The sequence below is a fragment of the Thermobifida cellulosilytica TB100 genome, from assembly GCF_001517975.1.
Taxonomy (GTDB): Bacteria; Actinomycetota; Actinomycetes; order Streptosporangiales; family Streptosporangiaceae; genus Thermobifida; species Thermobifida cellulosilytica.
This window is the reverse complement of the sequence record NZ_KQ950180.1, coordinates 569,755-684,254: the sequence shown is the minus strand read 5'-3', so window position 1 is coordinate 684,254 and position 114,500 is coordinate 569,755. Positions and strand designations below refer to the sequence as shown.

Here is a 114,500-nt window from a genome sequence, read left to right as displayed (position 1 = left end):
CCGTGGCGGCTCCCCCGGCACGACCTTGCTGGCGACCACGTCCCCGGCGGCGACCTGTGCCGTGGAGCCGTCGCGGCGGCGCAGCGTCAGGACGTCGCCGTGCCATGACTCCAGTACCCCGACGATATCCCGGAAACGCCCGTCAGGCAGCCGGAAACGCACGGTGACGCGCTGTCCGGTGTCGTCCGCGGTGACGGAGTGCGTCAGCCGTGCGACGTATCCCAATGTCGCCACCCCCGATGGTGATCCACGTTGCTTGCACCGCAATACTAGAGAGAGCGGTACCCGTGTCCTCTGGCCGTTAGACCCGCTTCCGGGACACTGCCGGGCCTCTTCCGCGCAGGCGCAGGTCCCGGTCGTCCACTCCGGTGATGGTCGGTCAGAAGTATCGCGACGTAGCAGCCACTTACGCGGTCCACGTGGCGAGACCGAGGAGGAATACGACGTGACCTACGTCATCGCGCAGCCGTGTGTCGACGTGCTCGACAAGGCGTGCATCGAAGAGTGCCCCGTCGACTGCATCTACGAGGGTGGGCGCATGCTCTACATCCACCCCGACGAGTGCGTCGACTGCGGTGCCTGCGAGCCGGTGTGCCCTGTGGAGGCCATCTACTACGAGGACGACCTGCCCAGCGAGTGGGCGGACTTCCACAAGGCCAACGTCGAGTTCTTCGACGACCTCGGCTCTCCCGGCGGCGCCTCCAAGGTCGGCAAGATCGACCGGGACCACCCGCTGGTGGCGGCCCTCCCGCCCCAGGGCGACCACGAGTAGCAGACGCGATCGGATTCCGGCCGCCGCAGCCGAGGCGGCCGACGGCGACCACGCCGCTGCCGTCCCCCGCGGGGGCGGAGGGCGGCGTGGTCGATTCATGCCCCGGGACGGGGCGGACACGGCAGACGACAGACCCGCTCCAGCCGACCGGGACGGTGCGGGAGGCGACGTGACGAGGGGACGTGGCGACCATGGCCGAGCGGCGTCCGGTGGCTGACCGGCTGCCGACCTTCCCGTGGGACCGGCTGGCTCCGTACAAGGAGATCGCGGCCGGGCATCCGGACGGCATCGTGGACCTGTCGATGGGCACCCCGGTGGACCCGGTGCCCGAACGGTTGCGCGCGGCGCTGGCCGAGGCCGCCGACGCGCCCGGGTACCCGCAGACGTACGGCACCCGGGCGCTGCGCGAGTCCATCAGCGGCTGGCTGGAACGCCGCCACGGGGTGCGGGTGGACCCCGACGCGACCCTGCCGACCGTCGGCTCCAAGGAACTGGTGGCCTGGCTGCCCACCCTGCTCGGGCTCGGCCCGGGCGACACGGTCGTCTTCCCGGAGCTGGCCTACCCCACCTACGACGTCGGCGCGCGCCTGGCGGGAGCCACCCCGGTCGCGGCCGACGGCCTGGCGCAACTGGGACCCGCGCGGCCCGGGCTGCTGTGGATCAACTCCCCGGCCAACCCCACCGGCCGCGTCCTGGGCGCCGCGCACCTGCGCAAGGTGGTGGCCTGGGCGCGGGAGCGCGGTGTCGTCGTCGCCTCCGACGAGTGCTACCTGGACCTGGGCTGGGAGGGCGAGCAGCCGCTGTCGATCCTCCACCCCGACGTGTGCGGCGGCTCCCACGAGGGACTGCTCGCCGTCCACTCGCTGTCCAAGCGTTCCAACCTGGCGGGCTACCGGGCGGGCTTCGTGGCCGGCGACCCCGCTCTGGTGCGGCAACTGCTCGCGGCGCGCAAGCACGCCGGGATGATGGTGCCCGCCCCGGTGCAGGCGGCGATGCGCGCGGCGCTCGACGACGACGGGCACGCCCGGGAGCAGAAGCAGCGCTACGCGGCGCGGCGCGCCCGGCTGCGCGAGGCGCTGGAGGGCGCGGGCTGGCGCATCACCCACTCCGAGGCGGGACTGTACCTGTGGGCCAGCCACCCCGAGCACGACGGGTGGGGGTCGGTGCGGCTGCTGGCGGAGCGGGGCATCCTGGTGGCGCCCGGGGAGTTCTACGGCCCGGCGGGTGCGGGGCACGTCCGGGTGGCCTTCACCGCCACCGACGAGCGGGTGGCGGCCGCGGCCAAGCGTCTCACGGAGCTGTGACCGGCCGGTGGGCGGGCCGCCCCGGCCGCACGGCGCCGGGGCCGCCCGCTCACCGCAGGACGATCTCCTCCGAGACCGTCTCCACGGTCTGCCAGCCGTCCTCGCCCGAGTCGGCGGTCCACTGCCGGTCCAGGTAGGTCACCGAGGTGATGCCGTAGACGGAGGCGTGGGCGACCGCCCACTGGGCCATCGCCCAGCCGAGGTCGCCGGTCTGGCGCTGCACGGTCCCCAGCTCCTCGGGGCCGACGCCGAAGACGCGGCGCATCTCCTCCACGGCTGCGTCCAGGTCGGTGGGACCCGCCTCCTCCTCGGGGAACCAGCAGGTCAAAGCGGCTCCCTCGGTACCGGTGAAGGCCGCGGCCATGGTCCGGGAGCGCGGTTCGTGCTGGTCGTAGGCGAACCCGTCGGCGCTGCGCTGCACGGACTGGGCCGCCTCGTGGACGGGGAGGTCCAGGTAGCCCTCGACCTGCACGAGCTCCTCGTAGAACTTGGTGCTGGCGTAGACGGGGTCGATGATCTCCTCGGGGCTGCCCCACTCCATGGAGGGGCGCTGCTGGAACAGGCCCAGGGAGTCGCGGTCGCCGTACTCGATGTTGTAGAACTTCGACTCCTGCCACACCGTGGCGTAGGAGATGACCACGGCGTGCTGGGGAAGGTCCATGGCGAAGGCCACCCCGGCGACCGTCGCGGCGTTGGCCGCCTGTTCCAGCTCCAAGGTGTCGGTGTCCTCCTCGGTGACGAGTCGGCAGCCGTCCTCGGGGGGAGGGGGCGACAGGTCAAGGGGCTTGATCGAGCGCATGACATAGATCCCTGCACCGACCAGCAGCCCGCAGGCCACGGTCAGGGCGAGCAGGATCTTGACGAACGCGGAAATCCTTCGACGCTTTCTGGGCACGAGCAGACCATATAGATTCAGGGCGAAATCACGCCATGAGATGACAAAATTCCCATAGCGTGAAACGGGCAGGTTGGAGCGGTCCAGGGTGGACCCAAGGCTTCGATGCGCACTGCGGCGCAGAGGTTCTGGAATCCGATGTTACGGACCGTTCCGGAGTGATGTCGCAGGAACGCCGTGATTGACACCACGGGGCGTGCCCGGTTTCTCCCGCCGGGAGCGGAACCCAGTAGGCTCCCAGCCATGACCACCTCGTACACCAGTCCGCTGCCCGAGAGCATCGACGAGCTCTGGGAGCGCCGCGCCGACCTCACACCCGACGACACCGCGGCCCGCGACGTCATCGTGAGCGCGGTCAACCAGATCGACACCGGCAAGGCCCGCGTCGCCTTCGTGGACCCCGCCACCGACGAGGTCGTCGTGGACCAGCGCGCCAAGCGCGCGATCCTGCTGAGCTTCCGCGTGCTGGGCATGGAGGAGTCCACGGTCGGCGGCTTCCACTACCACGACCGCATCCCGCTGAAGACCCGGCTGGACGGGGTGCGCGTGGTGCCCGGTGCGATCGCCCGGTGGGGCTCCTACCTGGCGCCCGGCGTGGTGCTGATGCCGTCCTTCACCAACATCGGGGCCTACGTCGACTCCGGGACCATGGTCGACACCTGGGCCACGGTCGGCTCCTGCGCCCAGGTCGGCAAGAACGTGCACCTGTCCGGCGGGGTGGGCGTCGGCGGCGTCCTGGAGCCGCCGCAGGCGTCCCCGGTCGTCATCGAGGACGACGCGTTCCTGGGCTCGCGCAGCATGGTCGTCGAGGGAGCGCGGGTGCGCCGCGGCGCCAAGCTCGGCGCGGGCACCATCCTCACCGCGTCGACCCGCGTGTTCGACGCCGAGACCGGTGAGGAGCTCAAGCGCGGCGAGGCCCCCGCGTGGTCGGTGTGCGTCACCGCCAACCGGGTCAAGAGCTTCCCCGGCGGCGACTTCGGCATGCCGTGCCTGCTGGTGCTCAAGCGTCTGGAGGAGGGGCAGGAGCACGAGAAGCTCGCGCTCAACGACCTGCTCCGCGAGCACGGCGTCAACGCCTGACCGCTCCTCCCGCGCCGGTCCCGGCCCTCTGAGGCCGGGACCGGCGGCCGTCCCACCGCCCGAACCGCACCGGAAGCGCAGCCATGCTCGACCTCACCGCGGACGTCCGCGACCTCACCGCACGCCTCGTCGACATCGAGTCGGTCAGCGGGGCGGAGAAGCCCCTCGCCGACGCCGTCGAGGCGGCGCTGCGGTCCCTGCCGCACCTGACCGTGACGCGCGACGGCGACGCGGTCGTGGCCCGCACCGAGCTGGGCCGGGCCAGCCGCGTGGTGCTCGCCGGGCACATCGACACCGTGCCCACCGCCGACAACGTGCCCTCCCGCGTGGTCGACGGAAGGCTCTACGGCTGCGGCGCCTCCGACATGAAGAGCGGCGTGGCGGTGCAGCTCAGGCTGGCCGCGACCGTCACCGAGCCGCGCCACGACCTCACCTTCGTCTTCTACGACTGCGAGGAGGTCGAGGCCGAGCGCAACGGGCTGCGGCGCCTGGCGGCCCGCCACCCCGAGTGGCTGCGCGGGGACTTCGCGGTGCTCCTGGAGCCCACCGGGGGCCAGATCGAGGGCGGCTGCCAGGGCACCATGCGGGTGGAGGTGACCGCGCGCGGCGTCCGCGCGCACAGCGCCCGCTCCTGGATGGGCCGCAACGCTATCCACGAGGCCGGGCGCATCCTGGACGTGCTGCGCGCCTACACCCCCCGCCAACCCGAGGTCGACGGCCTGCGCTACCACGAGGGGCTCAACGCGGTCGGCATCACCGGGGGAGTGGCGGGCAACGTCGTCCCCGACGTCTGCGTCGTCACCGTCAACTACCGGTTCGCCCCCGACCGCACGCTCCAGGAGGCCGAGGCGCACCTGCGGGAGGTCTTCGACGGGTTCGACGTGCGGGTCACCGACGCCGCGGCGGCGGCCCGCCCCGGGCTGGACCACCCCACGGCGGCCGCGTTCGTGGCCTCCGTCGGCGGAGGCCAGGCCCGGGCCAAGCTCGGCTGGACCGACGTGGCGCGCATGGCCGAACTGGGGATCCCCGCGGTCAACTACGGTCCCGGCGAGCCCACGCTGGCGCACACCAGGGACGAGTGGGTGGACCTGGAGCAGGTCGCCGCGGCCGAGCGCCGCATGGCCGCCTGGCTCACCGGGGCGTCCTGACCCGGCCCCGTCGGCTGCCGGGCCTGGTCAGAAGGGCTCTACGCGACGCCCCGAGTGGGTAACGTTGCGCCATGACGGATTCTCGATCAGCGGAACGACAGGCAGGCCCCCTCACCTACCGGGGCAGGGAGATCCCCAGAAGCACCACCGACCAGCGGCTGCTCGACCGCCGCGGCCCCACCGACTGGGTGCACACCGACCCCTGGCGGGTGCTGCGCATCCAGTCGGAGTTCGTCGAGGGCTTCGGCATGCTGTCCGAGGTCGGACGGGCCGTGTGCGTGTTCGGCTCCGCCCGGGTCAAACCCGGCACCCCCTACTACCGGCTGGGCGAGACGATCGGCGACAAGCTCGCGCGGGCCGGGTACACGGTCATCACCGGCGGCGGCCCGGGGCTGATGGAGGCCGCCAACAAGGGGGCCGCCCTGGCCGGGGGGACCTCGATCGGCCTGGGCATCGAGCTGCCGTTCGAGCAGGCGCTCAACGAGTACGTCAACATGGGGGTCACCTTCCGGTACTTCTTCGTCCGCAAGACGATGTTCGTGAAGTACTCCCAGGCGTTCGTGGTGCTGCCGGGCGGCTTCGGCACGCTCGACGAGCTGTTCGAGGCGATCACCCTGGTGCAGACCGGGAAGGTCACCCGCTTCCCGGTGATCCTGGTGGGCAGCGAGTTCTGGGGCGGCCTGGTGGAGTGGATCCGCGAGCGGCTGCTCGCCGAGCAGTTGATCTCCCCGCACGACACCGACCTGTTCCAGGTCACCGACGACCCCGACGAGGTCGTCGAGAGCATCCGGCGGGCGCACGCCGAGTGGGAGCGGGCGGTCGAGGAGGAAGAGGCCGTGGCCGAGTTGGAGGAGGCGTTGCACGAAGCGGAGAACGCCTGACGGAGAGTGTTCGCCGGTCTCCCCGCCGACGGCGCGGATGTGGCACGATCGAAGGCGTGATAGCCATCCTGATCCTGACGGCGCTGGCCGGCTTCGCGGTGCTCGTCACCGTGGCGGTGCTGGTCATGGGGCACGGCGGGCAACTGGCTCGGTTCGAGGCCGACCATCCCCCGCTCGACCTTCCCGCGGACCGTCCGGTGACCGGCCGCGACGTGGCGCGGATACGGCTGCCCCTGGCGTTGTGGGGGTATCACGTGCGCGCCGTGGACGAGGTGCTGGACCGGGTGGCAGCGGACATCGAGGAGCGCGACACGCGTATCGCGCAGCTCGAGGCGAGGTTGGGCGACCGCGGCAGCTCCGCGGAGCGGCCGCGGGTGTGGTACCCGCGCTCTCCGCGGGAGACGTCGTCCGTCGGCGAGGAGGAGCGGCAGTCTCCCGACACCGAGGACCCTGACGCCGACCCCTGGCAGGGCACCGTGCCGGAGTGCGCCGCCGAGTACGCCGAACAGCAGTCCAGAGTCGCCGGGGGTCGCCGGTGAGCACGGACGGTCCGCTCCGGCCCGCGGCCGGGGCGGGCCTCCCCGAGGGCGCGGCCCCCGTCGGAGCCGACGGGCTGCGCCGCTGCCCGTGGGCGCTCGGCGCGGCGGACCTGACGCGCTACCACGACCTGGAGTGGGGGGTGGCGGTCCGCGACGACCGGGGCCTGTTCGAACGGCTCAGCCTGGAGGCGTTCCAGGCAGGCCTGTCCTGGCTGACCGTGCTGCGCAAGCGCGAGGCCCTGCGGGAGGTCTTCTGCGGCTTCGACCTCGCGGCGGTGGCCGCGTTCACCGAGCGGGACGTGGCACGGCTGCTCGCCGACCCGCGGATCATCCGCAACCGCGCCAAGATCGAGGCGGTGGTCGGAAACGCCCGCGCCGCCCTCGACCTGCCGGAGGGGCTGGCGGAGTTCGTGTGGCGCCACGCGCCCGAGGCGCCCGCCCCCGCGCCGGTGACCGCCGCCGACGTCCCCTCCTCCTCCCCGGAGAGCGCGGCCCTGGCCCGGGCGCTGCGGCGGCGCGGTTTCCGCTTCGTCGGCCCGACCACCGTCCACGCGATGATGGAGGCGGTGGGCATGGTCGACGGCCACCTCGCGGACTGCCACCGCCGGGGCGTCGCCGCTGCGGGCCGCCCCGGGCGGGCGGGGACCGAGGAACAGCGCACCCCTCACCCTGTGTGAGCTTCTTCACATATTTTGTTCGCGTGGGGGTGGTTTGTGTGTCTTATCCTGGTTCGCTGTATCGCGAACGGCCCCTCCGCGCACGTTCGCACCGTTGGAGGAAGCGATGATCGATTCGCGCCAGAGTCCTCACCCCGAACCCCCCACCGGGAAACAGCGGTGACCGCGCCCCCCAGTTCCGACCGGAGCGAGTGCCCTGCGGCGGTGTCTCCGATCCGGGAGATGTCGCTGTGGCCCCCACCGCGGTCCACACGGCACAGCAACCGACGCTCCAGGCTGGTGCTGGTCGTCGGCGCGGCTGCGGCGGTGGTCCTGGCCGCGGTCGGCGGTGCGCTCTGGGCGTTGTGGCCGGAGCCGGAACCCGAACCGGAGCAGCCCGCGGTCTCCGAGGGCATCCCCGAGGAGTACGCGGGAAGCTGGAGCGGGGAGATGGCCCAGCACGACGAGAACGGCGAGCCGGTCACCGAATGGATCGTCCGGCTGAAGCTCGACGAGGGCACCGACCGGGGCAGCGCGGACCTGCTGCCCCTCGACTGTCGGGGCACCGTCGTCCTCACCGAGCAGACCGAGACCTCCCTCGTGTTCGACTACGCGGAGACCTACGACCCCGAGGACCACTGCATCGACGAGAGCGTCCTGACCCTCAGCCAGCAGGTACCGGGAACCCTGGAGGCCGAGTGGGTGGGAACCTCCCGCGAGGGGACTGTGATGACCTCCACCGGCACTCTCAAGTAGGTTCGTCTCAAGCCCGCCGCCACCCGGACCCGAGGCGGCGGACCCAGACGACCGGGAGGACCGATGGCCGATCCGGCCCCCTTGCTCGACACCGATCCCACCAGCATCGGCGAGTACACCCTGCTCGGCAGGCTCGGACGGGGCGGTCAGGGAGTCGTGTACCTCGGAAGCGCTCCCGACGGCGGTCGGGTGGCGGTCAAGACGCTGCACGCCGACGCGCTCGACCTTCCCGGGCTGCGCGCCCAGCTCGCCGAGGAGGTCGAGATGGCCCGGCGGGTCGCGCGCTTCTGCACCGCGCAGGTGCTCGCCGCCGACCTGGACTCCGACCCGCCCTACGTGGTCAGCGAGTACGTGGAGGGCGAGTCGCTGCAAGCCGTGGTCCGCAACGGCGGACCGCTGAGGGGAGCGGCCCTGGAGCGGCTCGCGGTCGGCACCCTCACCGCCCTGGCCGCCATCCACCAGGCCGGGATCGTGCACCGCGACTTCAAACCGGCCAACGTGCTGATGGCCCCCGGCGGCCCCCGGGTGATCGACTTCGGCATCGCCCGGGCGCTGGAGGGAACGGCGATCCTGACCAGCAGGATCGCCGGGACCCCGTCCTACATGGCCCCCGAGCAGATCACCGGCGGTCCGCTGGGACCCGCCGTCGACATGTTCGCGTGGGGCGCCACCATCGTCTACGCGGCCAACGGGCGGGGGCCGTTCGGGCACGGCTCGCTGAAGGCCGTGGTCAACCGGGTCGTCAAGGAGGCCCCCGACCTCGGGGAGCTGAGCGGGCCGCTGCGCGAGATCGCCGAGCGCTGCCTGGACAAGGACTCCTCCCGGCGTCCCACCGCGGCCGAGACGCTGATGCTGGTGCTCGGGATCGAGGAGGCGCCGCCGCCCGAGAAGCCCGCCGCCGAGACGGCCGTGCCCGTCGCCCACCAGACCCTCGTGGCCGGGGCGATCGCCGCCGCCGACACCGGAGCCCAGGAGAGCGCGGCGGCCGAGATCTACCGCTCCTACCCGCCGGCAGCCCCGGCGCCCCCCGACGCGGCGGCCGCCGCCCCGCCGGTCCAGCCGCCTCCCGCGCCGCCGACGCCCCCGTATCCCACCGGGCCGCAGCAGCCCCACTACGCCACCGGCCCCCAGCAGCCCGTCTACCCCTACCCGGCCGGGCCGCAGCAGCCCTCGTATCCCACCGGTCCGCAGCAGCCCGCCTACCCCGGGCCCCACCCCGGGCCGACGACCGCGCCCCCGACGCCGCTGACCGGGCCGGGCCGGCCCTACCCGCCGCCCCAGCCGCCGTGGACCCCGCCCGTGGCGCCGCAGCCCCACCCGGCCCAGCCCGTGCCGCCGCAGTGGCCGGGCTACCCCGGACAGCAGCCCCCGCAGCAGTCCGAGGGCACCAGCACCGCCGTGGTGATCGCCATCGTCGTCGCCGCCGTGGCCGTGGGGACGCTGCTCTTCTCCCTGCTGTTCCTGATGCTCGGCAGCCCGTGAGCCGCGCCCCCGGTCAGCGCCCCTGGAAGGTCGGCCGCTGCTTCTCCAGGAAGGCCAGGGTGGCGTTGAGGTGGTCCAGGGTCTCGGCGCACTGGTCCTGCAACCGCGCCTCGATGTCCAGCGCGCCCGGCAGGTCCAGCGCCGCGCCGAACGCCACCTCCGCCTTGATCGCGGAGTAGGCCACGGTCGGCCCGGAGGCCAGCCGCTCGGCGAGCTCCCGGGCCGCGTCCGCCAGGGCCTCCGGCTCGACCACGCGGGTGACCAGGCCGATCTCCAGGGCCCGCTGCGCCGGGACCGGCTCGGCCAGCAGCAGCATCTCCATGGCCCGCGCCTGCCCGACCAGCCGCGGCAGCGTCCACGAGGTCCCCGTGTCCGCGCCCAGCCCCACGTTGGCGAAGGCCATCAGGAAGGACGCCTCGGTGGAGGCGATCCGCAGGTCGGCGGCGAACGCCAGTCCCGCGCCCGCGCCCGCCGCCACCCCGTTGACCGCCGCGACGATCGGCTTGGGCATCCGGGTCATCGCCAGCACGAGCGGGTTGTAGTGCTTGCGCACGGTGTCCCCGAGCCCCTCGTCGCTGCTGAGCCGTCGGCCGTGCTCGTCCAGGTCCTGCCCGGCGCAGAACGCCCGCCCTGCGCCGGTGAGCAGCACCGCCCGGACCGCGGGGTCGGTGCGCGCCTGCTCCAGCGCCTCCAGGAGCCGCTCCTTGACCTCGGTGGTGAGCGCGTTGAGCGACGCGGGCCGGTTCAGTGTGACGGTGGCGACCCCGTGGGAAACCTCGTAACGGACGCTTTCTTTATCGGACATGAGAACTCCCTGATGAGGTTGGTCCGGAATTCGGCGGACGCGGTCCGGGGCCAGAACCGTCCCACCAGGTGGGAGCAGGAGACCAACAGGGTCGGAGAAGTCCGCGGACGGCGCGGCTCCCACAGTAACCGTCGCACGATCTTCGGGCTCCGTTCGGTTCGGAAGCTCCCGGTCGTTTCCAACCGGGGTCCAAAACCGAGATAATGACAGATCAGTGATTCGTTCACTGAGTCACGCGGATTCGGCCCGCTCCGCACTCCGGACTCGTGGCAGCGATCCGGTACGCCGAGGACCGACTCACACGCGCGACCATCGTCTAGGAAAGGGGATACGGCATGGCGGCGATGAAGCCGAGGACCGGAGACGGACCTTTGGAGGTCACCAAGGAGGGTCGCGGCATCATCATGCGGGTTCCGCTGGAGGGCGGTGGACGCCTGGTGGTCGAGCTGACTCCGGCCGAGGCCGGTGAACTTGCCAACGCGCTCAGCGAAGTCGTCGGTTAGCGACCCGTCCCACCGTTGTCCCAGCGTGCCGCCGGGCGTTCGGAGCTGACCGCGGCCGCCCCCCGCACAGGAGTCAGCGCGGGCGTCCGCCCGGCCACGCGATACCCGAGTCCACGAAGAATGTGAGCGTCCGTGCCTCTCGCTACGGAGATCCACCCGGTCGAAGGCGTCCTCGCCGAATCCACGGCGGACCGTCTCGTGCTCGTCGTCCGTTCCGGACCGGACGGGCCGCAGCCGGTCCTGGACGGGGTGGGGCTGAATCCGGCCGATCTCGACGCCCGGTTTCCCGCGCCGGTGGCGCAACTGTTCGACACCTACGAATTCAGCGGAAAACCGGGACAGGTCACCGAGTTTCCGGTGGATCTCGGTCGAGGGCTGGTGCGGCTGTCCTTCCTGGGAATCGGTGACGCCACTCCCGGGGAGATGCGTCGGGCGGGTGCGGCGCTCGCACGCTCGGTCAGGGGAGCCGCCCGGGTGGCGGTCAACGCCGCCGCGTCGGAGCACGACCCGGCCGCGCTGACCGCGTTCGTCGAGGGGGCGCTGCTCGCCTCCTACACGTTCACCCTGGCCGAGGCGGCCAAGGGCGCCGCCCCCGCGCCCGTGATCGACCTGGTCGGTTCGGCGGCGCAGGCCGCCGAACCGATCCGGCGCGGCGCGGTCCTGGCCCGTGCCACCGCAACAGCACGGGACCTGATCAACACCCCCTCCGCGGAGAAGAGCCCCGCCTGGCTGGCGGCCCGGGCCGAGGAGATCGGCGCACGGGCGGGCCTGTCGGTCCGGGTCTGGGACGAGACCGCGCTGAAACGCGACGGGTTCGGAGCGATCCTGGCCGTCGGCCAGGGGTCGGTCCGGCCGCCGCGGCTGGTCGAACTGTCCTACCGCCCGGACAACCCCACGGGCCACGTGGTGCTGGTCGGCAAGGGCATCACCTTCGACACCGGCGGCCTGTCGTTGAAGCCCAACGACAACATGAAGCTCATGAAGACCGACATGAGCGGCGCCGGAATCGTCCTGGCCGTCCTCGCGGCACTGGGCGAGCTGGGGGTGCGGACCGCGGTCACCGGGCTCATGGCGGTCGCGGAGAACGCCTTCTCCGGCAGCGCCACCCGGCCGGGCGACGTGCTGACCACCTACAGCGGCCGCACGGTCGAGGTGCTCAACACCGACGCCGAGGGCCGCCTGGTGCTCGCCGACGCGATCGGCTACGCCGTGGCCGAACTGGAGCCGGACGTCCTGGTGGACGTGGCCACGCTCACCGGCGCGGCCAAGGTCGCGCTGGGCACCGGTATCGGCGCGCTGTTCGCCACCGACGACGACCTGTCCGCCGCGCTCCTCGACGCGGGCGAGCGGTCGGGCGAGACGCTGTGGCGGATGCCGCTGCATGAGGAGTACCGCGACACCCTCGACTCGCCGGTCGCCGACCTGGCCAACACCGGTGTCAAGGCCGACTACGGCCACCCCGGGGCCACCGAGGCCGCGCTGTTCCTGCGCGAGTTCGTCGGCTCCGTGCCCTGGGCGCACCTGGACATCGCCGGACCGGGCCGGTCCATGAGCGAGGAGGGCGTGCTCAGCAAGGGCGGCACCGCGTTCTCCACCCGCCTGCTGCTGCGCTGGCTGGCCGAGCGGTAGCCCCCGGCCCGGTCGGCGCCGCCGCGCGCGGCCCCGCACCCGTCGCGGACCGCGGCGAGCCGCGCCGGGCCCGGTGGTGCTCCCCCTTCCCGCCCCGGCTGGCTAGCCTGGAAACCCGCTGGTAGAAGGGCTGCGGAACTTAATCGCCCGCCGCGGTGTTAAAGAAGGGCGGAAGGATCACCGTGTCCGCCCGCCGCGTGGACCGATGTCGAGTGAAGGGAGCGCCGGTGGCAGATTCCCGTTCTGCCGACTTCGGCCACTGGGAACCGCCTAGCTGGGACGAGGTCGTACGCACCCACTCCCCGAGGGTCTACCGCCTGGCCTACCGGCTGACCGGCAACCAACACGACGCCGAGGACCTCACCCAGGAGGTCTTCATCCGGGTCTTCCGCTCCCTGGCCACCTACACGCCCGGCACCTTCGAGGGGTGGCTGCACCGCATCACCACCAACCTTTTCCTCGACATGGCACGCCGCCGCGCCCGCATCCGCTTCGAAGGACTGGCCGAGTCCGCCGGCGACCGCATCGAGGGACGCGAGCCCTCCCCGGCGCAGGCGTACGACGACCGCCACTTCGACGCCGACGTGCAGGCCGCGCTCGACGCGCTGCCCCCCGAGTTCCGCGCCGCCGTCGTGCTGTGCGACATCGAGGGACTCTCCTACGAGGAGATCGCGGCCACCCTGGGGGTGAAGCTGGGCACGGTCCGCAGCCGCATCCACCGCGGCAGGGCCCAACTGCGCGCTGCGCTGGAGCACCGCCGCCTGACCGCCGAACGAGCCGGGGAGGTCACGGAAGCATGAGCCACCTGGAGGAGCGGCTGTCCGCCTTCGTCGACGGCGAGCTGGGACACAGCGATCGCGAACGGGTGCTCAACCACTTGGCCGGCTGCGAGACCTGCCGCTTCGAGGCCGAGATGCTGCGCCGGCTCAAGCAGCGGCTCAGCGCCCTGGACGGCCCGGAGCCCGCCTCCGCGTTCCTCGGCCGACTGCTCTCCCTGCCCGACGACACCCTCCCCAAGGGGCCTCCCGGCGGCACCTTCGGAACGGCTCCTCCCCTGGGCGCCGGACGCCCCCTCGGCGGCGTTCCCGCCCGACCGGTGGAACAGCGCCCCGCCCCGGCCCGCGGGCGCTCCCGGTTCCGCCCGGCCTGGGGGAGGGCGCGCTACGCGGTGGCGGGGGCCTCCGTCCTGGCGGTCACCCTGGGTACGGCCTTCGTCGCCGGAGGAGACCGCACGGACCAGCCCGTGGTCACCCCCGCGCTGGTCGACTACGTGATCGAGCACGCGGCCGTGTCCGGGCAGTCCCCGCTGGGCGACCCCGCCACGCTCCCCGTGGTCACGTCGCAGTCGCCGCGGGGCGCGACGGTCCGAACGGTGCAGTCGGTCACCAGCGAACCGGCGCGGCCGGACCCGTCCGCCCCCCGGTGAGCGGGAGCCGCCACGAGACCGGACACCACAGGCACAGGACCGTCCCGGTGTCCGTGCTGTGCCTGCTGCTGTTCCTGATCGCCGTCACCGTGGCCGCCGACTCCCACACCGGCCACACCGTGCAGCGGCGCGGCGGCGACGGCATGGAGATCCTGCGCCGCGCGGCGGAGAGCAGCATGCGGCTCCACTACCAGGGAGTCCGCTCGGTGTCCTGGGTGGACGGCACCGGCCGCACCGAGACCGCGCTGCTGAACATCCTGCACCGGCCCGAGGTGGGCACCCTGGTCAGCCCCGTGCGGAACGGCACCGAGGGCACGGACGTCCTGGTCGGCACGGACGCCTGGGAGGGCCCCGACGAGGACGTGCTCGCGGTCCTGGAGGCCAACTTCTGGGTCCGCGCCGACGGGACGGGGCAGATCGTCGGACGCCCCGCGGTACAGGTCACCGCCCGGCGCGACAGCGGGCAGGTCGCGGCCCGCTTCTGGGTCGACGAGCAGACCGGCCTGCTCCTCCGCCGCGAGGTGTACGACATCGACGGGGAGCTGGCCCAGGCCAGCGCCTTCGAGTCGGTCAGCTTCGGGGCCGACACGGTGGGCGCGGCCGGTGAGGAGGTGCGGCCCGACGTGGTGGGCCGCCCGTGGGGGGACGAACTCGACCCGTCCGTGCTGGCCCAACTGAGGGACGAGGGGTGGACGCTGCCGGAACGGCTGTACTGGGGGTTCGAGCTGGTCGAGGCGCGCTCCACCGGGAGCGGGGAGGACCGGGTCGCCCATCTGACCTACTCCGACGGGATCTGCGTGATCTCGGTGTTCGTCCAGCGCGGCAGCCTGGCGGAGAGCGCGGTCACCGAACTGCGCGAGGTGGAGCGGGACGGCGCGGCCGTCCACGTCGCCGACGAGGGCGGCCAGCACCGGCGGATGTGGGAGGCGGACGGGTTCGTCCACACCGTGCTCGCCGACGCTCCCCCGGGGATCGCCTTCGGAGCGCTGAAGGCGCTGCCCCCGCCCGACGGAACGGGTTTCTGGGAGAGGATCGGCCGCGGGTTGGAACGGATGGGAACCTGGCTGGGGTGATGCGCATCCCAGCGGTTGAACACGGGAAAAGCGGGTGGCCGAACGGCCGCGGTTCCCGTGGACCGACGTTTGTGGTGTGCGCGCCAGGATGAATCGGGCAGCGATAGGCGGAGAGTACATGAACGACGAAACCGGACACCGTGCCCCCGGGGGAGAAGCGGAAGGACTGACGGTCCGGTCCGGCCCGTCGTCAGCCCCGGAGAGGCACGCCCCGCCCTTGGGCCAGGGGGAGGCGCGCCGGGAGCCGTCGGGACCGCAGCAGGGGACGCCCGCAGCGGCCCCGTCCGCCCCCGGACGGGCGCCGACCGCCGGGCCCGGCCCGGGACAGCCCGCGTCCCCGTCCCGGCCCTGGACGGTCGACGGGCGCCCCGCAGCAGCCCAGAACTGGGCCAACCCCCTCGGCACGCCGGGCGGCCCCGCAACACCGCAGGCCCCGTACCGACCCGCCGGGCCTGCCGGACCCACCGGGGGGTGGCCGGTCGGGGGAGCCTTCCCCGGCGGCGCCTCCCCGGGAGCGCCGCAGCCCCGTGGCGGTCGCGGCCTTCCGCTGTGGGCGGTGCTGCTCCTGGTCATGGTCGTGGCCATGGCGTCGGCTGGGGTGGGCGGAGTCCTGGGCGCCTCCCTGGGCGGGGGTGAGCAGGACCCGGAGGTGGAGAGCGCCGGAGCGCTGGACAACGAGGTGCCCAGCGACGTGCCCAGCCGCGCCCCCGACACCATCGCCGGGGTCGCGCAGCGGGTCAACCCGAGCGTGGTGTCCATCCGCAGCGCCAGTCCGCGGGTCAGCGGCAACGGCTCGGGGTTCGTCATCGAGGACGGCTACGTGGTCACCAACAACCACGTGGTCGAGGCGGTGGAGCGCGCCGGGGTCGTCGTGGTGGTCTACAGCGACGGCCACACCAGCGAGGCCGAGGTGGTGGGCACCGCGCCCTCCTCCGACCTGGCCGTGCTGCTCCCGGTGGACCCGCTGGACGTGGAGCCGCTGGAGTTCGGCGACTCCGACCAGGTGACCGTCGGGGACACCGTCATCGCGATCGGCGCGCCGCTCGGTCTGGAGGGCACCGTCACGTCGGGAATCGTCAGCGCGCTCAACCGTCCCGTGACGGTCGGCGAGGAGGGCCGTCAGGCGTACATCAGCGCGATCCAGACCGACGCGGCCATCAACCCCGGCAACTCGGGAGGACCGCTCGTCAACGAGCAGGGCATGGTGATCGGGGTCAACTCGGCGATCGCCACCATGGGCAGCACCGGCGGGGCGCAGAGCGGCAGCATCGGCCTGGGCTTCGCGATCCCGTCCAACCAGGTGGCGCGCGTGGCGGAGCAGCTCATCGAGAGCGGCGAGGCGCCGCACGCGATCATCGGCGCGGTGCTGGACCTGCAGTACCAGGAGCAGGGCGCGCTGATCATGGAGGAGGACGGGAGCGTGGTGCCGGGAGGCCCGGCCGACCAGGCCGGACTGCGTCCCGGCGACGTCATCGTGGAGTTCGACGGCACCGCGGTGCGCGACGCCAACCAGCTCGTCTCCCTGATCCACACCAAGGCCCCGGGGGACCGCGTGGAGGTCCGCTACGTCCGCGGCGAGGAGGAGCACACCGCGGTCATGGTGCTGGGCTCCTCCGACAACTGAGTTCCGGCCCGCACCGGACGAGGCCCGGCCCCGCTCCGGGGGCCGGGCCTCGGCGGTCGAGTCCGGTGACTGCGGTCAGCGGCCGGTGGGGCTGAGGCCCAGCATCCTTCCGGCCAGGCCGCGCGGCTTGCCGGCGAGCTCCTCGGCGATGGAGCGCAGCACCTTGCCCGCCTCGCTGTCGGGGTTGTCGATGACCAGCGGAACGCCCCGGTCGCCGCCCTCGCGCAGCGCCACCTCCAGCGGCACCTGTCCCAGCAGCGGGATCGGAGTGCCCAGGGTGCGGGACAGTCCGTCGCAGACGGCCTGGCCGCCGCCCTCGCCGAACAGGTAGACCCGCTCGTCACTGCCGGGCGTCTGGTAGTAGGACATGTTCTCGATCACTCCCGCGACCCGCTGGTGGGTCTGCGCGGAGATCGAACCGGCGCGCTCGGCCACCTCGGCGGCGGCCTGCTGCGGCGTGGTCACCACGACGATCTCGGCGCTCGGCAGGAGCTGGGCCACCGAGATGGCGACGTCGCCGGTGCCCGGGGGCAGGTCCATCAGCAGGACGTCCAGGTCGCCCCAGTAGACGTCGGCGAGGAACTGCTGCAACGCGCGGTGCAGCATCGGGCCGCGCCACACGATCGGCTGGTTGCCCTGGGTGAACATGCCGACCGAGATGACCTTGATGCCGTGTGCGGTCGGCGGCAGGATCATGTCCTCGACCTTGGTGGGACGCTCGTCGGCGCCCAGCATCCGGGGTACGGAGTGGCCGTAGATGTCGGCGTCCACAACGCCCACCTTGTGCCCCTGGGCAGCCATGGCGGCGGCAAGGTTCACCGTGATCGAGGACTTTCCGACCCCGCCCTTGCCGGAGGCGATGGCGAAGACCTTGGTGAGGGAGTTCGGTTTGGCGAAGGGGATCTCTTTCGCGGGCTGGCCGCCCCGCAGCTTGGTCTGCAACGCCTTGCGCTGCTCCTCGCTCATGACGTCGAGTTCGACCCGTACGCCGGTCACCCCGGGCACCTTGCTGACCGCGGCGGCGACGTCCTTCTCGATACGACCGCGCATGGGACAGCCGGCCACCGTGAGGTAGATGCCGACGGAGACCGTGCCGTCGTCGTGGATCTCGACGCTCTTGACCATGTCGAGTTCGGTGATGGGGCGGTGGATCTCCGGGTCCTTGACGGTGGCCAGAGCCGCGTTCACCTGCTCGGTGGTGGGTGTGGAGGACATGCCTCCAATGGTACGAAAGCCCATGTGTAAAACGTGCAGGCGGTCGCGGTCGCGAGTTGGGGGAAGCGAGCGCTCTTAACGCTGGTAATACACCATCCGCTAGTAGTGTCGGACGAACGATGGGAAACTCGTCACCTCCGCCGTGGCCGTCCGGACCCGACCCGCAGGACCGGTCGGTCCCCGAGCATTCCCAGGTCTGGGCCTCGCCCAGTCAGGCGGAGGGCGCGGGAGGGCCGGACACGGTGTGGGCGTGGCCGCCGCCGGTGCAGCCGCCCCGGCCGCGGACGGACGAGCCGCCGCCGGGCGTCCCCTACCACCGGATGGGCCGCACCGAGCGGCACCGCTGGTGGAGGCCCCTGCTGGCCCTGGTGTACGCGGCGCTGCTGTCCGTGGGGATGAGCGTCTTCGTCCTGGTCGTCCTGGAACTGGTCAAGGCCATCCAGCGCATCCCCGCCCCCGCCGGCAAGACCGGCCACCCCGTGGGAGACCTCGCGGTCGGGCTGCTGATGAACATCATGTTCATCCCGGCCGTGCTGATCGTGGTGCGGTTCGTGCTGAAGCGCAGGGGCGGCTCGCTGTCCTCGGTGGAGGGGCGGCTGCGCTGGTCGTGGCTGCTGCGCTGTGCGGCGGCGGCCGCGGGAAGCGCCCTGCTCTTCCTGGCCGTCTTCACCGTGCTGCTGCTGGTCACCGAGCCGGGAAGCCCGGTCCTCGGCGAGTACGCGGGAACGGGCGTGTTCGTCGCGGCGCTGGCGGTCATCGTGCTGCTGGTGCCGTTCCAGGCCGCGGCCGAGGAGTACGCCACGCGCGGGTTCCTCATGCAGACGGTCGGCGCCTACGGGGAGGAGTCCCGGTCCGCCGGGTCCGCACCGGCCGCCCGGGTCAACCGCCTCTTCGTCGGTCCGCTGCCCGGAATCCTGGTGAGCGGCCTGGTCTTCACCCTCCTGCACGACTACACGGCCTGGGCGCTGGCGGACGTCGCGACCTTCGGGGTGGCCATGGCCTGGCTCACCTGGTACACGGGAGGGCTGGAGGCGGCGATCGCGCTGCACACGGTGCACAACATGGTCGTGTTCGCGCTGTCCGCCTACGAGGGCACGCTCGGCCGGACGGAAGGGGTCGGAAGCTGGCAGGGGGCGCTCTCCCTCCTGGTCGAGGTGGGAACGTTCTGCCTGGTGGTGGTCTGGATGCGGCGCAGGAGAGGGATCCGCCGCACCACTCCGGGCGACCCGGCCCCCCGCTCGGCCGACGCCCTCGCCTCCAGGACGCACGGGGCCTGAGCGGCCACGTTTTCCCCGGGGGTCTCCGGGTAGCACCCCGACAACCATGAAGACTGTTCCCACGTGTCCGCGCTGTGGGCGCGCCGTCCACGAACCCGATCTGTGGTCGAGCGCGTGGCGGTGCGACGCGCACGGACCGGTGGTCCCGCTGCGGGGGGTGCGCGAGCCCGGCTCGGCCTCGCTGGACCTGGTGCTCGACGAGGCGCGGGTGCCCGTCTGGCTGCCCTGGCCGCTGCCGAACGGGTGGGTGATCACCGGCTTCGCCGACGTCGGCGAGGAGCGCACCGGCACCCTGGCCGCCGCGGTCGCCCTGTCCGGTCCCGCCCCGCTCGGCGGGATCGGGGAGCTCGTGGTGGTCGCGGAGCAGCCCGGGATCGGCCTGGCCGCCCGGATCGCCGGGATCGGCGGACCCGATCCGGGGGAGGGGTTCGACGACGACCCGCCCGACGCCAAGGTCCGCAACGACGGCCACGAGATCCCCCTGTGGAGCGTCGACGGGGGGCCGGAGCGGGCGATCTACGTCGGAGAGGCGATGGCCCAGTGGCTGTGGTTCGTCTTCGGATCCGCCGACGCCGGGATGCTGATGTGCGAGATCGCCTCCGTCCGGGACCTGCGTGAGGCCCGGGACGTCGGCCCCTTCCCGGAGCTTCCCTTCGGAGCGCCCTCCCCGCTCCTGACCGAGACCGTCCGGCCGGCTGGGGGAGGAACCGCCGCGGGCCTATGATCGAAGCGATGCGCATCGATCTGCACTCCCACAGCTCGGTCTCCGACGGCACCGACTCCCCCGCGGCCGTCGTCGAGCACGCGGCCGCCGCCGGGCTCGACGTGCTGGCCCTCACCGACCACGACACGACGGCCGGGATCGCCGAGGCGGCCGCCCATCTGCCCCCCGGCCTCACCCTGGTCCCCGGCATCGAGCTGTCCTGCGCCCACGAGGGATCCAGCGTCCACCTGCTGGGCTACCTGTTCGACCCGGAGGACCCGGAGCTGACCGCCGAGCTGCAACGCATCCGCGACGACCGGATCGTGCGCGCCAGGACCATGGTGGAGCGGTTGCAGGACCAGGGGATCCCGGTCACCTGGGAACAGGTCAGCGCCTTCGCCGGAGACGTGGACGGCCGGGACGTGGTGGGCCGCCCGCACATCGCCCGGGCGCTCGTCGAGGTCGGGGCGGCCCGCGACGTGCAGGACGCCTTCGACCGGTGGATCGGGTCGGGAAAGCCCGCCCACGTGACCCGCTACGCGCTGGACCCGGTGCGCGCGGTGCGGCTGCTGCGGGCAGCAGGCGGGGTGTGCGTCCTCGCCCACCCGGCCCGCGGCGAGGGCGCGCTGACCAGAGAGGTGCCCGAAGAGCTGGCGGCGCGCATGGCCGAGGCGGGGCTCAACGGGATCGAGGCCGACCACCCCTCGCACGACGACGACGAGCGGGCCCGCTGGCGGCAGCGCGCCGCGGAGCTGGGCGTGCTGGTCACGGGCTCCAGCGACGACCACGGCGAGCTGACCGGGCGTCGGTTGGGCTGCTCGACCACGGATCCGGACGTCTACGCCGCGCTGGTCGCGCAGGCCTCCGGGGCCTCCCCCCTGGTCGGCTGAGGGCGCCGCGACTCTTGAGTACTTTTAACCATCTCCGTCGATACTGCCGGTGAACTGTGCGAACACCGACGGCACAGGTATCGTGCGGGACCGCGGCGGACCCCCGCGGCATCGGCGGATACCCAACAGGAGCATCCTCCGTCACAATAGGCCCGCACCAGTTCCGATGAATCGTCAGCGAACCGAAGGGGCGGCACGTGTTCTGGAAGCGGAAGGGCAAGAAGAAGGACGAAACCGAGGCGGACGCCGCCTCGACCGGTGCCAAGGACGCGGAGGAGACGGAGTCCGACGCCGCCGCTGAGGCGCAGGACGCCGACGCGGAGAGCGCCGACGCCAGCGCGGAGAGCGTCGGCGAGGACGCGGCGCAGGCCGGTTCCGACGGCGAGGAGGCGGGCTCCGAGGACGCCGAGGAGAAGGCCGAGGAGAAGGAGGAGGCGGCGGAGGCCGACGGCTCGGGCGACGACCTGCCCGTGGAGCGGGTCGAGATGTCCGGCACGCTGGAGGTCGACGGTGAGGAGTACGAGGTCGTCACCAACACCTGGATCGTCCAGATCGACGAGGACGGCGTCGTCGTGGTCAACCCCGGCGAGGACGCCAAGGCCGTCCTGGAAGCGGTGGGCGACCGTGAGATCTACCTCGTGGCCTGCACCAACGGCTACCGGCCGCACATCGCCGGCGCGGTCGAGGTCGCCGAGCGCGACGAGGCGCCGATCGCCCTGCACCCCAAGGAGCTGCGCCGCTGGCGCAAGGTCCACGGCGTGGAGCACCACCCCGAGATCGAGGCCGAGGGCGGCGGCAAGCTGACCATCGGCGACGTCGAGCTGGAGATCCTGCCCACCCCCGGGACGGCCCCCGGCTCGCTGTCCTACTACTTCCCCCACCTGAAGCTGGTGTGCAGCGGCGACACCCTGCTCGCCGGGAAGCTCGGCACCGTCGGCGACGGCTACATGGACTACACCTCCCAGCTCGCCTCCGTCGGCGAGATCCTGCTGGCGCTGCCCGAGGAGACCCGGGTGCTGCCCTCCACGGGCGAGGAGACCACCATCGGCGCGGAGTCCAAGAACTTCGACTCCTGGGTCGCCGGGGAGTGAGACCGAGGGAGGGCCGCGGCCCCGGCGGGACACCCCGGGGTCCGGCCCGTCGGGGCCGCGGCGCGGACCGCCTCAGCGGGGCTCCGCGCTGTTCCAGAAGTCGGTGAGGGCGGCGGCCGTGGTCTCGGGCGCCTCGACGTTGGGCGAGTGCGCGGCCCCGGGGACGACCACGCGCCGCGCGTCCAGCCGGTCGGCCATCTCCGACTGCGCCTCGGGCGTCCAGGCGTCGTCGTCCTCGCCGTAGAGCACCAGCGTGGGAAGGCCGGCCTTGGCCAGTTCGGCGGTGCGGTCGGGCGCCGAGGTCACCTCCTGGGCCATCCGGAGCAGCCCGAGCGGGTGGTTGGCGAGCATCCGCTCGCGCAGGAACACGTGGATCTCCTCGGGAAGCCCCAGGGCCCGCTGCCGCTCCTCGTACCGCTCCCACCAGAGTCGGCGGACCAGCTCCCGGGTCGGCGCGGGGCCGAGCTCGGAGACCAGGCGCCGGGCCTCGGCTCCGCGGGCGCCTCCCACCCCCGAGGGGCCGGAGCTCATCAGGGTGTGGGAGAGCAGCGGGATCTCGTCGGCGAGTACGGTCTCGCGGGTGACCAGGCCGCCGAAGGAGTGCCCGAGCAGGTGGACCGGCCCCTCGCCGACGGCGTCGACGAAGTCGGCGACGGCCCGGCCCAGCGCCGCGCACGAGTAGGCCTCCGGGGTGTCGCTGCCGGGCGACTGGTACTGGCCCGGCAGGTCCAGCGCGTACACCCGGCGTCCTGCCTGGGCCAGCGTCTGTAGCAGCGCGATGAAGTCTTCCTTGCTCCCGGTGAACCCGGGGACCAGCACCGCCGTGTGGCGTTCGCAGCCCCCGACGACCGGAGCGGCCGCCAGGGCGGCCACGGGACCGGACGGGGTGGGGACGTCGACGCGGTCGACCCCGGGCGGGAGCGTCAGGAACCGAGGAGTACTCACGGGTCATCACCCTAGACGAACGCGGCACCCCGCAGGGGCCCGCACGGGGTCGGTCCCGGCCGGTGCTCAGCCCTGGTCGCTGCCCGCTTCGGCGCCTCCCCTGGTGCGGCGCCGGGTGCGCCTGCGGGGCCGGGCGGGGGCGTCCCCGTCCGCCGCGGCGGCCTGGTCGTCAGCGGGGGCCGCGGCGGGGCGCTCGGCGGTGGCGACGCCGCGGCGGGTGCGGCGGTTGCGGGACCGCCGCTTGGGGCGCTCCCGGTCGCCGGAGCCGCGTCCGGCCCGTCCGGTCTCGCCGATGTCCTCGACGGCCTCGGCCTCCAGACCGGCGCGTTCCTGCTGCTCCTTGGCGAGGACGCCCTTGGCGTCCGACGGGATGTCCAGCGCCTCGAAGAAGTGCGCCGAGGTGGAGTAGGTCTCCTCCGGGTTGCTGAAGGGCAGGCCCAGCGCCTTGTTGATCAACTTCCAGCGGGCGATCTCCTGCCAGTCGATGAACGTGACGGCGGTGCCCGAGCGTCCGGCCCGGCCGGTCCGGCCGATGCGGTGCGTGTAGGTCTTCTCGTCGTCGGGGCACTCGTAGTTGACCACGTGCGTCACGTCGTCGACGTCGATGCCGCGGGCGGCGACGTCGGTGGCGACCAGCACGTCGATCTTGCCGTTGCGGAAGGCCCGCAGCGCCCGCTCGCGCTGGCTCTGCCCGAGGTCGCCGTGGACGGCCGCGGCGGCGAAGCCGCGTCCGCGCAGCGCGGTTGAGACCTGGTCGCACACCCGCTTGGTCTGGCAGAACACCATGGTCAGGCCGCGGCCGCGGGCCTGGAGCAGGCGGGCGAGCATCTCCAGCTTGTCCAGCGGGTGGGTGCGGAAGACGTGCTGGGTCACCCGCTCGGAGCCGGACTCGTCGAGGTCGTCGTCGGCCCGCACGTGGGTGGGACGGCGCAGGTAGCGGCGGGACAGGCTGACGATCTCGCTCGGCATGGTCGCCGAGAACAGCATGGTCTGCCGCTGCTCGGGGGTCTTGGCGAGGATGCGCTCGATGTCGGGCAGGAAGCCCAGGTCGAGCATCTTGTCGGCTTCGTCCAGCACGAGAGCGGCCACCTCGGAAAGGTCGAGGTGGCGCTGCTTCTCCAGGTCGAGCAGGCGGCCTGGGGTGCCCACGACGATGTCCACACCGTTGCGCAGCGCGGTGATCTGCGGCTCGTAGGCGCGGCCGCCGTAGACGGTGACGATCCGCGCGTTGGTGAGCTTGCTGGCGGTGGCCAGGTCCGCGGCCACCTGGATGGCGAGTTCGCGGGTCGGCACGATCACCAGGGCGCGGGGCCGCCTGGCCGAGCCGGGCCGGTCGTGCACCCGCTGGAGCAGCGGGAGGCCGAACGCGAAGGTCTTGCCGGTGCCAGTGCGCGCCTGGCCGATGATGTCGGTCCCGGTCAGGGCCAGGGGCAGGGCGAGGGTCTGGATCGGGAAGGGGGCGACGATGCCCTCGGCTTCCAGGGCGTCGGCGATGTCGTCGATGACGCCGAGATCACGGAAGGTTGTCTGATGCGGATTTTTGGCGGTACTGGTGCTGGTCAGGATCCATGCCTCCATCTGGGCGGGCCGCGTATGCGGCGGGGCGGACGGGCTCGTCGTCGAGCGCGCTCGGTCGCGGCGGTCCGGCGCGGCTCGTCGGATCGGAAGAGTCCGCGCGGCGCTGCGCTGCGCCGGGGCGGGGCCGTCGGGCACGGACGCGCGACCGGTTCGGGTCCACCCGCTTGCTGTTGTCAGTCAGGGTGCGCGGCCATCGCGGGCCGGGGTGCCGCCGCGGGGTGCGGCGGCCCGTCCACTGCCATGGGTCCGTGCGTTCGGCCGGACCGCGGGGCCGCTGCCGCGCAGGTCGGTGGATCAGGTGCGGGCCCCGGGACGGGAGCGACGCGACCGGCTGCGACGGGGCGCGTGGTGCGCGGTCGGCGGGCACCGACCGCGGTTACGAGTCTAGCCTGCGTGATCAGTGCTGGATAGGGCACGACTTCCGTGCCTGTCCACTGTGCAGGACAACGCGGGAGAGGCCCCGAATAGTCCCGGAGGCGCGCGGGAAGCGGGAGCGGTGCCGGGCGGGCGCTAGGCTGAGGGGCATGAGTTCCTCCGCAGCCGTTCCCGGTCCCTCCCGGGACGCCGCCCCGGCCGAGCGCGGTGTGATCGATCTCCTGGGACTGCTGGCCTACGCCGAACTGGTCTCGTTCTTCCGGTTGGCCTCCGACGCCGAACTGGCGCCCACCCTGGAGGACAAGGCCGAACTCGCGGCGTTCGCGGCGACGGAGCAGGCCCACCACCAACTGCTGCGCCGCAGGCTCCTGGAACTGGGAGTGGACCCCGAGACCGCGATGCAGCCGTTCGTCGGGCCGCTGGACGAGTGGCACGCCCGCACCACTCCGCAGACCTGGGTGGAAAGCCTGGTCAAGGCGTACGTGGGAGACGGGATCGCGGCGGACTTCTACCGGCAGATCGCCCAGGTGACCGACGACGAGACCCGGGAGCTGGTCGCCGGGGTGCTCTCCGAGGAGGGCCGGGCCGAGTTCATCGCCGCCAAGGTCAAGCAGGCGGTGGCCGACGACCCCACCCTGGCGGGTCGGCTCGCGCTGTGGGCGCGCCGCCTGGTCGGTGAGGCGCTCAGTCAGGCGCAGCGGGTCGCCGTCGACCACCCCCGGCTCGCCGAGCTGCTCGCCGCGGGGGAGTCGGAGGAGGGCCGCACGGGCGACCTGGCCGCGGTGAGCCGGATCTTCGCCCGGCTGACGGACGCGCACAACTCCCGGCTCCAGGCGATGGGTCTGGCGAACTGACCGGTCCCGGGGAGAGGCGGACCACACCGAACAGATTGTCCCTTTTGTCTGTTTCGTGTGTATATATTCGGCTCTGTCATCTTTCCCGTTGTCCGTCCTGCCTGGACGGCTGTTCTCCGAGGTGCCGGTCCCATGCGCAGTGGGTTCTCCGCCAGATGTCCGCTGGCCCAGCTCACGCACGCCTTCGACAGTGTCGGGCTGCGGGAGGAACCGTCGGTCCCGGGCCTGCTGGCCCAGGTCGACCAGCACGTCGCCGCGGTCCGCGACGCCCTGGCCGACAGCGGCGTCCCGCTGTCCCGCCGCAGCCTCGCGCAGTACCTCCGGGGGTTCCTCGACGGGTGCCGGGAGCGCGGGTGGCACTCCACGGAGGTCGACTACGACTGGGAGACGCTGCGCCTGCTCGCGATCTGCCGACTGGCCCGGGAAGAGGGCTTCGTCCGGTAGGAAAGCGGCCTTCGCCGGAAACGTCACCGTGGGGATCGGTGAAGTGGCGACAAAGACGTGCGCGGTGGGCGTACGCTAAGCCCTGACCGGAACACCGCCCGTGCGCCCCGTACCGGTCCGGTGGGAGGCGCGACGGGCGGGGCAGCGCGACCGGAATCGCGCATTCCGCCGCTACAGGCTGGGGCAGCCCAGCCCGATGACCGAGAGACGGCACACCGGGGTGCCGCGAGAAAGGAAAACGAATGGGGAGCGGTCGGCACGGGGCGGCGCGTCCACCGATCGGAGTCCTGATCCACAAGGATCGCGTCGACTTCTCCATCTACGGTCTACAGGCGGTCGTCGCGTTGGTCATCATGATCACCACGGGTCCTGCCAGCCTGGCCTTCTGGCTGTGCTTCGTGCTGCTGTTCGCCGGAGTCGTCCTCTTCTTCCGGCGGATCGACCGGCTGGCCCGTGAGGAGCTCGCAGGAGACGACCTGCTCTGAGTCCCGCGCCGCGGCGGCGCCGCGGACAGGCAGCGGACTCCCCGCCCGAGCGGGGAGTCCGCCCCCCGGTTCAGTGGCGCTCGTGGCGGTGCCGGGGCGAGCCGGACGACCCCTGCCGGGGCGGCGCGACCCGTCCGGCCGGCGCGGCCTCCTGCCCGGCGGCGGCCGTCTCGTCGGAGCGGGCGCCCAGGGCGTCGGCCTTGCCGCGCTGGTAGCCGCCCTGCTCGCGGAAGCGCTTCGTGTCGCTCTCGGCGCGGTCCAGCCAGGCCGCCCAGCGCTGCTGCATCGGCCGGATCAGGCCGCCGCCGACCCCGACGACGAGGATCCCCGCCACCGTGCCCAGCACGGCGACGAGCACCGGCAGGGTCACCGTGGTGGCCACACCGATCTGGTTGAGCGCGGCGATGACGCCCAGACCGAGGATGAACACACCCACGACGGTGGCCAGCAGCCTGCCGTAGCCGAGCCCGCCGAGCGCGTCGGAGAGCAGGTCGCGCACCGCCCGCGCGATCAGCGCCGCCACCACCACGATGACCAGCGCCACGGCGAGTCTCGGCAGCCACGCGATCACCCCGTCGAGCATCCGGGTGATCGGGTTGTCGGGACCGAACGCGCTGAACGCCAGTTGCAGGACGATCAGCACCCCTGCGTAGTAGACGAACTTCCCGGCCAGACCGCTGGCGCTGAACCGGCTGCGCTGGAAGTAGTTGCCCAGTCCGCCGCGCTCCAGACCGCGGTCGAGCCCCACCCGGCTCAGCCCTTTGGCGACGAGCCGGCCGACGAGCTTGGCGAGCAGCCAGCCCAGAATCAGGACGACAAGGAAGATCGCGAGCCTGGGGATGAAGGACACTGCTGTCCCCCAGGCGTTGCCGATGCCCTGCCCGATGTCGGTTACGGCGAATGGTGTGAACATCTCGTCCCCTTCCCCGGAACGGCCCGTCGGGCGGCGACCGTCGGGAGGGCCTCCGAGAGCGGGCCGCCGTCATCCGACCGAACCGAGAGAGTGCGGTGGTGAGACCGCGACTACCCGGAGATCGGAGGACGAACCATCAAGAGTTCGAGGAGGGGACGACCGGTGCCGGAGTCAGCTCCGGGTGAGGTCCCAGCCGCTGATGCCGCGCCAGGCGAGCCGGGCGATGAGCTGCTCGGCGGCCTCCTTGGGGATGCCCCCGTGGCTCAGCCAGTAGCGTGCGCTGGTCTCGGCCATGCCGACCAGGCCGATGCTGAGCAGGTGCGCCTCCTCGTCGGAGACGCTGGTGTCCTGTCGGATCACCTCGCCGATGAGCTCCGCGCAGCGGAGCGTGGTCTCCTCGGTCTTCTCCCGCACCGCGGGGAGGTTGCGCAGGTCGGACTCGAAGACCAGGCGGAACGCCTCGCCCTCGCCGGAGACGAAGTCGAAGTACGCCTGGAAGCTCGCGACGACCCGCTGGCGGTTGTCGTCGGTGGACTGTAGGGCGGCCCGCTGCTTTTCGACCAGGGCCTCGGAGTGCTGTTCCAGGAGCGCCAGGTAGAGTTCCAGTTTGCCGGGGAAGTGCTGGTACAGCACGGGTTTGGAGACCCCGGCGCGCTCGGCGATCTCGTCCATCGCCGCGGCGTGGTATCCCCGTTCCACGAAGACCTGCTGGGCCGCGGCGAGCAGTTGCCGTCGCCGGGCCACCCGGGGAAGCCTGGTCCCCCGCGGGCGGGCCTCTGAAGGAGCCGTCACAGCCACACCCTCCGAAACTGTCTGCGACGCCGAACGCCGTGTCCTGGTTCGGCCGCCTCGACGGACAGGGGTCCGGAAGCGGCCGGTGCGTACCGAGCTATCTTACTCGGCCGTAAAACGCCGGACCGATTCGCCCAGTTCAAGGGAGGTTTGTCAGAAAGACAGGGGTTTCCGGGAGACGAGTGCCGCGAGGGAACGCTCAGCGGTAGTCGTCCTCGTCCTCGGGAACCTCCAGCGCCTGTTCCAGGGCGTCCGCCTCGGGAACCTCCGGGCCGGTCTCCAGGGACAGCTCGGGCCGCTGCTCGACGTCGTCGCTGTCGGCGGTGCGCTGCTCGGCGACATCGGCCTCGGGCGCTTCCAGGGGGGGCTCGTCGTCCGGAGCGTGCGGTGGGACACGCGGGCGCTTCGCTTCAGCGGCCATGGGGACTCCCGTCGGTCGGTGCCGGTTTCCGCCGCCGCGGCCCTGCTGCCCCGCGCCTGTGGCGAAGTTCGCAGAACCAGCGCTGAACTGCGGGGAGACGGTCGGTCGGGTGGCGCACCCGTTCCCGTAACCCCGCGGGGGAATGATAAACCCCACCCCGTAGGTTGGGATAATTGAGCAAGCCCGCAGCGTGCGCAACGGCCGGGGTCCGCGCCCCCCGCGAGCACGCCGCGCCACCGATCGTTTGAGGAGCTGCTGTGTCGCTGCCGCCGCTGGTCGAACCAGCCGACGAGCTGACCGTTGAAGAGGTGCAACGGTACTCACGCCACCTGATCATCCCCGACGTCGGCATGGACGGTCAGAAGCGTCTGAAGAACGCCAAGGTCCTGGTCGTGGGGGCGGGTGGGCTCGGCTCCCCGACGCTGCTGTACCTGGCCGCCGCCGGCGTGGGCACCCTGGGCATCATCGACTTCGACGTCGTGGACGAGTCCAACTTGCAGCGCCAGATCATCCACGGCCAGAGCGACCTCGGCAAGCCCAAGGCCGAGTCCGCCCGGGAGAGCATCGCGGAGGTCAACCCGTACGTCCGCGTCGTCCTCCACAAGGAGCGGCTCGACTCCAGCAACGCCCTGGAGATCTTCGCGGACTACGACCTGATCCTGGACGGGACCGACAACTTCGCCACCCGCTACCTGGTCAACGACGCCGCCGTGCTGCTGAACAAGCCGTACGTGTGGGGGTCGATCTACCGCTTCGACGGCCAGGTCAGCGTGTTCTGGAACGAGTACGGCCCCAACTACCGCGACCTGTACCCCGAGCCGCCGCCGCCCGGAATGGTCCCCTCCTGCGCCGAGGGCGGCGTCCTGGGCGTGCTGTGCGCCGCCATCGGGTCGATCATGGCCAACGAGGCCATCAAGCTGATCACCGGCATCGGGGACCCGCTGGTGGGCCGCCTGCTCATCTACGACGCCCTGGAGATGACCTGGCGGACCGTCAAGATCCGCAAGGACCCCAACGCCGAGCCGATCACCGAGCTCATCGACTACGAGGCGTTCTGCGGCACCATCCCCGAGGAGGCGCAGCAGGCCGCGCTGGGCTCCACCATCACCGCCCGGGAGCTCAAGGAGAAGATGGACAAGGGCGAGGACTTCTTCCTCGTCGACGTCCGGGAGAAGAACGAGTACGAGATCGTCAACATCCCGGGCGCGGTCCTCATCCCCAAGGGGGAGTTCCTCACCGGTGAGGCGTTCGCCAAGCTGCCCCAGGACAAGCAGATCATCCTGCACTGCAAGTCCGGCGGCCGCTCGGCCGAGGCGCTGGCCGCGGTCAAGAAGGCGGGCTTCTCCAACGCCGTGCACGTCGGCGGCGGCGTGCTGTCCTGGATCGAGACCGTCGACCCGAGCCTGCCCCGGTACTGACACCGGACGCACCGTGGGGCCGCCGCGCGCCGCGGCGGCCCCCACGTCTTTTTGTCCGGCGTGAGTTCCGCGCCGATCCGGGTAGCTGCCGTCGACAACGGGAGCACGGCCCGGGAGGTGCACGATGGGCGGACGTTGGAGTGACTGGGCGGCCCTGGCCGCGGGGATCGTGGTGGCCCTCAGCTGGATCTGGCACGGCATGTTCGGACCGGCCATGGTCGCGCTGTTCCTGCTCGGCCTGGCCACGGTGTTCACCGCGACGATCTGCGTCACCCGGCCGGGACTGGTCCTCGGCGAGGCGCTCCTGGCGGCGCTGGGCGTCCTGGTGTTCCTCACGCCCTGGCTGATCGGCTTCGCCGGGAAGCCCGCCGGAGCGTGGACCGCCTGGATCACCGGAGCCGTCATCGCGGTCATGGGAGTGGCGGGGCTGCCGCCGAGCCGCAGGGCCAGGCGCACCCAGGAACCGCACGGCCCCGACGGGTCGTGGACCCGCTCGCCGACGGCGCACCCCCCGGTCGCCCGGGTCTGAGGATTCGGCGCCCGTTGCTGTCGGCGGCCCGCACTACAGTGTGCGGCATGCCACGATCCGACGGCTATCCCAGCGAGTACGCGGAGCGGGTCCTCGAATTCGTCCGGACCATCCCGGCGGGGAAGGTCATGACCTACGGCGACGTCGCCGAGTACCTCGGCGCGGGCAGCGCCCGCTCGGTGGGGGCGGTCATGGCCACCTGGGGAGCGGACGCGCCCTGGTGGCGGGTGGTGTTCGCGGACGGCACCCCGCCCTCCAGCCGCCCCGAGCGGGCGCTGCGGCGCTACGCGGCCGAGGGAACGCCCATGCTCCCCGCCGGCGGGCGTGTCGACATGGTCCGGGCCAGATGGGCCGGTCCCTTCGGGCCCGGGGCGGCCGATCCGGTATAGCCGTTCGGGCGCTCCTTCGCGCATTGTTCCCCACGGCGTGCGCCGACACACTGTCCGTGAACATCGCGCCGGTCCCGCACAGGGGCACCGTCGCAGCGGGCCAGATCGTCGGAGGGATGCGCGTGGCGGCTTACTCTCTGTCGACTCGCTCCGTGAGCACGCACTTCGTCAGGGCGACGACGTGGCCCTCGTGGCGTGCGCGGACCCCGTAGACGCCACGGGGGACACCGTCTTCACCTACGCGGAGCTCGACACCGAAGCCCGCCGGGTCGCCGCCGGACTCCAGCGGGAACTCGCTCCCGGAAGCCGGGTCCTGGTGCGGGCCGAGGGCGCGGAGTTCGTGCGCGGCTTCCTGGGCTGCCTCTACGCCGGAATGGTGGCGGTCCCGCTCCCGCCGATCAGCGACAATCGCCGCCACCGCGAGCGTATGGCCGCTGTCGTCGCCGACACCCAGGCGGACGTGGTGCTCGTTTCGGCTGAGGACCGGCAGCGGATCGCCGACCGGACCCGCGACACCGGCCTTGAGGCGGCCAGGCCGCTGGCGCTGACCGAAATGGAACTGCCCGCGGCCGAAGACTGGAAGGACCCTTCGGCGGGAACGAGCGACATCGCGTTCATCCAGTACACGTCCGGAAGCACCAGTCGCCCGAAGGGCGTTCCGGTCTCCCACGGCAACATCCTCGGCAACGCGGCGCACAGCATGCGGATGACGGGCGCCACCCGAGCCGACAGGTGGGGCGGCTGGCTGCCCATGCACCACGACTTCGGTCTGGTCTACCAGTTGCTGACTCCCCTGGTGATGGGCGCCTCCACCGCTCTCATGGACGCGTCGGCGTTCCTGCGCCGCCCGTACTCCTGGCTGCGTCTCATCCACCGGTGCGGCATCACCGTGTCGGGCGGCCCCAACTTCGCCTACGACCTGTGCTGCCGTACGGTCACCGACGAGCAGATGGCGGGCGTGGACCTGTCGTCATGGAGCAGCGCCGTCAACGGCTCGGAGCCGATCAGCGCCGCGGTCATGGCCCGCTTCGCCGAACGCTTCGCGCCTTTCGGGCTGCGGCCCGCAGCGATGACGGCGGGCTACGGGCTGGCAGAGGGGACCGTGTGCGTGACCCTCTCCCCGCCCCGGGTCCCCCCCACGGTCACCCGGGTGGACGCCGTCCGCCTCAGCCGGGACGAGTTCGTCCCGGTGGGCCCCGACGCCGGGGTGGAGGCGCGCATGCTCGTCGGGTGCGGCCCCGCGCACACCGACGAGTTCGACCTCCGCATCGTCGACCCGGCGTCCCTGCGGGTCCGAGCCGACGGCGAGGTGGGCGAGATCTGGCTGCGCGGCCCGAGCGTGGTCCAGGGCTACTGGCAGCGTGAGGAGGAGAGCCGGGAGTCCTTCGACGCGACCACCGCTGAGGGAGAGGGGGGTTTCCTCCGCACCGGGGATCTCGGAGTCGTCCACGAGGGCCAGCTCTACATCACGGGGCGCATCAAGGAGGTCCTGGTGGTCAACGGACGCAACCTCTATCCGCACGACATCGAGGAAGTCGCCCGCGAGTCCCATCCCGCCCTGTCCACCGGTGTGGGGGCCGCCTTCACGGCCTTCTCCCTCGACGGGGCCGAACAGGTGGTGCTGGTCCACGAGTACCAGTCCACCGACCGAGGCGAGACGGCCCTGGCCGAGGCGGTGTCCAGGATCAGAGCGCGCGTCGCGGCCGAGTTCGCCGTCGCACTGCCCGGAGTGATCCTGGTCCGCCGAGGCCAGGTCCGCCGCACCTCCAGCGGGAAGATCCAGCGGGCCGGAACCCGGCAGGCGTGGTTGGAGGGGGCACTGCGCGTCCTCCACCAGGACCTCTCGGAGCCGCTGACGCGACTGCTCGCCCGGCACCGCACGGCGTCCGAGCCGGGAGAGATGACGCGCCGGTGAGCGCTTCCGTCCGGGCCGCCGTCTGACTCCCCCTGTCCGGCCCTGACCGACCGACAGGCCAATGCCCTGGTCCGGACGGCCGAGAGAGCGGCCGCCGACCCCCGTTCCGGTCCCAGCACGACGATCGAGGAAGCCCGATGCCCTCCCAGAACCATTTGCCCTCAAGAGAAGAAGTGTCCGCCTGGCTGGCCGAACGAGTCGCGAGGCACGCGCGGCTGCGGCCCCAGGACGTCGAGGCCGACCGTCCGCTCACCGACTACGGGTTGGACTCCGTCAGCGTCTTCGTCCTGTGCGGTGAATTCGAGGACCGCCACAGGGTCCAGGTGGAGCCCACAAGCGTCTGGGAGCATCCGACCGTCCGAACCCTCACCGACCTTCTGATGGAGTCCGTGGCGGCGCGTGACACCCTGCCCTCCGGAACCTCGGGGGGCGACCTGTGAGCCGGTTCGTCGAAATCGCGGCGCACCTTCCCCCCGTCAGCGTTCCGATCACCGAGATCGGCCGGGAGTTGGGAATGGACTCGGCCCAGCTCCGGGTCTTCCACCGGATCTTCGGGTTCTCCCATGTCCGCCTCGCCCCCGGGGCCAGCCAGGCGGACCTCATGGTCGCGGCCGTCTCGGCGCTTCCCTCGTTCCCCGAGGTGCGCCACCGCGTCAAATACGTCATCCAGGCCCGGACCATGCCGACCGCCTTCCCCTATCCGCTCAACCCGCTGCACGAGGCGTGCGGCAGGCTCGGCCTTGACCACGCGGTCGCCTTCACGGTCACGGAGCACGCCTGCGCCGGCGGCCTGCTGGGCGTCCACCTGTGCGGCGAGATGCTCGCCACGGACGGCGATCCCGACGCGCTCGGCCTCGTACTGACCGGAGAGAAGATCTTCACGCGGGTCGCCAAGCGGGTCCCCGGGTCCAGCATCAACGGCGAGGGTACGGCCGCCGCGCTGGTCTCGGCCGCCGAGCAGGGGAGGGACCGGATCCTGGCCTACGCCAGCCGCGCCTATCCGCAGTTCCACGGGGGCGAGGAGGTGGAACGGGCGACCGCGGAGTTCCAGCAGGTCTACCCGGAAGCGCTCGCCGAGATCCTCACCGAGGTGGCGGCCAAGGCCGGCATGGACCTGGCCGACGTGGACTTCATCCTGCCCCACAACGTGGCCAAGGTCTCCTGGCAGCGGCTGTGCAAGCAACTCGGCTACCCGGCGGACAGGGTCTTCCTCGACAACATCCCGATCACCGGGCACTGCTTCAGCGCCGACGGCTTCGCGGCCTACCGCGCCCTCGTGGACAACGGGCGGCTCAAGCCCGGTCAGCACTACATCATGGCCACCGCCGGACTGGGCGCGACCTTCGCGGCCACCCTGGTCCGGCACTGAGAGCAGGAGGGGACCATGACCCAGACACCCGCGGGGAAGCCGTCGGAGAGCCCCCCGTTCGTCGAACGTCTCAGGCAAGCCGTCGCCGGACCCGCCGGTGGGTTCGTGTTCCTCGGCAACTTCGAGGTCGAGGAGCACTGGGCGGTCGGGAAGACCGGCCTGCCCAAGATCGCGGTCGGGAAGGGGCGCGCGGTCGTCAACCGGATGGAGGAGTTCGCGCTGCTGCTCGCCGGGGAAGGCGACTGCGTCCTGCTGAAGGCGGAGCCCGACGCCGCCTACCTGGCCTATCTCGAACATCTCGGCGTACCGCTGCCGGAACGCCTGGTCGTCGCGGACCAGGACCCCGAGCGGGTGGTCACCGAGGACGCGCTCGCCGACCAGGGGGTCCTCGACCGTCTCCGCGAGCTGGCAGCCAGCGGCTACCGGATCCTGCCGCACGGCGTGTCGGTGTTGGAGGAGGAGCTCGCGGCCCGCTCGGGCATGCCGCTGGCCGCGCCTTCCGCCGAGGTCTGCGAACGGGTCAACAGCAAGGTCTACAGCCGGCTGGCCGCTGAGGCGGCGGGTCTGCGGCAGGCCCGGGGCTGGGCCTGCTCCACCGTCGAGGAGTTCCGCGCCGCCGCGGAGCAGGCGGCGCCCCTGCTGCGCGAAGGCCGGAAGGTCGTGGTCAAGGACGCCTACGGGGTGTCGGGCAAGGGGATGGCCGTCGTCGAGAGCGAGAGCAGGCTCGCCCTGATCACCCGCAAGGTCGCGTCGGCCGCGGCCAAGGCCGGAACCGACCGGGTCGCTCTCGTCGTCGAGGAGTGGGTCGCCAAGGAGACCGACCTCAACTACCAGTTCACCGTCTCCCGGGACGGGTCGGTCCACTTCGACTTCGTCAAGGAGGCGATCACCGAGCAGGGCGTCCACAAGGGCCACCGCATGCCGGCCCGGCTCACCCCGGACCAGGTCGCGGTGCTTCGGGACGCGGCCCGGCTCCTCGGCCGCCGCCTGCACGAGGACGGCTACTGGGGAGTGGTGGGTGTCGACGCCATGGTCGACCCCGACGGAGGCGTCTACCCCGTCGTGGAGATCAACGCGCGCAACAACATGTCCACCTACCAGGTCGGTCTCCAGGAGCGCTATCTCGCCGACGGACAGGTCGCACTGGCCCGCCAGTACCCGCTCGGGCTGCGCCGGCCGCTGTCCTTCGAGGCGCTGGACGACGCGCTCGGACCTCTGCTGCTGCGCGCACCCGGCGAGACCGGACTGCTGGTCAACAACTTCGCCACCGTCAACGCGGAGGCGGACGGCGGCAAGCCCCGGTTCGAGGGGCGGCTCTACGGACTGCTGATCGCCGACTCCGCGGAGAAGGCCGACGTTCTGGACGCCGAGATCACCGACCGCCTCGCGACTCTCACCACGGAGGACACCGATGACTGACAACGGCGCGTCACGGATCCAGGGCCGCTCACTGCGGGAACTGGCCGACGAGTACGGGACCCCCCTCTACGTGTACGACAGCGAGGCCTTCGCCCGGCAGTACCACGGGCTCAGGGAGGAGCTGCACCCCCGGGTCGAGATGTTCTTCTCGCTCAAGTCCAACCCGAACCTCTCGGTCTGCTCCCTGCTGGGCTCCTTCGGTGCCCGAGCCGAGGTCTCCTCCCTGGTGGAGCTGCGCACCGCCCTGAAGGCGGGAATCGGCCCCGAGGACATCATCTTCCTGGGGCCGGGCAAGAGCCGCGCCGAACTGGAGGCGTGCCTCGACGAGGGGATCTACGCGATCGTCTGCGAGTCCTTCGGCGAACTGGAAGTCCTCGACGGACTCGCCGCGGCCCGCGGCCTGGCCGCTCCGGTGGCGCTGCGCGTCAATCCGGCCTTCGCCGTCAAGGGGGCGCGGCTCACGATGGGCGGCAAGCCCCGCCAGTTCGGGATCGACGAGCAGATCCTCTACGACACCCCCGACCTCGCCGCCCGGTTCCCGTCCGTACGCCTCATGGGCGTCCACGCCTACATGGGCACCCGCATCCTGTCCGAGGGGGTGATCGAGGAGAACACCGCCAAGATCCTGGAGATGGCCGAGCGCATCGCGGAACGGCTCGACTTCCCCCTGGAACTCGTCGACATAGGCGGAGGGCTGGGCGTCGCCTACTTCAGCGGTGAGACCGACCTCGACGTCACGGTACTGACCGAGCGGATCAACCCCGTTCTCGACAAGTTCGCCGCGACCCATCCCGACACCCGGATGATCATGGAGCTGGGCCGCTACCTCACCGCTCCGGCCGGTGACTACGTGGTCCGGGTGCGCTACGTCAAGGAGTCGATGGGGGAGAACTTCGCCGTCACCGACGGCGGAACCCACCACCACATGGCCGCGGTCGGCATCGGATCGTTCGTCAAGCGCAACTTTCCGGTGCGCCTCGTGGACGCCGCCCCGGACGCCGAGACCGAGCCGTGGAACGTCACCGGGCCGTTGTGCACCCCCAACGACACCCTGGTCACCAAGGCGCCGCTGCCCGAGTTGCGTCCCGGCGACCTGCTGGCCATCGGCCGTTCCGGAGCCTACGGGCCCACCGCCTCACCCGGCCTGTTCCTCAGCCACGGCTACCCGGCGGAGGTTCTCGTCCACGAGGGCCGGGCGCTCCTCGTCCGCGAGCGCGACACCACTGACGACCTCTTCAGCAAGCAGCGTCTGCACGAGTTCCCGAGGCGCTGACACCAACCGAGAGCCCTCTTCCGGTTCCTGAAGGAGAACACCGAGATGACCAGCACCACGTCCGCGATCCAGTCCGGCTCCGGAGCCGTCCGCGACCAGATCACCGAGCGCATCATCGGCGCGCTCGCCCAGGTCCTCAAGAAGGACGCCGCCACCCTGGCCCCGACCACCCGCCTCTTCGACGACCTGGGACTCGACTCCACCACCGTACTGGAGCTGCTGATGCGGCTCGAGGAGGACCTGGAGGTCGAATTCGACACCGAAGGGCTCGAACAGCAGCACTTCGAGACGGTGCAGACCCTCTCCGAGTACGTCGTCGACCAGTTGGCGGACTGAGGGCCGTGTTCCGCCACAGCCCTTCCCCGCTGGCGGCGGAGCAGCGCTCCTCGCCGCCGTATCCGCTGAGGCCGGCCCTGGTCAGGCACCGCGTGTTCGGGGCCGGAAGCCCGTTCAACAAGGCGAACCTGCCCTACCTGTACGACAGGCCAAGTTCAACAAGGTCACCGTGCGGCCCGACTTCGACCCCGACACAGCCCGGTGCAACAGCCACGCCGACATGGCCCGCGGGCTGGTGGAGCTGCTGCCGCCGCTGGAGCAGGTGGACGCCATCCTCGTCGCCTACGGCATCCCCGAGATGGCGGCAACGGCTCCGGCGTTCGTCATGAACACCCTGCTGCCCTCGGCCACGATGGCGTTCACGGTTTCCGACCAGGGGATCGTCGCACCCCACAGCGCGCTGCGGCTCGCCGGGGAGTTCGCGAAGAGCTCCGGTTTCCGCAGGATCCTGCTGGTCGTGCTGGAGGTGGCCACGCTGCCCTGCGACACCGAACCGCCCCCCGAGACGGTTCCCTCCCGTGATTCCGCGGTCGCGGTGCTGCTGGAGGAGGCCGAAGGGGGAACGGGAACCGCGGTGCGGCAGCGGACGGGGGTGAACAGCCGGACACTTCCCGAAGCCCTCCGCGACGAACTGGAGGTGCTGCTCGACGGCCGCGATCCGGCCGCGGTCGTGTGCGGCGCCACCGTGGCCCCCGAGTCGGTGCCCGACCGGTTCCCGGTGCGTGCGGCCGCGCGGGAGTTCCCCGGTACCGGGACGTGGGCGGCCTTGGGAGCCCTCGAACGCGCCACCCGAGAAGACGATCGCCCAGTGGTCCTGGTCGATTACGAACCGTTGCTGGGTTACCTGTGCCTTGCCAGAATGGAGAGACCCGTGTCCAGTGCTTCCGCGGAGGTGATCCCGTGAGCGCATCACCGCTTTTCGGGACGTCTCCGACCCCTTCCTCCACCGGCGTCGAGATCCGCGACCGCGCCCGTGAACAGGGCGTCCTCGCGGCGCTGGAGCTGCTGAACCGCTCCACGGCGACGGAGTGCCCACGCGGGCCCGGCGGCCACGCCGTCGTTCCCGAGCCCCAGGTCCAGGTGACGGCGGCTGTCGAGGTCGCCCTCGACGGCGGTTCCCTGGTCGCCCTCAGGGCGGCCGACGTCCCGGAATCCGCGGACGAGCCGTCTTCGGAGTGGCAACTCGGACTGGTGTGGCTGCGGCTGGGAATCTCCGAACGCCTGCTGGAGAACTGCCTCGACTACCTGGGGGGCCGTACCGCCGGCGGTACTCCCCTTCTGGTGCAGCAGATGGTGCGCGGCCAGCTCGCGGAGGCACGCGGCGACCAGATCGAGGTCGAACTCATGCTCGCTCAGGGAGCGCTCCCAAGCCTGCTGGCCGACCTGCACGAGAGGATCACCCGCACAGACCGCTCGCTGTGCCGACTGCTCGGCGCGTCCAGCGTCGTGGAGACCGGTCCGGGCCAGGAGGCCTACGCCTCCGAACTGCTCGCCGACGTCTACAGCCCACGGACAGCCCCGGAACCGAAGGAGAGTGCGGCGTGAGCGGGAGCAAGACAGGCCTGGAACGCCTGCGCGAAAAGATCAGGGAGTGGAGCGAGGAGATCGGTCCGATCACTCCTCGGATGGAGCGGGACCCCGGGGCGCTTGAGGAGTTCTGCGACGCCGCCGTGTTCCGGTACCAGGCCCAACTGGCGATCCCCCCGGAGTACCGCGTCTCCGACGACACCGGTATGGCCCCCGTCCCCGGCGAGGGGATGACCGTGCAGCGCGTCGTCATGGCCGAGGAGATCTCCGCGGTCGATCCCGCGATTGTCCTCGCGGCGCCGGGGCCGTCCCTCTCCGGTGGAGCGATCGAGGCGATGGCCGACCCCGACCAGAAGAAGTGGTTCTACTCCCGCCTTCAGGAGCGGCCCACGTGGACCTTCTTCGGGCTGACCGAGCCCAAGCACGGCTCGGACGCGATGGGACTGGAGACCACGCTCACGCCCTCGGGCGACGGCCACCTGGAGTTGAGCGGCACCAAGCGCTACGTCGGCAACGCTGCCCGCGCCGACGTGGGCGTGGTGTTCGCCCGCACCCGCCCCGGCCCGCTGGGGGTGATGGCCGTGATGGTCGACACCGCCGATCCGGGCTTCAAGGCCACGCCGCTGCCGACCCTCGGCATGCGCGGCAACCAGATCTGCGCCATCGAGATGGACCGGGTGCGCATTCCCCCCGAGAACGTGCTGGGACGGCACCTGCCGGCCAGTCGGCGGGGCATCTGGGGCGCGCTCCAGAGTCTCAGCGCGTTCCGTCCGGGGATGGCCGGGATGGCGGTGGGCATCGCGCGCGCCGCCCACGACTACCTGCTGCGCCACCGTGGCGAACTGGCCGCCGGCGGCATGGAGCGGGTCCGCGAGATCGGCCGCCGCATCGAAGCGGGCCGTGCGCTGACGCTGCACGCGGCCAGGGCCGCCGACGCCCGTAGCGAGAGCGCCGGATACCTGGCGTCAGCGGCCAAGTACCGCACCTCCCGGCTCGCTGAGGACGTGACCCGCGAGGCCATCGCCCTGCTCGGACCCGGAGCCCGGCTGGACCACCCGGACCTGGACCGCTACGCACGCGATGCCCGGGCGGTCGAGTTCATGGAGGGCACGCGCAACGTCCACCGGCTCAACCTGTTCCAGGGCATCGTCCAACGCAAACTCAGCGGCTAGCAGGAGGGTGACAATTGTCAGTGTCTGAGGCCGGTACCGAGACCGCGCGGGTCACCCGCCGCGCGGTTCTCCGCCTCGGCGTCCCCGTCATCATCGCCAACCTGGTCAACGTCTTCCTGCCGTTCGTGGTGCTGGCGCTCATGGGGCGGATGAGCGACGAGGCGATCTACCTCCGTTCGCTCTTCCTGCCCATGTCCCAGATCTTCGTCGCGCTCCTCATCGCGGTGGAGATGAGCAACCAGGTCGTGGTGGCGATCGCCCGGGGCTCCGGCCGGGACCGGGAAGTGCTCTCCAACACGGTCAACATGATGCGTCTGGCCGGTGTGGGCGGAGCGGTCCTGGTGGCACTGATGATGCTGAGCGCCCCCCTGTTCGCGGAACTCCTCGGCGTGGAGCCTCATGCGTACGAGGAGTTCCTGTCCTTCGCCCGCTGGACGTCACTGGCGCTCTTCCTCCAGGTCGGTCCAGCGGTGTGCGCGTCGACCCTGCGCGGGGTCGGACGGACCCAGGCCGCGATGGTGGTCGTGGCCACCCTCGCGGCCCTTGAGGCCGGCGGGGTCCTCGTCATCGGCCTGGGCGCCGGGATGGGGCCGATGAGCCTGCCCGTCAGCATCGCCGTCGCCAGTGCCACCGCTCTCGTCGTGGGACTGGCGCTGCTGCGCCGCGAGGGGATGACTCCGGCGTCCTGGCGGCTGCCCCTCAGTGCCGAACCGGTGCGCTGGCTCGGGCGGGTGGGAGTGCCGGTCGCCGGCACGCACCTGCTGCTGTCGGGGTTCACCCTCGCCCAGATGACGATCATCGGTTCCTACGGACCCCTGGTCGTGGCCGGTTTCGCCGCGGCGAGCACCTTCCAGGGGGTACTGCTGCAACCCGCGATCGCGCTGGGCACCGCCACGGCGATCCTGCTCAACCAGCAGTTGGGTGCGGGGAGGAAGGACCAGTACGCCCGCACCCTCCGCCTGGGGGTGGAGACCTCCGCCGTGATCTACGCGCTTCTCGCCGTCGCGGTGTGGTCGGGCGGCGGCCTCATCGGAGCCTTCGCCAGTTCCACCCCCGAGATCGCGGCGGAGACCGCCCGGTTCTTCGCCATCGTCGGCCTCAGCTACCTGTTCATGGGCGTCCTGCTGACCCTGTTCACCATCATGGAGCAGATCGGCATGGGCTTCCTCGCCCTCGCACTGAACATCGTGTTCTTCGCCGCGATCATCGTCGTCGGCTGGTACGCCAGTGGCGAACTGGCCGACCCCGCCGGGCTCTACTGGACCTTCTCCGTGGGCAACGTGACCGGTTCCCTGTGCCTGACCGTCGTCGTTCCCCTCATGATGCGCCGTCTGAAGAGCCGTACCGCGACCGCCAGTTCTCAGACCCCCGTCCCCGAGGCGCCCCCCGCAGCAGCCGACTGATGCGGAAACGGAGCTCGATCACCAGTGACCACCGACACGCGTACCATCCACACCCTTTCCGTCACCGCTCCGGGCCGTCCCGGGCACGCTCCCCTCACCTGGGGCCAGCGCCAGGTCTACCGGGACATGTTCCGCGCCGCTGACGGCAGACCCTACAACGACGTGGGCGGTGCCCTCCTGCCCCCCGGGCTGGACCTTGACACGGTCTTCGACGTGCTGGTCGAGCTGGTGCGGCGGCACGAGTCACTACGCACCACCTTCGGGCCGGGCCCCTCCGGCGGCGGACCGGTGCAGCGGGTGGCTGCCTCGGGGACGTTGCACGTGGAGGTGGTCGACCTGCCCGACCTCCCCCGGGACGCGCTGTTCTCCCTGGTGATGCGGGAGGACCAGCGGCTCATGGGGACCCGCTTCAACCTCGACTCCGAGCTGCTGCTGCGCCCGGTCGTCTTCCGGCACCGCGGCACGCCCAGCGGGGTCTCCCTGGCTGTTCCCAAAATCGTGGCGGACCTGTCGGGCCTGCGCCTGCTCGTCGCCGACCTGGTCGCCCTGGCCGAAGCGGCCCGGGACGGGCGGGCGGCCCCCGCACCCCCGGTGGGACGCCAACCGTTCGACCAGGCCCTCTTCGAGCAGTCTTCCGAGGGGCGGCGCGTGGGGCGTTCGTCGCTGCGCCGTATCAGGAAGGAACTCGAGGCCTTTCCCGCGGACCTGTTCACCGCATCGGCCGAACCGATGCCCCAGCGCTACTGGCGTGGCGGCATCACCTCCCGGGCGCTGCCGCTGGCGGTCGGCGCCTTGGCGGCACGCCACCGCACCAGTACCACTGTCGTCCTGCTCGCGGCCGCGGTAGCGGTCCTGGGCCACACGGCGGGCCGCCCGGACGTCGGTCTGCAGCTCATCTCCCGCAACCGCCACGACCTCCTGCAACGCGATGTCGTCAGCACCGTGGTGCAGAACGTCCCGGCCACGTTCCGCGTGGGCGGGAGCGGTTTCTCCGAACTGGTGCGGACCACCTGGTCCGCCGCCATGCGGGCCTACCGGGGAGCGCGGTTCGATCTCGCCGACATGGCCGAGGCGGTGCGTGAGGTGGAACGCTCCCGGGGAGAAGCCATCGACCTGGACTGCTACTTCAACGACACCCGGGCCGACCAGGCGCCGCGGCCCGAGGCGGTGCGGGCGTCCGCGGAACGGATTCGGGAGGCGCAGGCCGACACCGAGTTCCAGTGGGAGGAACACGTCGAACACGACGCCCTGAGTGTCTTCGTCGAGGTCTTTGACCAGCCCACGCACCCCGAGCTGATGCGTCTGTGCCTGTACGTGGACACCGCCCGGGTCGCTCCGGGGCTGGCGCGTCGGATGCTGCTGGCCGTGGAGCGGTTGCTCGTCGAGGCGGTGGAGCGTGACCTGTCCCCCGCCGAGGTGGCCGCGCTGGCGGCCGTGGAGCCGCGGGAGGACGACCGCCACGAGGCGGAGTACAGCGGGACCGTGCCGCGGCGCGGCTCCTGGCGCACAGGCGGGACGGAGTGAGTGTCCGGTAGTCCGGTGCACGTGTGGTACGTCCACACGATGGTGGAGCCCGAGGTGGTCGAGGTGCTTTCGGGATGCCTCGACGCGGCCGAGCGGGAGCGTGCCGCGGGGTTCCGTGACGACCGCAGGCGGACGGGCCACATCGTGGCCCACGCCGCCGCGCGCCTGATCCTGTGCCGTTATCTGGGGGGCGGGCCCCGGCGGCTGAGACTGCGGAGGGAGAACGGGGGAAAGCCCTACCTCGACGGAACCTCCGGACTCCGGTTCAACATGACCCATTCCGGCGAGTGGGTGCTGCTCGCCGTGAGCGGGAGACGCGAGGTGGGGGTCGACGTGGAGAAGGTGGAGGAACGGCTCGCCCCTCTGGTGCTGCGCTACTTCACCGCCGCGGAGCGCCGGCTGCTCACCGGAACCGGTCCGCCGCGCGCGGCCGCGGCGGCCCGCCTGTGGACGCGCAAGGAGGCGTGCGTCAAGGCCGCCGGGGTCGGGATGTTCGCCGGTCTGGGATTCGAGGTCGCCGACGGTCCGGTCGCCCGAGATCCCGGCGGCGGCGGTGTGTGGCGGATACACGACCTGGCGGCACCGCCGGGGTACGCCGCCGCGCTGGCGGTGAGCGGCGCCGGCGGGGTCCGAGTGCGCTCACGGCGGTGGCGGCTTCCTCACAACGCCCGCGTCCTCACGGACCGGAGGATCCCCTGACACCCTGGTCGGTGCGGGTGCGGGGCCGTGCGGCCGCCGTGCTCCCGCCGACGGGGTGCGACCTCTCCGCGGCGGCACCGTACCGGTCGGCTCGGCGACCGGCCCCGAAGAAGACCGGTTCCGGAGTGCCGCATGTGCGGGCCGGTGACCGAAGGGAAGCACTCGGGACCGGAGGGGGAGCGAGGCCGGCGGGACGGCGGCGGCCCCGGGCGGCGCGGCCGCGCCGCCCGGGGCCGGACCGGCTTTCGCATCCCACCCGGCGGGGACCGCGTGCGGTTCCCGTAGCGGACACCCGGCGTTTCGCGTCCGCCCACGAATCCTTCCGGAGCCTCCCCCGGACCGGCCCCGGAGCTACGCGCGCAGGGGAAGACCGGTCCCGGTGGGAAGGACGTCGATCAGCCCTTCTTTGATCGCGTTGGCCACCGCTGAGGCGCGATTTGTGGAGCCGAGTTTCGACATCACACTGCTCACCAGGCGCTTGGCGCCATTCTCGGAGATCTTCAGCCTGGCCGCGATCTGTCGGTTGGTCAGTCCTTCCGCGAGGAGGCCCAGGGTCTGCATTTCGCGCTCGGTCAGCCGGGATGAGGTTTTCCGCCCCGCCGACCAGGCTTTGTTGGCCTGGGTGATCAGAATATGGGCGAGGCGGGACGGCATGGAGGCCTCTTTGGAGAGAGCCTGCCGCAGAGCTGTTTCGAGACGCTGCACGGTCAGCTCCTCCTGGAGCAGGAAACCGTCGGCCACCGGGAATTCTCGCTGTTCGGCGGCTTCCGTCCCGTTGAGCAGGTGGAGCAGGTAGGGGCGGTTGTCAGGGTCCTGGAGGATGAAGGGGCCGGGGGGTCGTGCCCTGTCGCACGCGATGACCAGGTCGTATGAGCGGTCAGCGATGATCTCGAAGAACTTCCTCCGGCCGTGGTGTTCTTCCACGCGGTTGACGACCGGAAGCTGCTCGAGCATTTTGTGAATCCCGTAGCGTAGTGCTTCACTTTTGATGAACAGTGAAACCTTCATCGGGGGTGGTGTTCTCCAGGGGGAAGAGAGTGGGCACCTCGCTGTGGGACTCCCTTTGGGAGCGCTCCCGAGAAAACGGGGCGGCGGGTGAACGGGCGTGCTGCTGAGGTCGACTCACAAGTTTTTGTCATAATTTGATGGATTTGTCTAGCTCTTGAAGATGATCAGTTGTCAGCAGTGTTCCACGGCTGTTTCCGGAGTAGAGGTCGGATGAAACCAATGATGGTCCCGGGTGAATTCGCGGACGCGACAGCGGAGCCCCGACAGGAGAGCGGCTTCCGCGCCGCTGACTCCCGATGACCCCGCCGTGCCCGCGACCCGCTGTGCGCCCGGAGCACAGCGCTGCCCCGGTCCAGACCCCCTGACGGGTCCACGGCGCGACCGCGTGCGGACACCCGCGGCGCGGGCGCGCACCGCCGGGTGTCGCGCAGCCGAGAGCCTCCGCCCGATCCCGCCGCACCGTGTCCCCGCGAGCGCGACGAGCTTCGGCGGCGGACCCCCGCGGCAGCGGTCCGACAAATTGGCCTGGTCTCCCGGATGTCACCGACGTCTGATGAACTAGATCGAGTGAACACCCCCCCGTACCGCCTCGTACGCCGGGCCCAGCGCGCCGCACCCGCCCCGGACCTCGACGACGGCCAGCGCCGGGTGGTCGCCCACCGGGGCGGTCCGCTGCTCGTGCTCGCCGGTCCGGGGACCGGGAAGACCACCACGATCGTCGAGGCGGTCGTCGACCGCATCGACAACCGGGGCGTGGACCCCTCGCACGTGCTCGTCCTCACCTTCAGCCGCAAGGCGGCCCAGGAGCTGCGGGAGCGCATCACCGCCCGGCTGCGGCGCACCATCCGCGAACCGCTCGCCCTGACCTTCCACAGCTACGCCTACGCCCTGATCCGCCGCGAGTTCCAGCTCGCGGGCGACCGTCCGCCCCGCCTGCTGTCCGGTCCCGAGCAGTTGATGGAGGTCCGGGAGCTCCTGCGGGGCGAGATCGAGGACGGCGCCGCCGGGTGGCCCGAACAGCTCCGCCCCATGCTGCACACCCGCGGGTTCGCCGAGGAGCTGCGCGACTTCGTGATGCGCGCCCAGGAGCGCGGGCTGGGCGCCGACCACCTCCGCGAACTCGGCCGCCGCCACCAGCGGCCGGACTGGGTGGCGGCCGGGGGCTTCCTGGAGCGCTACACCGGCCGGTTCGACGTCGCTCCGGTACCCACCTTCAACTACGCCGAACTGGTGCGCATCGCCGCCAACCTGCTCACCGACCCCGAGGTGCAGGCGCGGGAGCGCGCCGCGCGCCAGATCGTGTTCGTCGACGAGTACCAGGACACCGACCCCGCCCAGGAGGAGCTGCTGCGCGCCCTGGCCGGGGACGGGCGGGACCTGGTCGCGGTGGGCGACCCCGACCAGTCCATCTACGGCTTCCGCGGCGCCGACGTACGCAACATCCTGGACTTCCCCGACCGGTTCCGCACCACCGCCGGCGACCCCGCTCCCGTGGTGGCGCTGCGCACCTGCCGCCGCAGCGGGAGCGAACTGCTGCGGGTCTCGCGCAACCTCGCCCAGCGGCTGCCCGCCGCGCCCAGCCCTGGAGGCGAGGGGGTCAACGCCCACCGCCGCCTCGCCGCCGCCGACGGCACCGAACCGGGCCGGGCCAGGGTGCTGCTCGCCGAGAGCCCCGCCCAGGAGGCCGCCGCCATCGCCGACCTGCTGCGCCGCGCCCACCTCATCGACGGCGTGCCGTGGTCGCGCATGGCGGTGCTGGTGCGCTCGGCCACCCGGCAGATCCCGGTGCTGCGCCGCGCCCTGGTCGCCGCGGACGTCCCGGTCGTCGTCAGCGGCGACGAACTGCCGCTGGCCGCCGAACCGCTGGTGCGGTCCATGCTGCTGCTCCTGCGCTGCGCGCTGCACCCCGACAGCCTCGACGAGCAGGCCGCCCGCGACCTGCTGACCAGTGCGTTCGGGGAGGCCGACGGCGTCCGGCTGCGCAGGCTCGGCCGGGCGCTGCGGCGACTGGAACTGGACGCCGGGGGCAACCGCCCCGCCGCGGCCCTGCTCGTCGAGATCCTGCGCGACCCCCGCGACCTGGTGCTGGTCGACCCGGAGGTGCGGGCGCCCGCCGACCGCGTCGCGGCCCTGCTGCGCCTGGTCCGCGAGAGCGCGGCCGAGGGCGCCTCCGCCGAGGAGGTCCTGTGGCGGGTGTGGCACCAGTCCGGGCTGGCCGACCGGCTGCTGCGGGCCAGCCAGGCGGGCGGACGGCGCGGCGCGGCCGCCGACCGCGAACTGGACTCGGTGGTGGCGCTGTTCGAGAACGCCGCGCGCTACTGCGACCGGCTGCCGCCCGGCACCCCGGAGGGCTTCCTGGAGGACCTGGAGGCCCAGGAGATCCCCGGCGACACGCTCGCCGAGCACGCCCCCTACGGCGAGGCGGTGCGCATCCTCACCGCGCACCGCTCCAAGGGGCTGGAGTGGGACCTGGTCGTGGTGGCCGGGGTGCAGGAGGGCGACTGGCCGGACCTGCGGCTGCGCGGCTCCCTGCTGGGCGTCGAGCAACTGCTCGACACGGTCTCCGGGTTCGCCGAGACCTCCCCGGCCGCGGTGGTGTCCAAGCTGCTGGACGAGGAGCGCCGACTGTTCTACGTCGCGCTCACCCGGGCCCGCAGGGAACTGGTGGTGACGGCGGTCGGCGGCGAGGACATCGAGGAGCGGCCCTCCCGCTTCCTCGCCGAGCTGGGGCTCGGCGAACCCGAGCGGCTCACGGCGGGGCGGCGCTGGCTGTCGCTGCCCGCGCTGGTCGCCGACCTGCGCTCGGCCCTGCTCGACCCGCACAGCGAGGCGCCGGTGCGCCGCGCGGCAGCCGCCCACCTGGCCCGGCTGGCCGACGAGGGGGTCCGGGGCGCCGACCCCGCGGAGTGGTACGCCCTCACCGAACTGTCCGACGACTCCCCGCTGGTGCTCGACGGCGAGCAGATCCGCGTCTCCCCGTCCCAGGTGGAGACGTTCGGCTCCTGCGAGCTGCGCTGGATGCTGGAGACGGCGGCGGGCGCGCAGCGGCCGCACACCTCCTCCGGGCTGGGCAGCATCGTGCACGCCCTGACCGTGCTGGCCGCCGAGGGGGCCGACCTCCCGGAGATCCAGCGGCGCATGGACCAGGTCTGGTCCGACCTGGACTTCGGCGGCCCCTGGTACGCGGAGAAGCAGCGCCAGAAGGCCGAGGAGATGCTCCAGCGGTTCCTGGACTGGCAGAAGGAGAACCCCCGGGAGCTGGTCGCCACCGAGGAGGGGTTCCGGGTCGAGATCGACGGCATCGAGATCGTGGGCCGGGTGGACCGCCTGGAGCGCGACGGCGAGGGGCGCGGGGTCGTGGTCGACATCAAGACCGGCACGCCGGTGCCGGACCGGGAGATCGGCCGCCACCCCCAGCTCGGCGTCTACCAGTTGGCGGTGCTGATGTCGGCGTTCGAGCACTACGGCCTGGCCGAGCCGGGCGGCGCGGCCCTGTTGCAGATCGGCGACAAGCGCCGGACGGCCAAGGAGCAGGCGCAGCCCGCGCTCACCGACGACCCGGACCCGGGCTGGTCGGAGCGGCTGGTCCGCGAGGTCGCCGCCGGTATGGCGGGGGCGCGGTTCCGGGCGAGGGCCGGGGCGTCGTGCCGCCACTGCTCGGTCCGCTCCAGTTGCCCGGTCCAGAGCGAGGGGGACCGCGTGGAGTGACGCGCCCGGACCGCCCCGGACACGGGACCGGCGACCGGCGCCGGCCAGGGGAAGGTCTGCGAGAATGCCCGGGTCAGCACAGCGACAGGGCAGGACCCCCATGACCGACGTCTACGGACCCGCGCAGCTCGCGCGGCTGCTCGGGTTGCCCGAACCCACCCCGGAGCAGGCCGCCGTCATCGCCGCGCCACTGCGCCCCGGACTGGTGGTGGCCGGGGCCGGCTCCGGCAAGAGCGAGACCATGGCCGCCCGGGTGGTGTGGCTGGTCGCCAACGGGTACGTGCGCCCCGAGAACGTGCTCGGCCTCACCTTCACCCGCAAGGCCGCCGCCGAGCTCGCCGAGCGTGTCCGCAAGCGGCTCGACCAGTTGCGCGGCGCAGGCGCGGTGCCCGACGAGGTGCTCGACGGCGAGCCCACCGTCGCCACCTACCACTCCTACGCCATCCGCCTGGTCGGCGACCACGCGCTGCGCGAGGCGGTCGAGCCGAACACCCGCCTCGTCTCCCCGGCCGTGGCCTGGCAGTTCGCCCACCGCGTGGTCAGCACCTACGCCGGGCCGATGGACGCGGTCACCTCCGCGCCCTCCACCGTGGTGCGCGACGTCCTCGCCCTCGCCGGAGAGCTCGCCGAACACCTGCGCACCCCCGACGACGTGCGCGAGTTCGGCGCCTGGCTGCGCTCGCGCGCCGCGGGCCTGAAGAAGATCCCCGCGCCCGTCCGCGACCTGCTCGCCGTCCAGCGCCACCGCGAGCAGCTCCTGCCGCTGCTGGAGGCGTTCGCGCAGCTCAAGGCGGACCGCGAGGCGATGGACTACAACGACCAGATCGCGCTGGCCGCCCGCATCGCCCAACGCCACCCCGACGTCGGCCTGATCGAGCGCGGCCGCTACCGGGTGGTGCTGCTCGACGAGTACCAGGACACCAGCCACGCGCAACTGGTGCTGTTGCAGTCGCTGTTCGGCGACGGCCACCCGGTCACCGCGGTGGGCGACCCCTGCCAGTCCATCTACGGCTGGCGCGGCGCCAGCGCGGGCAACCTGGTGAGCTTCCCCACGCACTTCCCGGAGCGGCCCGGAAAGCCCGCCGAGGTCCGCCAGCTCTCCACCAGCTTCCGCAACGGGGAGCGGGTGCTGGAGGTCGCCAAGCGCGTCGCCGAACCGCTGCGCGCCGAGGCCGCCGACGTCCCCGTGCTGTACCCGGGCCCGGCGCGGGTCGGCCGCGGACAGGTCGTCTGCGCGCTGCTGCGCACCGAGACCGAGGAGGCCGCCTGGATCGCCGAGCAGATCGACCTGGCGCTGCGGGAGTCGGCGGAGCGGCACACCGCCCCCGACGGCCTGCCCTGGCCGGAGCAGGAGAGCCGCGGCCCGCTCGGCTACGGCGACATCGCCGTGCTGTGCCGCAAGCGCGCCCAGTTCCCGGTGATCCGCCACGCCCTGGAGGAGCGCGGCATCCCCGTCGAGGTGGTCGGCCTGGGCGGGCTCATCGAAGTGCCCGAGGTGCGCGACATCGTCGCCACCCTGCGGGTGCTGCACGACCCCGCCGCCGGGCACGAGCTGGCCCGGCTGCTCACCGGACCCCGCTGGCGGCTGGGCCCGCGCGACCTGGTGGCGCTCAACCGGCGGGCCGTGGAACTCGCCAAGGAGGCCCGCCGCGACCTGCGCGGCCAGGCCGCCGAGGAGACCGCGGAGGAGGCCGACCCGCTGCGCCAGACCGTGCTGGACCTGACCGCCGAGACCGGCAGCCTCGTCGACGCGCTCGACGACCTCGGGCCCGCCGAACGCTACTCGCCGACCGGCTACCGGCGGCTGTGCGCCCTCGCGGAGGAGCTGCGGGCGCTGCGCGCCCAGGTCGCCCAGCCGCTGCCCGACCTGATCACCGAGGTGGAGCGGGTGCTCGGGCTCGACATCGAGGTGGGGGCCCGCCCCGGCCGGGACCAGGCCGCGGCCCGCGCCGACCTGGACGCGTTCGTGGACGCTGCGGTGCGCTTCTCCGGCTCCACCGACACGCCCACCCTGCACGCCTTCCTCGCCTACCTGGACTCCGCCGAGGACACCGAGCACGGCCTGGCCCCCGGCGAGCGGGTCGGCTCCAGCGACACCGTCAAGCTCATGACGGTGCACGCCGCCAAGGGGTTGCAGTGGCCGATGGTGGTCGTGCCGGGGCTCAGCCAGGGGCAGTTCCCGGGGGTCCCCAAGAGCGTGAAGAGCTGGACCGGGAAGGCCGCGGAGCTGCCGTTCCCGCTGCGCGGCGACCGGGCGGGCCTGCCCGACCTGCCGGACGTGACGGCCGAGGACCTCAAGCGCTTCACCGCGGCCGAGCGGGAGCGCGAGCTGATGGAGCAGCGCCGCCTCGCCTACGTGGCGGTGACCCGCGCCGCGTTCGCGCTGGTGTGCACCGGGCACTGGTGGGGCCGGGAGGCCAGGCAGCGGCGCGGCCCCTCGGTGTTCCTGGAAGAGGTCCGCGAGGTGTGCGAGGCCGGGGCGGGGCGGGTCGCGCGGTGGGCCGATCCGCCCGACGACGGCGAGGCCAACCCCGAACTGGTCGAGGACGAGCCCGTGGTCTGGCCCTCGGACGGGGGCGACCGCCGGGCCGCCGCGGAGCGGGCCGCCGAACTGGTCGCGCGGTACCGCGGCGGCGCCTGGGAGCGGGAGGTGAACCTGCTGGACCGCGCCGTGCTGCGGCCCGCGGCCCGCCGCCGGACCCGCGACTGGGCGCGCGACGTGGAGCTGCTGCTGCGCCACCGCGCCGCCGAGCGGTCCGGGGGGCAGGCCGCCGAGGTGGAGCTGCCCGCCCACCTGACCGTGTCCGCGCTGGTGTCGCTGGCCCGCGACCCCGCGGCGCTGGCCCGCCAGATCCGCCGTCCGCTGCCGCGTCCGCCCGCCCCGCACAGCCGTCGGGGGACGGCCTTCCACGCCTGGCTGGAGCGGCGCTTCGGCCAGCAGAGCCTGGTCGACCCCGACGAACTGCCGGGGGCCGCCGACGACACCGCCGTCGGCGACGCCGACCTGGAGGAGCTGCAACGCCGGTTCGAGCAGAGCGCGTGGGCCGACCGCATCCCGCTGGACGTGGAGGTCTCCTTCGAGACCATCATCGGGGACCGGCTGGTGCGGGGCCGGATGGACGCGGTCTTCCACGACCCCGATGACGACGTCTACGACGTGGTGGACTGGAAGACCGGGCAGCCGCCGGCCACGCCCCGGGAGTACCGCGCGGTGGCCGTGCAGTTGGCCGCCTACCGGGTGGCCTGGTCCCGGATCGTCGGGGTGCCCCTGGATCGGGTCCGCGCCGCCTTCCACTACGTCCGCCACGACCGGACGGTCCGCCCCGCCGACCTGCTGGACGCCGACGGCCTGGCCGCGCTCGTCGACGCGGTGCCCGAACCCGGCGCGCAGCCCTCCGGGGAGGACGCCCCGCAGGACTGACACCGGGGCGGGCGCCCTCCCGCCCTTGGCCCGCCGGCGTCCGCCGCGGAAATCGAAAAATGCGCCGCCGGACGGCGGGACGGTTCTTCGGGCAAGCCTCGCCTTGGTGAGGCTAGGCTTGCCTGAAACGGGCGCGGCGGGAACGCGCGACGGCCGGACGAAATGTGTACCGGCGACTTCTCCGGGTAATGCCGAAAACACAGGAGAAAAACCGGGGCGGTGGCGCAGGGGGGCTCACTTCCCGAGGGCGTCGCGTCCAAGGGGGCGCCCGGCGCCGACCGGCGTTCCCTCTGCCTGCTGTTCCTTGGGGGCCGGGGCAGCGGGGCGGGAGGAGGCGGCGGGGCGCCCGCCGCGCGCAAAAGAGCTTCGCCCAGCCTTCCCTAACTTTGGTTCGCCTATCCTGAAAACAGTGAACAAAGGCTTCCCTTAAAAAGGGGAGTTGTATTCCGGGGTTTTGTCTTTTTCTTTTCCGTGTTATTTTTGATTGTGTCCCGGTTGATTTCTCGGTTCCGGCTCCGCGGGTCGACCGGGGGTGTTTCGGTGGCGCTTCCTCCGCGCTCGGGGGAGAAAGGAAGCACGACGCAGGCATGAAGGGGACCGCGCAGCTCCAGGAACGTCCGGACACCGCCGTGCGGACCGGCGACGAACGTGCGGCCCGCACCGGCGGGCTCGCGCAGCGGCTCAACGCGCTGCGCGCCGGAGTCCTCGGCGCCAACGACGGCATCGTGTCCACCGCGGCCGTCGTCGTCGGCGTCGCCGGAGCCACCACCGCCCCGGGGCCGATCCTCATGGCCGGACTCGCCGCGGCGATCGGCGGCGCCGTGTCCATGGCGCTCGGCGAGTACGTCTCCGTCAGCAGCCAGCGGGACAGCGAACGCCACCTCATCGAGCAGGAGCGCCGTGCGCTCGCCGCCGACCCCGAGGGCGAGCTGCGGGCCCTGGCCCGCAGCTACGAGGAGCGCGGCATCTCGGCGGCCACCGCCCGGCGCGCCGCCGAGGAGCTCTTCGCCCGCGACGCCCTGGAAGCCCAGATGCGCGAACGCCACAACATCGACCCCGACGAGGTCACCAGTCCCTGGCACGCCGCGGTCGCGTCGTTCCTGGCGTTCGCGGTCGGCGCGCTGCTGCCGCTGCTCGCGATCCTGCTGCCGGCACCCGACCTGCGCGTCCCGGTGGCGTTCGGCGCGACCCTGCTGGGCCTGGCCGCCACCGGCGCCGTGGCCGCGGGCATCGGCGGCGGCTCGCAGGTGCGCGCCGCGGTGCGGGTGACCGTGGGCGGCGCGCTGGCCCTGGCCGCCACCTACCTCATCGGATCCCTGGTCGGCGCCTCCGGCATCGTCTGACCCGTCCCGCGACCGCCCCGCACCCCGCATGCCGGGGCGCGGGGCGCAGGCACGTCCCGGCCGGTCGTAGGCTCGTACCCGCGAGGACACCGCCCCCGGAGGGAGACACAGACGGATGGACGTGCGTGCCCACATCCAGGCGCACCGGGACGAGTTCGTCGCCACGCTCAGCCAGTGGCTCGCGATCCCGTCGATCTCCGCCGACCCCGCCCGCCACGGCGACGTGCGCCGCTCCGCCGAGTGGCTGGCCGAGCACCTCAGGAAGACCGGCTTCCCCACGGTCGAGATCTGGGAGACCCCCGGGCTGCCCGCGGTCTTCGCCGAGTGGCCCGCCGCCGACCCCGACGCGCCCGCCGTCGTCGTCTACGGACACCACGACGTGCAGCCGGTCGACCCCCTCGACGCGTGGGACACCGACCCGTTCACGCCCACGGTCCGCGGCGACCAGTTGATCGGCCGCGGCGCCTCCGACGACAAGGGGCAGATCCTCTTCCACACCCTGGGCCTGCGCGCCAACCTGGCCGTCTCCGGCGCCGACGCCCCGCCGGTCACGATCAAGCTCCTGGTGGAGGGCGAGGAGGAGTCCGGCTCGCCGCACTTCGCGGACCTGCTCACCCGCCACCGCGACCGGCTGGCCTGCGACGTCGTGGTGATCTCCGACACCACCATGTGGGGCGCGGACACCCCGTCGATGTGCGTGGGCATGCGCGGGCTCACCGACTGCCAGATCGACGTCTACGGACCCCGCACCGACCTGCACAGCGGCTCCTTCGGCGGGGCCGCCCCCAACCCGGCGCGCGCCCTGGCCGCGCTGCTGGCGGGACTGCACGACGCCGACGGCCGGGTCGCGATCCCCGGCTTCTACGACGAGGTCGTCGAGGCCTCCCCGGCCGAACGCGCCAGCATCGCCGCGCTCCCCTTCGACGAGGCCGCCTGGCTGGCGAACGCCGCCAGCGACGCGGCGGTCGGCGAGGCCGGGTACAGCATCCTGGAGCGGGTCTGGCTGCGGCCCACCGCCGAGATCAACGGCATGTGGAGCGGCTACACCGGGGAGGGCGGCAAGACGATCGTGCCGCGCTCGGCCCACGCCAAGCTCAGCTTTCGCCTCGTCCCCGACCAGGAGCCGGCGCTCATCCAGGAGCGGGTCCGCCGCTACGTGCACGACCACCTGCCCCCGGGCGTGCGCGCCGAGGTCCGCTTCCACGGCCCCGGGGTGCGCCCGTGCGCCTCCGACCTGGACTCGGCCGCGGTGCGCGCCGCCCGCGAGGCCATGGGCCGGGCGTTCGGCACCGAGGTCCACTACACCCGGGAGGGCGGCAGCGGCCCCGAGGCCGACCTCGCCGACATCCTGGGCGCCCCCCTGGTGTTCGTCGCGGTGGGCCTCAACTCCGACCGCATCCACGCACCCAACGAGAAGGTGGAGATCCCGCTGCTGCTCAAGGGCGCCGAGACCGTCGCCTACCTGTGGGACTCCTACGCCACCGCACTGCGCGGCTGATCCGGAAGAGACATGGACGAACACCTCATCCCCGCGCTGGCGCGGGCGACGCTGGACAGCGCGGGCAGCCGCCGCAGGGACGAGCGGTGGCTGGCCGACGCCTGGGCCGACGACCGCACCCGGGTCCTCGTGTTGCAGCAGCACGCCCGCTTCCCCGTCACCACCGCCGCACCCCGGCCCGAACTGGTGCTGTGCAGCCCCGGGCAGGCCCCCGAGGGGGAGCGCTACCTGCTGGGCGAGGACACCGACGGCACCGCCTACTTCGCGGTGCGCGCCAAGCCGGGAGCAGAGCCGCAGCCCGCGCCCGGAACCCGGCTGGTCTCGCTGCGCCACGTCGGCGCGCTGCTGGGCGGACGCGACGCGGGACTGGCCACGCACGCCGTGGCGCTGGCCCACTGGCACGCGGAACACCGGTTCTGCGGCAGGTGCGGATCGCCCACCCGGATCGAGGCCGCCGGGCACGTGCGGGTCTGCGACAACGACGGCGCAGAGCACTTCCCCCGCATCGACCCGGCCGTGATCATGCTGGTCCACCGGGAACGCGACGGCGTCGAGGAGTGCCTGCTCGCCCGCAACCCGGCCTGGCCCGTCGGCCGCTACTCGGTGCTCGCGGGCTTCGTGGAGCCCGGCGAGTCCTTGGAGCGGGCCGTGGCCCGGGAGGTCGCCGAGGAGGTCGGGGTCGCGGTCACCGACCCGGTCTACGTGGGATCGCAGCCGTGGCCGTTCCCGCGCAGCCTGATGGTCGGCTACTTCGCGCGGGCCGTGGGCAGCGCGCCCCGCACCGACCACGAGGAGATCTCCGACATCCGCTGGTTCACCAGGGACGGGCTGCGCGCCGCGATCGACCGCGGCGAGGTCCTGCTGCCCGGCCCGGTCTCGATCGCCCACAAGCTCATCGAGCGCTGGTACGGCGGGCAGCTTCCCGAGGGCGAGTGGGCGGACCGCCCGGGCGGCTCCTGACCGGGCTGCGGCGCTCCGCGGCCGGGGCCCGCCCTAGCCCGCGCGCCGGGTCCGCCGGACCTGGACCGCGGACCCCTCCCGGGCCAGCTCCTCGGGGAGGGCGACGAGCGGGTTGCGGGCGCTCTCGACCACGCTCTGGGCCAGCACGGCGACCTTCTCCCCGCGGCAGCGGGCGGCGCGGCGCAGCCGCTCGAAGGCGGTGCGCGGGGCGATCCGGTGCCGTTCCGCGAGCACCCCGATGGCCTGCTCGACCACCACCCGGGTGCGCAGCGCGTGCTCCAACTGCACCACCGTCACCCGCAGCCGCTCCGTCTCGGACAGGCCGTCGGCCGCCCGGGGCGGGGCGGCGGGAGCGGGGACCGCGCCACCGGCCAGCAGGTCGGCGAGGACCATGGCGTTGAGCAGGTCGGGAAGCTCCTCCTCGGCACCGTCGACCCGCCAGCCCGTCGGCTCCCGGCGGATCACGACGTTGCGGTGGCCGGTCTCGCGGTCACGCCCGCGGCGAGCTGTTGTGTCTGCTACCACGCCTTGCCTCCCCGTACCTCTGCTGCGGGGTGCCGCCGTCCGCTGCCGGACGGCGGCACCTCACTCACGACTGGGCTGCGAGTTTCTGCTTGACCTCGGCCAGCGACGGGTTGGTCAGTGCCGTGCCGTCGGCGAAGAGCAGCGTGGGGACGGTCTGGTTGCCGCCGTTGACCTGCATCACGAACTCCGCCGCCTCGGGGGTGCGCTCGATGTCGACCTCCACCACGGGGATGCCCTCTCGCGCGAGCTGGCTCTTCAGTCTCTTGCAGAAGCCGCACCAGGGGGTCGTGTACATGGTGATCTGTGCGGTAGTGGGGGTCGCCATGACGTTCCGGCTCTCCTTTGCTGTTGCCTGACTCCGTCGTAGGACGTCGATTAACCCCAACGCGAATCACCACGTTCCGCTTCCCCGAGCGGTTCGCACGCCCTGTCTGATGCGGCCCGGGGCGGTGAGGTTCCGGCGAATTCCGGTCGGACCGCTGTGTCCACAGGCCGCCAGAGTGACACCGGTCCACGGTGGATCACGGGGATACTGGAGAGACCGGGAGCAGCCGGGCGCAGCGGCGCACGGGGGAGCACAGGACGGCGGACCGGCGGGCGGCGCGTTCCAGTCCGACCGGACGGATGGGAGAGGTTCATGGGGCCAGACGGGACGGGGGCACCGCGTCCGGGAGCCACGGCGGTCGGGCGGGCGAGCGGGCTGTCCCCCGAGGAGCTGCTGCACGGCCTGGACCCCGAGCAACTGGAGGCGGCCCGCTCGGTGCGCGGCCCGGTGTGCATCCTGGCCGGGGCCGGGACCGGCAAGACCCGCGCCATCACCCACCGCATCGCCTACGCCGTGGCCACCGGGGTCGTCCCCGAGCAGCAGGTCCTGGCGGTGACCTTCACCACGCGGGCCGCCGGGGAGATGCGGGGGCGGCTGCGGGCGCTGGGCGCGCCCCGCGTGCAGGCCCGCACCTTCCACGCCGCCGCGCTGCGCCAGCTCTCCTACTTCTGGGCCGACGCGGTCGGCGGCCCGCGGCCCACCCTCATCGACAGCAAGGTCAAGACGGTCTCCTCGGCCGCCTACGCCTGCGGCTTCCGGTTCGACCGCACCGAACTGCGCGACCTCGCCGGCGAGATCGAGTGGGCGAAGGTCACCCAGAACCGGCCCGCCGACTACGAGACCGCCGTCGCCAAGGCCGGACGCACCCCGCCGATGCCGCCCCGCGACGTCGCCCGCGTCTACGAGGCGTACGAGGAGCTGCGCAGCCAACAGCACCTGATCGACTTCGAGTCGGTGCTGGAGCTCACCGCGGCGATGATCCACGAGCACCCGCGGATCGCCGAGCAGATCCGCGCCCAGTACCGCTACTTCGTGGTCGACGAGTACCAGGACGTCAACCCGTTGCAGAAGCTGCTGCTGGACGCCTGGCTGGGAGACCGCGACGACATCTGCGTGGTCGGCGACCCCAACCAGACCATCTACACCTTCGCCGGGGCCACCCCCAGCTACCTCACCGGCTTCCTGGAGACCTACCCGCACGCCACCTTCGTCCGGCTGGTCCGCGACTACCGGTCCACGCCCCAGGTGGTGCGGGTCGCCAACACCGTGCTCCGGGCGGGCGGGGCCGGAGCCGCCCCGCCCGAGCACCGCATCGAGCTCGTCGCCCAGCGGCCCGACGGCCCCGAGCCCAGCTACACCGAGTACGACGACGAGCCGGCCGAGGCCACCTCCGTGGCCAAGAAGATCACCGCGCTCATCGACTCGGGGGTGCCCGCCCGCGAGATCGCGGTGCTGTTCCGCACCAACTCCCAGTCGGCCGCCTACGAGCAGGCGCTCGGCGACGCCGGGGTGCCCTACACGGTGCGCGGCGCCGCCCAGTTCTTCGAGCGCCCCGAGATCCGCACCGCCCTGCACACCCTGCGCGGCGCCGCCCAGGGCGACGACGACGCGCCCATGGTCGCCACCGTCCGGCACCTGCTGGAGCCGCTGGGCCTCACCGACTCCCCGCCCGAGGGCCGCCAGGCACGCGAGAAGTGGGAGTCCCTGGCCGCGCTCGCCCAGCTCGCCGAGGACGTCGCCGCCCAGCAGCCCGGGGCGCGGCTCGCGGACTTCGTCGCCGAACTCCAGGCCCGCGCGGCCACCGAGCACGCCCCCGGGTTCGAGGGGGTGACCCTCGCCTCGCTGCACGCGGCCAAGGGCCTGGAGTGGGACGCGGTGTTCCTGGTGGGGCTCACCGAGGGCATGCTGCCGATCATCTACGCCGACAGCCCCGAGCAGATCGAGGAGGAGCGCCGGCTCTTCTACGTCGGCGTCACCCGGGCGCGCGAGCACCTGCACCTGTCGTGGGCGCTGGCCCGCTCCCCGGGCGGCCGCCGCACCCGCAAGCCCTCGCGGTTCCTGGACGGACTGCGGCCCGCGTCGTCGGCCCCGGACGTCCGGCGCGGCGAGCGGCGCAGGAAGGCGGCCCGCGTGGTGCAGTGCCGCGTGTGCGGCGCGACCCTGCTGGAGGCGGCCGAGCGCAAACTGGGGCGCTGCCTGGACTGCCCGTCCAGCTACGACGAGGAGCTGCTGGAACGGCTGCGGCAGTGGCGGCGCGAGGTCTCCGCCGCGCAGAAGGTCCCCGCCTACGTGGTCTTCACCGACGCCACCCTGCAAGCCATCGCCGAACAGGAGCCGTCCAGCGCCGCGCAGTTGGCGCAGATCTCCGGGGTGGGGGCGGCGAAGCTGGAACGCTACGGTGAGGCGATCCTGACGCTCTGCGCGGGCGGCACGCCCGAGCAGGCCGTCAGCGGAGACGGAGAGGAGAGGCCGTGAGCGAGCCGAGAGAGCGGGAGTCCGCACCCCCCGTCGAGTCGGGCCAGGACCTCCAGGAGCTGCTGGACATCCTCGACCTGGAGAAGATCGAGGTCAACATCTTCCGGGGCCGCAGCCCGGCCGAGGGGCCGCAGCGGATCTTCGGCGGCCAGGTCGCCGGTCAGGCACTGGTCGCCGCGGGGCGCACCGTCACCGAGGGCCGGTTCGTCCACTCCCTGCACGCCTACTTCATCCGTCCCGGGGACCCCTCGGTCCCGGTGATCTACCAGGTCGACCGGGTCCGGGACGGGCGGTCCTTCACCACCCGCCGGGTCACCGCGATCCAGCACGGCAAGGCGATCTTCACCCTGTCGGCCTCCTTCCACCGGTCCGAACCGGGGCTGTCGCACCAGGTCCCGATGCCGCAGGTCCCACCGCCCGAGGAACTGCCCACCATGCGGGAACGGCTGGTCCAGGCGCTCGGCAGGGTGCCCCGCTCGGCCGACTGGCACCCCTTCGAGCGGCGCCCCGTCGGACCGCTCTCCTACGAGGTGCAGCGCGACCGCAGCCTGATCCGCACCGAGAACCCGGTCTGGCTCAAGGTCAACGGCAAGGTGCCCGACGACCCGCTGCTCCAGGTCTGCCTGATGACCTACGCGTCGGACATGACCCTGCTCGACACCGTCCTGCTGGCGCACGGCCGCACCTTCTCCGGGATCTCCATGGCCAGCCTGGACCACGCCATGTGGTTCCACCGCCCGTTCCGCACCGACGAGTGGCTGCTGTACGCGCAGGAGACCCCGGTGGCCTTCGGAGCGCGCGGGCTGGCCCGCGGACTGGTCTACACCCGCTCCGGGGAACTGGTCTGCTCGGTCGTCCAGGAAGGGCTCATCAGAATTGTGGACGACGAGTGAAACAGGGCTGCGGCCGACAGCCGGATGAGGACACTTTCCCAGGTCAAAAATAGGTTGCTGTTTTTTGTCGGCCCGTTCTAGGCTTGACGGCATCAAGTTCGCGCCCGTCGCGGGAGAAGATCCTGTCGACTTCACACGGCAAAGGAGGTGCTCCGATCAAATGGCAACGCTGATCAGCGGTCCCGATACGTCCGCAGTTGCCTGGGGCACCGCCATGGGCATCGGTGGGGACGCGAACTTGTCGTATGCGTCTGGCAGGCTCACGGTCACCGGTGAACTGGCAGAACTCCTCGAAGAGCGTCGCGTCGGACACCACCGGGATACGCAGCAATTTTCAGAAGCCCCGCGTCGTCGGAACGCAGTGGGGAAGTGTCCACTGAGACATCCGGTCTAACAGCCCAGGCCGGGTAGTCCTCCCAGTGGCCGCGGGTCCCCACACGGGGCCGCGGCCTTTTTGGTGTCCCCGACTCCCCCTCTCCTGCCACGGGGCGGAGTTTCGGGGTTCACGCAGGTCAAGGCCCTGAAACCGGACCGCAAGGATCCGGTGCCCGTTGTCGCCTACCGCGTTGATCACCAAAGGAAAAACAGGGAGGACGCCGATGCCTGCGTCGGTCCTTGAAACCCCGTGGCTGGAGGGAGTCGAGATCCCCTGCCGCTCCCAGCCCGACCTCTTCTTCGCCGAGTCCCCGGCCGACGTCGAGGCCGCCAAGGCGCTGTGCACGGGCTGCCCGGTCCAGAAGCAGTGCCTCGCCGACGCGCTGGAGCGCCGCGAGCCCTGGGGTGTGTGGGGAGGCCAGTTGCTGGTGGGCGGTCAGGTGGTCGCCCGTAAGCGTCCGCGCGGCCGTCCCCGCAAGAACGCCGAGCCGATCGCCGCGTAGCCTTCGGTCCCCGGCGCTCCCGAATCCGCGACGACACACGACCCGATCACGAGAGAGAACCGCAATGCCACTGTACAGAGCAGGCCAGGAACAGCAGAGGACCCTCGACACCGGAAAGCAGCGCCAGCGCCACCGCATCGGAGCCCGGCACCTGCGCGCCCTGCTGCGGGAGCGGCGCCGTCTGGCGAGGACAGCCATAAAGACACCGGTGACACGCTTGTATTGACGTCGCCTGTCGGTGAGACGGGGTGGGGCGCTTCCCGGACCGCCCCACCCCGTCGTTTCTCGAGGCCGCGGGGCGGGCCTGCGGACGCGGCAGCGCGAAAGGGGGCCGCGGCGGCCCCGCGCCCCGGCCCTGTGGACACCGTGCGGTTCTGGGCTACCGTGAAAACCGTGCCACCAGAACCGCGAATCGAGGTGCGCCGGAGCTCCCGTCGACGGCGGACCGTCTCGGCCTACCGCGACGGGGACAAGACCGTCGTGCTGGTCCCGGCGGGCCTCTCCCGGGCGGAGGAGCAGCGGTGGGTGGAACTCATGCTGCAACGGCTGCGCAGCAGGGAGAAGCGCCGCCACCCCAGCGACACGGCGCTGTACACCCGGGCGCTGGAGCTCGCCGAACGCTACCTGGGCGGGCGGATGCGCCCCTCCAGCGTGCGGTGGGTGGACAACCAGAACACCCGCTGGGGGTCGTGCACCCCCGACGACGGGTCGATCCGGATCTCGCGTCGGCTCTCGGGAATGCCGGGCTGGGTGCTCGACTACGTGCTCATCCACGAACTCGCCCACCTCGTCGTCCCCGGCCACGGGCCGGAGTTCTGGGAACTCGTGAACCGCTACCCCCGCAGCGAGCGGGCCCGCGGCTACCTGGAAGGCGTCAGCGACGCGCCGCGCCTGGCCGCCGGACAGCGCGTTCGGGGGACGGACACCGAAGAGATCGATGACCAGGAGAGCTGAGCCCGCCGCTGCGGGGCGCGGCGTGAAACGCGCGGCCGTGGTGGTCGTGACCGCCGAACCGTCGCCGGCGTGCCCGCCGGGGATCGACCCCGTGGAGTTCCGGCTGGCCATGGCCGAGGACGTCTACGAGACGGCCGCCGGGCTGTGTCTGAGCGACACCGCGCTGGCCTGCTGCGCAGACGCGGAGTTCGCCGAGCGCGTCGCCGAGTTCACCTGGCCGGGCACCCCCGTGTTCCCGGTACGGGCCGCCGCACCCCTCCCCGACGCCTGCGCGGTGCTCGCCGACCACGGGGTCGACCATGCGGTGTTCCTCGCCGGGGACGCCCCCGACCTGCCCCCGCTGCTGGTGGGCAAGCTCTTCCGGGCGCTGGGCTCAGCCGAGGCGGCGCTCAGCCCCGCGCACGGCGGCGGCCTCACCGCGCTGGCCGTGCGGCTTCCCCCGCCCGGATGGCTCCCCGTCGCCACCCTGGACCGCCCCGACGCCGTCCAGGCCCTGGCCGCCGCCCGCCCCACCGGCCGCTCCCTGGCCGCCGTGCCGGGGTGGCACCGCGTCCGCGGTCCCGGAGACCTGGCCGCCCTCGACCCCGGTCTGGAGGGGTGGGAGGCCACCCGGGCGCTGCTCGCCGCGGACGGACGCTGACCGGCGCGCCCCACCCGCGCCGCCGATCCTCCCACGGCGCCTCCTACCAGAGCCGGGACGGACCACGCCGTCCGAAGCGGGAACCGCGCCCGCCCGGGCCGCCTCACGGCTGCGGCAGCAGCGTCGGATCGTGGACCTGCGCGCCGGGCACACCGCGCAGCTCCGGGAGGTGGCGGCGCACGTAGGAGCCGTCGGGATCCCAGCGGCGGGCCTGGCGCAGCGGGTCGAACCGGAGGTCGGGCCGCGGGACACCGCCGATCCCCGCGACCTGCCGCCAGTTGCCGTAGTTGGCGGCGACGTCGCCGTCGACCAGCAGCGAGTGGAAGTGGTCGGCGCCGCGCTTCCAGTGCACCCGCAGCACCCGGGTCAGGTAGGCGGCGGCGATCGAGCGGACCCGCCCCGGCAGGTACCCCTCCCGCAGCAGTTGGCGCATGCCCGCGTCCACGATCGGCACGCCCGTCGTGCCGGAGCACCAGGCGGCGAACCCCGCCTCGTCCTCCCGCCAGCGGATCCGCCCCGGCCGGCGGTCGGCGCGGTGCAGCCCGGGGGAGGCCCAGGCCACCTGGTGGTGGAAGTCCCGCAGGGCCAGCCCGCGCAGGAGCGCCGCGCCGTCGGGGTGGTCCCGCGCCAGCAGCGCCACTTCCAACGGTGAGATGCAGCCGAACCGCAGGTGGCAGCCCAGGCGCGAGCCCTCCCCGCGGTCGGGGGCCGTCCCCGAGAGCCAGGCGCGCATCTGCGCGCGAGCCGCGCCGACCCCGCCCCGCGCCCGCTGCGGCGACAGCGTTCCGATCCCGTGGCGGGTGAGGTCGGGCTCCGGCAGCCGCCCGGGGTCCAGGGAGCCGGGCAGCACCACCCGCTCCGGCGCGGGCAGCGGCGCACGCCACTGCGCCGACTCCCAGGCGCGCAGGTAGGGGGTGAAGACCCGGTAGTGGTCGCCGCGCACGGGGCGCAGCGCTCCCGGCGGCACCACGGTCACCCCCGGGAAGGCGCGCAGCCGCGCCCCCGCGGCGCCCACGGCCTCGGCCAGCCGCCGGGCCCGCCGCGCCGCCAGGGCGCTCACGTCCGCGCTGACGTGCACCGCCGTCGCGGCGGTCTCGACGACCAGGCGGGCGGTCTCCGCCGCCGTGTCGCCCCACCGGACCACCAGGTCGCCGCCGCGTTCGCGGAGCAGGCCGCGCAGATCGGCCAGCGCGTCGGCCAGGTAGGCGATCCGGTTGCGGGCCGAGACGCGCAGCAGGGCCGGGTCGAGCACGAACAGCGGCACCACCCGGTCGGCCTCGGCGGCAGCGGCGTACAGCGCGGGGTGGTCGGACAGGCGCAGGTCGCGGGTGAACAGGACGACGGTCGTGGACACGGGACCTCCCGGAGAGAAGCGGTTGCGCCACTCAGTGAACAGGAGGCGTCACCGTCCGCACCACACGTGTGCACAGGCTGTGGACAACCGCCCCGCGGGGCCGCCGCGGCTCAGCCCACCCCCGCGGCGGCGCGGACCGCCCGGGCCGCCGCGGCCACCAGGGCACGGCAGGCGTCGTCGGAGGGCTCGGGCAGCGCGGCCACGTCGAACCAGCCGAGCCCGGCGGACTCGGCAGGATCCACGACGGGTTCGGCCCCCTCCGGGGCGATCGCCGCGTACTGCACGTCCAGGTGCCAGGAGCCGCCGCCGCACGGTACCGCGTGCCGGTCCAGCCGGACCGGGACCGGCAGCAGTTGCAGGCCCGCGATCCCTGACTCCTCGGTGGCCTCGCGCAGCGCCGCCGCGGCCAGCGAGGAGTCGCCGGGCTCGCAGTGCCCGCCCAACTGCAACCACAGGCCGATCTTGCGGTGCAGGGTCAGCACCGTGCGGCTGCCGGAGGCGTCCAGGACCGCCGCGCTCGCGGTGAGGTGCCCCGGCAGGCAGGACCGCCACATGGCGTCCGGGTAGCGGTCGAGGTGGTCCAGGTAGGAGCGGCGCAGCTCCTCCTGGGCGGCGTCGGGCGCACGCCAGGAGGACAGCACCGCGCGGGCGTCGGCGTGCAGGCTCAACGGCCGTCCTCGCCGTCCTCCTCGCGCCCCTCCCCGGAGGGCGGGTCCTCGGTCAACTGGGAGAGGTCGAGGTCGCCGGAGGAGTCGGAGCCGCGGACGAAGGCGTCGGGGGAGTCCAGGTCCGCACTCGACGGCATCAGGTCCGGGTGCTCCCAGACGGCGTCCCGCCCGTCGATGCCGCGCGCCTCGGTGAGGGCGTTCCACAGCGCCGCGGCGTCGCGCAGCCGCCGGGGCCGCAGCTCCAGGCCCACCAGGGCGGCGAAGGTGTGCTCCGCCGGCCCGCCCGAGGCCCGGCGGCGGCGCAGCGCCTCGCCCAGCGCCGCCGACTGCGGCAGCCGCTGCGACACCGCCGCCTCGACCACGGTCGACACCCAGCCCTCGATCAGCGCCAGCGCCGTCTCCAGACGGGCCAGCGACGCCTTCTGCCGCGGGGTCTCCTCGGTCTGGAACAGGCCCTGGTTCTCCAGCCCGGCCAGCGCCTCCTGCAACGACTCCGGGTTGGTGATGTCGATGTGCCCCAGCCGCTCCTCGAACCCGCTCACGTCGAAGGACATGCCCGCCGCGTACTCCTCGACCAGGGCGAACAGGTGCGAGCGCAGCCACGGGACGTGGCGGAACAGCCGGTGGTGGGCGGCCTCGCGGGCCGCCAGGTACAGCCGCACCTCGTCCAGCGGGATGTTCAGCCCCTCGCCGAACTCCTTGACGCCCTCGGGCAGCAGGGCCGCGCGGCCCTCGCCCGCCAGCGGGAGGCCCACGTCGGTGGAGCCGACCACCTCGCGGGCCAGCTCCCCGATCGCCTGGCCCGCCTGCTGGCCGACCAGCGCGCCGCCCATCTGCTGGAGCATCCCGATCAGCGGACCGGCCATCGCCGCCATCTCCTGCGGCACGTTGCGGCCCATGGCCTCGACGACGCGGCCGGTCAGCGGGTCGCACAGCTTCGCCCACGTCGGCATGGTCTTCTCGACCCACTCGGCCCGGCTCCACGCCTCCATCGTGTGCAGCCCCGACGGCAGCGCGGTGGCCTCGTTCAGCCACAGGTCGGCCAGCCGCAGGGCCTCCTGGACCTGCGCGTAGTGGACCGGGCCGATACTCGGGTCATCGTGCTGGGAGACGACGTGCCGGGCGATCGTCGTGGCGGCGGTCCAGTTGACCCCGCCCGCCCCGGCACCCTGCCCGGTCCCGGACACCGGCTGCGCCGCGGACACCATGTCGGCGAACTGGCGGAGCATCTGCGCGATCTGCTGGGGGTCGCCGAAGGGGAAGCCGCCCGGCGGCATGTTGGGAAAATCACCGCCTGAGCCGCCTCGACCGGCCCCCGAGCCGGAGTTGTCCGAGCCACGGCCGGAACTGTCGTCCGGGTCGTTCGACATGCTGAAACCGAAAGGTAGGTCACTCACGATCAGACCTCAGGCAGGATAGGGACGTCTCCACTGTCACGTTAGCTGGGAGCCGCCCGGAGTGAATACTCAAGCTGGCCAGGTTCGCCCACAGCACAGCCGATCAACCGAAGGCCTGGTCGTCGCGGTGACGGGCGCGGCTTCCGGCGTCGGCCGCCTACTGGTGGAACGCCTGCGGACCGACGAGGGTTCCAGAAGGATCGCCCGGATCGTCGGCATCGACTCGCGCCGGGGCACCGCCGAGGGCGTCTCCTGGCACGTCGCCGACGTCTGCGACCCCCGCCTGGCCACGCTGCTGGCCGGGGTGGACGTGCTCGTGCACACCGCCGACGACCGCTCCCTGGAGACCCCGCCCAGGCAGCGTCGCGCCCACAACATCCGCGCGGCCCAGACCGTGCTGACCGCCGCGGCCGCACAGCGCGTCCCCCGGGTCCTCCTCGTCACCAGCACCATGGTCTACGGGGCCTCCCCCGACCACGAGGTGCCCCTCGACGAGACGCTCCCGTTCCACAGCGCGGTGGAGCCCGGCCTGGTCGGCGACTTCGTCGAGATCGAGGAACTGGCGGCCCTGGCCCGCCGGGCCCACCCCGGGCTGTCGGTCACCGTGCTGCGCCCCGCCCCGCTGGTCGGCCCGGGCATGGACACCCTGCTCAGCAGGCACTTCTCGGCGCCCAGACTGATCACGGTCAAGGGGCACACGCCCAGGTGGCAGTTCTGCCACGTCGACGACCTGGCCAGCGCCCTCGACTTCGTGGTGCGCACCGGCGTCGAGGGCAAGGGCGGGGCGCTCGCCGTCGGCTGCGACGGCCACCTCGACCACGACCAGGTCGAGGAGATCGCCCAGTTGCGCTCCTTCGAGGTCCCCGCGAACCTGGCCTTCGGCACCACCCAGCGGCTGCACCGGGTCGGCATCACCCCCGCCCCCGCCAGCGAGCTGAAGTTCCTGGTCTACCCGTGCGTGGTGGACTGCGCGGCCCTGCGCGAGGCGGGCTGGCGCCCCGCCTACGACAACGCCGCGGTGCTGCGGGCGCTGCTGGAGTACCGCTCCGGCACCCCCGCGCTGGTCGGCCGCAACCTCGGCCGCAAGGAGGTCACCATCACCGCCGCGGGGGCGGCCGGAGCGGCGGTCGCCGCGATCGGCACCGCGGTCGCAGCACACCACCTGCGCAAACGGCGCAAGGGCTGAGCCCTTCCCCTCCCGGCCGCCAGGTCGCACACAGCCTGGGGAGGCCGCGTGAGCGGTTGGTACTGTCGGGAGCGTGGAAGCCATCGCACTCGCGGAGATCCGCGACACCCCCCTCTCGATCGACGAGGTCGTCTCGGCCGTCGGCGACGACCGGGCCGGTGGGACCGCCTTCTTCGTCGGCACGGTCCGCAACCACGACCACGGCCGCGGGGTGACCGCGCTGTCCTACTCCGCGCACCCCACCGCCGAGCAGCGGATGCGCGAGGTCATGGAGAAGGTCGTGGCCGAGGCGCGGGCCGTCCACCGGGTCGCGGCCCTGCACCGCGTCGGGGACCTCGTGGTGGGCGACGTGGCGGTCGTGGTCGCCGCGGCGGCCTCCCACCGGGAGGAGGCCTTCGCCGCCTGCCGACGGCTCATCGACGACATCAAGGCCGAGGTGCCCATCTGGAAGCACCAGAGGTTCACCGAGGGCGACAGCGAATGGGTGGGCGCCTGCTGACACCCCAGCCGCCCGCGGTGTCACGGCGGGCAACCGCGCCGCATAGGCTTGCGGCCATGGTCCGTCGCGCGATGACTCTGATCGTGGCCGCCGTGCTGCTGGTCGGGCTCACGGTTGCAGCGTTGGCTGTTCCCGTCCCGTATGTGGTGGCCTCTCCCGGCCTGGCCCTGAACACGCTCGGTGAGCTGGACGGCGAGGAGGTCATCCAGGTCGAGGGGCGTCCCGTCTACGAGCACGACGGGGCGCTGTCCATGGTCACCGTCCAGTACGCGGGCGGCCCCGACTCGCGGATGAACCTGTTCACCGCGTTGAGCGCGTGGGTCTCCCCGAGCCAGGCCGTGCTGCCGGAGGAGGCGATCTTCCCGCCCGACACCAGCGCCGAGGAGGTCAGCCAGACCCAGGCCGCCCAGATGGACCGCTCCCAGGACGCGGCCGTGGCCGCGGCGCTCGGCGAACTGGGCATCGACTACGAGACCGCCGCGGTCATCCACACGGTCAGCGAGGACCACCCCGCCCACGGGCTGCTGAGCCCGGGCGACGTCGTCGTGGAGGTCGACGGCGAGCCCGTCGCCGACAAGGACGAGGTGGTGGCGGCGGTCAAGGACCGCACCCCGGGCGACCCGGTCCGGTTCCTCGTGGAGCGCGACGGGGAGAAGCAGGAGGTCGAGGTCGCCACCGTCGGGTCCGAGAACGGGGACCCCGTCGTCGGCGTCACCGTCGAGACCGACATGACCTTCCCCTTCGAGGTGGAGATCAGCGTCGGCCGGGTCGGCGGCCCCAGCGCGGGCATGATGTTCGCCCTGGGGATCATGGACCGCCTCGACCCCGAGGGCCTCACCGGAGGCCACAGGATCGCCGGGACCGGGACCATCGACCCCGAGGGCAACGTGGGCGGGGTCAGCGGGGTCCCGCAGAAGATGGTCAGCGCCGAACGCGAGGGCGCCGAGTACTTCCTGGTCGCCGAGGAGAGCTGCGACCAGACCTTCGAGTCGGCGGTCACCGGCCGGATCGAGGTGGTCCGGGTGGCGACGCTCCACGAGGCGGTGGAGGCGCTGGAGGCGATCCGCGAGGGCGACACCGACGCGCTCCCCCGCTGCTAGCCCGGGCGGAACCCCGGGACCCCGCCCGGCCCGGGTCAGTCCTCCTCGAAGGTCAGGGCCAGGGCCGACGTCAGGCCGGGGATCAGATCCTCGCCCTTGAGGACCTGGTCCTCGGAGTCGTAGTTGCGCAACCGCAGCGCCGAGTACCGGGAGCCGTCCCGGAGCACCCCCGCCACCATGCGGATCTCCTCGCAGCCCGGCTGCTGCTCGGCCCAGGCCGCGGTGTCGCCGTCCCGAGGCGGGTCCAGGGTCTCGTCCGTCCCCCGGACGACCAGCCGCTCCATCACCAGCGCGCAGCCCGCCACCGCCTCGGGCCACATGATCCTGCCCAGGGTCTCCTCCAGCGGCACGTCGGCGGGCAGCGGCTCCTGCTCCACCGGGGTGAGCTCGTCGGGGGCAGGGTCCCCGCTGATCCCCAGCATCTCGGCCAGGTGGGGCTCACGCTGCACCAGGTCGGCGGTGGGCACCAGGGCGTACATCCGTATCGGCTGGTCCCAGCCCTGCTGGGAGGCGTGGCGCTCCAGGTCCAGCACGGCTTCGCGAATGTTGAAGGACACCTGCTCTGTCTCCCTGCCTTCGGAACGGGTGGTGGGGCGGCGATCGGCGCGCATCTGCGTACGGTGCGAAGTATGGTCGGGGGGAACGGCTGTCCCGAGGGACTCCAGCCAGCTTCGCGGACGGGGTGTCGAAGCCGTCTCGGCCAGATATCGGCGCGATCACGCGGGAACCCGACAGGGCCCCGATAAGTTGCCACTGTATAGGGGACACCGTGTCCGCACATTCGACCAGCCAACGAGTCACCCGGCGGGTGCGAGGACAGGCGGCCGCCCGGCCCAGGCCGGACCGGGGCCTGTCCGGGCGCCCGTCCGACGACAACCAGTAGGAACGAGGGGGAGGCGTGAGCTTCCGATCGCCCGGCGCGCCGACCGCGCGCATGCCCCGACGGTCCCGATTGCTCGCGCCGGTCGGCGCGGCCGTGGTCGTCATCATCGCGGGCATCATGTTCGCCGCGAATTTCTGGACCGAGTACCGGTGGTTCGACTCGGTCGACTACACCACGGTCTTCTGGACAGAGCTGCGCACCCGGGCGCTGCTTTTCGCTGGAGGGGCGCTGCTGATGGCCCTCGCCGTCGGCTTCAGCGTCTACTTCGCCTACCGGACCCGGCCCGCCTACCGGCCGTTCAGCCTGGAGCAGCAAGGGCTGGACCGGTACCGGTCCTCGATCGACCCGCACCGCAAGGTCTTCTTCTGGGGACTCGTCGGCGGCCTGGCGCTGCTCACCGGAGCCTCCGCGACCGCCGAGTGGCAGACCTACCTGCAGTTCGCCAACGCCACCGAGTTCGGCGTCGAGGACGCGCAGTTCGGGCTGGACATCTCGTTCTACACGTTCGTCTACCCGTTCCTCCAGGTGATCCTCGGCTACCTGTACACGTCCGTGGTCATCGCGTTCATCGCCGGCGTGGTGGTGCACTACCTGTACGGCGGGGTGCGGCTCCAGTCGCAGGGGCAGCGGGTCACCCCGGCCGCCCGCGTCCACCTGTCGGTCATGCTGGGCGTCTTCGTACTGCTGCGGGCCCTCGACTACTGGATGGAGCAGTACGGTCTGGTCTTCTCCACCCGCGGCTACACCTTCGGCGCCTCCTACACCGACGTCAACGCGGTGCTGTACGCCAAGATCATCCTGTTCATCATCGCGCTGGTGTGCGCGGCGCTGTTCTTCGCCAACATCTACTTCAAGAACGCCATGGTGCCGCTGGTCAGCCTGGGGCTGCTGGTCCTGTCGGCGGTGCTCATCGGCGGCGTCTACCCGGCGATCGTCCAGCAGGTCACGGTCTCCCCCAACGAGCAGCGGCTGGAGAACCCCTACATCCAGCGCAACATCGAGGCCACCCGGGCCGCGTACGGCATCGACGGCGCCGAGGTGATCGACTACGACGCGCAGACCGAGCTGACCACGGCCGAGCTCGCCAAGGAGGCCGAGACCATCCCCAGCGTCCGGCTGGTGGACCCGGCGGTGGTCTCCCAGACCTTCCAGCAGCTCCAGCAGGTCCGCGGCTTCTACCAGTTCCCGCAGGTCTTGGAGGTCGACCGGTACACCACCTCCGACGGGGAGACGGTCGACACGATCGTGGCCGCCCGCGAGCTCGACGGCCCGCCCAGCCAGGAGGACCGGTGGCTGACCCGGCACCTGGTCTACACCCACGGCTTCGGCATGGTCGCCGCCGCGGGCAACCAGGTGGACTCCGAGGGACGCCCGGTGTTCCTGGAGTACAACATCCCGCCCACCGGCGAGCTGTCCCAGAGCGGGGAGGGCTACGAGCCGCGCATCTACTTCGGCCGCGAGGGCGCCGAGTACGTGATCGTCAACGCCGAGGCCGAGTACGACTACCCGGTCGACTCCGAGGCGCCGAAGGTCCCCACGGCCGAGGACGCGGTCACCCCCACGCCGTCCGCCTCGCCCGAGGCCGACGAGGCCCAGGCGCCCGGACAGCAGGAGCAGCAGACCGCGGGGAGCGAGGAGGGCCAGCAGAGCCCCGAGGCGGAGCAGCCCGGCTCCTCCGAGCAGCCCGGCGGCGACAGCGGGCAGGCCAACAACTACTACGACGGCGACGGCGGCGTGCGGCTGAGCAACTTCTTCGACAAGCTCATGTACGCGCTGAAGTACCAGGAAGTCAACATCCTGCTCAACAACGCGATCAACGAGAACTCGCAGATCATCTACGTCCGCGACCCCGCTGAGCGCGTCGAGAAGGTGGCCCCCTTCCTCACCGTCGACGGCAAGTCGTACCCGGCCGTGGTCGACGGGCGGATCGTGTGGATCGTGGACGCCTACACCACGTCCGACCGGTACCCCTACTCCACCCCGATCGACCTGGCCCAGGCCACCACGGACACCTTCACCGAGAGCACCACGGCGGTCAACGCGCTGCCGGGCAACCGGGTGAACTACATCCGCAACTCGGTCAAGGCCACCGTCGACGCCTACGACGGCACCGTCACCCTGTACGGCTGGGACGAGACGGACCCGGTCCTCCAGACCTGGTCCAAGGCGTTCCCGGGCGTCGTCACCAGCAGGGCGGAGATCAGCGACTCCCTGCTGTCCCACCTGCGCTACCCGGACGACCTGTACAAGGTGCAGCGCAAGATCCTGGAGCGCTACCACATCACCAACGCCGACGCCTTCTACGGCGGCCAGGACTTCTGGACCGTGCCCAACGACCCGAAGCCCAAGGCCGGGGAGAACCCGGAGCCGCCCTACCGCCAGACCATCCGCTTCCCGGGCGACGAGGCGCCCATGTACTCGCTGACCTCGACCTTCGTGCCGCGGGGCAGGGAGAACCTGGCGGCGTTCATGGCGGTGAACAGCGACGCGACCTCCGAGGACTACGGCCAGCTGCGGGTCCTGGAGCTGCCGCGGAGCACCGCGGTCCAGGGACCGGGGCAGATCCAGAACACCTTCCAGTCCTCGGCGGAGGTGCGCGAGGTGCTGCTCCCCCTGGAGCAGAGCTCGGCGCAGGTCACCTACGGCAACCTGCTCACCCTGCCGTTCGCGGGCGGCCTGCTCTACGTCGAGCCGCTCTACGTGCAGGCCGGCGGCAGCGACGCCTCCTACCCGCTGTTGCAGCAGGTCCTCGTGGGCTTCGGCGACCAGGTCGCCATCGGCAGCAACCTCCAGGACGCGCTGAACAACCTCTTCGACGAGGGGGAGGCGCCGCTGGAGGAGCCCCGGACCGGGGAGGAGACCCCCGAGGGCGGCACCGAGGGCGGCGGGCAGGCTCCGGCCGACGGCGAGCTCGCCCAGGCCCTGAAGGACGCCTCGGAGGCCTACGAGGACGGCCAGGCCGCGCTCCGGGAAGGCGACTTCGCCGCCTACGGCGAGGCCAACGAGCGGCTCGCGGACGCCCTGGAGCGGGCCGAGGCGGCCGCCGGAGGCCAGTAGCCCGCCGGGCGGCCGGGACGCTGCGGGGATGCTTCCGCGGCGCCCGGCCGCCCCGGGGCGGCCGATTTGGCGTTGTCCGTGAAGCGCGGTACCGTTGGCCACAGCGACGCGGGGTGGAGCAGTTCGGTAGCTCGCTGGGCTCATAACCCAGAGGTCGCAGGTTCAAATCCTGTCCCCGCTACCAAGGTGCCCGAGGCACGGCCGTGGCCCCCACGACACGTGGGGGCCACGGTCTTTTCCGTCCCTAGGAGCGGCGGGCCGACGAGGACCGCGACCCCGCGCCCACGGACCGTCGGCCGAGGAGGACCCCCAGTCCGACCATGCCGACGGTCAGCAGGAAGTGCAGCCAGTTGTCGGCGGTGTTCAGCGGCACGAAGTTCGCCGCCGAGTCCTCGCCGACGAACAGGCCGTACAGCCACAGCACCAGGTAGACCAGGCCGCCGCCGATCAGGAAGGCCCGGGCGGCCGCGGCGGACCGGGCCATGGCCACACCGACGACTCCGAACAGCAGGTGGACGATGTTGTGCAGGACCGACACCTGGAACAGGCCCAGCAGCATCGCCTCGGAGTGGTGCCCGGCGAACCGCATCTGGCCGTAGTCGGTCGTGATCCCGGGGATGAACCCCAGGAGGCCGATGAGCAGAAAGACCGCTCCGAACGCGAGCGCCGCCTTCTGGACCGGGGTGCGCAGGACCGAGGATGCGCGGTCGGCTCCGGGAACTGACATCTGCTTCTCCCTCACTGTGCTGGGCGGCCGTCCGCCGTCGCGTGCGGACCGGCCGCCGGGGGACGGCACGCGTCGGACCCGTCTGGTCGGTGTCCGGCGGGGCCGGGGCGAGGCCCGGGAGCCTGCCGTCCCTCGTACCGGCAGGCCTCCTCTACCCGGAGGAGGAGCGTTATGCGGCCCGGAGGACACCGGCGGCGCAGGAGGTTGCTGATTTGCGTCAACCGGAGACAGCATCTAATCTGATGAACACAGCGACGCGGGGTGGAGCAGTTCGGTAGCTCGCTGGGCTCATAACCCAGAGGTCGCAGGTTCAAATCCTGTCCCCGCTACTCGGATCCTCGGGCCGACCACGCAGCAGCGTGGTCGGCCCGAGGTGTGTCCGGGGCCGGTCACGGGCCCGGAATGCGTCGGGGTCCCGCCGGGGTCACTCCTCCTCCGCGGGGAGGATGCGCCCCTCGGACATGGTGACCGTCCGGTCGGCGCGGGCGGCCACCTCGGGGTCGTGGGTCACCACGATCACGGCGGTGTTCCGGGAGCGGGCGTGGTCGAGCAGTTGGTCCATGATCATCGTGCTGCTCGCCTTGTCCAGGGCGCCCGTGGGCTCGTCGGCGAGGATCAGCGCGGGGTTCAGGCTCAGCGCCCGCGCCAGCGCCACCCGCTGCTGTTCACCGCCGGACAGTTGGTGCGGCTGGGAGGAGAGCCGGTCGCCCAGCCCGACCGACTCCAGCAGCTCCCGGGCGATAGCGCGGCGCCGTACCAGCGGCACCCCCGCCAGCACCAGGGGGACGCTCACGTTGGCCAGCGCGCTGCGCCGCTCCAGCAGGTGGAACTGCTGGAACACGAACCCGATCCGCTCGTTGCGCAGCCGGGCGCGCTGCCCCTCCCGCAGCCGGGTCACGTCGACGCCGTCGAACACGTGCTCGCCGGAGTCCGCGCTGTCCAGCAGGCCGATGATGTTGAGCAGCGTGGACTTGCCCGAACCGGACTGCCCGACCACGGCCACGACCTCGCCCCGGGCGACCTCCAGGGAGCAGCCCTTGAGGACGTCGATCCTGGTTCCCGAGACCGTGAAGCTGCGCCTCAGGTCGTGGACGCGCAGCAGCGGCCCGGTCGGGGCCTCCTGCTCCTCGGGGGCGAAGAGAGCCTCCACCGGATCACTCCTCCAGCATCCAGGAGTCCAGGTCCTCGTAGTACTCGTCCTCGGTGACGCCGGACGGGACGTCGAACTCCTCGGCCAGCGGGATCGGGTCCATGACCAGGTCGCCGGGGCTCAGCCCGGAGCGCACCTCGATCTCCTCCCCGTCGGAGACGCCCAGCTCGACCTCGCGGACCTCGGTCGTCCCGTCCTCGAGGACCACGAGCACCTCGCCCGAGTCGACCGTCCCCCGCACCGCGGTCATGGGGACGACCAGCGCGTTCTTCGCCTTGTCGGTGACGATGGAGAGCTGGCCCCGCATCCCGGAGAACACCCGCATCCCGTCGGGGACCCGGCAGGCCAGTTCGAGGCCCCCCTCCGAGCCGCCCGTCTGGTCCGCCGCGGCGCCGCCGGCCTCCCCCGAGGCGTTGTTCGAGGGCGACCCCAGCGACAGGAACTCGCACTCCTCGGGTGCCGGCCCCCGGTCGATCTGCAACAGGATCTCCTCGGGCTCGTCGTAGAACAGGTAGAGGTCGTTGGCCGGGACCGTAGCCACCGCGCGGAACTTGTTCTGGGTGATCTGGGCGACCTCGCCGGGCTCCACCGGGTCGCCGACCGCGAGGTCGCCCAGACCGGAGACCGTTCCGCTGGCGGGCGCGCGGACGACCCTGGTGACCGGGGCGGGCTCCGCGTCGTCGTCTCCGGACGCCGCCCCTCCCTCCACGGTGAGGGTCAGGATGGGGGCGCCCTGTTCGACGCTCTGCCCGTCGGTCAGCCAGACGCGCGCCACGGTCCCGCCGGTCCGGGTCTTCACCGCGACGCCCGGTTCCGCGGCGATCACGGCGTCCAGCACCACCCGGGACTCGATGTCGGCGCGCCGCACCTCCACCGGCTGCCCCTCGGGGACGATCTGGAGTCCCAGGGCTTCCTCCTCGGGCGGCGTGGCGGTGAGGGAGTACAGCGTGTAGCCGCCGAATCCCAGGCCGCCCAGCAGCACGGCTGCGGCCACGCCGAGGATGATCCACTTCTTCACGTTCCCACCGTTCCTATTCCCGCAGGCCGGCCACCACGGACGCGCGCAGCGCCCGCCACGCGGGGATGATCCCGGCCAGCAGACCGACGAACGCCGCGCTGGCCAGTCCCACCAGGGCCGCCTCGGGCGGTACGAAGACCGACACGTCAGAGGGCAGGTACGGGGAGGCGAGGACGTCGACCACCCACGCGCCCGCCAAACACAGCGTGAGAGCGATCGCCCCGGCCACCACCGAGACGACGACCGCCTCGGTGACGACCGCGACGAACAGGGTCAGCGAACTCGCGCCCAGCGCCCGGTAGGTGGCGAGTTCCCGGCGGCGTTCCCGGACCGTGACCAGGCCGACGTTGAGCACGCCCAACAGCCCGGTCAGCAGGGTGATGGAGGCCACTCCGAGCAGCCCCATCGACAGGTAGCCGAGCATCTCGTCGACCGCCTCGGAGTCGTCGGACCGCCAGACGGACACGAACTCGTCGATGTTCTCCGTCGGGGCTCCCCAACGCCAGGACGCCGACGCCAGGCGGTACAGGAAGGAGTCGGGGTCGGCGTCGGTCGGAGGAACCAGGACGCTGTAGCTCAGCATGAGCGGTTCCTCGGAGGAGGACAGCGAGGACATCAGCTCCTCGGAGGCCGGAGAGCGCAGCAGGTAGAGCTGAGGATAGGACTCGAAGGCGCTCGTCTCCACCACCCCGACCACGCGGGCGGACAGCCAGCGCCGGGTGCCGATCTCGACGTCGGTGACGTCCCCCAGGAGACCGGCCAGCTCCTCGTTGACCACCAGCACCGGGACGAGGGACTCCTGGTCCTCCTCGGTGAACCAGCGCCCCTGCACGATCTCCAGCCGGCGGATGTCGCTCAGCGAGGCGTCGACGGCGGCGAACGCGACGTCCGGGACCGGTGTTCCGCCGCTGCGCACCACGGGGCCGCTGATCCAGGTGCTCAGCGACACCACGGTGCCGCCGGCGCGTTGCAGGTCCGCCTCGAACGCCTCCAGGTCCTCCAGTTCGGCCATCAGGTCCACCTGGAAGGTGGCGGCCCGCCCGGCGACGGACTCGCTGTAGGCCTTCGCGTAGCGCTCCCCGAGGTCGCCGGCCGTCACCACGGTGATCAGGGCGCCGATGCCGACGACGATCCCCGCACACGACAGGATCGTGCGGGCCACGTTGGCGCGTGAGCCCGCGAACGCCAGCACGAGCCCAGCGGTGATGGAACGCAACACGTCGGGGAAGACCTTTCGCAACCGGAGTGCGAGGAGAAGGCGAGACACGCGGGAGTACGGCGTGGTCGAATCGCTGCGGCCGGTGACGGCCCGGGGTACGAACCAGGGTAGTGGACCGTGTGCGGTATGTGCCGTTAGTGGCCGGTGGTGGCCACTATGACGGAGACCACCCGTTTCCTCCCGCGGGGCGCTCAGGTCAGCCGCAGCGGGGTGGGACCGCCGTTGAGCTGGGTGAGCACGGCGTCGTGCAGCACCCCGTTGCTGCAGACCAGCGGTCCCCCGTCGGTGAACGGGCCGCCGCGCAGGTCCGTCGCCCGCCCGCCGGCCTCCTCCAGGATGAGCGGGAGGGGAGCGGCGTCCCACAGCGACAGCTCCGGTTCCATGGAGATGTCCACGGCCCCCTCGGCGACCATCACGTGCGACCAGAAGTCCCCGTAGGCGCGGGTCCGCCACACCGATCTGGTCAGGTCCAGGAAGTAGTCCAGGCGTTTCTGCTCCTCCCAGCCGGTCAGGGAGGAGAACGACAGCGACGCGTCCTCCAGGCGGGACACCGCCGACACCCGGCAGCGGGTGGCCTTGGTGAGGCTGCGCCCGGTCCAGGCGCCGCCGCCCTTCGACGCCCACCAGCGGCGTTGCAGCGCGGGAGCCGACACCACGCCCACCACGGGCTCGTTGCCCTCCAGCAGCGCGATCAGCGTCGCCCACACCGGGACGCCGCGCACGTAGTTCTTGGTGCCGTCGATCGGGTCCAGCACCCAGCAGCGGGAGCTGCGCCCGGTCCTACCGTACTCCTCGCCGAGCACCGCGTCCCGGGGACGGGCGCGCGAGAGCACGGAGCGCAGCGTCTCCTCGACGGCCCGGTCGGCTTCGGTCACCGGGGTCAGGTCGGGTTTGGTGTCGATCTTCAGATCGAGGGACCGGAAGTGCCGGAGCGAGAGATCGTCCGCAGCGTCGGCGAGGACGTGAGCAAGACGCAGGTCATCATCAAAGGCCGCCATGGCCGGTAACGCTACCGTTCTTTACCCGGCGGAAGCCATGCCCGCCCCGCGTGGCGCGCCGCGGACTCAGCGCTCGGCGTCGCCCTCCCGGCTGAGCAGCAGCCGACGGAAGGAGGCGACCCGGTCGGCGCGGAGCCGACCCGCGGCCAGCCAGTCGTCCAGCGCGCACCCGCCGTCCAGGTGGGAGCAGTGGTGCGCGCACTCGTCGATCGCCTCCGCCAGGTCGGGGAAGGCCACCACCAGGTCGTCGGGGGCGACGTGGGCCAGCCCGAAACTGCGCACCCCCGGGGTGTCGATGATCCAGCCGTGGTCGAGCTCGCTCCGGTCGAGGGCGCCCTCGCGGGCCGCACGGAGCCGCTCCAGGCTCTCGGCGTCGGGCGGGGCGCCGAACGGCAGCGCCACCGCCGAGGTGGAGGTGTGCCGGCCCCGCCCGGTGACCGCGTTGACCCGGCCGACCGCCCGCTGCGCCTCGGGCACCAGCAGGTTCACCAGCGTCGACTTGCCCACTCCGGAGGGGCCGACGAAGACGCTGATCCGGCCGGTCAGGCGGGAGCGCAGCTCGGAGAGGTCGCCGTCCTTGCGGGTCACCACCCAGCGCAGGCCCAGCGGCGCGTAGATCTCCACCAGCGGGTCCGGGGGCGCCAGATCGGACTTGGTCAGGCAGAGCAGCGGCTCCAGCCCGGCGTCGTAGGCCGCCACCAGGCAGCGGTCGACGAACCGCGGCTGCGGGGCCGGATCGGCCAGCGCCACCACGATGACGAGCTGGTCGGCGTTGGCGACGATCACCCGCTCCACCGGGTCGGTGTCGTCGGCGGTGCGGCGCAGCACCGACGTGCGCTCCTCGACCCGCACCACCCGCGCCAGCGTGCCGGGGCGGCCGGACAGGTCGCCGACCAGGGCGACGACGTCGCCCACGACGATGCTGCCGCGGCCGAGCTCGCGGGCCTTCATGGCCACCACCGAACGGTCGCCCACCAGGCAGCGGTACCGGCCGCGGTCCACCCCGGTCACGAACCCGAGCTGGGCGTTCTCGTGCTTGGGGCGTTTGCGGGTGCGGGGCCGCGAGCCGCCCCGGGCCCGCACCCGTACGTCGTCCTCGTCGATGTAGCGGCTGTCCCTCAAGAGGCGACCTCGCTCCACAGGGCGGGGAAGTCCGGCAGGGTCTTGCCGGTGGTGGCGATGTTCTCCACCTCCACCCCGGGCACCACGAGTCCGATGACCGCACCGGAGGTCGCCATCCGGTGGTCGTCGTAGGAGTGGAACAGGCCGCCGTGCAGTCGGCGGGGACGGATGACCAGGCCGTCGGGGAGCTCCTCGGCGTCGCCGCCCAGCCGGTTGATCTCGCGGACCAGCGCCGCGATCCGGTCCGTCTCGTGCCTGCGCAGGTGCGCGATGCCGGTGATGCGCGAGGGGGTGGACGCCAGCGCGGCCACGGCCGCCACGGTCGGGGTGAGTTCGCCGACGTCGCGCAGGTCGGCGGTGATGCCGCGGACCTCTCCGGTGCCGTACAGGGTCAGCCCCTCGTCGGAGAACTCCACGCGGCCGCCCATCTCGGTGAACAGGGAACGCAGCGCGTCTCCCGGCTGGGTGGTGCGGCGCGGCCAGTCGCGGACCGTCACCCGGCCCCCGGTGACCAGGGCGGCGGCCAGGAACGGCGCGGCGTTGGACAGGTCGGGCTCGACCGCGATCTCGGCGACCCGGATCGGCCCCGGCGCGACCCGCCACACGTCCGGGACGGAGGTGTCCACCTCGACCCCGGCGTCGTGCAGCATCGCCACGGTCATGTCCAGGTGGGGCTGGGAGGGGACCGGCGGACCCTCGTGCCGCACCTCCACGCCCTTGGTGAAGCGGGCGCCGCTGAGCAGCAGGGCGGAGACGAACTGGGAGGAGCCGGAGGCGTCCAGGGTGACGGTGCCGCCGGGCAGCTCGCCCCGGCCGCGGATGACCATGGGCAGCGCGCCGCGCCCGCCGTCGTCGATGTCGGCGCCGAGCGCGCGCAGCGCCCCGAGCAGGGGGCCGACGGGCCGCTCCCGGGCCCGCGGGTCGCCGTCGAAGGACACCTCGCCGCGGGCCAGCGCGGCCAGCGGCGGCACGAACCGCATCACCGTCCCGGCGTTGCCGACGTCCACCGAGGCGGGACCGGTCGGCGGCGCCGGAGTGACCGCCCAGTCCCCGTCCGCCTCAGCCACCGTGATGCCGAGCGCGCGCAGTGCCCCCGCCATCAGGACGGTGTCGCGGCTGCGCAGGGGGCGGCGGACCACGCTGGGGGTCTCGGACAGCGCGGCCAGGATCATCGCGCGGTTGGTCATCGACTTGGAGCCGGGCAGGCTGACCGTGGCGTCCACGGGACGGGACACGGTCGGGGCGGGCCAGTGCGACGCGGTTTCAGCCATGCCTGAAGGGTATCCGGGGAACGCGGCACCCCGGGAGCCGCGCACGTCCGGCCGGGACGCCCGGCCCCGGCCGACGGGTGCGGGGCCGCCGGGAGCGGGAGGCCGCGGACCGGCCTCAGCGCCGCGGCCGCGGGATCCGCACGGGGGAGCGGCGGCGGGGCCGGGAGGAGGCCGTGCGGAGCTGCCCGGCCGTGCGGGAGGCCCGGCAGCGCGGCCGGGAGGGGCGCCGTTTCGGCTCGGTGGCCGACAGCACCAGCGCACCGAACAGGCTGAGGTCCTTGACCACCTCCGAGCGGCGCCGACCGCGGTCGGCGGGGTCGCCCTCGCGCGCCTCGCGCAGCCCGGCCAGCACGGTCGGCACCGACTGCACCGCCAGCAGCGCGCAGGCGGTGCGCGGCGCGCGTCCGGCCAGCAGCAGCGCCCCTCCGGTGACACCCAGCACGCCCTGGAGCCGGGCCAGCGACTCCGGGGCGTCCGGCACGCTCGGCCAGCGTTCGGCCAGGCCGCGCACGACCGGCGCGAGCTGCTTGGCGCGCGGAAGGGGATCGCGCAGGAGGGCGATCCCCTCCAGGACGAACGGGACGGCGAGCAGGCGCCGGGCCTGGCTGCGTAGGCGTAGTGCTCCCACGGTGTCTCTCCTCGCACGGACAGGACGGAGCCCCGGTGCGCACCGGGGCGACGGACACCGCTCTACCCGAACCGTCCGGGAACATCCGTGCACGCCGGGCGAGTGGGAACAGAGGTTGCCGGGTTTTTGACCGAATGTCACCGCACGCTCCTAAGCTGAAGGCATGTGCGGTCGGTACGCGCTGGCGCGCGGCAGCAGCGAGATCCAGCTCGCCTTCGGCTTCACCGAGACGGAGGCCCTGGCCCCGGAGGCGGAAGCCCCGCGGGCGTGGCCGCCACGGGAGGAGCTCGACCCCGACTACAACATCTCCCCGGGCAAGTACGCCTACGCGGTGCTGGGCCGGGCCCCGGGGGAGCCGGACACCGGGCAGGCCGGACCGCGGCACCTGGCCACCCTCCGCTGGGGCCTGGTTCCGTCCTGGGCGAAGGACGCCGCCGTGGGCTACCGGATGATCAACGCCCGCGCCGAGACCATCGCGGAGCGGCCCGCCTTCCGGGCGGCGTTCGCCCGGCGCCGCTGCCTGCTGCCCGCCGACGCCTACTACGAGTGGCAACTGCTGCACGCCTCCGGCGAGGCGCGGCCGGGCACCTCCCCGGCCACCGACCCCCGCCACCGGGAGCGCAAGGCCAGGACGCGCAAGCGCCCGTTCGCGGTCCGCTACGCCGACGGCGCCCCGCTGGCCCTCGCCGGGATCTTCGAGCGGTGGCGCAACCCGGAGCTGCCCGAGGAGGACCCCGCGGCCTGGCTGTGGAGCTTCGCGGTCGTCACCACCCAGGCCGCGCCCGAGCTGGCGCACATCCACGAGCGCATGCCGGTGGTCGTGGGGGAGCAGGACTGGGAGGTCTGGCTGGACCCCGAGGCCGCTCCCGACGACCTGTTCTCGGTCCTGGACTCCACGCCTGCGGCGGACTTCACCGTCTACGAGGTGGGACCCGAGGTGAACGCGGTGCGCAACAACGGCCCGCGCCTGCTCGCCCCGGCCGGTGCGGAATCCGAAGGCGGTTCGGCCACCCTGTTCTGAGAGACAGCGCCGACAAGCTTTTTACCAGGATTTTCCCTTCGGTTGTGAACTGCGGAAACCGTGGGGCCGAGCCGTGCCGGAACGCCTCTGGGACGGCGGTGACGGTGGAATCCCGGACAGCGGACCAGTAGGGTGGCCACGCCCGGCGGAGCGGCTCCGCGGGTCGCCGGTTCGTGTGTGCGGAAGTCGGCGGCGGAGCCGTGCGGGCAGCCGCGCGGCCCGGTTCCGGTCTTTCAGCGGTGGACCGGAGCCGGGCCGCGGCCAGGGCTCACCGCGGTTTCCTGGCGCTGGCCAGCAGGTGCATGCTGCTGGCGTCCTCCGCGGAGTCCGCGGCCTTCAGTTCCATCTCCACCAGCCGGTTGAGCGACCGGGGGTGGTCTCCCAGGACCTTCTCCACGGTGGAGGCCGACAGCACGGTGCGGGGCTTGATCCACTCCAGTTCCAGGCCCGCCTCGGTGAGGAGCTCGCTGAGCTGCTCACCGGTGAAGCAGCGGGTGATGGCGCCGTTCGGCCAGGGCACCAGGAGCACGTCGGCGTTGGGCGCGTAGCTGAGTTCGGGCCAGCAGTCCTGCTCGGCGAGCACGGCCATGCCCAGCACCACCGAGTCCACGCACAGCAGGGCGCGGCCCCCGGGGCGCAGGACCCGGGCGATCTCGGTGAGGCACGCCTCGGCCACCAGGTGCTGGGAGAGCACCCGGTTGTCGGCGATGACGCCGTCGAACACCTCAGAGGCGAAGCCGGACAGCAGGGCGGAGTCGCCCACGACCGAGCAGAGGCGGCCCGGACGGCGGTCCGGCCGGACGGGGGCGTGCCCGTTGACCAGGGTCAGTGTCCGCTTCGGCGCCGCGTCCACCGAGGGCAGCAGGGTGACCACGTCGTGTCCGGCGGCCACCGCGCGGGAGGACGCCCGGTATCCGGGGCCCGAGAGGTCGAGGAGGCGCCCCGGTTCGCGGGGCAGCCAGCGGGTGAGCTGGGCGGTGGCCACCGCCCAGTAGAACCTCCAGTAGGTCGAGGGCGAGTCGGCCGTCGCGAAGCGGACCGGGGTGAGGCGGGAGACCTCAGAGGCGGCTGGTGGCCGTGGTGTCGCAGGCTGGGGTGCGGAACCGGTGAGACGCACGCACACTCCTCTCCTGTCCGGTGGGCATGGGGCACCCAGTTCCCCGGGCGACCGCGCCCCGTACGCAGGGCTGGTCCGCTCTGCCGGGACCACGCCGAGCGTCGCCGCCTGGGGCGTCTTCCCCCCACTTTCGCACGATGTGTCCGGCGTATACAGCCAATACCGCAAGAATTTTGTCGGTGTCGTGCACGGCGTCGTCGGCCGGACCGCGGCGGACCAGGAATCAGGCCGCCTCCGGTGTTGTTCCTATCCACGTCATCGGGAAACAACCCCGGGGTGCGGACGGGAGTGCGGCCTGCGGGGCGGCGCGGGAGTGGTTGATGTCAGTCTCCACGGGAACCCTGGAACGGAAGCGGGTCGCGGACGGGTCCGGCCCGGCACGTGTCCGGCTCGGACCGCTCCCCACGTATGGTGAGGTTGCGGTTGCCGCGAGGGAGGACCGTGCAAGGAGGCCGACGGGGTTGAGTCAGAGGCAGGAGACCATCGACGAGCGGGCGGCTCGGTTCGAGCGGGACGTCATGCCGCTCCTGGACCAGTTGTACTCGGCCGCGCTGCGCATGACGCGCAACCCGGCGGACGCCGAGGACCTCGTCCAGGAGACGTTCGCGAAGGCGTTCGGGTCGTTCCACCAGTTCAAGGAGGGGACGAACCTCAAGGCGTGGCTTTACCGCATTCTCACCAACACCTTTATCAACTCCTACCGCAAGAAGCAGCGCGAACCGCGGCAGGCCGGAACCGAGGACGTCGAGGACTGGCAGCTCGCCCAGGCCGCCTCGCACACCTCCAGCGGACTGAAGTCCGCGGAGGCCGAGGCGCTGGAGCACCTTCCCGACACCGACGTCAAGCGCGCCCTACAGGAGTTGCCGGAGGACTTCCGTATCGCGGTCTACCTGGCCGATGTCGAAGGCTTCGCCTACAAGGAGGTCGCTGAGATCATGGACACTCCGATCGGCACCGTGATGTCCCGGCTGCACCGTGGCCGACGTCAGTTGCGCTCCCTGTTGGAGGAGTACGCCCTGGAGCGCGGTTTCCTCTCCGCCCCGGCGAGGGAGTCCGTGGTCGCGGCGAATGGTGGGAAGGACCGACGATGAGCTGCGAGGAACCGCACGCCACCCCGTGCAGTGAGGTGCTGGACAAGGTCTACGCCTACCTCGACGGCGAGCTCGAGGAGGCCAACTGCGAAGAGATACGGCAGCACCTGGAAGAGTGCGCGCCCTGCCTCCAGGAGTACGGGCTGGAGGAAGCGGTGAAGAAGGTCCTGGCCAAGTGCTGCGGCTGCGATCCGGCTCCGGCCGGGTTGCGGACCAGGCTGATGCGGCAGTTGGAGCAGGCCCGATTCGATATGCGTGAGCGCGAGACGGTGGCCGAGTAGCCCGCCGAGTTTCCCGGGGGACCGGGGGCGTCGTCCGGATAATCCGGGAGGCGCCCCCGGTCCTGCTTTTTCCAGGCTCTTTTGCGCTGGTTATCAGGGCGAAGGGGGCGGTGCCGGAATCTGGTGGCGTTCCGGTTCGCAGGCGGACAGCCGGGGCGCAGAGGCGAAGAACCCGAACATGAGGTTAGGGGTGGACCGATTCTTAACCATAAAGTTACTCTCGGTTACTGAGAGTGATACTTGCAGGTCTGGTTGGATTGCCTCGCCGTGGGGAGTGGCGATCGCAAGGGTGATATTGCGTTACCTTTAAATAGGAGGCCAGTTGCGGAGCGTTACTCGGCCAATTACGAATTAGGTTCGTAATTCCGCAGTCTGGAAAGACGGTCGCGGTTCTTTGGTGTCCCCTGGAGTGAGTTCGGGGTGATTGAATGCCGCACGTCGTGATTGCCGTTAAACTGGCCGCCACATCCCCCTCAGGGAGGAAATTTCATGCCTTCGATGGCAAGGTGAAAGCGCGGGGGCGCTTGGAAAGGTGGGGATAGGGATGTTCTCGTTGTTCAACGGCTTCATGCTGCACCTGGCCGCCGTGGCCATGTTTGTCACGACGGTTACCGGATGGACCTGGTGGTAAGTCCGGATCTCTGGAACCATGACGGAACGGTCGGCAGCAAGACGAGAAGGAGCGGGAATTGCGTGCCCTACCCGTGGCCGCGCGGTTGTACGTGGGCCTTGTCGCGCTCGGCGCCGCCACCGTCATACTCCTGGGAGTGCTCCTCGGCCCCATAGCGGAGGTCGACCTGGACACTCTCCTGCTCCTGGCGATTCTGTTCGTGATCGCCGAATCGATCGCCACGATGGTCGACAGCGGCAAGACGGGGATCTCGCCGGCCTCGGCGGCCTCGCTCGCCGCTGTCGTCCTGGTGGGGCCGGTGGGCGCCGCCGTCGTCGGCATCGCCTCGGGGCTAGTCATCCGGAGGCAGGACCTCGTCAAGCGGCTCTTCAACGGAGCGCAGTTCGTGGTCGCCGGATACGCCTCGGGGACGGTGTTCCAACTCTTCGGAGGGAGGATGGGAGTCCCGGACCCCGGGGCGTTCCCGTGGATCATCCTCCCCTTCACCGGAGCGGTCCTGACGTTCTCCCTGTGCAACACACTGCTCATGACCGGGCTGATGTGGTCCCTGGGGGAACTGCGCCTGAGACGTCCCCGGCACGTGCGGTGGCGGCCGCTGGCCACCCTGGAGCTGTCCTCCATCGGCTACGCCATGCTCGGCCTGTTCATCGCCGCCATCTGGGACGCGGTCGGACCGTTCGCCGTGCTGCTGGTGCTGCTCCCGCTGTTCATCGCGCGGTGGGCCTTCGACCAGTACGTCTTCCAGCAGCGCGCCCACGACGCCACCCTGGCCGCACTGTGCCAGGCGGTGGAGACCAAGGACTACTACACACGGGGCCACTGCATGAGAGTGGCCAAGGCCGCCGCGATGATCGCGGAGGAGCTGGGCATGTCCGCGGAGCGCGTCCAGACGATGCGCTACGCGGGCATGCTCCATGACATCGGCAAGCTCGGTGTGCCCACCAAGATCCTGCAGAAGGCGGGGAAGCTCACCGAGGAGGAGTTCGCGGCGATCCAGTTGCACCCCATGCGCGGCTACGAGATCGTGCGGGAGATCGACTTCCTGGACGAGGCGCTGGTCGGGATCCTGCACCACCACGAGCGCATGGACGGCGGCGGCTACCCGATGGGCCTGGCGGGCGAGGACATCCCCGAGGCCGCCCGCCTGGTCTCGGTGGCCGACGTGTTCGACTGCCTGACCTCGACCCGCTCCTACCGCACCGCGTGGAGCGCCGAGGACGCCATCGCGGAACTGCGCCGGTGCGCGGGCACCCAGTTCGACCCGCGCATGGTCGAGGCGCTGGTCCGCGCGGTCGAACGGGAGGGCTGGGAGGTGCCCGACCTCGTCGAGCCGCTGTCGGAGGAGTGCGAGGCCCGCGCGGCCCGGACGCCGCAGAACGGCACCGGCGCCAGGACCGGGGAGGCCCCGGCCGACGTCGTGCCGGCGGGCGCCGAGCCCGCCGCGCAGAACGGCGCCGGGGCCGACGTCACGGTCGGAGCGGTGGAAGAGGCGGCCGGATCATGACGAACAGCACGTCGACCGCTCTGCCGCGCAGAACCGGGGGCGCCCACGGCAGACAGTGGCGGGCCGTCGGCTGGACCCGGCCGCTGCTGATCGGGGCCGCCCTGGCCGCCGCCGCGGGATCGCTGCTGTGGACGGCGGCCGTGAGCGGTTTCGAACAGCCCCGGATCACCCTGGCGTTCGGGGTCCTGGTCGCGGTGGGGGAGTTCGCGCGCATCACGCTGCCCGGCGGGCGCGAGGTGGCCCCCGTCGCCGCAGCCTCGGCCATGTCCTACGCCTTCCTCTTCACCATCGCCGGTGAGCCCGTCCTCCACTCGGGATTGCAGGTCGTGGCGGTGGTCGCGGTCGGCATGGCCCTCGGGGAGCTGCCGCACATCATGGTGGGCCGCCCGCCCCAGTGGGGCGACCTGGCCCGCAGGATGCTCAGCGTCGCGGTCATCGCCCTGCTGTTCAAACCCCTGGTGGCGCTCGTCGACCTGGACGGGCCGCTGTGGTGGATGGCCCTGGTGCTCATGGCGGTGATCGTGGTGGTGGTGTGGGCCGCCGACTCGGTGGCCGCCGCGGCGATCCGCGCCGACCGCCTGCGGACCCGCTTCGTGGTCACGGTGCGCGACGAGATGCGTGCCCAGGTGGCCATCGGCATGGCGGTGGGGGCCTCGGCCATCCTCATGGCCCTGTCCGTCCACGTCATGGGACTGACCACGCTGCTGGTGTTCATCGCCCCGCTGCTGGTCACCGAGGTGGCCTTCCGGCGCTACGCCCAGATCCGGCGCACCTACCTCCAGACGGTGCGGGCGCTGTCCCGGGTCACCGAGGTCGGCGGGTACGTCGAGCCCGGGCACTCCCGCCGGGTCAGCCGCCTGGCCCAGGGGATCGGCTGCGAGCTGGGGATGTCGGAGTCGGAGCTGCTGGAGCTGGAGTACGCCGCGCTCATGCACGACATCGGCCAGCTTTCGCTGCGCGACCCCATTCCCAGCGGGGCCACCGTGCTGGCCTCCCCCCGCGAGCAGTCCAGCATCGCCGAACTGGGCTCGGCGATCATCCGCGAGACCGGGGTGCTCGACGGGGTGGCCGAGCTGGTCCGCCGCCAGTGGGAGCCCTACACCGGCGACGGCGACGCGGGACCGCCCCCGCTGGGCAGCCGGATCATCAAGGTGGCCAACGCCTTCGACGACCTGGTCGGCGACTCCACGGACCGCGACCGCGTCGAGGCGGTGCTACAGCGGCTGCGCATGGACACCGGACACGAGTACGACCCCATGGTGGTCGAGGCGCTGGCGACCGTGCTGCAACGGCCGCACCCCTCCCGGCGCGACGACTGAGGCCCAGCCCCGCGCCCGCGGCGGGTGCGGGGCGCGTTCCGGGGGCAGGGGAACGGAAGGCGTCCGCCGCCGCGCCGGGGCGCGCGGCGGCCGCACCGCCGGGCAGCCCCGCGCCGCCTCCGCGCCCGCGGAGCCCTGGCGGCGGACACCCCGGGTACCACCGGCCGAACCGGCACAGGAGAGGGGCGGGCGATGGCCGAGATCCGCGCGGAACGAGTCGCGAACGTCTGGAAGGTCACGGCGCGGCCGGGCGACGCGGTCGCCGAGGGCGACACGCTGCTGGTCCTGGAGACCGGGAAAATGGAGATCCCGGTACAGGCCGGGAACCCGGGCCGGGTCGTCGACGTCGTCGTCGACGAGGGCGACGTCGTCCGGGAGGGCGACCTGCTCGCGGTCGTCGAGTAGGGGACGGAGCACACGGAGGGAAGCGGTCCATGGCGATCGACACCGGACTCAGCGGCACCGCGGAGCTGACGGTCACCGCGGCCGACACCGCGGCGGCGCTGGGCAGCGGGGACGTGCCCGTCCTGGGGACCCCGCGGGTGCTGGCGCTGGCCGAGGCCGCCACCGTCGCCGCCCTGGACGGGCACCTGGACGACGGGCGCACCACGGTGGGCACCGAGGTGCGCCTCGCACACACCGCCCCCACGCCGGTGGGAGCGCGCGTGACGGCCACGGCGCACCTGGCCCTGGTCGAAGGCAGGCGCCTGGTCTTCGAGGTCGCCGTCGTCCAGGGAGACCGCCGGGTGGCCGCGGGCACCGTCGAGCGCGTCGTCGTCGACCGCGAGCGCTTCCTCTCCGGGGTGCGCCGCGAGGGGGAGTGAGGCCGGGCCTCACACCCCCATGGTCTTGCGGGGATAGACGTTCTCCGGGTCGGTGACGATGTTGACCAGGTAGGGGACGCCCGAGTCGAAGGCGCGGCGCAGCGCCGGACCGATCTCGGCGGGGTCGGTGACCAGCTCCCCGCCGCCGCCGAGGGCCGTGACGACCTGGTCGTAGCGGGTCTGCGGGGCCAGGTCGGCGACCACGTCGTAGCCGTAGACCAACTGCATCGGCGCCTTCTCCAGCCCCCAGATGCCGTTGTTGCCGCACACCATGACCACCGGCAGGTTGTGCCGGACGAGGGTGTCCACGTCCGACAGGGAGAACCCCAGCGCGCCGTCCCCGAACAGGGCCACCACCTGGGAGGAGGGGCGCGTCAGGCGGGCGGCGATCGCGTACCCCATGCCGGTGCCCAGGCAGCCGAACGGGCCGGGGTCCAGCCAGTTGCCCGGACGGCGCGGCTCCACGTACTTGCCCGCGTAGGAGACGAAGTCGCCGCCGTCGCCGATCACCACCGCGTCGTCGTCCAGGACCCGGTTGAGCTCGCCGTAGATGCGGGCCGGGTGGATGGGGGAGGCGTCGCTGTCGAGGACCTCGCGGTCGTTGGCCGCGGTCGCGGCGGCCGCCTCGGCCACCTCCGCGCGCCACTGCGCGACCTCGGGACGGGGCGCGGCCTGTTCGGCGAGGCCGCGCAGGACCAGGGAGAGGTCGCCCGAGACCGCCCCCGCCAGGGTGAGGTGCGTGGCGAGCTGGCCGGGGGAGTCGGTGATGTGCACGGTGCGGGCCAGGGGGGCGCCGTCGCGGCCGCCGAACAGGCCGTGGTTGAGCCGGAAGTCCAGCGGGGTGCCCACGACGACGACCAGGTCGGCGCGGCCCAGGGCGAACCCCCGGGCGCGGGTGGCCAGCAGCGGGTGCCCGGCGGGCAGCACGCCGCGGCCCTGGCCGTTGGTGACCACCGGGATGCCCAGCTCCTCGGCGGCCTCCAGGGCGACCTGCTCGGCGCCGTCCAGCCACACGTCCGAGCCGTACACCAGCACCGGCCGCTGCGCCTCGCCGATCAGGCGGGCGACGGCGGCCACCGCGTCGGGGTCGGGGGAGCGGTCGGCCCCGGCGGGGCGTGCCTCCAGGGTGACCTCGGCCTGGTCGTAGAGGCGGTCCATGGGGATGTCCACGAACACCGGTCCGCGGTGGGCGGTGTTGGCGAGCGTGAACGCCTCGTCCAGCGCGGGAGCGATCAGGGCGGGGTCGTGGACGGTCCACGCGCGCTTGGTGATCGTGCTGAACAGCGGAGGCTGGTCCAGCTCCTGGAGCAGGCCCTGCCCCCAGCGGCTGTCCGGGGCCCGGCCGCCGACCACCACCAGCGGGGAGCCGTTGAAGTGCGCGGTGGCCACGCCGCTGACGCCGTTGGTGACGCCCGGCCCGGCGGTGAGCACCGCCCACCCGGCCCGCCGGGTGAGCTTGCCGACGGCCTCGGCGGCGAAGACCGCGGTCTGCTCGTGGCGCACGTCCAGCAGGCGCAGCGGGGGATCGGAGGTGACCGCGCCGTCGTAGACCGGGAAGACGTGTCCGCCCGAGAGCGTGAAGACGGTGTCCACGCCGTGGCGGCGGGCGACCTCCACGGCGTGGTTGCCGCCGTGGCCGGTGAGCTTCACGGCGGGCTCGGAGTGGGAGGAGGCGCTCATGTGCTGTCACGCTCCTTGCTGGTGGGGTGGCGGGTGAGGGCGGGAGGGGGCCGCCCGCCACCAAATTACCAGCGAGTAGCGTTCTTGGGTGAGGCACCTCACAGAATTCGGTTCCGACAGGGCGTGCGGAGTGCTCCTAACTCCGCTCCTTGGGGGGACGCAGCCGGGTCACGAACTTGTACCGGTCGCCGCGGTACAGCGACCGCACCCACTCCACCGGGTTGCCCTCCGCGTCGAAGCTGTGCTGGCAGTGCAGGACCAGCGGCAGCCCGACGTCCACCCCGAGCAGCCGCGCCTCGTTGGGGGTGGCCAGCACGGTCTCGATGGTCGCCTCGGCCTCGGCCAGGTGCACGTTGTAGACCGCGGCGAGGGCCTCGTACAGCGAGGCGTACTTGTTCAACTGGCGGCGCAGGCCCGGGAAGCGGCGCGCGGGCAGGTGGGCGGTCTCCACGGCCATCGGATCGCCGTTGGCCAGCCGCAGCCGTTCGATGCGCAGCACCCGGCCGCCGAGCCGGATGGCCAGCAGGCCGGCCAGCTCCTCGTCGGCGTTGACGTGGCTCACGTCGAGAATCCGGGTGTCCGGGTGGAGGCCGTGGGAGCGCATCTCCTGGGTGTAGCTGGTCAGTTGCAGCACCTGGGTCACCTTGGGCTTGGCGACGAAGGTCCCCTTGCCCTGGATGCGCAGCAGGCGGCCCTCCACCACCATCTCGGCGAGAGCCTGGCGCACCGTGGTGCGGGACGTGCCGAACTGGGTCGCCAGCGTCCGCTCCGGTGGCACCGGGTTGCCGGCGGGCATTGTCTCGATCAGCTCCAGGAGCTGCTTCTTGACCTGGTAGTACTTCGGAACCCGAGGGCTGTCCTCAACTGTTCGCTGACCCGTCACGTCGATTTCCTCCACCGATCCCCGCCTGTTCGGCGTTTGCTGCATCCTCGCAGTGCCCGGGGTCCGACGTGTAGTCGGGCCGCCGCAAAAGACGGCAACTGGTGTAGGCCATTGGTAGAAAGCCGCATCTCTTGAGTATGCCCCGCCTCATGGGATGATTTGTGAGTGCCTCACCTCAGTGACCTCATCAGAAGGTATACGGCGCTCACGACGGTGGACCTGGAGTGGCTGCAGGCCCTGGTCTCCGACTGGCAGTTGCTCGCCGACCTGTCCTTCGCCGACCTGCTGCTCTGGGTGCGCGTACGCAACGACGACGGCTGGGTCGCGGTCGCCCAGATGCGGCCGACCACCGGGCCGACCGCGTTCCAGAACGACCTCGTCGAGACGTTCCTGCCGGACGTGCCGGCCGCCGAGGGGGAGCCGGACCCCGTGCCCCCGGTGCTGCGCAACAAGCGCACGCTCATCAACCGCGCCTGGCGCGAGGGCAGGATCTGCCGGGAGGGCGACCCCGACTGGTCGGGCGGCGTCCCGGTGCGCGAGGAGACGATCCCGGTGCGCCGGGCGGGGGTCATGCTGGGAGTGATCCAGCGCAGCACCAACCTCAGCGCGGCGCGCACGCCGAGCCGTCTGGAGCTGACCTACCTACAGAGCGCCAACGACCTGGCGCAGATGATCGCCGAGGGCGGCTTCCCGTTCAGCGACCAGGGGCCGCTGATGGTCCGCTCGCCCCGCGTCGGGGACGGCCTGGTCCGCCTGGACCGCGAGGGACGGGTGGTCTACGCCAGCCCCAACGCCCAGTCCGCCTACCGCCGCCTGGGCCTGGCCACGGACCTCGTGGGGACCTCGCTGGCCCGCACCACCGTGGAGCTGTCCGCCGACCCCGACCCGCGGGACGAGTCCCTGAGCTGGACCGCGGGCGGCCGGGTGCCGCTGGAGGCGGAGGTGGAGGCCCGCGGCACCACCGTCCAACTGCGCGCCATCCCGCTGATCATCAGCGGGGAGCGGATCGGCGCGCTGGTCATGGTGCGCGACGTCACCGAGCTGCGGCGCCGGGAGCGCGAGCTGATGACCAAGGACGCCACCATCCGGGAGATCCACCACCGGGTGAAGAACAACTTGCAGACCGTCGCGGCCCTGCTGCGGTTGCAGGCCCGCCGACTGCACAACTCCGAGGGGCGCGCGGCCCTGGACGAGGCGGTGCGCCGGGTCGGGTCGATCGCGATCGTGCACGAGATGCTCTCGCACACGCCGGACGAGACGGTGGACTTCGACGACATCGCCGACCGGGTCATCGAGATGGCCGCGGAGGTGTCCTCCACCGGCGCGGCGGCGGTGGCACCGCGCCGGGTGGGGCACTTCGGCCTGCTGTCCGCGCTGGTCGCGACCCCGCTCTCCATGGTTCTGGCCGAACTGGTGCAGAACGCGGTCGAGCACGGACTCCGGTACGGTCCCGGCACCATCGAGGTGCGGGTGCGCCGTCAGGCGCCGGTGCCGGGACCGGACGAGTTCGAAAGCGGAAGGGGTGCGGGAAGGTTGATCATCGAGGTGGTCGACGACGGAACGGGACTACCCGACGACTTCGACCTGGAGACCAGTAGTAGCCTTGGACTGCAGATCGTCCGGACCTTGGTGACGGGCGAACTCGCGGGCCGGCTCGAGATGATCCCCCAGGAGGGCGGCGGCACCAAGGTCCTGCTCGACTTGCCGGTGGATCATGAGGTCCAGTACTACAACTGAGAACGGACGGTGGGACGAGGGCTCAGCTCAGACCGCGGTACGCAACTGGACGGCCGGGCGGAGCGAACGGCGGCGCTTCAGGGCGCGGCGTTCGTCCTCGCTCATCCCGCCCCAGACACCGCCGTCCTGACCGGTCTCCAGCGCCCACTGAAGGCAGGCGGTGCTCACGGAACAACGGCGGCATACTTCCTTGGCCTCTTCGATCTGGATCAGTGCCGGACCGGAGTTGCCGATGGGGAAGAAAAGTTCGGGGTCTTCGTCACGGCAGGCAGCGTGGTGGCGCCAGTCCATGCGGGTCACTCCTCACGGTGAGGCGGTCGGGGCGTCGTCGGCCTTGTGAAACAGTTCACGAAGCAGGGCGTTTCGGGGCCGCCGCAGTAGTGCGAACGGTCCCCGCTGCCTCCTTCGCGCGCCCCACACGGGCTGTCGCGGTCGTTTCTGGCGGTCGCTGCGCGGAAACCTGGAAAAATGCGGCCACCGAGCCCGGAACCAACCGTTAACGCGCCCGTAACGTGCGGCGATACTTTGAGCGTGGCAGGGTTAAGAGAAGCTTTCAAGAGAGAAGGCGCACGAAAGCCCGATATGGGGTGTCGCGTACGTCACAAGTGCCCTGGGCTCGGCTTTTATGTTCTCTTAAGCCACGATTCGTAACGCCTTCGGAACCGATCGGAAGTTGACCTGTTGCCGGTGTCCGAGGTATTCTCCGTCAATTTGGAACGCCCGCGGCCACCGCGAGCGGATCGTGAACTCCTCTCGGTCGTGCCAGGTCAGGTAGCCGCGCCCCCGCGGCGGCAGCCCCTTCGCCGAGAACATCATGCGCAGCACGTTGGCGGTGGTCATCGTATCCACCCTGGTCAACGCGAACACGTCCAGCCCCAGCTCGAAGCGGGACCGGGGGGTCGGCTGCACCGGGGACGGCCCCGCATAGGTCCACGGGGTCGTGTTCGTCACCAGCGCGAAGTACAGGCCCCGGACCGGGTGGCGCTCCGGCATGTGCACGCTCAGCGACGGGTCGCCCCCCATGCCGCCCCTGAAGAACAGGTTGAGCGCGATGGCCGTGTACAGGGCGGGGGTGGCGCGACGGCCCTGCTTGCGCTGCCGCTCCACCTCGTGGACCACGTCGGCGTCCCAGCCGAACCCCGCGCAGAAGGTGAAGTAGCGGCCCCCGTCCGGGCCGTCGATGCGGCCCAGGTTCACCGTGCGCCGCGAACCCGTGTGCAGCGCCTCCAGCACCGCCCCGGTGGCCTCCACGGGGTCGACGGGCAGCCCCAGCGCGCGGACGAACACGTTCGCGCTGCCCCCCGGAAGGGCGGCGTAGACCGGCCGCTGCTCCTCGGGGACGGCCATCAGCCCGTTGGCCACCTCGTTCACGGTTCCGTCGCCGCCGAAGCTGATCACCAGCTCGTAGCCGTCCTCGGCGGCCTGCCGGGCCAGGTCCACCGCGTGGCCGCGGTACTCGGTCAGAGCCGTGTCGAGCTTGATGTCGCTGGCGAGCGCACGGACGATCACCTCGCGCGAGCGGGGGGTCATCGTGGTGGCGTGGGGATTGGAGATGAACAGGGCACGCACACGGCCAGTCTATTGACCTGGCGGGTAGGCGGAGCCGGACGGGAGCCCCGCCCCGGAACGCCGAAGGTCCCCGTGGCGGGGTGCCGGAGGAGCCGGGTTACAGTGAACACGTGTCCCGACGACCGATCACCCTTCTCCTCGCCGCGGTGTGCGAAGCGCTGCTCGGGCTGCTGCTGCTCGTCCTCGGCGGCTACGTCCTGGTCAACACGCTGCTGGGCAACGCGACGGACATCACCTTCGCCCTCCCCCTGGCGGTGTTCGCCTTCGGCGGCGGCGCTGCGCTCTGCTACGTCTCCTGGGGCCTGTACGGCCTCCGGGACTGGGCGCGCACGCCGGTCGTGCTGACCCAGATCTTCGCCCTGGTGGTCGCCTACTACATGTGGACCAGCGACCAGCCCGAGATGAGCCTGGCCCTGGGTGGCTACGCGCTCCTCACCCTGGCCCTGGTGCTCGCCCCGCAGACGACGGCCACGCTCTTCCCCGCCGAGGGCCCCTCCCGGAACCGGAGGTGACCACCCGCGCCACGGACGCCGGTGGCCGTGACGCGGGGCGGGAGAGGCGTCAGTCGTCGCTGGTGAGAGCCTGACGCAGTTGGGCGAGCGTGCGCGCCAGCAGTCGGGACACGTGCATCTGCGAGATGCCGAGCTCCGCAGCGATCTGCGACTGGGTCATGTTGCCGAAGAAGCGCAGCAGGAGAATGCGCTTCTCCCGGGGCGGAAGCCGTTCCAGGAGCGGTTTGAGCGACTCCCGGTACTCCACGCCCTCCAGGGACTCGTCCACGATCCCCAGCGAGTCGGCGACCGCCGGCGAGTCCTCGTCGCCGTTGTCGGGGGCGTCGAGGGAGACGGTGGAGTAGGCGTTGGCCGACTCCAGTCCCTCCAGCACCTCCTCCTCGGACATCTTGAGGTACTCGGCCAGCTCGGCGACCGTGGGCGCGCGTCCCTGCCGCTGGGACAGTTCGCTGACGGCCTTGGTCAGCGAGAGCTTCAGCTCCTGTAGGCGGCGCGGCACCCGCACCGCCCACCCCTTGTCCCGGAAGTGCCGCTTGATCTCGCCGACGATGGTCGGGGTGGCGTAGGTGGAGAACTCCACCCCGCGGTTCAGGTCGAATCGGTCGATGGACTTGATCAGCCCGATCGTGGCCACCTGGGTGAGGTCGTCGAGCCACTCGCCGCGGTTGCGGAACCGGCGGGCGAGGTACTCCACCAGCGGGAGGTGGAGCTCGACGAGTTCGTCCCGGATGCGCTGGCGCTCCGGCGCGTCCGGGTCGAGTTCGCCCAGACGTTCGAACAGCTCCCGCGCACGGGCCCGGTCAGGCGTCGAGTGCTCCGTTTGCGCCGTCAGAGCGGGCCCCCTTTCACTCACGCCGACTCCACCGGGTCGCGGCGTTTGTGCAGGACGATGGATACCCGGTCATCGGAACCGACGACGGCGTCGACGTCACCGGCCAACGCCGAGAGTACGGTCCACGCAAAGGTGTCACGCGCCGGCAGCCGCCCGTCCGTGGTCAGCACCGAAACGCTGATGCGCATCCCGTCCCCGGTGAGTTCGAACTCCGTGGTCAGATCTGTACCGGGCAGCGCCTGGGTGAGGAGCATCGCGCACGCCTCGTCCACCCCGATACGCAGGTCTTCGATCTCGTCCAGGGTGAAATCGAGACGGGCGGCGAGCCCTGCCGTAGCCGTGCGGAGCACGGAGAGATAGGCGCTGTCCGCGGGCATGCGGACCGTCACCGTGTCTCTCACGCCCATGGCGTCCGCCGTCGGTACAGCGGTGTCTTCGGTCACGTCCCTCCTTAGGGAAGCGAGATTGCCGCTTGTAAGCAATCTATCTTGTTCCCCCGGGGTACGTGACACCTGAACGCTGATCATCCCTCACAGAGCGTGGGGGCGGCCCTACAGCGTGTCCGGTCCGCGAAGGGGGCGCGGCCGGTGCGCCGACTTACGGAGCGTCCGCGAGATGAACCGGGGTAGGTCTACGCATCTGTGCGTGGGGCTACCCCGGTTTTTGCGTTGTAGGGCTCGCGCGTGCGGGGAGCGGTTCGCCGAGCGCGAGGTGTCAGCGCGACGCTGACACGTGCTCGCCGCGAGCCGTGCCGCGTTCGGCTCGCCGAGCCCGTGACGTCGCCGGAGCCGCTACCGGACACCTCCCGCGCGCGTTCCCGCGTTCGCCGGTCCGCGGACCGGTCGCGTGCGGGAGCTGCTTGCTGCGGGATGCTCGCCGGTCCGCGGGTTGCTCCGCGAGGTGTCGCCGCGGGGCTGCTCGGCGGACCGGTACCGCTCGCCGAGCGCGCACCGTTCGAGCAGGGACAACACACATGACGGTTACTTTGCGTTGGGTTGACTGTCGACGGAGAGTAATTGCTCTCGAGGTGCGTTCGCGTGCGGGAACCGGCTCGGCGAGGTGTTCGGCGAGCGTTGCCGCGGGAGCGGTACAGCTTGCCGCTCGCCTTGCCGCTCGGTCCGGCGAGCGTGCCGCGAGGTACGGCAAGGCTTGCCGCGGGAGCGGAGTAGAGCAGATATCGGGAGTGTGCTCGGCGAGTGGCACGCTCCCGATTTTTGTGGTTTGGGGAGGTGCGCGGCTCGCGCTAGTCCGTCGGACGCACAAACGTTCCCTTCGCGGGAAGCGTGATCACCAGTCCGCGGTCTCTGAGTTCCTTGACCGCACGCCGCGCCGTACCGAGTGCGACACCGTAGGACTCCGCTAGTTCCCGCTCGCCGGGCAACCGCGCTCCCGCGGGGAGTTCTCCCGACTCGATACGTGCGGCGAGGTGGTCCGCCATTTCCGCGTATACGTACGCCGCTTCTGACGGTTTGAAGTCCGGAACGTCGCTCACGCGCTCACTGTAGAACTGCCTTGAGCTGCGCACATGGGTGGGTAGCGGCGTACCGCTGTACAGAGCGGTGCAGAGCGGCCAGGATCAGAGTTCCGCGAAAACGGACCCCGGCGGACGGGCCAACGTTCCCGGGGGCGTGGCCAACGCTTCCCAGGAGCGTTGACAGTGAGAACTCTACTTGCCCTGTGCGCGCTGGTTTCGCGCGCGATTCGCCCCTCCCGCGGCACGCACGCCGCACCTCGCGAGCCGCTCGCAGAACGGAGCCCGCGAGAGCACTTCGTCGCGGCTCGCCGAGCCACCCGGAAGCCGCTCGCGAGCAACTCCGCGGCTGCTTCCCCGCGGACGGCTCACCGAAGCACCTTGCCGGAGCTGCGGACCGGTACCGCGGACACCTCGAGCCCGCGGACGGTTCGCCGGAGCGTTGCTGAGCGGGAGCCGCTCGAGCGGTCCGCGGAGAGCCCGCGAACTGCTCGAGGGAACCTCGCCGAGCGCTCCGGACACTTCACCGCGGCGAGTCCGTGAACGTCGGCGAGCGTGCCCGTGAGCGCCATGCGGACGCACCTCGAGTCCGCGGGAGAGACGCTCGAGCACCTCGAGCCGCTCGCGGGCGTCGTTATGCGGAACTGCTTCCCGCGACCGCAACCGCTGACCCGTACGGGTCACCGTTGCCGGGGACACCGGTCGTTCGCGCGGAGAACGTCAACCCGCAAGCCGCTTTGGTCCGCGGCTACCACATCGCTTCTGAGCGCGAGCACGCGAAGGGGGCCGCACAGTGACCCGTGATCACCTCGAGCCGGAACCGGAGCCCGCGGACGCTCCCGCGTTGTGGGATGCGGGAGAACACGCGAACTGGTTGTACGACGTGCTCTCTGACGCGCTCCGCGAGCGTGCGGACGTTTTCCCGGACACGTACGCTGCGTTCGCCGCACTAGACGACTGGCTCCGCGGGGGCGGTGTGCTGCCCGGCCCGTGGCGCGACGCCGAGCGTCCGCCGAGCACCGACCAGTCTACTCCGCGGCCGATCCCATGCCCCGGGGAGGTGCTTCCCGGGGCATCCTCGCTAGGTGCGGCTACTGTCCCAGCGTGAGCAGTGCCTCCCCGTCGAGGCGGTAGACCGTCCACTCGTCCATCGGCACGGCCCCCAGCGACCGGTAGAACCCGATGGCGGGCGAGTTCCAGTCGAGCACCGACCACTCCAGCCGCCGGTACCCCCGCGCCACGCAGATCCGGGCCAGCTCGGTCAGCAGCGCCCGGCCGTAGCCGCGCCCCCGGAACTCGGGGCGCACGTACAGGTCCTCCAGGTAGATGCCGTGGCGGCCGGTCCAGGTGGAGAAGTTGCGGAACCACAGCGCCATGCCCACGACACTGGTGGAGCCGTCCTCGGCGGTGTGCTCGGCGACGTGCGCGAAGACGGCCGGATGGGGGCCGAACAGCGCGGCGGCGAAGTCCTCCTCGGTGGCCGTCGCGGACTCCGGTTCCTTCTCGTACTCCGCCAGTTCGCGGACCAGGCGGGTGATGGCGGGGACGTCCTCGGGACGGGCGGGGCGGATCACGGCAGAGACCTCACAAGACGGTCGGAGACAGCCCGTCCACGGTAACCCCGGCGGTGGGCGGCCGGGTGCGCGGGGGCGGCGGGAGGCCGCCGACCGCGCACCCGGCCGCTCAGAGCACCTTGGAGAGGAACGCCCTGGTCCGCTCGTGCTGCGGGGAGTCGAGGACGTCCCGGGGGGCGCCGCGCTCCACGACGACTCCGCCGTCCATGAAGACGAGGGTGTCGCCGACCTCGCGGGCGAAGCCCATCTCGTGGGTCACCACGATCATGGTCATCCCGCCCTCGGCGAGGTCCCGCATCACGTCCAGGACCTCGCCCACCAGCTCCGGGTCGAGCGCGCTGGTGGGCTCGTCGAACAGCATCAGCGACGGGTTCATCGCCAGCGCCCGGGCGATCGCCACCCGCTGCTGCTGGCCGCCGGACAACTGCTCGGGGTAGGCGCCGGCCTTGTCGGCCAGCCCGACCCGCTCCAGCAGTCCCATCGCGATCTCCCTGGCCTCGGCCCGGGGCATCCGCTTGACCTGGACGGGAGCCTCCGTCACGTTGGCCAGGACCGACATGTGGGGGAACAGGTTGAACCGCTGGAACACCATGCCGATGTCGCGGCGCTGCGCGGCCACCTCCGATTCGCGCAGCTCGTACAACCTGCCGTTCTTCTCCCGGTAACCCATGAGCTGGCCGTTCACCCACAGGCGGCCCGCGCTGATCTTCTCCAGGTGGTTGACACAGCGCAGGAAGGTGGACTTGCCCGAGCCGGACGGCCCGATCACGCAGCACACCTCGCCGCGCCGCACCTCCAGGTCGACCCCGCGCAGCACGTGGAGCCGCCCGTAGTGCTTGTGGATGTTGTCGGCCACCACCATGCGGTCGTCAGCTTCGGGGATGTTCTCTGCGACCATCGAGCACGCCTCAATTCCTGGCTTGGACCCGCAGCAGCCTCAGCCCGGCCCCCGCCCGCCGGTCGCCCCGGGCGAAGGAGCGCTCCAGCAGGTACTGGCCGACCATGAACACGCTGGTGATCGCCAGGTACCACAGGCACGCGGCGACCAGCATCGGGAACGGGTCGTAGGTACGGTTGCCGATCGCCTGCAACTGGAACCACAGCTCGGTGGTCAGCGGCACGTAGGCGACCAGGGACGTGTCCTTGAGCATCGCCGTGGCCTCGTTGCCGGTCGGCGGCACGATCACCCGCAGCGCCTGCGGCAGCGTGATCCGGCGCAGCACCGTGGAGCGCCGCATCCCCAGCGCCTGGGCGGCCTCGGTCTGCCCGGGGTCCACCGATTGCAGCCCGGCCCGCACGATCTCGGCCATGTAGGCGCCCTCCGACAGCGCGAGCGCCAGCAGCGCCGCGACGAAGGGGGTGAGGAGGTCACGGGTGTCGAAGGAGTAGAACCGGGCGGACTCCAGGCCCAGCAGCGGCGCCCAGTAGTGGTCGAACGGCAGGCCCAGGTCGATGCGGTTGTAGAGCACGCCCAGGTTGCCGAAGAGCACGCACAGCACCAGGCGGGGCACCGCCCGGAAGAACCAGGTGTACAACCAGCCGACCCCGGCCAGCACCGGGTTGCCGGACAGCCGCATGACCGCGACGGCGATGCCCACCACGACGCCGATGAGCATCGCCAGCAGGGTCAGCACGAGCGTGGTGCGCACGCCCAGCAGTACCGGCTCGGAGAACATGTTCTCCACCATGAACGGCCAGTTGAACGCCTCGTTGGTGACCAACATGTGCGCGAACATGGCGGCGAACACCAGCAGCACCCCGGCCGCGACCCAGCGGCCGGGGTGACGGACCGGGACGGCCTTGATGAACTCGGGGGAACCCGTCCCGGGCGAAGACGCCTCCGCCCGGGACGGACCGGTCTGCGTATCCACGGTCGGCCGCTACTCCACGTCCGGGTTGACTTCGGGGGCCTCGATACCGCCGCTCTCGATACCCCAGTCGGCCAGGATCTCGCCGTAGGTGCCGTCCTCCATGATGGCGGCGAAGGCGGCCCGGATCGCCTCGGCCAGCTCGGCGTCGTCCTTGGGCAGCACCACGCCGTAGGGGGCGGCCTCGTACTGCTCCCCGTAGGTCTCCAGCTTGTCGCCGGTCTGCTCGATCGCGTAGGCGGCCACCGGCAGGTCGGCCAGGCTGGCGTCGCTCTGCCCGGACACCACCGAGGAGGTCGCCTGGGTCTGGCTCTCGAACTGCTGGATCTCGATGGGGTCCTTGCCCTCGTCGACGCACTTGTCGCTGCGCGCCTGGATGTCGTCCACCTGGATGGTGCCGGCCTGCACCGCGATCCGCTTGCCGCAGGCATTGTCCGGGTCGACGCCCTCGGGGTTGCCCGCCAGGCCGAACCACTGGGTGCCCACGACGAGGTAGCTCACCATGGTCACGTTCTCCAGCCGCTCGGCGGTGATCGTGAAGGAGGAGACCCCCACGTCGTACTTGCCGGAGTCGACACCGGTGATGATGGAGTCGAACGGGGCGGACTGCCAGTCGGTCTCCAGGCCGAGCTTGGCCGCGACGGCGTCGAACAGCTCCACGTCGAAACCGATGACGGTCTGGCCGTTGGTGTCGAGGAACTCGGCCGGCGGGTACTCGCTGTCCACCCCGATGGTGATGACGCCCCGCTCGGCGAGGTCGTCGGGGACCAGCGCGGCGAGTTCCGCGTCGGCGGCCGGTGCGTCGTCGCCTCCGCCTCCGGCCTCCTCGCCGCCGCCTCCGCAGGCACTCAGGGTCAGCACGGCCGCCGCGGGCAGGGCGGCCAGGTGGAGCAGGCGCCGGCGGGGGCCGGAGAGCTGGGTGTCCCGGGCCGTCGCGGGTTCCGCGGAGCGCCACAGGTCCTTCACGTCGGTTTCCTCCCTCTGGGGTGCAGGCACACCGGAGTGGGCCAGCCTGGTGCGGCGCGTGGTCCACGCGCCGCATGCGTGGTCAGAATGTCCAGGTTGTGGGGTATTAGTCATTAATCATCCACTCCCGGGCATGGGGCTGCGGTCACCGTTGTGAGATGATTGAGTAACGGGCCACCCCCCGTACCGCTGGCAGCGCTTCCGCACAACCGTTGCGGAGAGTCCCGACCGCCGCAACCGATCACCAGAGATCGGTGTGGACGAGTCTCCACCCGCAGTTTCGACCCTCTCCGCTCGCTGCTTCCCACCGCATCACTGTCCCCGTCCCAGCCGAGGGGGACGCGCACGGATCCACTGAGGGGTTTTTACGTGACCAGCGACCGCAGTTCCCTGCTTGACGACGATCCCGCGTTTGCTCTGCACCGCGGCGGCAAGCTGGAAGTCCACTCCACCATCGAGGTCAACGACCAGGAGGGCCTGTCCCTGGCCTACACGCCGGGCGTGGCGCGCGTCTGCACCGCCATCGCCGAGAACCCGGAACTGGTGGACACCTACACCTGGAAGAGCAAGGTCGTCGCCGTCGTCACCGACGGCACCGCCGTGCTCGGCCTGGGAGCCATCGGCCCGGAGGCGTCCCTGCCCGTCATGGAGGGCAAGTCGCTGCTGTTCAAGCAGTTCGCCGGGGTCGACTCGGTGCCGATCGCTCTGGCCTGCACCGACGTGGACGAGATCGTCGAGACGGTGGCCCGCATGGCCCCGTCCTTCGGTGGCATCAACCTGGAGGACATCTCCGCTCCGCGCTGCTTCGAGATCGAGCGGCGGCTGCGGGAGCGCCTCGACATCCCGGTCTTCCACGACGACCAGCACGGTACCGCCATCGTCGCGCTGGCCGCGCTGCGCAACGCCGCCCGGGTCACCGGCCGGGAGCTCAGCGACCTGCGGGCCGTCGTCTCCGGGGCCGGAGCGTCGGGCATCGCGGTCTCCCGCATGCTGATCAGGGGCGGAATCGGCGACATCGCGGTGGCCGACAGCAAGGGCATCATCTACGAGGGCCGGGCCGGGCTCAACGAGCACAAGGCCGCGCTCGCCGCCATCAGCAACAAGGCCGGACTACAGGGCTCCATCGAGTCCGCGCTGGCCGGGGCCGACGTGTTCGTCGGCCTGTCCGCCGGCGAGGTGCCCGAGGAGGTCGTCGCCACGATGGCCGACAACGCCATCATCTGCGCCATGGCCAACCCCAACCCGGAGATCCACCCCGACGTGGCCCGCAAGTACGCGGCGGTCGTGGCCACCGGGCGCAGCGACTTCCCGAACCAGATCAACAACGTGCTCGCGTTCCCCGGCGTCTTCCACGGCGCCCTGGAGGTCCGCGCCACCGACATCACCGAGAACATGAAGCTCGCGGCGGCCAAGGCGCTGGCCGACCTGGTCGGCGATGACCTCGCGCCGGACTACATCATCCCCAGCCCGTTCGACGAGCGGGTCGTTCCGGCGGTCTCCTCCGCGGTGGCCGAACAGGCCCGCAAGGACGGCGTCGCCCGGGCCTGACCCGGCCCGGGAGACGACGGACGGCCCGGCGCGGCGATCCCGCGCCGGGCCGTCGGCGTCACGGAGGGACAACGTTGTGGTCTCGGGCGGGTTGCGGCCCTCAGTCCTCCGGTGCGGACTCCGCCAGGGAGCGCATCCGCTCCTCCTGCTCGGCCAGCAGCGCCCGCGTCTCGTTCGGGTGCAGGGCGGCGGCGCGCAGGTGCTCGAAGGCGGTCGAGTAGACCCGCACCTCCTTGGCCTTCTCGATGTAGAGGCTGCCGGTCAGGTTCTCCGTGTGGACCAGGCGCGGCGCGTAGACCTCGGGCTCGCTGAACTCCAGGATGTTGAACGCGCCGTCCAGGCCGGGGTGCGCACCCCGGCCGAACGGCAGGACCTGCACGGTGATGTGCGGCAGTTCGCTCATGCGGATGAGGTGCCGCAGTTGGTCGGCCATGACCGCCGGACCGCCGATGACGCGGTGGACCACGGCCTCGTCCAGGACCGCCCACACGTGCGGCGGGTCCTCCCGGGCCAGGATCTGCTGGCGGCGCATCCGCAGTTCCAGGCGGCGGCTGATCTCGTGCGGCTCGACCGGGACGGGGTGCGTCTCCAGCAGCGACAGGGCGTACTCCCTGGTCTGGAGGAGGCCGGGCACGAGCTGCCCGTGGTAGAAGCGGAGGGTGCACGCCTCCGGCTCCAGGCCGAGGTAGACGTCGAACCGCTCCGGAATCACGTCGCCGTACACGTGCCACCAGCCGCGGCGGCGCGACTCGCGGGCGAGCAGGATCAGCGCCTGGCGGATGCTGGGGTCGGTGACCCCGTACAGCTCCAGCAGGTCTCGGATGTCGTCGGAGTTGCTGGACACCTGGCCGCGTTCGATCCGGGAGAGTTTGCTGCCCGACCAGGACATCCGGGCTGCGGCTTCCTCGCCGGTGAGCCCGGCTTTCTCCCGCAGCAGACGCAGTTCCACTCCCAGACGGCGGCGCCGCGCCGTGGGACTGGTGTAGCCGGCGGCCACCACGATGCTCCTTCTCTCCGGGAGACAGATACTCGGGGACCAGAAAAGGCTAGTACACGGCGGGGGCCCATCGGATACGGCGGTGGTCCTCCGGGCGAAGGAAAGTTCCGCGGCCGACCGGCGGGGACGGGGAGCCGGGGACGGCGGCGCGGCGGGGACCGCAGGAGGCCCGGTCCCCGCCGCGCGCCGGTCAGTCCTTCGGCTGCTCCGGGCCGCCGGTTTCCTCGGGGCCGCGGGGCTCCTCGGGGGCGGCCTGTCCGGCCTTCTCCCCGGGGCGCGCGGCGGACTCCTGGGCGGGCGGCCCCCACCGGGCGGCGTCGCGCCGGATGACCTCGAACGCCTCGTCCAGAATGCGGCGCAGGTCGGCCACTGCCGCCTCGCTGACGTTGCCCGCCTCGTGGGCGAGGTCGCGGACCCGGTCGGCGAAGTCCCGCAGGGTCCGCTCCAGGTCGGCGAACGCGGCGCGGTCCGTGGCCGCGCGGACGCGGGCTCCCCAGGTGAAGCCGTGGGCGAACTTCTCCCACTCGCGGCTCCACTGGAAGCAGGGCTCGCGCTCCGCGCCTCCGCGCCCGGAGCCCTCGCCGGTCCGCGCCTCCTCCTCGGCGGCCCGGCCCCAGACGTCGTCGGAGCCGCGGCCGGACCGGTCCGTCCCGGTCCGGGGGCGCCGGGTGCCCCGGGCCGCGGTCTTCAGCTCCTCCCGCAGGTGGCTGATGGTGTCGCGGACGTCGCGCTGCACCGCGCGGGCGATGTCGCGCACCGACTCGGTGAGCTCCCGCTCCAGGTCCTCCAGGTCCCGGGTGCGCTCGTGCAGTTCGGCGCGGCCCTTGTCGGTGAGCCGGTAGACCTTGCGGCCGTCCACCTCCTCGTGGGTGACCAGGCCCTCCTCCTCCAGGCGGGCGAGGCGGGGGTAGATGGTGCCGGGGGAGGGGGAGTAGATGCCGAGGAACCGGTCCCGCAGCAGGCTGATGATCTCGTAGCCGTGCCGGGGACGCTCGTCCAGCAGTTTCAGCAGGTACAGGCGGAGTCGGCCGTGGCCGAAGATGGTGCTCATGAGTCCCCCTTCGGGATCGCGGCCGGAGCGTCGGCCGCCCGGCGCAGCAGCGAGACGGTGCCGGAGACGGTGGTCGTGGTGATGGTGGCGGGGTCGACCCCGGGGCCGATCTTGCCGGTGAGCCGGCGCAGCCCGCGCGAGTCCTGCCGGTCCAGGCTGAACGCCGAGTCCAGGGAGCCGGTCGCCGAGCGCAGTTCGACCTCGGCCGAGGTGTCGGCGGGCAGGCGCAGGGCGACCTCGCCGGAGACGGTCCCCAGGGTGACCCGGGCGGAGGGGGCCAGGTCGATGTCGGCGAGCAGCTCACCGGAGGCGGTCTTGGCGGACAGCTCGGAGAAGCGGCCCCCCGCGAGCTCCAGGTCGCCGCTGACGCTGTTGTAGGAGAGCCTGCCGGCCAGGCCGCGGCCCTCCAGGTCGCCGGAGACGGACCGGACCTCCGTCTCGCCGCTCACGCCGTCCAGGGTGATGTCCCCGGAGCCGCTGCGCAGCCGGGTCTTGGCGCTCAGCCCGGCCGCCACGATCGACGCGGTGGCCGCGGTGACCTCGACCGGGCAGTCGTGCGGGACACGGAGGCTGACGGTCGCGCTGCGGCGCGGCAGGTCCCGGTAGCTGTTCAACTGGACCGGCCGCAGCCGCTCCAGGAGGCCGTCGCGGGTCAGGTCGGCGTAGGTGACGGTGAGGATCCCGGCCTCGTGGGAGACCAGGAGCGGCTCACCCGAGAGCTCGGAGACCTCGAAGGTCACCGGGTCGTCCGTGGGCAGGATGTTGACGTGGCCGCCGATGATGCGCACACGCAGGGCCACGATTCCGTCGAGTGTGCGTGTGGTCGGTTTGTCGATGGTCCAACGTGCCATCGCGGTCCCCTTCTGTCAGCGCCTCTGTAAACACGATATGTCTCGATGGTGGCGCTCTCAAGATATGTCGCGAGATCCCAGGGGAATCCCCGACCTCCCCTCGGGGAAGCCCACTACCCGCGTCAGGGACGACCGGACCGGGCGGAGGCCGCCCGGGAACGCACGAGGCCCCCGGCACTCGGCCGGGGGCCTCGGCGGTCACGGAGCCGCGCTACTCGTCGTCGTCATCGTCGCGGGCCAGCCAGGTGGCCAGCCGGTCGACGGCGGTCTCGAACTCCGGGTTCAGGTCGGTGAAGATCCGCAACTGCTCGGCGAGCCACGCCAGGGTGACCTCCTCCTCGCCGCGGCGCTTCTCCAGTTCCTCGATTCCGCGATCGGTGTAGTACATCGGACCGCTGCCTCAGTCGGTCGGCGGGAAGACCGTGTTGACCAGGGCCTGCTGCTCCACCTCGTGCCGCTTGGCGGAACCCGCGGCGGGAGAGGAGCTCGCGGAGCGCGACACGCGGGTGAACGGGCGGTCGAGCTGCTCGGAGAAGACCAGCGCCACGAACGGCCACGGCCCCATGTTCGCCGGCTCCTCCTGGACCCACAGCACCTCGCCCGCGTTGGGGAACGCCTTGAGCTGCTGGCGGATCTCGTCGATCGGCAGCGGGTACAGCCGCTCCACCCGGATGATCGCGGTGTGGGTGTCCCCGGTCCGCTTCCGGGCCGCGTCGAGCTCGTAGTAGATCTTGCCCGAGCAGAGCACCACGCGCCGCACGTCCTCCGGAGCGATGCCGCTGGTGTCCGGGATCAGCGGCTGGAACGACCCGGAGGTGAACTCCGAGACCGCCGAGACCGCCGCCTTGTGCCGCAGCATCGACTTGGGCGTGAACACGATCAGCGGGCGCTGGTACGGCGACTTCACTTGCCAGCGCAGCAGGTGGAAGTAGTTCGCCGGGGTGGTCGGGATGGTGACCGTCATGTTCTCCTGGGCGCACAGTTGCAGGAAGCGCTCGATGCGCGCCGAGGAGTGGTCCGGCCCCTGGCCCTCGTAGCCGTGCGGCAGCAGCAGGGTGACGCTGGAGCGCTGGCCCCACTTCTGCTCGCCCGAGCTGATGTACTCGTCGATGACGGTCTGCGCGCCGTTGACGAAGTCGCCGAACTGCGCCTCCCAGGCCACCAGGGCGTCGGGGCGCTCCAGCGAGTAGCCGTACTCGAAGCCCAGGGCCGCGTACTCGCTCAGCAGCGAGTCGTGCACGTAGAACTTCGAGGTCCCCTGGTCGAACACCTTGAGCGGGGTGTACTCCTCGCCGGTCTTGCGGTCCACCAGGACGGCGTGCCGCTGGCCGAAGGTGCCGCGGCGGCTGTCCTGGCCGACCAGGCGCACCGGGTGGCCGTCGATCAGCAGCGAACCGAACGCCAGCGTCTCGCCGAGCGCCCAGTCGATCGCGTCCTCCTCGACCATCCGCACGCGGCGCTGCAACTGCGGCAGCAGCCTCGGGTGCACGGTGAAGCCCTCGGGCAGCGAGACCTGGGTGTCCACCACCCGCTTGACGACCTCCTCGGTGATCGCCGTCTCGGTGGCGGAGTGGTCGATCCGGCCCTCGGTGAACACCTCGGGCTTGATCACCGAGCCCGGCTCGACCGGCTTCTTCGCGGCCTCGCGGGTCTCGGTGAAGGCGCGCTCCAGTTGCTCCTGGTAGTCGCGCAGCGCCTGCTCGGCCTCCTCGACGGAGATGTCGCCGCGGCCGATCAGCGCCTCGGTGTACAGCTTGCGGGTGGACCGCTTGGCGTCGATCACGTCGTACATCAGCGGCTGGGTGAACGAGGGGTTGTCCGCCTCGTTGTGCCCGCGCCGCCGGTAGCAGACCAGGTCGATGACGACGTCCTTGTTGAACGCCTGCCGGTAGGCGAACGCCAACTGGGCCACCCGGACCACGGCCTCGGGGTCGTCCCCGTTGACGTGGAAGATGGGCGCCTGGACCATGCGGGCCACGTCGGTGGCGTAGACGCTGGAGCGGCTGTCCTTGGGGGAGGTGGTGAAGCCCACCTGGTTGTTGACGATGATGTGCACGGTGCCGCCGGTGCGGTAGCCGCGCAGTTGCGACAGGTTCAGGGTCTCGGCCACCACGCCCTGGCCGGCGAACGCGGCGTCGCCGTGGATGAGGATCGGCAGGACGGTGAACCCGTTGGCGCCCTTGTTGAGGACGTCCTGCTTGGCGCGCACGATGCCCTCGGCGACCGGGTTGACGGTCTCCAGGTGGCTGGGGTTGGCGGCCAGCGTGATCGCGATCTTCTCACCGTCGGGCGTGGTGAAGGTGCCCTTGGTGCCCAGGTGGTACTTGACGTCGCCGGAGCCGTGCGCGCTGCGCGGGTCGAGGTTGCCCTCGAACTCGCCGAAGATCTGCGCGTAGGACTTGCCGCAGATGTTGGCCAGCACGTTCAGCCGGCCGCGGTGGGCCATGCCGATGACGACCTCGTCCAACTGGGCCTTGGCGGCCTTGGAGATCACCCCGTCCAGCAGCGGGATCAGCGACTCGCCGCCCTCCAGCGAGAAGCGCTTCTGGCCCACGTACTTGGTTTGCAGGAAGGTCTCGAACGCCTCGGCGCTGTTGAGCCGGCGCAGGATGTGGAGCTGCTCGTCGCGGCTGATCTTCTCCGGCTCCCGCTCGACGCGGGCCTGGATCCACTCCCGCTCCTCGGGGCTCTGGATGTGCATGTACTCGATACCCACCGTCCGGCAGTAGGTGTCGCGCAGCACGCCCAGGATCTCGCGGAGCTTCATGACCGGCTTGCCGCCGAACCCGCCCGTCGGGAACTCGCGGTCCAGGTCCCACAGGGTGAGGCCGTGCTCGAGGACGTCGAGGTCGGGGTGGCGGCGCTGCTTGTACTCCAGCGGGTCGGTGTTGGCCATCAGGTGCCCGCGCACGCGGTAGGCGTGGATGAGCTCCTGGACCCGGGTGGCCTTGTCGAGCTGGCTGTCCCGGTTCACCGAGATGTCCTGCACCCACCGGACCGGCTCGTAGGGGATGCGCAGGGACTCGAAGATCTCGTCGTAGAACCCGTCCTCGCCCAGCAGGAGCTGGTGGATGGTCCGCAGGAACTCACCCGACTGCGCACCCTGGATGATGCGGTGGTCGTAGGTGGAGGTCAGCGTCATGACCTTGCTGATGGCCAGGTTGTTCAGGGTCTCGGGGGAGGCGCCCTGGAACTCGGCCGGGTACTCCATGGCGCCCACGCCCAGGATGGTGCCCTGGCCGGGCATGAGCCGCGGCACCGAGTGCACGGTGCCGATGCCTCCGGGGTTGGTGAGGCTGATGGTGGTGCCCTGGAAGTCGGAGACGGTCAGCTTGTTGTTGCGCGCCTTGCGCACGATCTCCTCGTACGCGCTCCAGAACTCCTTGAAGTCCAGGGTGTCGGCGGCCTTGATGTTCGGCACCACAAGCTGCCGGGAGCCGTCCGGCCGGGCCAGGTCGATGGCCAGGCCGAAGTTGACGTGCTTGGGCTTGACCACGGCGGGCTTGCCGTCGATCTCGGTGTAGGAGTAGTTCATCACCGGGACCGACTCCAGCGCCTTGACCATGGCGTAGCCGATCAGATGGGTGAAGGAGACCTTTCCGCCGCGTCCGCGCCGCAGGTGGTTGTTGATCACGATGCGGTTGTCGAACAGCAGCTTCACCGGCACCGACCGCACGCTCGTGGCGGTGGGCAGGCTGAGACTGGACTCCATGTTGGTGGCGGTGCGCGCCGACGCGCCACGCAGCCGCTCCTCGGAGACCGCGAGCGCGTCCTCGGCGGCGCCGTCGGACTTCGCGGAGGAGGAACGGGAGGGAGCGGTGGTGGCCGCCCCTCCGGCGGCTGCCTTCCGGGCCGCGGCGTCGGAGGACGCGCTGCCCTTGGCGGGGGAAGTCGCCCCGTTGGCGGCGGAGCCGGACTTGTAGTCCGCGAAGAAGTTCCACCATGCCTTGTCAACGGAGTTGGGGTCGGCGAGGTACTTACGGTGCAGCTCGTCGACCAGCCACTCGTTCGGGCCGAAATCTGTCAGGGGTTGAGATGCCTCAGACGACACGGCGGAGATCGCCCTCTTCCGCAGCTCGTTTGTGAATTGACGGGGAGACGGGCGGCCGGATGTGGATGTGGCTGTGCTACGGGTAACCGCACCAGGACATGCCCAGCGGACCGTCTCGTGGTAACAGGCTACTTTGCCAGAGGCCCGCGCGGAGCCTCCAGCACAGTGCCACGCTGGGGTATACCTAACATTTATTCACAAATCAAGGGCGGCTGCGGTGAGGTCTGCTGGGATTCCCGCTCGCAGCAGTGCCTGGTGGGGTGCGCTGTCCACTATCCCCACTTCTGTTCACGGCTAATCCTGTGACTTGCTTCACATTTTTGCACAGAAGGTGCAGAGTTGCCGGTACGGCGCTTTCGGGACCGGACATCGGGGCGGAATCCGGTACGGCACGGGCGTTCCTGGGAGCACCGTGCCGAAACCGTGTCCCCGAAGCGATCGCGCACCGGACGCGGATCGGGTATTGACTGTCCTCTGACCTCGCGGCGCGGACGCAGACGTCCGCGGGACGCGGACCGCGGAGAGGAGGCGACCGGCAGTCGGCCGGTCTCCCCGCTCCCGCGCCCGGGAAACCCCGACCCCGGGCCTCTCACGGAGGAGGAAGCAATGGGCGAGCTGCGGTTCGACGGAAGAGTCGCGGTCATCACCGGGGCCGGGCACGGACTGGGCCGCTCCCACGCGCTCGGGTTCGCCGCGCGCGGAGCCAAAGTGGTCGTCAACGACCTCGACGCGCAGGCCGCCGCCGCGGTCGCGGACCGCATCCGCGCCCACGGCGGCAGTGCCCTGGCCCACACCGCGGACATCTCCACCGAGGAGGGGGCGCAGTCGCTCGTCGAGGAGGCCGACGACGCCTTCGGCCGGGTCGACGTGATCGTCAACAACGCGGGAATCCTGCGCGACCGGTCCTTCAGGAACATCTCCGCCCGGGAGTGGGACGAGGTGCTGGCCGTGCACCTGCGCGGCTCCTTCCTGGTCACCCGCGCGGCCTTCGAGCGCCTGCGGGAGCAGGGCTACGGCCGCATCGTCAACACCACCTCGCCCTCCGGCCTGTTCGGCAACTTCGGGCAGAGCAACTACTCGGCCGCCAAGATGGGCCTCGTCGGCCTCACCAAGACCCTCGCCATCGAGGGGGCCAAGTACGACATCAACGTCAACGCCATCGCCCCCCTCGCCTACACCCGGATGACCCGGGACCTGTTCCCCGCGGACGCCGCCGCCGTGCTCAGCCCGGAGAAGGTCACCCCGCTGGTGCTGTGGCTGGCCCACGAGGACTGCCCCACCACCGGCGAGGTCTACTCCGTGGGCGGCGGACGGATCGCCCGGGTGTTCGTGGCGGAGGGGCCCGGCGTGCTGCTGGAACACGTCACCGCGGAGGAGATCCAGGACAACTGGCCCGACATCAACGCCGAGCGCCCCTATGTCATTCCACGCAATCTGGCGGAACAGACAGAAATCCACCTCCGCGGAGTGCTGTGAGGTCTCGCTCGGGTAACGAGGAGAGCGCGAAAACGATTTCTTGATTCCCGAAAACGCGGCAGCGGTCGCCGCCGCGGCGGCGGAAACGGCGGTTCTGTCCGGAGAAGGGTACGGATCGGTGTGCCCGGTCGCGTTTCGCCCTGTCCGGGTCATCTCCGCTTCTAGCATGCTGCCTGGAGGTGGGGACAATAGTGAAGATAAGGGAGTTCGGCGAGCTGGAGGCCGCCATCATGGACGCCCTGTGGACCGCGGACCGTGCGCTCGCGGTCCGCGAGATCAGGGAGACCATGAACTATCGACGCGACGTCGCCTACACGACGGTCATGACCGTCGCGAACATCCTGTTCAACAAAGGAGTGCTGCACCGCGAGAAGGTGGGCCGGGCCTGGCGGTACCGGCCGCGGGAGAGCCGCGAGGAGCACACCGCGCGGGTCATGAGCGAGGTGCTGCGCGAGGGAGGGGACCGCGGGGCGACCATGCTCCGCCTCATCGAGCGGTTCAGCGACGAGGAGATGTCGCGGCTGTACGAGGCGCTGGACGAGATCCGGCTGCGCCGGGGCGTCGCGTCGTGACCGCGGCACGGTAGGGCCGCCGGGACCGCGGCGCGCCCGGCTCCGGAGCGGAGACGGACTAGGGTGGGGCCGTGGACGAACCTCTGGTGACGCGGATGAGCGGGTTCGGCGAGACCATCTTCGCCGAGATGACCCGGCTGGCCGACCAGGCCGGCGCCATCAACCTGGGACAGGGATTCCCCGACACCGACGGGCCGCGCTCCCTGCTGGAAGGCGCCGCCCGGTACGTCCGGGAGGGGGGCAACCAGTACCCGCCCGGACAGGGGCGCGCCGAACTGCGCGCCGCGGTCGCCGCCGACCGCGCGCAGCGGTACGGCCTCGCCTACGACCCCGACACCGAGGTGTACGTCACCGTCGGAGCCACCGCCGGGATCGCCGCGAGCGTGCTCGCCCTGGTGGAGCCGGGCGACGAGGTCGTGCTGTTCGAGCCGATGTACGACTCCTACTCCGCCGTCATCGCGCTGGCCCAGGGCGTGCGCCGCCCGGTGACCCTGCGGCCCTCCGCGGACGGCGCCCGGTACACGTTCGACCCCGACGAGCTGGCCGCCGCGGTCACCCCGCGCACCCGCATGATCATCGTCAACACCCCGCACAACCCCACGGGAACCGTGTTCACCGAGGAGGAGCTGGCGCTGATCGCGCAACTGTGCCGGGAGAACGACGTCATCGCGCTCACCGACGAGGTCTACGAGCACCTGACCTTCGACGGTGTGGCGCACCTGCCGCTGGCCGCGCTCCCCGGCATGGCCGAGCGCACCCTCAGCGTCTCCTCGGCGGGCAAGACCTTCTCCGTCACCGGCTGGAAGATCGGCTGGGTCATGGGGCCGGAGCCCCTGGTACGGGCGGTGCGCACGGTCAACCAGTTCCTGACCTACACGGCGAACGGCGCCCAGCAGCTCGCCGTCGCCGACGCGCTGCGCGGCGAACTGGACTGGGTGCGCGCCCACCGCGACGCGCTCCAGGCCAAACGCGACCGGCTGGCCGCCGGACTGGCCGCCGCGGGCTTCGCGGTGGGCCGCACCCAGGGCTCCTACTTCGTCATGGCCGACATCCGCCCGCTGGGCCACGACGACGGCGTCGCGTTCGTGCGCTCCCTGGTCCACCAGGCCGGAGTCGCGGCGGTGCCCGCGCAGGTCTTCTACGCCGACCAGAACGAGGGGCGCCACCTCGTCCGGTTCGCCTTCTGCAAGCGCGACGAGGTGCTCGACGAGGCCGCCGCCCGGCTGCGCGCCTGGGGGAGGCGGTAGCGTACCCGGGCGAGAGAGGACCGACGGACCCGCGGACCGGGTGCCCGGAGGCGAGAGGATGCCCGTGACCACACCCATGCCCGACCACCTGCTGCGCGTGGCCGAGAACACCAAGGGCTTCATGCCGACCGACGAAGGGCTCGCGCTGTACGAGACCGCACTGGCCTACGCGCCGCTGGGGCCGGTCCTGGAGATCGGCACCTACTGCGGCAAGTCCACCGTGTTCCTGGGCGCGGCGGTCCGCCAGGTCGGCGGCGTCGTCGTCACCGTGGACCACCACCACGGCTCCGAGGAGCACCAGGTCGGCTGGGAGTACCACGACCCGTCCCTGGTGAACCCGGCGACCGGGCGGCTGGACACCGTGGGCGCCTTCCGGGAGACCATGGCGGCCGCCGGACTGGAGGACCAGGTGATCGCGGTGGTGGGCCGCTCCGCCGACATGGCCCGCCTGTGGAACACGCCGCTGGGCATGCTCTTCATCGACGGCGGGCACACCGAGGAGGCCGCCCAGGCCGACTACGCCGGGTGGAGCCCGCACGTGCTCCCCGGCGGGGCCCTGGTCATCCACGACGTGTTCCCCGATCCCGCGGACGGCGGACGCCCGCCCTACAACATCTACCGACGGGCGCTGGACTCGGGGGAGTTCGTCGAGGAGCGGGTGCAGGGCTCGCTGCGGGTGCTGCGCCGCCGTTGAGCGTCACCAGCGGCGGTTCGGTCACCGGGGCCGGTATCGTGAGGCACGAAGCAGGCGGCCCCCCAGTAACGCCTGTCTCACAACCGACTTTTCGTGAACCCATCGCCCCCGTCTGCGCGTCATAAGCGGTAGCGCCGGCAGTGTGGGGAGCGACGATGCCAGGGGGCGACGAACTGAGCGAGAGCAGCAACGGCGACATCAATCCGCGCCCTGAGGCCGAGGAAGCCGATGTCGCCGGTCCTTCCGTGAGAAGAGACAACGACGTGGACCTCAACGAGTCCGGCACCGGTGACGGTGCCGACCGTACCGACCAGAACGGGGGAGCACCCGAGGACGAGATCGAGTCCAGTTGGTTCGCCTCGGGCGGCGACGAGTCCCCCTTCCTCGAAGCCAGTGCCTTCAAGGACAGCGGCAGCTTCTTCCGCGACAAGGTGGCACGCAGCCTGGCCGAGGAGTACGGACTCGACCTCGACGACGACAGCGGGAGCACCGCCTCCGCCGAGGACACGGACGACCCTCGGACCGAGGTCTCGGACGAACCGACCGCCGTGGCGGAGGAGCTGTCGGAGGACGACGCCGACCGGGCGCCCGGTGCGGCTGCCTCGGTGGACGAGGAGGACACCGAGCGTGTCCGGTTCTCGGAGGCGGACGCCGAGGACACCGAGCGGATCGGTTCCGGTGCGGCCGCTTCGGTCGACG

Annotated in this window: 106 protein-coding genes, 2 tRNA genes and 1 pseudogene (1 of these 109 running past the window's edge); 68 read left to right on the top strand and 41 right to left on the bottom strand. The window is 71.9% G+C overall.

From position 1 onward, the window contains the following. Positions 1 to 225: the 5' portion of a putative acetyltransferase gene (locus AC529_RS02900; protein WP_068753351.1), read on the bottom strand. 27 nt of this gene lie to the left of the window's left edge; only the first 225 of its 252 coding nucleotides appear in the window; the start codon lies at positions 223 to 225; its stop codon lies beyond the left edge, outside the window. 220 nt (positions 226 to 445) lie between these two features. On the opposite strand from AC529_RS02900, the gene fdxA reads away from it, so the two are divergent. Both fdxA and dapC read left to right on the top strand, forming a co-directional pair. Continuing rightward, positions 446 to 772 (top strand): ferredoxin, encoded by a 327-nt coding sequence (gene fdxA / locus AC529_RS02895; RefSeq protein WP_068753350.1) that lies wholly within the window; start codon positions 446 to 448, stop codon positions 770 to 772. A gap of 191 nt (positions 773 to 963) precedes the next feature. Continuing rightward, positions 964 to 2,076 (top strand): succinyldiaminopimelate transaminase, encoded by a 1,113-nt coding sequence (dapC, locus tag AC529_RS02890; protein WP_068754442.1) that lies wholly within the window; start codon positions 964 to 966, stop codon positions 2,074 to 2,076. A gap of 49 nt (positions 2,077 to 2,125) precedes the next feature. Here the strand turns inward: dapC and AC529_RS02885 are convergent, their stop codons facing one another. Beyond that, positions 2,126 to 2,971, bottom strand: a complete 846-nt coding sequence (locus AC529_RS02885) for a hypothetical protein (RefSeq protein ID WP_068753349.1) — start codon at positions 2,969 to 2,971, stop codon at positions 2,126 to 2,128. A gap of 243 nt (positions 2,972 to 3,214) precedes the next feature. Here AC529_RS02885 and AC529_RS02880 point away from each other — a divergent pair, with 243 nt between their 5' ends. From AC529_RS02880 to AC529_RS02850, 7 genes are all read left to right on the top strand, one after another. Beyond that, positions 3,215 to 4,051 (top strand): 2,3,4,5-tetrahydropyridine-2,6-dicarboxylate N-succinyltransferase, encoded by an 837-nt coding sequence (locus AC529_RS02880; RefSeq protein WP_068753348.1) that lies wholly within the window; start codon positions 3,215 to 3,217, stop codon positions 4,049 to 4,051. Between the two features lie 83 nt (positions 4,052 to 4,134). Next, positions 4,135 to 5,199: a succinyl-diaminopimelate desuccinylase gene (gene dapE / locus AC529_RS02875; protein WP_068753347.1), complete on the top strand. Its 1,065-nt coding sequence runs from the start codon at positions 4,135 to 4,137 to the stop codon at positions 5,197 to 5,199. A 71-nt stretch (positions 5,200 to 5,270) separates the two neighbouring features. After that, entirely contained in the window at positions 5,271 to 6,080 is an 810-nt protein-coding gene (locus AC529_RS02870; RefSeq protein ID WP_068753346.1) for an LOG family protein, read from the top strand. Between the two features lie 56 nt (positions 6,081 to 6,136). After that, positions 6,137 to 6,619 (top strand): DivIVA domain-containing protein, encoded by a 483-nt coding sequence (locus AC529_RS20735; RefSeq protein WP_232306539.1) that lies wholly within the window; start codon positions 6,137 to 6,139, stop codon positions 6,617 to 6,619. Continuing rightward, positions 6,616 to 7,296: a DNA-3-methyladenine glycosylase I gene (locus AC529_RS02860; protein ID WP_068753345.1), complete on the top strand. Its 681-nt coding sequence runs from the start codon at positions 6,616 to 6,618 to the stop codon at positions 7,294 to 7,296. The genes AC529_RS20735 and AC529_RS02860 overlap by 4 nt, the downstream gene beginning before the upstream one ends. 279 nt (positions 7,297 to 7,575) lie before the next feature. Beyond that, complete coding sequence (locus tag AC529_RS02855; RefSeq protein WP_232306538.1) at positions 7,576 to 8,031, top strand: hypothetical protein; 456 nt, start codon at positions 7,576 to 7,578, stop codon at positions 8,029 to 8,031. Positions 8,032 to 8,094: 63 nt separating this feature from the next. After that, positions 8,095 to 9,513 carry a serine/threonine-protein kinase gene (locus tag AC529_RS02850; RefSeq protein WP_068753344.1) on the top strand — a complete coding sequence of 473 codons (1,419 nt, stop codon included), beginning with the start codon at positions 8,095 to 8,097 and terminating at the stop codon, positions 9,511 to 9,513. Positions 9,514 to 9,526: 13 nt separating this feature from the next. Here AC529_RS02850 and AC529_RS02845 read toward each other — a convergent pair whose 3' ends face one another. After that, positions 9,527 to 10,318, bottom strand: coding sequence for an enoyl-CoA hydratase-related protein (locus AC529_RS02845; RefSeq protein ID WP_068753343.1), 792 nt, complete (start codon positions 10,316 to 10,318; stop codon positions 9,527 to 9,529). Between the two features lie 335 nt (positions 10,319 to 10,653). Between AC529_RS02845 and AC529_RS19360 the strand changes: the two genes are divergently transcribed. The 6 genes from AC529_RS19360 (at position 10,654) to AC529_RS02820 (ending at position 16,573) form a co-directional block, all read left to right on the top strand. Continuing rightward, positions 10,654 to 10,821 carry a DUF3117 domain-containing protein gene (locus AC529_RS19360; protein ID WP_083947887.1) on the top strand — a complete coding sequence of 56 codons (168 nt, stop codon included), beginning with the start codon at positions 10,654 to 10,656 and terminating at the stop codon, positions 10,819 to 10,821. A gap of 132 nt (positions 10,822 to 10,953) precedes the next feature. Continuing rightward, positions 10,954 to 12,450, top strand: a complete 1,497-nt coding sequence (locus AC529_RS02840) for a leucyl aminopeptidase (protein ID WP_068753342.1) — start codon at positions 10,954 to 10,956, stop codon at positions 12,448 to 12,450. 227 nt (positions 12,451 to 12,677) lie between these two features. After that, the gene (gene sigE, locus AC529_RS02835; protein ID WP_068753341.1) at positions 12,678 to 13,250 is read left to right on the top strand and encodes an RNA polymerase sigma factor SigE; all 573 of its coding nucleotides are present in this window, start codon (positions 12,678 to 12,680) and stop codon (positions 13,248 to 13,250) included. Further along, complete coding sequence (locus AC529_RS02830; RefSeq protein ID WP_068753340.1) at positions 13,247 to 13,876, top strand: anti-sigma factor family protein; 630 nt, start codon at positions 13,247 to 13,249, stop codon at positions 13,874 to 13,876. Before sigE ends, AC529_RS02830 begins: the two co-directional genes overlap by 4 nt. A 47-nt stretch (positions 13,877 to 13,923) precedes the next feature. Beyond that, positions 13,924 to 14,949: a sigma-E factor regulatory protein RseB domain-containing protein gene (locus AC529_RS02825; protein WP_232306537.1), complete on the top strand. Its 1,026-nt coding sequence runs from the start codon at positions 13,924 to 13,926 to the stop codon at positions 14,947 to 14,949. A 556-nt stretch (positions 14,950 to 15,505) separates the two neighbouring features. Continuing rightward, complete coding sequence (locus tag AC529_RS02820) at positions 15,506 to 16,573, top strand: S1C family serine protease (RefSeq protein WP_232306536.1); 1,068 nt, start codon at positions 15,506 to 15,508, stop codon at positions 16,571 to 16,573. Positions 16,574 to 16,648: 75 nt separating this feature from the next. Here the strand turns inward: AC529_RS02820 and AC529_RS02815 are convergent, their stop codons facing one another. Continuing rightward, complete coding sequence (locus tag AC529_RS02815; protein WP_068753339.1) at positions 16,649 to 17,788, bottom strand: Mrp/NBP35 family ATP-binding protein; 1,140 nt, start codon at positions 17,786 to 17,788, stop codon at positions 16,649 to 16,651. 320 nt (positions 17,789 to 18,108) lie between these two features. Here AC529_RS02815 and AC529_RS02810 point away from each other — a divergent pair, with 320 nt between their 5' ends. The 4 genes from AC529_RS02810 (at position 18,109) to AC529_RS02795 (ending at position 21,749) form a co-directional block, all read left to right on the top strand. Then, a complete protein-coding gene (locus AC529_RS02810) occupies positions 18,109 to 19,065 on the top strand; it encodes a CPBP family intramembrane glutamic endopeptidase (protein WP_232306535.1) in 957 nt (318 codons plus the stop codon). A gap of 46 nt (positions 19,066 to 19,111) precedes the next feature. After that, positions 19,112 to 19,789 (top strand): DUF6758 family protein, encoded by a 678-nt coding sequence (locus AC529_RS02805; protein ID WP_083947983.1) that lies wholly within the window; start codon positions 19,112 to 19,114, stop codon positions 19,787 to 19,789. An 8-nt stretch (positions 19,790 to 19,797) separates the two neighbouring features. Further along, positions 19,798 to 20,658: a PHP domain-containing protein gene (locus AC529_RS02800; protein WP_068754432.1), complete on the top strand. Its 861-nt coding sequence runs from the start codon at positions 19,798 to 19,800 to the stop codon at positions 20,656 to 20,658. Positions 20,659 to 20,855: 197 nt separating this feature from the next. Continuing rightward, positions 20,856 to 21,749 carry an MBL fold metallo-hydrolase gene (locus AC529_RS02795; RefSeq protein ID WP_068753338.1) on the top strand — a complete coding sequence of 298 codons (894 nt, stop codon included), beginning with the start codon at positions 20,856 to 20,858 and terminating at the stop codon, positions 21,747 to 21,749. Between the two features lie 72 nt (positions 21,750 to 21,821). Here the strand turns inward: AC529_RS02795 and AC529_RS02790 are convergent, their stop codons facing one another. Both AC529_RS02790 and AC529_RS02785 read right to left on the bottom strand, forming a co-directional pair. Further along, the gene (locus tag AC529_RS02790) at positions 21,822 to 22,694 is read right to left on the bottom strand and encodes an alpha/beta fold hydrolase (protein WP_068753337.1); all 873 of its coding nucleotides are present in this window, start codon (positions 22,692 to 22,694) and stop codon (positions 21,822 to 21,824) included. Positions 22,695 to 22,760: 66 nt separating this feature from the next. Beyond that, positions 22,761 to 24,272 carry a DEAD/DEAH box helicase gene (locus AC529_RS02785; RefSeq protein WP_083947884.1) on the bottom strand — a complete coding sequence of 504 codons (1,512 nt, stop codon included), beginning with the start codon at positions 24,270 to 24,272 and terminating at the stop codon, positions 22,761 to 22,763. Between the two features lie 524 nt (positions 24,273 to 24,796). Here AC529_RS02785 and AC529_RS02780 point away from each other — a divergent pair. From AC529_RS02780 to AC529_RS02770, 3 genes are all read left to right on the top strand, one after another. Continuing rightward, complete coding sequence (locus AC529_RS02780; RefSeq protein ID WP_068753336.1) at positions 24,797 to 25,501, top strand: ferritin-like fold-containing protein; 705 nt, start codon at positions 24,797 to 24,799, stop codon at positions 25,499 to 25,501. A 132-nt stretch (positions 25,502 to 25,633) separates the two neighbouring features. Further along, a complete protein-coding gene (locus AC529_RS02775; protein ID WP_068753335.1) occupies positions 25,634 to 25,945 on the top strand; it encodes a DUF6401 family natural product biosynthesis protein in 312 nt (103 codons plus the stop codon). A gap of 242 nt (positions 25,946 to 26,187) precedes the next feature. Beyond that, on the top strand, positions 26,188 to 26,430 hold the full coding sequence (locus AC529_RS02770) for a hypothetical protein (protein ID WP_068753334.1): 243 nt from the start codon (positions 26,188 to 26,190) through the stop codon (positions 26,428 to 26,430). Between the two features lie 70 nt (positions 26,431 to 26,500). On the opposite strand, the gene AC529_RS02765 is transcribed toward AC529_RS02770, so the two are convergent. The 3 genes from AC529_RS02765 to AC529_RS02755 all read right to left on the bottom strand — a co-directional run bounded on the left by AC529_RS02765 (position 26,501) and on the right by AC529_RS02755 (position 28,556). After that, the gene (locus AC529_RS02765; RefSeq protein ID WP_068753333.1) at positions 26,501 to 27,343 is read right to left on the bottom strand and encodes a mechanosensitive ion channel family protein; all 843 of its coding nucleotides are present in this window, start codon (positions 27,341 to 27,343) and stop codon (positions 26,501 to 26,503) included. A 171-nt stretch (positions 27,344 to 27,514) separates the two neighbouring features. Then, positions 27,515 to 28,135 carry a TetR/AcrR family transcriptional regulator gene (locus AC529_RS02760; RefSeq protein WP_068753332.1) on the bottom strand — a complete coding sequence of 207 codons (621 nt, stop codon included), beginning with the start codon at positions 28,133 to 28,135 and terminating at the stop codon, positions 27,515 to 27,517. Positions 28,136 to 28,334: 199 nt separating this feature from the next. Further along, on the bottom strand, positions 28,335 to 28,556 hold the full coding sequence (locus AC529_RS02755; protein WP_068753331.1) for a hypothetical protein: 222 nt from the start codon (positions 28,554 to 28,556) through the stop codon (positions 28,335 to 28,337). 257 nt (positions 28,557 to 28,813) lie between these two features. On the opposite strand from AC529_RS02755, the gene moeZ reads away from it, so the two are divergent. The 15 genes from moeZ (at position 28,814) to AC529_RS02680 (ending at position 43,529) form a co-directional block, all read left to right on the top strand. After that, entirely contained in the window at positions 28,814 to 29,974 is a 1,161-nt protein-coding gene (gene moeZ, locus AC529_RS02750) for an adenylyltransferase/sulfurtransferase MoeZ (protein WP_068753330.1), read from the top strand. Positions 29,975 to 30,098: 124 nt separating this feature from the next. Further along, on the top strand, positions 30,099 to 30,503 hold the full coding sequence (locus tag AC529_RS02745; RefSeq protein WP_068753329.1) for an SPW repeat protein: 405 nt from the start codon (positions 30,099 to 30,101) through the stop codon (positions 30,501 to 30,503). A 47-nt stretch (positions 30,504 to 30,550) separates the two neighbouring features. Beyond that, positions 30,551 to 30,892 carry an MGMT family protein gene (locus AC529_RS02740; RefSeq protein ID WP_068754427.1) on the top strand — a complete coding sequence of 114 codons (342 nt, stop codon included), beginning with the start codon at positions 30,551 to 30,553 and terminating at the stop codon, positions 30,890 to 30,892. Next, positions 30,828 to 32,807 carry a fatty acyl-AMP ligase gene (locus AC529_RS02735; protein WP_083947882.1) on the top strand — a complete coding sequence of 660 codons (1,980 nt, stop codon included), beginning with the start codon at positions 30,828 to 30,830 and terminating at the stop codon, positions 32,805 to 32,807. The genes AC529_RS02740 and AC529_RS02735 overlap by 65 nt, the downstream gene beginning before the upstream one ends. Before the next feature lie 137 nt (positions 32,808 to 32,944). Continuing rightward, positions 32,945 to 33,247 (top strand): acyl carrier protein, encoded by a 303-nt coding sequence (locus tag AC529_RS02730; protein ID WP_068753327.1) that lies wholly within the window; start codon positions 32,945 to 32,947, stop codon positions 33,245 to 33,247. Further along, a complete protein-coding gene (locus AC529_RS02725) occupies positions 33,244 to 34,176 on the top strand; it encodes a 3-oxoacyl-[acyl-carrier-protein] synthase III C-terminal domain-containing protein (RefSeq protein WP_068753326.1) in 933 nt (310 codons plus the stop codon). The genes AC529_RS02730 and AC529_RS02725 overlap by 4 nt, the downstream gene beginning before the upstream one ends. Positions 34,177 to 34,191: 15 nt before the next feature. Beyond that, positions 34,192 to 35,595: a preATP grasp domain-containing protein gene (locus AC529_RS02720; RefSeq protein ID WP_068753325.1), complete on the top strand. Its 1,404-nt coding sequence runs from the start codon at positions 34,192 to 34,194 to the stop codon at positions 35,593 to 35,595. Beyond that, on the top strand, positions 35,588 to 36,868 hold the full coding sequence (locus AC529_RS02715) for a type III PLP-dependent enzyme (protein ID WP_068753324.1): 1,281 nt from the start codon (positions 35,588 to 35,590) through the stop codon (positions 36,866 to 36,868). The genes AC529_RS02720 and AC529_RS02715 overlap by 8 nt, the downstream gene beginning before the upstream one ends. A 45-nt stretch (positions 36,869 to 36,913) precedes the next feature. Next, entirely contained in the window at positions 36,914 to 37,204 is a 291-nt protein-coding gene (locus AC529_RS02710) for an acyl carrier protein (RefSeq protein ID WP_068753323.1), read from the top strand. A gap of 169 nt (positions 37,205 to 37,373) precedes the next feature. Then, positions 37,374 to 38,108, top strand: a complete 735-nt coding sequence (locus AC529_RS02705) for a hypothetical protein (protein ID WP_068753322.1) — start codon at positions 37,374 to 37,376, stop codon at positions 38,106 to 38,108. Next, positions 38,105 to 38,749, top strand: coding sequence for an acyl-CoA dehydrogenase family protein (locus AC529_RS02700; protein WP_068753321.1), 645 nt, complete (start codon positions 38,105 to 38,107; stop codon positions 38,747 to 38,749). The genes AC529_RS02705 and AC529_RS02700 overlap by 4 nt, the downstream gene beginning before the upstream one ends. Further along, complete coding sequence (locus AC529_RS02695; protein ID WP_068753320.1) at positions 38,746 to 39,903, top strand: acyl-CoA dehydrogenase family protein; 1,158 nt, start codon at positions 38,746 to 38,748, stop codon at positions 39,901 to 39,903. The genes AC529_RS02700 and AC529_RS02695 overlap by 4 nt, the downstream gene beginning before the upstream one ends. A 20-nt stretch (positions 39,904 to 39,923) precedes the next feature. Further along, the gene (locus tag AC529_RS02690; protein ID WP_068753319.1) at positions 39,924 to 41,306 is read left to right on the top strand and encodes an MATE family efflux transporter; all 1,383 of its coding nucleotides are present in this window, start codon (positions 39,924 to 39,926) and stop codon (positions 41,304 to 41,306) included. 24 nt (positions 41,307 to 41,330) lie between these two features. After that, the gene (locus AC529_RS02685) at positions 41,331 to 42,830 is read left to right on the top strand and encodes a condensation domain-containing protein (protein WP_068753318.1); all 1,500 of its coding nucleotides are present in this window, start codon (positions 41,331 to 41,333) and stop codon (positions 42,828 to 42,830) included. Then, positions 42,831 to 43,529: a 4'-phosphopantetheinyl transferase family protein gene (locus AC529_RS02680; RefSeq protein ID WP_157080028.1), complete on the top strand. Its 699-nt coding sequence runs from the start codon at positions 42,831 to 42,833 to the stop codon at positions 43,527 to 43,529. It begins immediately after the preceding gene. A 351-nt stretch (positions 43,530 to 43,880) separates the two neighbouring features. On the opposite strand, the gene AC529_RS02675 is transcribed toward AC529_RS02680, so the two are convergent. Next, positions 43,881 to 44,537 carry a helix-turn-helix transcriptional regulator gene (locus AC529_RS02675; protein ID WP_068753316.1) on the bottom strand — a complete coding sequence of 219 codons (657 nt, stop codon included), beginning with the start codon at positions 44,535 to 44,537 and terminating at the stop codon, positions 43,881 to 43,883. Positions 44,538 to 45,104: 567 nt separating this feature from the next. Here AC529_RS02675 and AC529_RS02670 point away from each other — a divergent pair. The 5 genes from AC529_RS02670 to nudC all read left to right on the top strand — a co-directional run bounded on the left by AC529_RS02670 (position 45,105) and on the right by nudC (position 55,467). Continuing rightward, a complete protein-coding gene (locus AC529_RS02670) occupies positions 45,105 to 48,245 on the top strand; it encodes an ATP-dependent helicase (RefSeq protein ID WP_068753315.1) in 3,141 nt (1,046 codons plus the stop codon). 100 nt (positions 48,246 to 48,345) lie between these two features. Then, positions 48,346 to 51,666 carry a UvrD-helicase domain-containing protein gene (locus AC529_RS02665; protein ID WP_068753314.1) on the top strand — a complete coding sequence of 1,107 codons (3,321 nt, stop codon included), beginning with the start codon at positions 48,346 to 48,348 and terminating at the stop codon, positions 51,664 to 51,666. Between the two features lie 587 nt (positions 51,667 to 52,253). Continuing rightward, positions 52,254 to 53,009, top strand: a complete 756-nt coding sequence (locus AC529_RS02660) for a VIT1/CCC1 transporter family protein (protein WP_068753313.1) — start codon at positions 52,254 to 52,256, stop codon at positions 53,007 to 53,009. Positions 53,010 to 53,124: 115 nt separating this feature from the next. Then, positions 53,125 to 54,507: a dipeptidase gene (locus AC529_RS02655; RefSeq protein ID WP_068753312.1), complete on the top strand. Its 1,383-nt coding sequence runs from the start codon at positions 53,125 to 53,127 to the stop codon at positions 54,505 to 54,507. Between the two features lie 12 nt (positions 54,508 to 54,519). Further along, the gene (gene nudC / locus AC529_RS02650; protein ID WP_068753311.1) at positions 54,520 to 55,467 is read left to right on the top strand and encodes an NAD(+) diphosphatase; all 948 of its coding nucleotides are present in this window, start codon (positions 54,520 to 54,522) and stop codon (positions 55,465 to 55,467) included. A 33-nt stretch (positions 55,468 to 55,500) separates the two neighbouring features. On the opposite strand, the gene AC529_RS02645 is transcribed toward nudC, so the two are convergent. Then, on the bottom strand, positions 55,501 to 55,992 hold the full coding sequence (locus tag AC529_RS02645) for an ANTAR domain-containing protein (RefSeq protein ID WP_068753310.1): 492 nt from the start codon (positions 55,990 to 55,992) through the stop codon (positions 55,501 to 55,503). A 64-nt stretch (positions 55,993 to 56,056) separates the two neighbouring features. After that, the gene (locus tag AC529_RS02640; RefSeq protein ID WP_068753309.1) at positions 56,057 to 56,317 is read right to left on the bottom strand and encodes a mycoredoxin; all 261 of its coding nucleotides are present in this window, start codon (positions 56,315 to 56,317) and stop codon (positions 56,057 to 56,059) included. A gap of 375 nt (positions 56,318 to 56,692) precedes the next feature. Between AC529_RS02640 and AC529_RS02635 the strand changes: the two genes are divergently transcribed. The 5 genes from AC529_RS02635 (at position 56,693) to AC529_RS02615 (ending at position 62,157) form a co-directional block, all read left to right on the top strand. Next, positions 56,693 to 58,792: an ATP-dependent DNA helicase UvrD2 gene (locus AC529_RS02635; RefSeq protein WP_068754425.1), complete on the top strand. Its 2,100-nt coding sequence runs from the start codon at positions 56,693 to 56,695 to the stop codon at positions 58,790 to 58,792. Beyond that, positions 58,789 to 59,685 (top strand): acyl-CoA thioesterase II, encoded by an 897-nt coding sequence (tesB, locus tag AC529_RS02630; protein ID WP_068753308.1) that lies wholly within the window; start codon positions 58,789 to 58,791, stop codon positions 59,683 to 59,685. Before AC529_RS02635 ends, tesB begins: the two co-directional genes overlap by 4 nt. A 599-nt stretch (positions 59,686 to 60,284) precedes the next feature. Beyond that, positions 60,285 to 60,563 (top strand): WhiB family transcriptional regulator, encoded by a 279-nt coding sequence (locus tag AC529_RS02625; RefSeq protein ID WP_068753307.1) that lies wholly within the window; start codon positions 60,285 to 60,287, stop codon positions 60,561 to 60,563. A 393-nt stretch (positions 60,564 to 60,956) separates the two neighbouring features. Continuing rightward, positions 60,957 to 61,517 carry a M48 metallopeptidase family protein gene (locus AC529_RS02620; RefSeq protein ID WP_068754423.1) on the top strand — a complete coding sequence of 187 codons (561 nt, stop codon included), beginning with the start codon at positions 60,957 to 60,959 and terminating at the stop codon, positions 61,515 to 61,517. Beyond that, positions 61,501 to 62,157: a hypothetical protein gene (locus AC529_RS02615; RefSeq protein ID WP_232306534.1), complete on the top strand. Its 657-nt coding sequence runs from the start codon at positions 61,501 to 61,503 to the stop codon at positions 62,155 to 62,157. The genes AC529_RS02620 and AC529_RS02615 overlap by 17 nt, the downstream gene beginning before the upstream one ends. A gap of 103 nt (positions 62,158 to 62,260) precedes the next feature. Here the strand turns inward: AC529_RS02615 and AC529_RS02610 are convergent, their stop codons facing one another. The 3 genes from AC529_RS02610 to AC529_RS02600 form a co-directional block, all read right to left on the bottom strand. After that, entirely contained in the window at positions 62,261 to 63,511 is a 1,251-nt protein-coding gene (locus tag AC529_RS02610) for a cryptochrome/photolyase family protein (protein WP_068753305.1), read from the bottom strand. Positions 63,512 to 63,621: 110 nt separating this feature from the next. Then, positions 63,622 to 64,179 (bottom strand): NUDIX hydrolase, encoded by a 558-nt coding sequence (locus AC529_RS02605; protein WP_068753304.1) that lies wholly within the window; start codon positions 64,177 to 64,179, stop codon positions 63,622 to 63,624. Further along, a complete protein-coding gene (locus tag AC529_RS02600) occupies positions 64,176 to 65,576 on the bottom strand; it encodes a zinc-dependent metalloprotease (RefSeq protein WP_083947879.1) in 1,401 nt (466 codons plus the stop codon). The genes AC529_RS02605 and AC529_RS02600 overlap by 4 nt, the downstream gene beginning before the upstream one ends. 115 nt (positions 65,577 to 65,691) lie before the next feature. On the opposite strand from AC529_RS02600, the gene AC529_RS02595 reads away from it, so the two are divergent. The 3 genes from AC529_RS02595 to AC529_RS02585 all read left to right on the top strand — a co-directional run bounded on the left by AC529_RS02595 (position 65,692) and on the right by AC529_RS02585 (position 68,361). Then, complete coding sequence (locus AC529_RS02595; protein WP_068754420.1) at positions 65,692 to 66,762, top strand: NAD-dependent epimerase/dehydratase family protein; 1,071 nt, start codon at positions 65,692 to 65,694, stop codon at positions 66,760 to 66,762. Between the two features lie 73 nt (positions 66,763 to 66,835). Continuing rightward, positions 66,836 to 67,261, top strand: coding sequence for a molybdenum cofactor biosynthesis protein MoaE (locus AC529_RS02590; protein WP_068753302.1), 426 nt, complete (start codon positions 66,836 to 66,838; stop codon positions 67,259 to 67,261). 56 nt (positions 67,262 to 67,317) lie between these two features. After that, a complete protein-coding gene (locus tag AC529_RS02585) occupies positions 67,318 to 68,361 on the top strand; it encodes a YlbL family protein (protein WP_068753301.1) in 1,044 nt (347 codons plus the stop codon). Positions 68,362 to 68,396: 35 nt separating this feature from the next. Here AC529_RS02585 and AC529_RS02580 read toward each other — a convergent pair whose 3' ends face one another. Next, on the bottom strand, positions 68,397 to 68,918 hold the full coding sequence (locus AC529_RS02580; RefSeq protein WP_068753300.1) for a PPA1309 family protein: 522 nt from the start codon (positions 68,916 to 68,918) through the stop codon (positions 68,397 to 68,399). Positions 68,919 to 69,259: 341 nt separating this feature from the next. On the opposite strand from AC529_RS02580, the gene AC529_RS02575 reads away from it, so the two are divergent. Beyond that, complete coding sequence (locus tag AC529_RS02575; RefSeq protein ID WP_083947878.1) at positions 69,260 to 72,301, top strand: UPF0182 family membrane protein; 3,042 nt, start codon at positions 69,260 to 69,262, stop codon at positions 72,299 to 72,301. Positions 72,302 to 72,408: 107 nt separating this feature from the next. Next, positions 72,409 to 72,485: transfer RNA gene (locus AC529_RS02570), tRNA-Met, on the top strand. 60 nt (positions 72,486 to 72,545) lie between these two features. On the opposite strand, the gene AC529_RS02565 is transcribed toward AC529_RS02570, so the two are convergent. Next, positions 72,546 to 73,028: a DUF4383 domain-containing protein gene (locus AC529_RS02565; protein WP_068753299.1), complete on the bottom strand. Its 483-nt coding sequence runs from the start codon at positions 73,026 to 73,028 to the stop codon at positions 72,546 to 72,548. Between the two features lie 255 nt (positions 73,029 to 73,283). Between AC529_RS02565 and AC529_RS02560 the strand changes: the two genes are divergently transcribed. Beyond that, positions 73,284 to 73,357 (top strand) — tRNA-Met (locus AC529_RS02560). Between the two features lie 95 nt (positions 73,358 to 73,452). Here the strand turns inward: AC529_RS02560 and AC529_RS02555 are convergent. The 7 genes from AC529_RS02555 to AC529_RS02525 form a co-directional block, all read right to left on the bottom strand. Next, positions 73,453 to 74,178 carry an ABC transporter ATP-binding protein gene (locus tag AC529_RS02555; protein ID WP_068753298.1) on the bottom strand — a complete coding sequence of 242 codons (726 nt, stop codon included), beginning with the start codon at positions 74,176 to 74,178 and terminating at the stop codon, positions 73,453 to 73,455. A 4-nt stretch (positions 74,179 to 74,182) separates the two neighbouring features. Then, positions 74,183 to 75,196 (bottom strand): efflux RND transporter periplasmic adaptor subunit, encoded by a 1,014-nt coding sequence (locus tag AC529_RS02550; RefSeq protein WP_068753297.1) that lies wholly within the window; start codon positions 75,194 to 75,196, stop codon positions 74,183 to 74,185. Between the two features lie 13 nt (positions 75,197 to 75,209). Further along, positions 75,210 to 76,415 carry an ABC transporter permease gene (locus tag AC529_RS02545; protein ID WP_068753296.1) on the bottom strand — a complete coding sequence of 402 codons (1,206 nt, stop codon included), beginning with the start codon at positions 76,413 to 76,415 and terminating at the stop codon, positions 75,210 to 75,212. A 191-nt stretch (positions 76,416 to 76,606) separates the two neighbouring features. Then, the gene (gene hisN, locus AC529_RS02540) at positions 76,607 to 77,413 is read right to left on the bottom strand and encodes a histidinol-phosphatase (RefSeq protein WP_068753295.1); all 807 of its coding nucleotides are present in this window, start codon (positions 77,411 to 77,413) and stop codon (positions 76,607 to 76,609) included. Positions 77,414 to 77,479: 66 nt separating this feature from the next. Beyond that, positions 77,480 to 78,535 (bottom strand): ribosome small subunit-dependent GTPase A, encoded by a 1,056-nt coding sequence (gene rsgA / locus AC529_RS02535; protein WP_068753294.1) that lies wholly within the window; start codon positions 78,533 to 78,535, stop codon positions 77,480 to 77,482. After that, positions 78,532 to 79,806, bottom strand: a complete 1,275-nt coding sequence (aroA, locus tag AC529_RS02530) for a 3-phosphoshikimate 1-carboxyvinyltransferase (RefSeq protein ID WP_068753293.1) — start codon at positions 79,804 to 79,806, stop codon at positions 78,532 to 78,534. The genes rsgA and aroA overlap by 4 nt, the downstream gene beginning before the upstream one ends. A gap of 115 nt (positions 79,807 to 79,921) precedes the next feature. Next, positions 79,922 to 80,434, bottom strand: coding sequence for a DoxX family membrane protein (locus AC529_RS02525; protein WP_068753292.1), 513 nt, complete (start codon positions 80,432 to 80,434; stop codon positions 79,922 to 79,924). 163 nt (positions 80,435 to 80,597) lie between these two features. Here AC529_RS02525 and AC529_RS02520 point away from each other — a divergent pair, with 163 nt between their 5' ends. Beyond that, positions 80,598 to 81,455 carry an SOS response-associated peptidase gene (locus AC529_RS02520; protein WP_068753291.1) on the top strand — a complete coding sequence of 286 codons (858 nt, stop codon included), beginning with the start codon at positions 80,598 to 80,600 and terminating at the stop codon, positions 81,453 to 81,455. A 268-nt stretch (positions 81,456 to 81,723) separates the two neighbouring features. On the opposite strand, the gene AC529_RS02515 is transcribed toward AC529_RS02520, so the two are convergent. Next, the gene (locus AC529_RS02515; protein WP_068753290.1) at positions 81,724 to 82,572 is read right to left on the bottom strand and encodes a methyltransferase domain-containing protein; all 849 of its coding nucleotides are present in this window, start codon (positions 82,570 to 82,572) and stop codon (positions 81,724 to 81,726) included. 461 nt (positions 82,573 to 83,033) lie between these two features. Here AC529_RS02515 and AC529_RS02510 point away from each other — a divergent pair, with 461 nt between their 5' ends. From AC529_RS02510 to AC529_RS02485, 6 genes are all read left to right on the top strand, one after another. After that, positions 83,034 to 83,663: a sigma-70 family RNA polymerase sigma factor gene (locus AC529_RS02510; protein WP_068753289.1), complete on the top strand. Its 630-nt coding sequence runs from the start codon at positions 83,034 to 83,036 to the stop codon at positions 83,661 to 83,663. Continuing rightward, positions 83,660 to 83,944, top strand: coding sequence for a mycothiol system anti-sigma-R factor (gene rsrA, locus AC529_RS02505; protein WP_068753288.1), 285 nt, complete (start codon positions 83,660 to 83,662; stop codon positions 83,942 to 83,944). Before AC529_RS02510 ends, rsrA begins: the two co-directional genes overlap by 4 nt. Before the next feature lie 716 nt (positions 83,945 to 84,660). Further along, entirely contained in the window at positions 84,661 to 86,079 is a 1,419-nt protein-coding gene (locus tag AC529_RS02500; RefSeq protein WP_083947980.1) for an HD-GYP domain-containing protein, read from the top strand. Then, on the top strand, positions 86,076 to 87,398 hold the full coding sequence (locus tag AC529_RS02495) for an HD-GYP domain-containing protein (protein ID WP_068753286.1): 1,323 nt from the start codon (positions 86,076 to 86,078) through the stop codon (positions 87,396 to 87,398). The genes AC529_RS02500 and AC529_RS02495 overlap by 4 nt, the downstream gene beginning before the upstream one ends. Positions 87,399 to 87,590: 192 nt before the next feature. Continuing rightward, a complete protein-coding gene (locus tag AC529_RS02490; protein ID WP_068753285.1) occupies positions 87,591 to 87,803 on the top strand; it encodes a biotin/lipoyl-binding carrier protein in 213 nt (70 codons plus the stop codon). Positions 87,804 to 87,832: 29 nt separating this feature from the next. Then, positions 87,833 to 88,222: a thioesterase family protein gene (locus AC529_RS02485; protein ID WP_068753284.1), complete on the top strand. Its 390-nt coding sequence runs from the start codon at positions 87,833 to 87,835 to the stop codon at positions 88,220 to 88,222. 9 nt (positions 88,223 to 88,231) lie between these two features. Here AC529_RS02485 and AC529_RS02480 read toward each other — a convergent pair whose 3' ends face one another. Further along, complete coding sequence (locus tag AC529_RS02480) at positions 88,232 to 89,902, bottom strand: acetolactate synthase (protein WP_068753283.1); 1,671 nt, start codon at positions 89,900 to 89,902, stop codon at positions 88,232 to 88,234. Positions 89,903 to 90,038: 136 nt separating this feature from the next. Continuing rightward, positions 90,039 to 90,785, bottom strand: coding sequence for a GntR family transcriptional regulator (locus AC529_RS02475; RefSeq protein ID WP_068753282.1), 747 nt, complete (start codon positions 90,783 to 90,785; stop codon positions 90,039 to 90,041). A gap of 165 nt (positions 90,786 to 90,950) precedes the next feature. Between AC529_RS02475 and AC529_RS02470 the strand changes: the two genes are divergently transcribed. Next, positions 90,951 to 92,522, top strand: a complete 1,572-nt coding sequence (locus tag AC529_RS02470) for a sensor histidine kinase (protein WP_068753281.1) — start codon at positions 90,951 to 90,953, stop codon at positions 92,520 to 92,522. 27 nt (positions 92,523 to 92,549) lie between these two features. Here AC529_RS02470 and AC529_RS02465 read toward each other — a convergent pair whose 3' ends face one another. Continuing rightward, positions 92,550 to 92,813 (bottom strand): WhiB family transcriptional regulator, encoded by a 264-nt coding sequence (locus tag AC529_RS02465; RefSeq protein WP_068753280.1) that lies wholly within the window; start codon positions 92,811 to 92,813, stop codon positions 92,550 to 92,552. Positions 92,814 to 93,155: 342 nt separating this feature from the next. Next, positions 93,156 to 94,091, bottom strand: coding sequence for a diacylglycerol/lipid kinase family protein (locus AC529_RS02460; protein ID WP_068753279.1), 936 nt, complete (start codon positions 94,089 to 94,091; stop codon positions 93,156 to 93,158). Positions 94,092 to 94,201: 110 nt separating this feature from the next. Between AC529_RS02460 and AC529_RS02455 the strand changes: the two genes are divergently transcribed. After that, complete coding sequence (locus AC529_RS02455) at positions 94,202 to 94,603, top strand: hypothetical protein (RefSeq protein WP_198156270.1); 402 nt, start codon at positions 94,202 to 94,204, stop codon at positions 94,601 to 94,603. Positions 94,604 to 94,652: 49 nt separating this feature from the next. Here AC529_RS02455 and AC529_RS02450 read toward each other — a convergent pair whose 3' ends face one another. The 7 genes from AC529_RS02450 to AC529_RS02425 all read right to left on the bottom strand — a co-directional run bounded on the left by AC529_RS02450 (position 94,653) and on the right by AC529_RS02425 (position 101,242). Next, positions 94,653 to 95,456 (bottom strand): RNA polymerase sigma factor SigF, encoded by an 804-nt coding sequence (locus tag AC529_RS02450; protein WP_068753277.1) that lies wholly within the window; start codon positions 95,454 to 95,456, stop codon positions 94,653 to 94,655. Further along, positions 95,453 to 95,878, bottom strand: a complete 426-nt coding sequence (locus AC529_RS02445) for an ATP-binding protein (protein WP_068753276.1) — start codon at positions 95,876 to 95,878, stop codon at positions 95,453 to 95,455. Before AC529_RS02445 ends, AC529_RS02450 begins: the two co-directional genes overlap by 4 nt. A gap of 800 nt (positions 95,879 to 96,678) precedes the next feature. After that, positions 96,679 to 96,927, bottom strand: a complete 249-nt coding sequence (locus AC529_RS19350) for a winged helix-turn-helix domain-containing protein (protein WP_198156269.1) — start codon at positions 96,925 to 96,927, stop codon at positions 96,679 to 96,681. 1,070 nt (positions 96,928 to 97,997) lie between these two features. After that, positions 97,998 to 98,480, bottom strand: coding sequence for a GNAT family N-acetyltransferase (locus tag AC529_RS02440; RefSeq protein ID WP_068753275.1), 483 nt, complete (start codon positions 98,478 to 98,480; stop codon positions 97,998 to 98,000). Positions 98,481 to 98,589: 109 nt separating this feature from the next. After that, a complete protein-coding gene (locus AC529_RS02435) occupies positions 98,590 to 99,378 on the bottom strand; it encodes an amino acid ABC transporter ATP-binding protein (RefSeq protein WP_068753274.1) in 789 nt (262 codons plus the stop codon). 10 nt (positions 99,379 to 99,388) lie between these two features. Next, positions 99,389 to 100,351: an amino acid ABC transporter permease gene (locus tag AC529_RS02430; protein WP_068753273.1), complete on the bottom strand. Its 963-nt coding sequence runs from the start codon at positions 100,349 to 100,351 to the stop codon at positions 99,389 to 99,391. A 9-nt stretch (positions 100,352 to 100,360) separates the two neighbouring features. Continuing rightward, positions 100,361 to 101,242, bottom strand: coding sequence for an ABC transporter substrate-binding protein (locus AC529_RS02425; protein ID WP_068754416.1), 882 nt, complete (start codon positions 101,240 to 101,242; stop codon positions 100,361 to 100,363). A 441-nt stretch (positions 101,243 to 101,683) separates the two neighbouring features. On the opposite strand from AC529_RS02425, the gene AC529_RS02420 reads away from it, so the two are divergent. After that, positions 101,684 to 102,862 carry an NAD(P)-dependent malic enzyme gene (locus tag AC529_RS02420; protein WP_068753272.1) on the top strand — a complete coding sequence of 393 codons (1,179 nt, stop codon included), beginning with the start codon at positions 101,684 to 101,686 and terminating at the stop codon, positions 102,860 to 102,862. Positions 102,863 to 102,962: 100 nt separating this feature from the next. Here the strand turns inward: AC529_RS02420 and AC529_RS02415 are convergent, their stop codons facing one another. From AC529_RS02415 to AC529_RS02400, 5 genes are all read right to left on the bottom strand, one after another. After that, complete coding sequence (locus AC529_RS02415) at positions 102,963 to 103,859, bottom strand: helix-turn-helix domain-containing protein (protein ID WP_232306533.1); 897 nt, start codon at positions 103,857 to 103,859, stop codon at positions 102,963 to 102,965. A 190-nt stretch (positions 103,860 to 104,049) separates the two neighbouring features. Next, a complete protein-coding gene (locus AC529_RS02410) occupies positions 104,050 to 104,910 on the bottom strand; it encodes a PadR family transcriptional regulator (protein ID WP_068753271.1) in 861 nt (286 codons plus the stop codon). Further along, entirely contained in the window at positions 104,907 to 105,761 is an 855-nt protein-coding gene (locus AC529_RS02405; protein ID WP_068753270.1) for a DUF4097 family beta strand repeat-containing protein, read from the bottom strand. Before AC529_RS02405 ends, AC529_RS02410 begins: the two co-directional genes overlap by 4 nt. A gap of 211 nt (positions 105,762 to 105,972) precedes the next feature. After that, on the bottom strand, positions 105,973 to 106,149 hold the full coding sequence (locus AC529_RS20305; protein WP_198156268.1) for a DUF6104 family protein: 177 nt from the start codon (positions 106,147 to 106,149) through the stop codon (positions 105,973 to 105,975). A gap of 12 nt (positions 106,150 to 106,161) precedes the next feature. Further along, positions 106,162 to 109,812, bottom strand: coding sequence for a multifunctional oxoglutarate decarboxylase/oxoglutarate dehydrogenase thiamine pyrophosphate-binding subunit/dihydrolipoyllysine-residue succinyltransferase subunit (locus tag AC529_RS02400; protein WP_068753269.1), 3,651 nt, complete (start codon positions 109,810 to 109,812; stop codon positions 106,162 to 106,164). A gap of 606 nt (positions 109,813 to 110,418) precedes the next feature. Between AC529_RS02400 and AC529_RS02395 the strand changes: the two genes are divergently transcribed. The 5 genes and pseudogenes from AC529_RS02395 to AC529_RS20300 all read left to right on the top strand — a co-directional run. Continuing rightward, on the top strand, positions 110,419 to 111,288 hold the full coding sequence (locus AC529_RS02395; RefSeq protein WP_068753268.1) for an SDR family oxidoreductase: 870 nt from the start codon (positions 110,419 to 110,421) through the stop codon (positions 111,286 to 111,288). A 197-nt stretch (positions 111,289 to 111,485) separates the two neighbouring features. Further along, entirely contained in the window at positions 111,486 to 111,860 is a 375-nt protein-coding gene (locus AC529_RS02390) for a BlaI/MecI/CopY family transcriptional regulator (protein WP_198156313.1), read from the top strand. A gap of 95 nt (positions 111,861 to 111,955) precedes the next feature. Next, positions 111,956 to 113,107 (top strand): pyridoxal phosphate-dependent aminotransferase, encoded by a 1,152-nt coding sequence (locus AC529_RS02385; protein WP_232306604.1) that lies wholly within the window; start codon positions 111,956 to 111,958, stop codon positions 113,105 to 113,107. Positions 113,108 to 113,165: 58 nt separating this feature from the next. Beyond that, positions 113,166 to 113,801 carry a class I SAM-dependent methyltransferase gene (locus AC529_RS02380; protein WP_394326425.1) on the top strand — a complete coding sequence of 212 codons (636 nt, stop codon included), beginning with the start codon at positions 113,166 to 113,168 and terminating at the stop codon, positions 113,799 to 113,801. 155 nt (positions 113,802 to 113,956) lie between these two features. Next, positions 113,957 to 114,500 (top strand): annotated as a pseudogene (locus tag AC529_RS20300) (hypothetical protein); the annotation flags it as partial.

What these genes read in the sequence shown, in the direction of transcription:
- AC529_RS02675 (WP_068753316.1), bottom strand. Translation starts at nt 44,537, where the DNA reads ATGAAGGTTTCACTGTTCATCAAAAGTGAAGCACTACGCTACGGGATT.
- AC529_RS02810 (WP_232306535.1), top strand. Translation starts at nt 18,109, where the DNA reads ATGGGCCGCACCGAGCGGCACCGCTGGTGGAGGCCCCTGCTGGCCCTG.
- rsrA (WP_068753288.1), top strand. Translation starts at nt 83,660, where the DNA reads ATGAGCTGCGAGGAACCGCACGCCACCCCGTGCAGTGAGGTGCTGGAC.
- AC529_RS02625 (WP_068753307.1), top strand. Translation starts at nt 60,285, where the DNA reads ATGCCTGCGTCGGTCCTTGAAACCCCGTGGCTGGAGGGAGTCGAGATC.
- AC529_RS02410 (WP_068753271.1), bottom strand. Translation starts at nt 104,910, where the DNA reads ATGAGCACCATCTTCGGCCACGGCCGACTCCGCCTGTACCTGCTGAAA.
- AC529_RS02565 (WP_068753299.1), bottom strand. Translation starts at nt 73,028, where the DNA reads ATGTCAGTTCCCGGAGCCGACCGCGCATCCTCGGTCCTGCGCACCCCG.
- nudC (WP_068753311.1), top strand. Translation starts at nt 54,520, where the DNA reads ATGGACGAACACCTCATCCCCGCGCTGGCGCGGGCGACGCTGGACAGC.
- AC529_RS02480 (WP_068753283.1), bottom strand. Translation starts at nt 89,902, where the DNA reads ATGAGCGCCTCCTCCCACTCCGAGCCCGCCGTGAAGCTCACCGGCCAC.
- AC529_RS02845 (WP_068753343.1), bottom strand. Translation starts at nt 10,318, where the DNA reads ATGTCCGATAAAGAAAGCGTCCGTTACGAGGTTTCCCACGGGGTCGCC.
- AC529_RS02880 (WP_068753348.1), top strand. Translation starts at nt 3,215, where the DNA reads ATGACCACCTCGTACACCAGTCCGCTGCCCGAGAGCATCGACGAGCTC.
- dapC (WP_068754442.1), top strand. Translation starts at nt 964, where the DNA reads ATGGCCGAGCGGCGTCCGGTGGCTGACCGGCTGCCGACCTTCCCGTGG.
- AC529_RS02720 (WP_068753325.1), top strand. Translation starts at nt 34,192, where the DNA reads ATGACCCAGACACCCGCGGGGAAGCCGTCGGAGAGCCCCCCGTTCGTC.
- AC529_RS02640 (WP_068753309.1), bottom strand. Translation starts at nt 56,317, where the DNA reads ATGGCGACCCCCACTACCGCACAGATCACCATGTACACGACCCCCTGG.
- AC529_RS02395 (WP_068753268.1), top strand. Translation starts at nt 110,419, where the DNA reads ATGGGCGAGCTGCGGTTCGACGGAAGAGTCGCGGTCATCACCGGGGCC.
- AC529_RS02435 (WP_068753274.1), bottom strand. Translation starts at nt 99,378, where the DNA reads ATGGTCGCAGAGAACATCCCCGAAGCTGACGACCGCATGGTGGTGGCC.
- AC529_RS02780 (WP_068753336.1), top strand. Translation starts at nt 24,797, where the DNA reads ATGAGTTCCTCCGCAGCCGTTCCCGGTCCCTCCCGGGACGCCGCCCCG.
- AC529_RS02665 (WP_068753314.1), top strand. Translation starts at nt 48,346, where the DNA reads ATGACCGACGTCTACGGACCCGCGCAGCTCGCGCGGCTGCTCGGGTTG.
- AC529_RS02585 (WP_068753301.1), top strand. Translation starts at nt 67,318, where the DNA reads ATGGTCCGTCGCGCGATGACTCTGATCGTGGCCGCCGTGCTGCTGGTC.
- AC529_RS02775 (WP_068753335.1), top strand. Translation starts at nt 25,634, where the DNA reads ATGCGCAGTGGGTTCTCCGCCAGATGTCCGCTGGCCCAGCTCACGCAC.
- AC529_RS02755 (WP_068753331.1), bottom strand. Translation starts at nt 28,556, where the DNA reads ATGGCCGCTGAAGCGAAGCGCCCGCGTGTCCCACCGCACGCTCCGGAC.
- AC529_RS02765 (WP_068753333.1), bottom strand. Translation starts at nt 27,343, where the DNA reads ATGTTCACACCATTCGCCGTAACCGACATCGGGCAGGGCATCGGCAAC.
- AC529_RS02380 (WP_394326425.1), top strand. Translation starts at nt 113,166, where the DNA reads ATGCCCGTGACCACACCCATGCCCGACCACCTGCTGCGCGTGGCCGAG.
- AC529_RS02710 (WP_068753323.1), top strand. Translation starts at nt 36,914, where the DNA reads ATGACCAGCACCACGTCCGCGATCCAGTCCGGCTCCGGAGCCGTCCGC.
- AC529_RS02715 (WP_068753324.1), top strand. Translation starts at nt 35,588, where the DNA reads ATGACTGACAACGGCGCGTCACGGATCCAGGGCCGCTCACTGCGGGAA.
- hisN (WP_068753295.1), bottom strand. Translation starts at nt 77,413, where the DNA reads ATGGCGGCCTTTGATGATGACCTGCGTCTTGCTCACGTCCTCGCCGAC.
- AC529_RS02660 (WP_068753313.1), top strand. Translation starts at nt 52,254, where the DNA reads ATGAAGGGGACCGCGCAGCTCCAGGAACGTCCGGACACCGCCGTGCGG.
- AC529_RS02745 (WP_068753329.1), top strand. Translation starts at nt 30,099, where the DNA reads ATGGGCGGACGTTGGAGTGACTGGGCGGCCCTGGCCGCGGGGATCGTG.
- AC529_RS19360 (WP_083947887.1), top strand. Translation starts at nt 10,654, where the DNA reads ATGGCGGCGATGAAGCCGAGGACCGGAGACGGACCTTTGGAGGTCACC.
- AC529_RS02850 (WP_068753344.1), top strand. Translation starts at nt 8,095, where the DNA reads ATGGCCGATCCGGCCCCCTTGCTCGACACCGATCCCACCAGCATCGGC.
- AC529_RS02730 (WP_068753327.1), top strand. Translation starts at nt 32,945, where the DNA reads ATGCCCTCCCAGAACCATTTGCCCTCAAGAGAAGAAGTGTCCGCCTGG.
- AC529_RS02785 (WP_083947884.1), bottom strand. Translation starts at nt 24,272, where the DNA reads ATGGAGGCATGGATCCTGACCAGCACCAGTACCGCCAAAAATCCGCAT.
- AC529_RS02385 (WP_232306604.1), top strand. Translation starts at nt 111,956, where the DNA reads ATGAGCGGGTTCGGCGAGACCATCTTCGCCGAGATGACCCGGCTGGCC.
- dapE (WP_068753347.1), top strand. Translation starts at nt 4,135, where the DNA reads ATGCTCGACCTCACCGCGGACGTCCGCGACCTCACCGCACGCCTCGTC.
- aroA (WP_068753293.1), bottom strand. Translation starts at nt 79,806, where the DNA reads ATGGCTGAAACCGCGTCGCACTGGCCCGCCCCGACCGTGTCCCGTCCC.
- AC529_RS20305 (WP_198156268.1), bottom strand. Translation starts at nt 106,149, where the DNA reads ATGTACTACACCGATCGCGGAATCGAGGAACTGGAGAAGCGCCGCGGC.
- AC529_RS02770 (WP_068753334.1), top strand. Translation starts at nt 26,188, where the DNA reads ATGGGGAGCGGTCGGCACGGGGCGGCGCGTCCACCGATCGGAGTCCTG.
- AC529_RS02520 (WP_068753291.1), top strand. Translation starts at nt 80,598, where the DNA reads ATGTGCGGTCGGTACGCGCTGGCGCGCGGCAGCAGCGAGATCCAGCTC.
- AC529_RS02465 (WP_068753280.1), bottom strand. Translation starts at nt 92,813, where the DNA reads ATGGACTGGCGCCACCACGCTGCCTGCCGTGACGAAGACCCCGAACTT.
- AC529_RS02655 (WP_068753312.1), top strand. Translation starts at nt 53,125, where the DNA reads ATGGACGTGCGTGCCCACATCCAGGCGCACCGGGACGAGTTCGTCGCC.
- AC529_RS02805 (WP_083947983.1), top strand. Translation starts at nt 19,112, where the DNA reads ATGAAGACTGTTCCCACGTGTCCGCGCTGTGGGCGCGCCGTCCACGAA.
- AC529_RS02485 (WP_068753284.1), top strand. Translation starts at nt 87,833, where the DNA reads ATGGCGATCGACACCGGACTCAGCGGCACCGCGGAGCTGACGGTCACC.
- AC529_RS02800 (WP_068754432.1), top strand. Translation starts at nt 19,798, where the DNA reads ATGCGCATCGATCTGCACTCCCACAGCTCGGTCTCCGACGGCACCGAC.
- AC529_RS02490 (WP_068753285.1), top strand. Translation starts at nt 87,591, where the DNA reads ATGGCCGAGATCCGCGCGGAACGAGTCGCGAACGTCTGGAAGGTCACG.
- AC529_RS02815 (WP_068753339.1), bottom strand. Translation starts at nt 17,788, where the DNA reads ATGTCCTCCACACCCACCACCGAGCAGGTGAACGCGGCTCTGGCCACC.
- AC529_RS02740 (WP_068754427.1), top strand. Translation starts at nt 30,551, where the DNA reads ATGCCACGATCCGACGGCTATCCCAGCGAGTACGCGGAGCGGGTCCTC.
- AC529_RS02870 (WP_068753346.1), top strand. Translation starts at nt 5,271, where the DNA reads ATGACGGATTCTCGATCAGCGGAACGACAGGCAGGCCCCCTCACCTAC.
- AC529_RS02495 (WP_068753286.1), top strand. Translation starts at nt 86,076, where the DNA reads ATGACGAACAGCACGTCGACCGCTCTGCCGCGCAGAACCGGGGGCGCC.
- AC529_RS02405 (WP_068753270.1), bottom strand. Translation starts at nt 105,761, where the DNA reads ATGGCACGTTGGACCATCGACAAACCGACCACACGCACACTCGACGGA.
- AC529_RS02615 (WP_232306534.1), top strand. Translation starts at nt 61,501, where the DNA reads ATGACCAGGAGAGCTGAGCCCGCCGCTGCGGGGCGCGGCGTGAAACGC.
- AC529_RS02830 (WP_068753340.1), top strand. Translation starts at nt 13,247, where the DNA reads ATGAGCCACCTGGAGGAGCGGCTGTCCGCCTTCGTCGACGGCGAGCTG.